The 112074-nt window shown below is 67.5% G+C and carries 106 protein-coding genes and 1 riboswitch (2 of these 107 running past the window's edge); of the genes, 34 read left to right on the forward strand and 72 right to left on the reverse strand.

Features of this window, described 5'->3' with window-relative positions:
* The 5 genes from DW2_RS02770 to DW2_RS02790 all read right to left on the reverse strand — a co-directional run.
* A protein-coding gene (locus DW2_RS02770) for a phosphotransferase family protein (protein WP_038143624.1) crosses the window boundary here: on the reverse strand, window positions 1-158 show its 5' portion. It extends 868 nt beyond the left edge of the window; only the first 158 of its 1026 coding nucleotides appear in the window; its start codon is at window positions 156-158; its stop codon lies off the left edge, out of view.
* Window positions 155-1798, reverse strand: a complete 1644-nt coding sequence (locus DW2_RS02775; protein WP_051855228.1) for an AMP-binding protein — start codon at window positions 1796-1798, stop codon at window positions 155-157. The genes DW2_RS02770 and DW2_RS02775 overlap by 4 nt, the downstream gene beginning before the upstream one ends.
* Complete coding sequence (locus DW2_RS02780; RefSeq protein WP_038143626.1) at window positions 1791-2996, reverse strand: acyl-CoA dehydrogenase family protein; 1206 nt, start codon at window positions 2994-2996, stop codon at window positions 1791-1793. The genes DW2_RS02775 and DW2_RS02780 overlap by 8 nt, the downstream gene beginning before the upstream one ends.
* An 11-nt stretch (window positions 2997-3007) precedes the next feature.
* A complete protein-coding gene (locus DW2_RS02785; protein WP_081874821.1) occupies window positions 3008-3823 on the reverse strand; it encodes an SDR family NAD(P)-dependent oxidoreductase in 816 nt (271 codons plus the stop codon).
* A 110-nt stretch (window positions 3824-3933) separates the two neighbouring features.
* Entirely contained in the window at window positions 3934-4167 is a 234-nt protein-coding gene (locus tag DW2_RS02790; RefSeq protein WP_038143630.1) for a hypothetical protein, read from the reverse strand.
* Here DW2_RS02790 and DW2_RS02795 point away from each other — a divergent pair.
* From DW2_RS02795 to DW2_RS20035, 3 genes are read left to right on the forward strand one after another with little or no spacing between them, the layout of a single operon-like run.
* A complete protein-coding gene (locus DW2_RS02795) occupies window positions 4166-5104 on the forward strand; it encodes a sulfurtransferase (RefSeq protein WP_038143632.1) in 939 nt (312 codons plus the stop codon). The two genes, DW2_RS02790 and DW2_RS02795, sit on opposite strands and share 2 nt — an antisense overlap.
* The gene (locus tag DW2_RS02800) at window positions 5101-6231 is read left to right on the forward strand and encodes a YeeE/YedE thiosulfate transporter family protein (protein WP_038143635.1); all 1131 of its coding nucleotides are present in this window, start codon (window positions 5101-5103) and stop codon (window positions 6229-6231) included. Before DW2_RS02795 ends, DW2_RS02800 begins: the two co-directional genes overlap by 4 nt.
* Complete coding sequence (locus tag DW2_RS20035) at window positions 6228-6392, forward strand: hypothetical protein (protein WP_202900078.1); 165 nt, start codon at window positions 6228-6230, stop codon at window positions 6390-6392. Before DW2_RS02800 ends, DW2_RS20035 begins: the two co-directional genes overlap by 4 nt.
* 34 nt (window positions 6393-6426) lie before the next feature.
* Here DW2_RS20035 and DW2_RS02805 read toward each other — a convergent pair whose 3' ends face one another.
* From DW2_RS02805 to DW2_RS02835, 8 genes are all read right to left on the reverse strand, one after another.
* Window positions 6427-7188, reverse strand: coding sequence for a DeoR/GlpR family DNA-binding transcription regulator (locus tag DW2_RS02805; protein WP_051855231.1), 762 nt, complete (start codon window positions 7186-7188; stop codon window positions 6427-6429).
* Between the two features lie 222 nt (window positions 7189-7410).
* The gene (locus tag DW2_RS02810; RefSeq protein ID WP_038143638.1) at window positions 7411-8046 is read right to left on the reverse strand and encodes a DUF3047 domain-containing protein; all 636 of its coding nucleotides are present in this window, start codon (window positions 8044-8046) and stop codon (window positions 7411-7413) included.
* 108 nt (window positions 8047-8154) lie between these two features.
* On the reverse strand, window positions 8155-8322 hold the full coding sequence (locus DW2_RS19640; protein ID WP_156102862.1) for a peptidase M23: 168 nt from the start codon (window positions 8320-8322) through the stop codon (window positions 8155-8157).
* Window positions 8319-8783, reverse strand: coding sequence for a hypothetical protein (locus tag DW2_RS02815; protein WP_038143639.1), 465 nt, complete (start codon window positions 8781-8783; stop codon window positions 8319-8321). Before DW2_RS02815 ends, DW2_RS19640 begins: the two co-directional genes overlap by 4 nt.
* An 11-nt stretch (window positions 8784-8794) precedes the next feature.
* On the reverse strand, window positions 8795-10066 hold the full coding sequence (locus DW2_RS02820; protein ID WP_081874842.1) for an agmatinase family protein: 1272 nt from the start codon (window positions 10064-10066) through the stop codon (window positions 8795-8797).
* Window positions 10067-10172: 106 nt separating this feature from the next.
* The gene (locus tag DW2_RS02825; RefSeq protein ID WP_038143640.1) at window positions 10173-10958 is read right to left on the reverse strand and encodes an ATP-binding cassette domain-containing protein; all 786 of its coding nucleotides are present in this window, start codon (window positions 10956-10958) and stop codon (window positions 10173-10175) included.
* Window positions 10955-11767, reverse strand: a complete 813-nt coding sequence (locus tag DW2_RS02830) for an ABC transporter permease (RefSeq protein ID WP_038143641.1) — start codon at window positions 11765-11767, stop codon at window positions 10955-10957. Before DW2_RS02830 ends, DW2_RS02825 begins: the two co-directional genes overlap by 4 nt.
* Before the next feature lie 56 nt (window positions 11768-11823).
* Window positions 11824-12891, reverse strand: coding sequence for a putative urea ABC transporter substrate-binding protein (locus DW2_RS02835; RefSeq protein WP_038143642.1), 1068 nt, complete (start codon window positions 12889-12891; stop codon window positions 11824-11826).
* 97 nt (window positions 12892-12988) lie between these two features.
* A riboswitch (guanidine-I (ykkC/yxkD leader) is annotated at window positions 12989-13099 on the reverse strand.
* A 246-nt stretch (window positions 13100-13345) separates the two neighbouring features.
* Here DW2_RS02835 and DW2_RS02840 point away from each other — a divergent pair.
* Window positions 13346-14620: an MFS transporter gene (locus tag DW2_RS02840; RefSeq protein ID WP_238321238.1), complete on the forward strand. Its 1275-nt coding sequence runs from the start codon at window positions 13346-13348 to the stop codon at window positions 14618-14620.
* Window positions 14621-14633: 13 nt separating this feature from the next.
* On the opposite strand, the gene DW2_RS02845 is transcribed toward DW2_RS02840, so the two are convergent.
* From DW2_RS02845 to DW2_RS02855, 3 genes are all read right to left on the reverse strand, one after another.
* Window positions 14634-14858 carry a hypothetical protein gene (locus DW2_RS02845; RefSeq protein WP_038143643.1) on the reverse strand — a complete coding sequence of 75 codons (225 nt, stop codon included), beginning with the start codon at window positions 14856-14858 and terminating at the stop codon, window positions 14634-14636.
* 132 nt (window positions 14859-14990) lie between these two features.
* A complete protein-coding gene (locus DW2_RS02850; RefSeq protein WP_038143644.1) occupies window positions 14991-16370 on the reverse strand; it encodes an MBL fold metallo-hydrolase RNA specificity domain-containing protein in 1380 nt (459 codons plus the stop codon).
* Window positions 16371-17342: an LOG family protein gene (locus DW2_RS02855; protein ID WP_051855234.1), complete on the reverse strand. Its 972-nt coding sequence runs from the start codon at window positions 17340-17342 to the stop codon at window positions 16371-16373.
* 204 nt (window positions 17343-17546) lie between these two features.
* Here DW2_RS02855 and ppsA point away from each other — a divergent pair, with 204 nt between their 5' ends.
* The 7 genes from ppsA (at window position 17547) to kynU (ending at window position 26631) form a co-directional block, all read left to right on the forward strand.
* Complete coding sequence (gene ppsA, locus DW2_RS02860) at window positions 17547-19946, forward strand: phosphoenolpyruvate synthase (RefSeq protein WP_038143646.1); 2400 nt, start codon at window positions 17547-17549, stop codon at window positions 19944-19946.
* 189 nt (window positions 19947-20135) lie between these two features.
* Window positions 20136-20657, forward strand: coding sequence for a 2Fe-2S iron-sulfur cluster-binding protein (locus tag DW2_RS02865; protein ID WP_051855235.1), 522 nt, complete (start codon window positions 20136-20138; stop codon window positions 20655-20657).
* Complete coding sequence (locus tag DW2_RS02870; protein ID WP_038143648.1) at window positions 20654-21676, forward strand: FAD binding domain-containing protein; 1023 nt, start codon at window positions 20654-20656, stop codon at window positions 21674-21676. The genes DW2_RS02865 and DW2_RS02870 overlap by 4 nt, the downstream gene beginning before the upstream one ends.
* A complete protein-coding gene (locus tag DW2_RS02875; protein WP_038143650.1) occupies window positions 21673-23868 on the forward strand; it encodes a xanthine dehydrogenase family protein molybdopterin-binding subunit in 2196 nt (731 codons plus the stop codon). Before DW2_RS02870 ends, DW2_RS02875 begins: the two co-directional genes overlap by 4 nt.
* On the forward strand, window positions 23858-24775 hold the full coding sequence (locus DW2_RS02880; RefSeq protein ID WP_051855236.1) for an XdhC family protein: 918 nt from the start codon (window positions 23858-23860) through the stop codon (window positions 24773-24775). The genes DW2_RS02875 and DW2_RS02880 overlap by 11 nt, the downstream gene beginning before the upstream one ends.
* Window positions 24772-25344 carry a nucleotidyltransferase family protein gene (locus tag DW2_RS18955; protein WP_051855241.1) on the forward strand — a complete coding sequence of 191 codons (573 nt, stop codon included), beginning with the start codon at window positions 24772-24774 and terminating at the stop codon, window positions 25342-25344. Before DW2_RS02880 ends, DW2_RS18955 begins: the two co-directional genes overlap by 4 nt.
* Window positions 25345-25428: 84 nt before the next feature.
* A complete protein-coding gene (gene kynU, locus DW2_RS02890; protein ID WP_038143652.1) occupies window positions 25429-26631 on the forward strand; it encodes a kynureninase in 1203 nt (400 codons plus the stop codon).
* Between the two features lie 3 nt (window positions 26632-26634).
* On the opposite strand, the gene DW2_RS02895 is transcribed toward kynU, so the two are convergent.
* From DW2_RS02895 to DW2_RS02930, 8 genes are all read right to left on the reverse strand, one after another.
* On the reverse strand, window positions 26635-26850 hold the full coding sequence (locus DW2_RS02895) for a formate dehydrogenase subunit delta (protein WP_038143654.1): 216 nt from the start codon (window positions 26848-26850) through the stop codon (window positions 26635-26637).
* Between the two features lie 81 nt (window positions 26851-26931).
* Complete coding sequence (gene fdhF / locus DW2_RS02900) at window positions 26932-29841, reverse strand: formate dehydrogenase subunit alpha (protein WP_038143656.1); 2910 nt, start codon at window positions 29839-29841, stop codon at window positions 26932-26934.
* Complete coding sequence (locus DW2_RS02905) at window positions 29838-31358, reverse strand: formate dehydrogenase beta subunit (RefSeq protein WP_038143658.1); 1521 nt, start codon at window positions 31356-31358, stop codon at window positions 29838-29840. Before DW2_RS02905 ends, fdhF begins: the two co-directional genes overlap by 4 nt.
* Window positions 31355-31831 (reverse strand): formate dehydrogenase subunit gamma, encoded by a 477-nt coding sequence (locus DW2_RS02910; RefSeq protein WP_038143661.1) that lies wholly within the window; start codon window positions 31829-31831, stop codon window positions 31355-31357. Before DW2_RS02910 ends, DW2_RS02905 begins: the two co-directional genes overlap by 4 nt.
* Window positions 31832-31920: 89 nt before the next feature.
* The gene (locus DW2_RS02915) at window positions 31921-32808 is read right to left on the reverse strand and encodes a LysR family transcriptional regulator (RefSeq protein WP_038143665.1); all 888 of its coding nucleotides are present in this window, start codon (window positions 32806-32808) and stop codon (window positions 31921-31923) included.
* A 102-nt stretch (window positions 32809-32910) separates the two neighbouring features.
* On the reverse strand, window positions 32911-34647 hold the full coding sequence (locus tag DW2_RS02920) for an OFA family MFS transporter (protein WP_038143668.1): 1737 nt from the start codon (window positions 34645-34647) through the stop codon (window positions 32911-32913).
* A gap of 254 nt (window positions 34648-34901) precedes the next feature.
* Window positions 34902-36794: a sensor histidine kinase gene (locus DW2_RS02925; RefSeq protein ID WP_081874843.1), complete on the reverse strand. Its 1893-nt coding sequence runs from the start codon at window positions 36792-36794 to the stop codon at window positions 34902-34904.
* 69 nt (window positions 36795-36863) lie between these two features.
* A complete protein-coding gene (locus tag DW2_RS02930; RefSeq protein ID WP_038143674.1) occupies window positions 36864-38222 on the reverse strand; it encodes a sigma-54-dependent transcriptional regulator in 1359 nt (452 codons plus the stop codon).
* 247 nt (window positions 38223-38469) lie between these two features.
* On the opposite strand from DW2_RS02930, the gene DW2_RS20140 reads away from it, so the two are divergent.
* The 4 genes from DW2_RS20140 (at window position 38470) to DW2_RS02945 (ending at window position 41441) form a co-directional block, all read left to right on the forward strand.
* Window positions 38470-38802, forward strand: coding sequence for an MFS transporter (locus tag DW2_RS20140; protein WP_238321255.1), 333 nt, complete (start codon window positions 38470-38472; stop codon window positions 38800-38802).
* 35 nt (window positions 38803-38837) lie between these two features.
* Complete coding sequence (locus DW2_RS02935) at window positions 38838-39710, forward strand: MFS transporter (RefSeq protein ID WP_238321254.1); 873 nt, start codon at window positions 38838-38840, stop codon at window positions 39708-39710.
* Window positions 39711-39831: 121 nt separating this feature from the next.
* Window positions 39832-40452, forward strand: a complete 621-nt coding sequence (locus tag DW2_RS02940; protein WP_038143677.1) for a type VI secretion system-associated protein TagO — start codon at window positions 39832-39834, stop codon at window positions 40450-40452.
* 62 nt (window positions 40453-40514) lie between these two features.
* Complete coding sequence (locus DW2_RS02945; RefSeq protein WP_038143680.1) at window positions 40515-41441, forward strand: endonuclease/exonuclease/phosphatase family protein; 927 nt, start codon at window positions 40515-40517, stop codon at window positions 41439-41441.
* A gap of 9 nt (window positions 41442-41450) precedes the next feature.
* Here DW2_RS02945 and DW2_RS02950 read toward each other — a convergent pair whose 3' ends face one another.
* Both DW2_RS02950 and DW2_RS02955 read right to left on the reverse strand, forming a co-directional pair.
* Complete coding sequence (locus DW2_RS02950) at window positions 41451-42977, reverse strand: AMP-binding protein (protein ID WP_038143683.1); 1527 nt, start codon at window positions 42975-42977, stop codon at window positions 41451-41453.
* Window positions 42978-43153: 176 nt separating this feature from the next.
* Window positions 43154-44173: an aldo/keto reductase gene (locus DW2_RS02955; protein ID WP_038143686.1), complete on the reverse strand. Its 1020-nt coding sequence runs from the start codon at window positions 44171-44173 to the stop codon at window positions 43154-43156.
* Window positions 44174-44447: 274 nt separating this feature from the next.
* Between DW2_RS02955 and DW2_RS02960 the strand changes: the two genes are divergently transcribed.
* The 3 genes from DW2_RS02960 to DW2_RS02970 are packed head-to-tail and all read left to right on the forward strand — an operon-like array spanning window position 44448 to window position 46159.
* On the forward strand, window positions 44448-44819 hold the full coding sequence (locus DW2_RS02960; RefSeq protein WP_038143689.1) for a COG4315 family predicted lipoprotein: 372 nt from the start codon (window positions 44448-44450) through the stop codon (window positions 44817-44819).
* A 51-nt stretch (window positions 44820-44870) separates the two neighbouring features.
* A complete protein-coding gene (locus DW2_RS02965) occupies window positions 44871-45392 on the forward strand; it encodes a sigma-70 family RNA polymerase sigma factor (protein ID WP_238321239.1) in 522 nt (173 codons plus the stop codon).
* Complete coding sequence (locus DW2_RS02970; RefSeq protein ID WP_038143692.1) at window positions 45389-46159, forward strand: anti-sigma factor family protein; 771 nt, start codon at window positions 45389-45391, stop codon at window positions 46157-46159. Before DW2_RS02965 ends, DW2_RS02970 begins: the two co-directional genes overlap by 4 nt.
* 145 nt (window positions 46160-46304) lie before the next feature.
* Here the strand turns inward: DW2_RS02970 and DW2_RS02975 are convergent, their stop codons facing one another.
* The 3 genes from DW2_RS02975 to DW2_RS02985 form a co-directional block, all read right to left on the reverse strand.
* Window positions 46305-47273 carry a molybdate ABC transporter substrate-binding protein gene (locus DW2_RS02975; RefSeq protein ID WP_051855245.1) on the reverse strand — a complete coding sequence of 323 codons (969 nt, stop codon included), beginning with the start codon at window positions 47271-47273 and terminating at the stop codon, window positions 46305-46307.
* Window positions 47274-47389: 116 nt separating this feature from the next.
* Window positions 47390-48706, reverse strand: a complete 1317-nt coding sequence (locus DW2_RS20145; protein WP_051855248.1) for a PhnD/SsuA/transferrin family substrate-binding protein — start codon at window positions 48704-48706, stop codon at window positions 47390-47392.
* A gap of 191 nt (window positions 48707-48897) precedes the next feature.
* On the reverse strand, window positions 48898-50208 hold the full coding sequence (locus DW2_RS02985) for a CmpA/NrtA family ABC transporter substrate-binding protein (RefSeq protein WP_162178880.1): 1311 nt from the start codon (window positions 50206-50208) through the stop codon (window positions 48898-48900).
* Between the two features lie 365 nt (window positions 50209-50573).
* Between DW2_RS02985 and DW2_RS02990 the strand changes: the two genes are divergently transcribed.
* The gene (locus DW2_RS02990) at window positions 50574-51773 is read left to right on the forward strand and encodes a cache domain-containing protein (protein ID WP_038143695.1); all 1200 of its coding nucleotides are present in this window, start codon (window positions 50574-50576) and stop codon (window positions 51771-51773) included.
* Window positions 51774-51833: 60 nt separating this feature from the next.
* On the opposite strand, the gene DW2_RS02995 is transcribed toward DW2_RS02990, so the two are convergent.
* The 16 genes from DW2_RS02995 to DW2_RS03070 all read right to left on the reverse strand — a co-directional run bounded on the left by DW2_RS02995 (window position 51834) and on the right by DW2_RS03070 (window position 70173).
* Window positions 51834-53822, reverse strand: a complete 1989-nt coding sequence (locus DW2_RS02995) for a glycosyltransferase (RefSeq protein WP_038143698.1) — start codon at window positions 53820-53822, stop codon at window positions 51834-51836.
* Window positions 53823-53825: 3 nt separating this feature from the next.
* Window positions 53826-54941: an HlyD family secretion protein gene (locus tag DW2_RS03000; RefSeq protein WP_038143702.1), complete on the reverse strand. Its 1116-nt coding sequence runs from the start codon at window positions 54939-54941 to the stop codon at window positions 53826-53828.
* Window positions 54942-55103: 162 nt separating this feature from the next.
* A complete protein-coding gene (locus tag DW2_RS03005; RefSeq protein WP_337588232.1) occupies window positions 55104-56903 on the reverse strand; it encodes an ABC transporter ATP-binding protein in 1800 nt (599 codons plus the stop codon).
* Window positions 56900-57859, reverse strand: a complete 960-nt coding sequence (locus tag DW2_RS03010) for an acetamidase/formamidase family protein (protein ID WP_038143706.1) — start codon at window positions 57857-57859, stop codon at window positions 56900-56902. The genes DW2_RS03005 and DW2_RS03010 overlap by 4 nt, the downstream gene beginning before the upstream one ends.
* 6 nt (window positions 57860-57865) lie before the next feature.
* On the reverse strand, window positions 57866-59497 hold the full coding sequence (locus tag DW2_RS03015; RefSeq protein ID WP_038144017.1) for an ABC transporter substrate-binding protein: 1632 nt from the start codon (window positions 59495-59497) through the stop codon (window positions 57866-57868).
* A gap of 78 nt (window positions 59498-59575) precedes the next feature.
* The gene (locus tag DW2_RS03020; RefSeq protein WP_038143710.1) at window positions 59576-60496 is read right to left on the reverse strand and encodes an ABC transporter permease; all 921 of its coding nucleotides are present in this window, start codon (window positions 60494-60496) and stop codon (window positions 59576-59578) included.
* Window positions 60496-61383: an ABC transporter permease gene (locus DW2_RS03025; protein WP_038143713.1), complete on the reverse strand. Its 888-nt coding sequence runs from the start codon at window positions 61381-61383 to the stop codon at window positions 60496-60498. The genes DW2_RS03020 and DW2_RS03025 overlap by 1 nt, the downstream gene beginning before the upstream one ends.
* Window positions 61361-61969, reverse strand: a complete 609-nt coding sequence (locus tag DW2_RS03030; RefSeq protein WP_038143718.1) for an ANTAR domain-containing response regulator — start codon at window positions 61967-61969, stop codon at window positions 61361-61363. Before DW2_RS03030 ends, DW2_RS03025 begins: the two co-directional genes overlap by 23 nt.
* Complete coding sequence (locus DW2_RS03035; protein ID WP_038143721.1) at window positions 61966-63069, reverse strand: transporter substrate-binding protein; 1104 nt, start codon at window positions 63067-63069, stop codon at window positions 61966-61968. The genes DW2_RS03030 and DW2_RS03035 overlap by 4 nt, the downstream gene beginning before the upstream one ends.
* A 281-nt stretch (window positions 63070-63350) precedes the next feature.
* Complete coding sequence (locus DW2_RS03040) at window positions 63351-64070, reverse strand: YoaK family protein (RefSeq protein WP_038143725.1); 720 nt, start codon at window positions 64068-64070, stop codon at window positions 63351-63353.
* Between the two features lie 137 nt (window positions 64071-64207).
* Window positions 64208-65656 (reverse strand): aldehyde dehydrogenase, encoded by a 1449-nt coding sequence (locus DW2_RS03045; RefSeq protein WP_038143729.1) that lies wholly within the window; start codon window positions 65654-65656, stop codon window positions 64208-64210.
* An 11-nt stretch (window positions 65657-65667) separates the two neighbouring features.
* Window positions 65668-66390 (reverse strand): ABC transporter ATP-binding protein, encoded by a 723-nt coding sequence (locus tag DW2_RS03050; RefSeq protein WP_038143730.1) that lies wholly within the window; start codon window positions 66388-66390, stop codon window positions 65668-65670.
* Window positions 66383-67111 carry an ABC transporter ATP-binding protein gene (locus tag DW2_RS03055; protein ID WP_038143732.1) on the reverse strand — a complete coding sequence of 243 codons (729 nt, stop codon included), beginning with the start codon at window positions 67109-67111 and terminating at the stop codon, window positions 66383-66385. The genes DW2_RS03050 and DW2_RS03055 overlap by 8 nt, the downstream gene beginning before the upstream one ends.
* Window positions 67108-68019: a branched-chain amino acid ABC transporter permease gene (locus DW2_RS03060; RefSeq protein WP_038143736.1), complete on the reverse strand. Its 912-nt coding sequence runs from the start codon at window positions 68017-68019 to the stop codon at window positions 67108-67110. The genes DW2_RS03055 and DW2_RS03060 overlap by 4 nt, the downstream gene beginning before the upstream one ends.
* A 1-nt stretch (window position 68020) precedes the next feature.
* Window positions 68021-68887, reverse strand: coding sequence for a branched-chain amino acid ABC transporter permease (locus DW2_RS03065; RefSeq protein WP_038143738.1), 867 nt, complete (start codon window positions 68885-68887; stop codon window positions 68021-68023).
* A gap of 71 nt (window positions 68888-68958) precedes the next feature.
* The gene (locus DW2_RS03070) at window positions 68959-70173 is read right to left on the reverse strand and encodes an amino acid ABC transporter substrate-binding protein (protein ID WP_038143741.1); all 1215 of its coding nucleotides are present in this window, start codon (window positions 70171-70173) and stop codon (window positions 68959-68961) included.
* A gap of 187 nt (window positions 70174-70360) precedes the next feature.
* Here DW2_RS03070 and DW2_RS03075 point away from each other — a divergent pair, with 187 nt between their 5' ends.
* Window positions 70361-71236 (forward strand): helix-turn-helix domain-containing protein, encoded by an 876-nt coding sequence (locus tag DW2_RS03075; RefSeq protein ID WP_051855252.1) that lies wholly within the window; start codon window positions 70361-70363, stop codon window positions 71234-71236.
* A gap of 22 nt (window positions 71237-71258) precedes the next feature.
* On the opposite strand, the gene DW2_RS03080 is transcribed toward DW2_RS03075, so the two are convergent.
* A complete protein-coding gene (locus DW2_RS03080; protein ID WP_038143743.1) occupies window positions 71259-72461 on the reverse strand; it encodes an aminopeptidase P family protein in 1203 nt (400 codons plus the stop codon).
* Between the two features lie 255 nt (window positions 72462-72716).
* Between DW2_RS03080 and DW2_RS03085 the strand changes: the two genes are divergently transcribed.
* Window positions 72717-73238 carry a DUF2478 domain-containing protein gene (locus DW2_RS03085; protein ID WP_038143745.1) on the forward strand — a complete coding sequence of 174 codons (522 nt, stop codon included), beginning with the start codon at window positions 72717-72719 and terminating at the stop codon, window positions 73236-73238.
* 7 nt (window positions 73239-73245) lie between these two features.
* Here DW2_RS03085 and DW2_RS03090 read toward each other — a convergent pair whose 3' ends face one another.
* Window positions 73246-74130 (reverse strand): LysR family transcriptional regulator, encoded by an 885-nt coding sequence (locus DW2_RS03090; RefSeq protein ID WP_238321240.1) that lies wholly within the window; start codon window positions 74128-74130, stop codon window positions 73246-73248.
* 93 nt (window positions 74131-74223) lie between these two features.
* Here DW2_RS03090 and DW2_RS03095 point away from each other — a divergent pair, with 93 nt between their 5' ends.
* Window positions 74224-74922: an NAD(P)-dependent oxidoreductase gene (locus DW2_RS03095; RefSeq protein ID WP_038143748.1), complete on the forward strand. Its 699-nt coding sequence runs from the start codon at window positions 74224-74226 to the stop codon at window positions 74920-74922.
* Window positions 74923-74940: 18 nt separating this feature from the next.
* On the opposite strand, the gene DW2_RS03100 is transcribed toward DW2_RS03095, so the two are convergent.
* From DW2_RS03100 to DW2_RS03130, 7 genes are all read right to left on the reverse strand, one after another.
* Entirely contained in the window at window positions 74941-76011 is a 1071-nt protein-coding gene (locus DW2_RS03100) for an ABC transporter ATP-binding protein (RefSeq protein ID WP_038143750.1), read from the reverse strand.
* Between the two features lies 1 nt (window position 76012).
* Window positions 76013-77005: a glycoside hydrolase family protein gene (locus DW2_RS03105; RefSeq protein WP_038143752.1), complete on the reverse strand. Its 993-nt coding sequence runs from the start codon at window positions 77003-77005 to the stop codon at window positions 76013-76015.
* A 6-nt stretch (window positions 77006-77011) separates the two neighbouring features.
* The gene (locus tag DW2_RS03110) at window positions 77012-77890 is read right to left on the reverse strand and encodes a carbohydrate ABC transporter permease (protein ID WP_038143755.1); all 879 of its coding nucleotides are present in this window, start codon (window positions 77888-77890) and stop codon (window positions 77012-77014) included.
* A gap of 1 nt (window position 77891) precedes the next feature.
* Window positions 77892-78959, reverse strand: coding sequence for a carbohydrate ABC transporter permease (locus DW2_RS03115; RefSeq protein ID WP_038143757.1), 1068 nt, complete (start codon window positions 78957-78959; stop codon window positions 77892-77894).
* Window positions 78960-79030: 71 nt separating this feature from the next.
* Window positions 79031-80293 carry an ABC transporter substrate-binding protein gene (locus tag DW2_RS03120; protein ID WP_202900079.1) on the reverse strand — a complete coding sequence of 421 codons (1263 nt, stop codon included), beginning with the start codon at window positions 80291-80293 and terminating at the stop codon, window positions 79031-79033.
* 2 nt (window positions 80294-80295) lie between these two features.
* The gene (locus tag DW2_RS03125; RefSeq protein WP_038143762.1) at window positions 80296-81366 is read right to left on the reverse strand and encodes a LacI family DNA-binding transcriptional regulator; all 1071 of its coding nucleotides are present in this window, start codon (window positions 81364-81366) and stop codon (window positions 80296-80298) included.
* Between the two features lie 185 nt (window positions 81367-81551).
* Window positions 81552-82139 (reverse strand): cupin domain-containing protein, encoded by a 588-nt coding sequence (locus tag DW2_RS03130; protein WP_038143765.1) that lies wholly within the window; start codon window positions 82137-82139, stop codon window positions 81552-81554.
* 279 nt (window positions 82140-82418) lie between these two features.
* Between DW2_RS03130 and DW2_RS03135 the strand changes: the two genes are divergently transcribed.
* The 7 genes from DW2_RS03135 to DW2_RS03165 all read left to right on the forward strand — a co-directional run bounded on the left by DW2_RS03135 (window position 82419) and on the right by DW2_RS03165 (window position 89682).
* Complete coding sequence (locus tag DW2_RS03135; protein WP_038143767.1) at window positions 82419-83597, forward strand: branched-chain amino acid ABC transporter substrate-binding protein; 1179 nt, start codon at window positions 82419-82421, stop codon at window positions 83595-83597.
* Window positions 83598-83676: 79 nt separating this feature from the next.
* Window positions 83677-84597, forward strand: a complete 921-nt coding sequence (locus DW2_RS03140) for a branched-chain amino acid ABC transporter permease (RefSeq protein WP_038143769.1) — start codon at window positions 83677-83679, stop codon at window positions 84595-84597.
* An 11-nt stretch (window positions 84598-84608) separates the two neighbouring features.
* Entirely contained in the window at window positions 84609-85793 is a 1185-nt protein-coding gene (locus DW2_RS03145) for a branched-chain amino acid ABC transporter permease (RefSeq protein ID WP_081874825.1), read from the forward strand.
* Window positions 85790-86566, forward strand: coding sequence for an ABC transporter ATP-binding protein (locus tag DW2_RS03150; protein ID WP_038143771.1), 777 nt, complete (start codon window positions 85790-85792; stop codon window positions 86564-86566). Before DW2_RS03145 ends, DW2_RS03150 begins: the two co-directional genes overlap by 4 nt.
* On the forward strand, window positions 86566-87273 hold the full coding sequence (locus DW2_RS03155) for an ABC transporter ATP-binding protein (RefSeq protein ID WP_038143774.1): 708 nt from the start codon (window positions 86566-86568) through the stop codon (window positions 87271-87273). The genes DW2_RS03150 and DW2_RS03155 overlap by 1 nt, the downstream gene beginning before the upstream one ends.
* The gene (locus DW2_RS03160; RefSeq protein ID WP_051855255.1) at window positions 87254-88402 is read left to right on the forward strand and encodes a M20 family metallopeptidase; all 1149 of its coding nucleotides are present in this window, start codon (window positions 87254-87256) and stop codon (window positions 88400-88402) included. The genes DW2_RS03155 and DW2_RS03160 overlap by 20 nt, the downstream gene beginning before the upstream one ends.
* Window positions 88399-89682, forward strand: a complete 1284-nt coding sequence (locus tag DW2_RS03165; protein ID WP_162178881.1) for an amidase — start codon at window positions 88399-88401, stop codon at window positions 89680-89682. Before DW2_RS03160 ends, DW2_RS03165 begins: the two co-directional genes overlap by 4 nt.
* 61 nt (window positions 89683-89743) lie before the next feature.
* Here DW2_RS03165 and DW2_RS03170 read toward each other — a convergent pair whose 3' ends face one another.
* The 12 genes from DW2_RS03170 to DW2_RS03225 form a co-directional block, all read right to left on the reverse strand.
* Window positions 89744-91483: an AMP-binding protein gene (locus DW2_RS03170; RefSeq protein ID WP_156102863.1), complete on the reverse strand. Its 1740-nt coding sequence runs from the start codon at window positions 91481-91483 to the stop codon at window positions 89744-89746.
* Window positions 91484-91649: 166 nt separating this feature from the next.
* The gene (locus DW2_RS03175; protein WP_038143779.1) at window positions 91650-92501 is read right to left on the reverse strand and encodes a F0F1 ATP synthase subunit gamma; all 852 of its coding nucleotides are present in this window, start codon (window positions 92499-92501) and stop codon (window positions 91650-91652) included.
* Entirely contained in the window at window positions 92498-94042 is a 1545-nt protein-coding gene (locus tag DW2_RS03180) for a F0F1 ATP synthase subunit alpha (protein ID WP_051855257.1), read from the reverse strand. Before DW2_RS03180 ends, DW2_RS03175 begins: the two co-directional genes overlap by 4 nt.
* Window positions 94035-94769 carry a F0F1 ATP synthase subunit B family protein gene (locus tag DW2_RS03185; protein WP_038143781.1) on the reverse strand — a complete coding sequence of 245 codons (735 nt, stop codon included), beginning with the start codon at window positions 94767-94769 and terminating at the stop codon, window positions 94035-94037. Before DW2_RS03185 ends, DW2_RS03180 begins: the two co-directional genes overlap by 8 nt.
* Before the next feature lie 16 nt (window positions 94770-94785).
* Window positions 94786-95034, reverse strand: a complete 249-nt coding sequence (locus DW2_RS03190) for a F0F1 ATP synthase subunit C (RefSeq protein ID WP_038143783.1) — start codon at window positions 95032-95034, stop codon at window positions 94786-94788.
* The gene (locus tag DW2_RS03195) at window positions 95031-95729 is read right to left on the reverse strand and encodes a F0F1 ATP synthase subunit A (RefSeq protein WP_238321241.1); all 699 of its coding nucleotides are present in this window, start codon (window positions 95727-95729) and stop codon (window positions 95031-95033) included. Before DW2_RS03195 ends, DW2_RS03190 begins: the two co-directional genes overlap by 4 nt.
* On the reverse strand, window positions 95729-96001 hold the full coding sequence (locus DW2_RS03200; protein ID WP_038143788.1) for an N-ATPase subunit AtpR: 273 nt from the start codon (window positions 95999-96001) through the stop codon (window positions 95729-95731). Before DW2_RS03200 ends, DW2_RS03195 begins: the two co-directional genes overlap by 1 nt.
* Window positions 95998-96282: an AtpZ/AtpI family protein gene (locus tag DW2_RS03205; protein ID WP_038143790.1), complete on the reverse strand. Its 285-nt coding sequence runs from the start codon at window positions 96280-96282 to the stop codon at window positions 95998-96000. Before DW2_RS03205 ends, DW2_RS03200 begins: the two co-directional genes overlap by 4 nt.
* Window positions 96279-96740, reverse strand: coding sequence for a F0F1 ATP synthase subunit epsilon (locus DW2_RS03210; RefSeq protein WP_038143792.1), 462 nt, complete (start codon window positions 96738-96740; stop codon window positions 96279-96281). Before DW2_RS03210 ends, DW2_RS03205 begins: the two co-directional genes overlap by 4 nt.
* Window positions 96737-98164, reverse strand: coding sequence for a F0F1 ATP synthase subunit beta (gene atpD, locus DW2_RS03215; RefSeq protein WP_038143795.1), 1428 nt, complete (start codon window positions 98162-98164; stop codon window positions 96737-96739). Before atpD ends, DW2_RS03210 begins: the two co-directional genes overlap by 4 nt.
* Before the next feature lie 153 nt (window positions 98165-98317).
* On the reverse strand, window positions 98318-99379 hold the full coding sequence (locus tag DW2_RS03220; RefSeq protein WP_038143797.1) for a flavin monoamine oxidase family protein: 1062 nt from the start codon (window positions 99377-99379) through the stop codon (window positions 98318-98320).
* Window positions 99380-99412: 33 nt separating this feature from the next.
* The gene (locus DW2_RS03225) at window positions 99413-100081 is read right to left on the reverse strand and encodes a cupin domain-containing protein (protein WP_038144023.1); all 669 of its coding nucleotides are present in this window, start codon (window positions 100079-100081) and stop codon (window positions 99413-99415) included.
* A 136-nt stretch (window positions 100082-100217) separates the two neighbouring features.
* Between DW2_RS03225 and DW2_RS03230 the strand changes: the two genes are divergently transcribed.
* Entirely contained in the window at window positions 100218-100490 is a 273-nt protein-coding gene (locus DW2_RS03230; RefSeq protein WP_038143798.1) for a hypothetical protein, read from the forward strand.
* Here the strand turns inward: DW2_RS03230 and DW2_RS03235 are convergent.
* Both DW2_RS03235 and DW2_RS03240 read right to left on the reverse strand, forming a co-directional pair.
* Window positions 100475-101902, reverse strand: a complete 1428-nt coding sequence (locus DW2_RS03235) for a ferredoxin reductase family protein (RefSeq protein ID WP_038143802.1) — start codon at window positions 101900-101902, stop codon at window positions 100475-100477. The two genes, DW2_RS03230 and DW2_RS03235, sit on opposite strands and share 16 nt — an antisense overlap.
* Window positions 101903-102047: 145 nt before the next feature.
* Window positions 102048-103487, reverse strand: coding sequence for an MFS transporter (locus DW2_RS03240; protein ID WP_038143805.1), 1440 nt, complete (start codon window positions 103485-103487; stop codon window positions 102048-102050).
* Window positions 103488-103720: 233 nt separating this feature from the next.
* On the opposite strand from DW2_RS03240, the gene DW2_RS03245 reads away from it, so the two are divergent.
* Window positions 103721-104659, forward strand: a complete 939-nt coding sequence (locus tag DW2_RS03245; protein ID WP_081874828.1) for a DMT family transporter — start codon at window positions 103721-103723, stop codon at window positions 104657-104659.
* Between the two features lie 34 nt (window positions 104660-104693).
* Here the strand turns inward: DW2_RS03245 and DW2_RS03250 are convergent, their stop codons facing one another.
* The 4 genes from DW2_RS03250 to DW2_RS03265 form a co-directional block, all read right to left on the reverse strand.
* Entirely contained in the window at window positions 104694-106754 is a 2061-nt protein-coding gene (locus DW2_RS03250) for a methyl-accepting chemotaxis protein (protein ID WP_051855262.1), read from the reverse strand.
* A gap of 95 nt (window positions 106755-106849) precedes the next feature.
* On the reverse strand, window positions 106850-107620 hold the full coding sequence (locus DW2_RS03255) for an SDR family oxidoreductase (RefSeq protein WP_038143808.1): 771 nt from the start codon (window positions 107618-107620) through the stop codon (window positions 106850-106852).
* Window positions 107621-107727: 107 nt separating this feature from the next.
* Window positions 107728-108378: an aminotransferase class IV family protein gene (locus DW2_RS03260; RefSeq protein ID WP_051855265.1), complete on the reverse strand. Its 651-nt coding sequence runs from the start codon at window positions 108376-108378 to the stop codon at window positions 107728-107730.
* The gene (locus DW2_RS03265) at window positions 108339-109496 is read right to left on the reverse strand and encodes an aminodeoxychorismate synthase component I (protein ID WP_038143810.1); all 1158 of its coding nucleotides are present in this window, start codon (window positions 109494-109496) and stop codon (window positions 108339-108341) included. Before DW2_RS03265 ends, DW2_RS03260 begins: the two co-directional genes overlap by 40 nt.
* 317 nt (window positions 109497-109813) lie before the next feature.
* Between DW2_RS03265 and DW2_RS03270 the strand changes: the two genes are divergently transcribed.
* The 3 genes from DW2_RS03270 to DW2_RS03280 form a co-directional block, all read left to right on the forward strand.
* Window positions 109814-110293, forward strand: coding sequence for a hypothetical protein (locus tag DW2_RS03270; protein ID WP_051855269.1), 480 nt, complete (start codon window positions 109814-109816; stop codon window positions 110291-110293).
* Window positions 110294-110608: 315 nt separating this feature from the next.
* Window positions 110609-112000, forward strand: a complete 1392-nt coding sequence (locus tag DW2_RS03275) for an MATE family efflux transporter (RefSeq protein WP_038143813.1) — start codon at window positions 110609-110611, stop codon at window positions 111998-112000.
* Window positions 111997-112074, forward strand: the beginning of a protein-coding gene (locus DW2_RS03280) for a glyoxalase superfamily protein (protein ID WP_038143816.1). It continues 378 nt past the right edge of the window; 78 of the gene's 456 nt are visible here — the first part of the coding sequence; the start codon lies at window positions 111997-111999; its stop codon lies off the right edge, out of view. Before DW2_RS03275 ends, DW2_RS03280 begins: the two co-directional genes overlap by 4 nt.

Here is a 112074-nt window from a genome sequence, read left to right on the forward strand (position 1 = left end):
TTGCGCAGCACCATCCGCTGGCTCCCGTGGGTCACGAAATAGGTCGGGTTGGACTGACCGCCGCTGACCCGCTCGAGCACGAAATCCGGCTCGGGGCCGAACGTGTCATCGAGAAATGCGCGCAGCGCCGCCGGCTTGAAATCGATCTGCTGGGTCATCGCTGGGCCTCCTCGTCGCTCGCCCGCGCCAGTTCGCGCAGCACGAATTTCTGGATCTTTCCGGTGGCGGTGCGCGGCAGCTCGACGAAGCCGAAGCGGCGCGGCACCTTGTAATGCGCAAGATGGTCGCGGCAGAAGAGGCGCAGTTCTTCGGCCGTGACCGAGGCGCCGGGCTTGAGTTCGACGAAGGCGCACGGGATATCGCCCCATTTCGGATCGGGGGCCGCGACCACGGCGGCCAGCAACACCGACGGGTGACGATGCAGCGCGTTCTCGACCTCGAGGCTCGAGATGTTCTCGCCGCCCGAGATGATGATGTCCTTCGCCCGGTCGCGGATCTCGATCTCGCCATTGGGGTGGCGCGTGGCCAGATCGCCGGTATGGAAGACGCCGCCCGCGAAGGCCGCCTCGGTCGCCTCCGGATCGCGCCAATAGCCCGCCATCAACGTGTTGCCGCGCAGCGTGATCTCGCCCATCGCCGCGCCGTCCGCGGGCAGCTCCGCCCCTGCCTCATCGGCGATCCGCACGCGGCTCGCGGTGACATGGCGATGCCCCTGCCGCGAGAGCCGGGCGGCGCGCGAGGCGGCATCGGGGGTTTCCTCGGGTGGCGGCGCGCAAAGCGTCGCGGGGCCGAAGCTCTCGGTCAGCCCGTAGAGATGGAGGAAATCGAAGCCGATCTCCTCGAGTCCCGAGATCAGAGCGACGGAGGGTGCCGCGCCGCCCGAGGCCACCGTGACCTTGGGTGCGTCGGGTCCGCGCGCGGCCCGCGCGGGATCGTTGAGCAGCATGTAGAGCACGACCGGCGCGCAGGCCATGTGGCTCACCCCATGCGCCGCGATGGCCTCGAAGATCTCGCCCGGATCGACGCGGTCGAGGCAGACATGCGTGCCCCCCGCCGCCGTCACCGCCCAGGTGTGGCACCAGCCGTTGCAGTGAAACATCGGCAGGGTCCAGAGATAGACCGAGTCCTTGCCGAGCCCGAGCGCGAGCACATTGCCGAGCGCGTTCAGATAGGCGCCGCGATGGTGATAGACGACCCCCTTGGGATGGCCCGTGGTGCCCGAGGTGTAGTTCAGGCAGATCGGCTGCCATTCCTCGCCCACATGCGCCATGACGTCCCCCAGGTCCGGCGCGGGCCCCGAGAACAGGTCGAGCCCCTGCCCCTGCCCCTGCCCCGGCCCCGGCTCGGCGAGGATCACGCCGGGCACGCCTGCCTCTTGCGCGGCCTGCGCGGCCAATTCGGCCGAGCCCGCATCGGCGAGGAGCAACCGGCTTCCCGCATGGGTGAGGATATAGGAGACGACCTCGGCATCGAGCCGGGTATTGATCGCGTTGAGCACCCCGCCCACCAGCGGCACCGCGTAATGCGCGGCCAGCATCTCGGGGCGGTTCGGCGCGATGATCGAAACCACGTCGCCCGGCCCGATCCCTTCGGCGCGCAGATAGGCGGCCAGACGCGCGACGATCTCTCCGAATTCGGCGTAGCTCCAGGCGCGCCCGCGCCAGATCACCGCGCGGCGCGAGGGAAAGACGTTCAGCGCCCGGTCGAGGAAATCGAGCGGGCTGAGCGGGCGATGGTTCGCCGCACGCGGGGCGAGATGCGGCTGGTCGTTCAGGAGCGCTTGCGGATCGTCAGCCATCGACGCCCCATGTCCAGAATGCGCGCTCTTCCGTCGCGAGGGTCCGTTCGAGCACCATCTTGTGCACCTCATCCGCGCCATCGACGAGCCGCGCCTGACGCGCGTAGCGGTAGATCCATTCAAGCGGCGTATCGGTCGAATAGCCGCGCGCGCCGTTGATCTGGATCGCGGTATCGGCGGCCTTGTGCAGAAGGTTCGCGACATGAACCTTGGCCATCGAGATCTCCTTGCGCGCATAGGAGCCCTGATCGAGCGCCCAGGCCGCCTTCATCACCAGAAGCCGCCCGATCTCGATCTGCATCGCCAGATCGCCCAGCATCAGCCGGATGCTTTCCTTCTTCGCGAGCCGTTCTCCGAAGGCGAAGCGCTCATGCGCATAGGTCCGCGCGATCTCCACGCAGCGTTTCGACAGCCCGAGCCAGCGCATGCAATGGGTGAGCCGCGCCGGGCCCAGCCGCATCTGCGTCAGCTTCAGCCCCTCGCCCTCGCCCAGAAGCACGTTCTCGGCCGGGATCTCGAGCCCGTCGAAGACCAGCTCGCAATGCCCGCCATGCTCCTCGGGGCCCATGATCGGGATCCGTCGCTCGATCCGCCAGCCGGGCTGGTCGCGATCGAACAGGAATGCCGTGAGCCCCTTGCGCGGGTCGTCCGAGGTGCGCGCCATCAGAATGAAATGCTGTGCCTCGCCCGCCCCGGTGATGAACCATTTGCGACCCTGGATGACGTAGCGATCGCCGTCGCGGGTCGCGGTGGTGAGCATCATCGAAGGGTCCGACCCGCCCCCCGGATGCGGCTCGGTCATCGCGAAGGCCGAGCGCACGCGACCCTCGACGAGCGGCGCGAGCCAGCGCGCCTTCTGCTCGGGCGTTCCGGCCTTTTCCAGCACCATCATGTTGCCGTCATCGGGCGCGGCGGAGTTGAACACCACGGGCCCGAAGATCGAGCGGTTCATCTCTTCGTAGCAGACCGCCATGCCGACCTTGTCGAGCCCCTGCCCGCCGGTCTCGGGGCGCAGCTGCAGGCACCACAGCCCCTCCGCGCGGGCCTTGTCGCGCAGCGGCTCGAGATGGTCGTGGCGGATATTGCCGTGCGCGTCATAGGCCGCGCGGTCGGCTTCGAGCGGCAGGATCTCGTCCTCGACGAAGCGGGCGATGCGCGCGCGATAGTCCTCGACCTGCGGCGAAATGGTGAAATCCATGAAATGCGTCCTTACAAAGATGAGACGAGATGCCCGCCATCGGCGACGATCTCGGTTCCGGTCATGAAGGCCCCGGCCTCGGAGGCCAGCAGCAGGAGCGGCCCGTCGAGATCGGAGAGCTGGCCGAGGCGGCGCTGCGGCACCCTCTTTATCAGCGCCTTGCCCGCCTCGGAGGCGAAGAAGGCGCGGTTGAGATCGGTCTCGATATAGCCCGGGCAGAGCGCGTTGACGCGGATCGCGTGGCGTGCCCATTCCAGCGCGAGCGCGCGCGACATCTGCACCACGCCCGCCTTCGCCGTGGCATAGGCCGCGACATGGCCCGCGACGCGCAGCCCGAGGATCGAGGCGACATTCACGATGCTGCCGCCCCGCCCCTCGGTGACCATGCGGCGCGCGCCCGCCTGCGCCACGCGGAACACCCCGGTCAGGTCGGTGTCGATCACCCGCGCCCAGTCCTCCTCGGTCGTGGCGAGAGCGGGGCCGTCATGGGTGACGCCCGCATTGTTGATGATGATGTCGAAGGCCGCTCCCGCGAAGACCGCGGATACCGAGCCCGGATCGGTCACGTCGAGCGCCGCCACATCGACCCGCCCGCCTTCCCCGGCGATCGCATCCGCGGTTTCCTCCAGCGCCGCGACCCGGCGCGCCGCGACCGTCACCTCGGCCCCCGAGCGCGCGAGAACCCTCGCGAAATGCCGTCCCAGTCCCGAGGACGCGCCCGTCACGAGGGCACGCTTCCCCGTCAGATCCACCTGCAGCAATGTCTCCTCCTTCCATTGCGCCTGGCTGATGGCATGAGAAGTAGACCAAAGTTTCGCGAAGGTCATGTGTTGCGTGCATTTTTCCCGCACGAAGGCGGGAGGCGTGGCGAGGAAGGCCGGCCCCCGTCGCTATCGTTGATCCCGGCCAATGGCAGCACCGGCAGCGTCACCTCCCCTCACAGCCCACGCCCGAGACCCATCGCGCAAAATAAGAACGCCCGTTCTTCCCCAGGCGCGCGCGTCGAGACGGCTTCCGCCACCGCTGACCTGGGCGCGACGGATATCCACGCGGCGACGCAAGGCAGAATATTGTTCTCGCTACCCGGCCCTGAAACGGTGTCCCGTTCCTTGATTTGCGCCATTTTCTGGTAGATCTGGACGCAAATCCACCATCTGGAGATTTTCGCCATGAAACGCTTCGTGCTTCCGCTTCTGGGCGGCCTCGCCTCGCTCGCGGCCTCGGCGGCGCTTGCGGGCGGGCTTGGCCCGCTCGTCAGCCCGCAGGACCTCGCGGCCGAGCGCGCCAGCCTCGCCCCGATCATCCTCGACATCCGGGCCGAGGGCTATGACAAGGGCCATATCGCGGGCGCGGTGAACGCCCCTTACGGGCTCTTCCGCGGCCCCGCCGCCAATCCGGGCAAGGTTCCCCCCGTCGTCAAGCTCGAGGCAACCTATGAACGCCTCGGTCTCGATCCCGCGCGCCCCGTCGTCGTGGTCTCGCAAGGCGACACGGATACCGATTTCGGCGCCGCCGCGCGGGTCTACTGGACCCTCAAGAGCACCGGCTTCCGTGACCTGTCGATCCTCAATGGCGGCGCGACCGCCTGGGCCAATGCGGGCCTGCCGCTCTCGAACGAGGCGGTCACGCCCGCCCCGACCCAGCTCTCTGTCACATGGAACGATGCCTGGACCGCGCAGACCCCGGCCGTCGAGGAGGTCGTGAAGGGCAAGCACAAGGCGGTGCTGGTCGATGCCCGCCCCAGACCCTTCTTCGAGGGCCGCAAGGCGCATCCGGCCGCGAAGCGTCCCGGCACCCTGCCCGGCGCCGAGAACCTGCCCTATACCAGTTTCTTCCAGCCCGGCGCGACCGCGATCTCGGCCAAGGCCGATGCCGCCGCGCTGAAGGAGAAACTCGGGATCAAGGGCGGTGAGGAAGTGGTCTCCTTCTGCAATACCGGGCACTGGGCGGCGACCGACTGGTTCGCGCTCTCCGAGCTCGGCGGGATCGAGAACGTGAAGCTCTATCCCGGCTCGATGGTCGAATATTCGGCCACCGGTGCGAAGATGGAGAACACGCCCGGCCTGTTCCGCAACCTCCTCAACCAGATCATGGGGTCGCAGGGATGATCAGCGCAACGCTGGACCGCACGCGCGCGCCGGGCCTCACCGCCCGGCGTTCCGCACTTGTCGCCGCGGCCCTCGTGGCCATCGGAGTTCTGTCGCTCTTCGGAGGCGCGCGCTACGGGCTGATGCTCGCGATCGGGCTCGGGTTCGGGATCGCGCTCGAGGGGCTGCGCTTCGGCTTCGCCGGCCCCTGGCGGGCGATGATCCTGCGCCGCGAACCGGCGGGCATCCTCGCGCAGCTTCTCTCGATCGCGCTGGTCTCGATCGTCGCGATCCCGCTGCTCTCCTCCCATCCCGGAGAGCTTACCGGCGCCCAGGCGCCGATCGGCTGGGCGATGGTGGGCGGCGCCTTCGTCTTCGGCGCGGCGATGCAGGTGGTGCTGGGCTGCGGCTCGGGCACGCTCGTCAATGCCGGCTCGGGCAACCCGATCGGGCTGCTCGCGCTCCCGTTCTTCGCGATCGGCAGCTTCGCGGGCGCCTATGGGCTGATCTGGTGGACCGGCCTCGGCGCGCTCCCGATCCTGCGCCTGAGCGGCTGGGGCGGGCTCGGCGTCACGCTGGTGCTGCTGGGGATCACGGCCGCGGTCTTCTACCGGCTCGGGGCGCCGGAGGCACGCCGCCTGCCGCGCCGCTACGTGATCGCCGCACTGGTGCTGGCGCTTCTGGCGATCGCCAACCTGATGGTCGCGGGCCAGCCCTGGGGCGTGGTCTACGGGCTTGGCCTGTGGGTCGCGAAGGGCGCGCAGGGTCTCGGCATGGATCTCTCGGGCTCGGCCTTCTGGACCGCGCCCGGGTCGGTGACACGACTGCATGAGAGCCTGCTCACCGATTATACCTCCCTCACCGATCTGGGGCTGATCGCGGGGGCGTTCGGCGTCGCGAGCTGGCGTCGGGGCGGACTTGCGCAGCCCCTGCCGCGCTACCCGGCGAGAGCCTGGGTGGCGACGATCGTGGCCGGGTTCCTGCTCGGCTATTCCTCGCGCCTCGCCTTCGGCTGCAATGTCGGCGCGTTCTTCTCGGGGATCTCGACCGGGAGCCTGCATGGCTGGGTCTGGTTCGCCGCGGCCTTCGCGGGGGCCGCGCTCGGCATCCGCCTGCGTCCGCATCTGGGACTGGAGGCCGCGAAATGACCCGGGCCCTCACCGCATCCGTGGCGCTGGCCGCGCTCCTGCTCCTCGTCGCGCTCGACCTGACCGGTGCGCCGCTCAACCCCTATCGGGCGCCGCCCGTCTTCGCGTTCGGCTCCGGGGTCGCCGCGGCGGGCGGGTTCTGCGCCGCATTGCCGAACTGAAGGACGGGGGCGTCTGCGCGGCGCCCCCTTTCCGTCACGCCCCCTCGCAGATCGTGATTTCGCAGCCCCAATCCGCACAGCGCTTGGCAAGCTCCTCGGGCAGGGGCTTGTCGATGAAGACCCGGTCGATCTCGGAAAGCGAGGCCAGCCGCACCGGGGCGGTGCGTTCGAGCTTCGAGGCATCGGTCACCAGATAGCGCGTGCGCGCCTGGCGCAGAATCCGCCGGCTGACGCGAACCTCCGCCAGGTCGAAATCGAGAAGATCGCCCTCCGCATCGAGCGCCGAGGCCCCGATCACCGCGTAATCGACCTTGAACTCGGCCATGAAATCGGCCGTCAGATCGCCCACCAGCCCGCCATCCGAGCGCCGCAGATTGCCGCCCGCGACAAGGATGTCGCAGCTTTCATTGGCCATCAGGATATTGGCGACATTGATATTATTGGTGACCACGGTGATGTTGCGATGGCCCAGCAGCTCGCGCGCCACCGCCTCGGTCGTGGTTCCGAGATTGAGCACGATCGAGCTGTTATCGGGGATCGCCTGCGCGCAGGCCCGGCCGATCGCGGCCTTCGCCGCCTCGTTCATCCGCCGGCGCTCCTCATAGGCGAAATTGACGACGCCGGTGCGGATCACCGCCCCGCCATGCACCCGTTCGAGATGCCCCGTATCGGCCAGTTCGGAGAGGTCGCGCCGGATCGTCTGCAACGAGACATTGAACCGCGCGGCGAGCTCTTCCACGCCCACGCGCCCTTCGTTGCGGGCGATCTCCAGGATTTCGTTCTGTCGGAAATTCACGTCATGGCTCCTTCGCAGGCATGCCTGCCACAGCTGCGGGCGCTTGTCATCCTCCCGCAGGGAGATCGCGCGGCAAATCGCGTTTTCGTCATCGGGGCCGGCGCGTCAGGATCACAGGAACCGATCGCTTTGCGCCGATCTGAATTTAATGTTTTGCTTCAAGTATGATCCGCAAGTATTTGGCCTAAATGTATTTTATCGAGATTCCAAGTCGGCGCTGGATCATTGCAAGCTGAGATCCGCAATTCTCGCGCGGATGCGGCTATCGGTATCGTCGCTATCGGCGGAAAGCGCGAGCCCGACGAGGCTGGTGGGCGCGCTCCCGAAGGCCCGACGATAATCGCGCGCGAGATCGACCGTCTCGCTATGGCTCCCGGTGCCCGCGGGGCGCAGGATCACCGTCTTGCCGCGCGCACCCAGATAAGGCGAGGGCAGAACCGCGCCGCGGGCATGGTTGCCGCCCCAGACATACATCAGCACGCGCGCCTCCTCGATCCCGAGAAGCTGTCGGATGCCCGCATTGCGGTTCGCCTCGGCCACGGCTTTCGGCATGAAGATGAAATAGAGCGACAGGTCGCGATCATCCCCGCCCTTGCGGGTGAGATCGGTGGGCGGGACGCTCTGATCGACCGACCAGCGCCAGTCGGCCCGGCGCGTGCTCCAATCCGCCCCCGGCAATCTGCGCCAGAGCAGCGAGACCGTGCCATCCGATGCGACCGCCACCTGATCGGAGGATTGCTGCCACGCATTGCCCGAGAACAGCGAGAAGCGCTGCTCGGTCCAGCTGCCGAACAGCATCGCCTGCGCCCCGGCAGGCAGCAGAATGGCCGCCATCGCGACCGACAGGGTCTTTCGCATCGGTGCCTCCGATCATCGCTATGTCTTGCGATTACGCCTCAACTCGGCGCCGCGATCAATCGTGAGGTGCGCGGACGGGGCGTTTTCCGCCCCGTCCAGGCCTTCAGGTCAGGAAAACCGCGCCTTCCCCAGCGAGACCAGCCCCCAGAAGGCGGCAGCGCCGAGACCGAGCGCGACGACGGTGCCGATCCCGTGCGGATGCATGTGCCCCCCCGGATGGGCGAGCGCGGGCGAGGCGACGAGCAGGGCTGCGAGGGTCAGGGAGAGAGATTTCATGTGTCGATTTCCTTTTTGCGTTGGAGGAGGAAGTCCCGGATGTCGAGGGCCGATTTCTCGTCCATCGAGACGTAGATCAGCGCCATGTTGGTGCGTTCGCGCACCATTTCGCCGGGGAATGGCAGGTAGCTGAGTTCGCGCGAACCGAAGCTCGGCGAGGCGGTGCCCACCTGCCATTCGGTCCGGAGTTCGACATCGACGAGCTTGAGCGCCTTCGCACCGCCCTGCCCGGGCCGCTCGAACGGCACGCCCGCGAGCTTGAGGTAGCTCGTCTTGTCCGCGGCCTGCACGAAGCCGTCGATGAACTGCGCGGCGAGCACCTGAAGATCGGCCGCCTCGTCCTCGTGATGCATTTGGCTGTGCAGGTGATCGCCATGGGCATGGTTGTGGCCATGCCCGTGCGGGGCATGGTCGTGGTGGTGATGATGGTGGTGGCCATGCGGGCCGTGGTCATGCGGCATCCTCGCCTCCCTCAGATCTTGTGCGGCTCGGGATTGGACCAGCGCTTGCCCTCGAATTCGCCATGCGGGATCGAGACCGGCTTGTCGATATGGGCCTTGTGCTTGCCCAGCGTCCCGTTCGAGACCATCGCGCCCAGCACATCGACGATCACCCGGGTGCCCATCAGCGCGGTGATGTCGGACGTGTCATAGGGCGGCGAGACCTCGACGAGCTCCATCCCGCAGATCCCTTCGGCCGCCACGCCCGAGGCCAGCGCCAGCGCCTCGCGCGGCAGGAAGCCGCCCGGCTCGGGCCAGCCGGTGCCCGGCACGAAGCCGCAATCGATGCTGTCGATGTCGAAGGACATATAGACCATGTCCACCCCGTCCCAGGCCAGTTCGAGCGCCATCTCGATCGTCTTGTCGATGCCCATCTTCTCGACATCGGACATGGTGATGATGTTGGTCTCGCGTTCGCGCGCGACCTTCACCGCCTCGCGCGGGACCTGCCAGCCGCCGATGCCGATCTGCACGAGGTTCTTCGCCGGCACGTTGGGCAGGTTGGTCGAGTGGAACCAGGGCGTGGTGTGCATCCGCTCGTCGAGATCCTTCTCCTGGATGTCGGCATGGCGGTCGAAATGCACGATCCCGATCTTCTTCGAGGTGCATTCGGCGATGCCCCGCACGCAGGGGAAGCCGATCGAATGGTCGCCGCCGATCATGATCGGCAGCGAGCCGCTCGAATAGACATGGCTGACCGCGCGGCTGATCTGGTCGAAGCTCTTCTCGATATTGGCGGGGATGGTGAACACGTCGCCCGCGTCGCACAGCGTCATCTGCTCGCGCAGATCGACCCCGATCTCGTAATTGTAGGGCGTGTAGAGCGCCGAGATCTTGCGCACGCCCTGCGGCCCGAAGCGGGTGCCGGGGCGGTAGGTGGTGCCGCCGTCGAAGGGGATCCCGAGCACGGTCGCGTCGTAATGGGCGACCTCGAGCACATCCTCGACATAGGGCGCCTTGAGGAAGGTGTTGATGCCCGCGTAATGGGGCAACTCGCCGCGCGCGAAGGTCGGGATCGACTTGTCCTCGATGCTGTCCGCACCGGTCAGGCCCATGCGCAGCGCCCAGCGGCGCTCCTCGTCCCAGCGGCCCTCGGGCAGCTCGCCCTCCTTCTGCATCGCCTTCCAGCCCTGCAACCGGGTCAGGTCGGGGTGGTGCTGGCGCCGCTCGCGCAGCGCGCGTCGGGCAAGCGCGGCCTGCGGGTGGTGCGGGTGCGAGCGCCCGCCTGGCAAATCATGGAACATCTCTGTCTCCATCCTGTCTCGCCCCGAACGCGCGGGGCTCTTCCTCTGGACCTTGGCGGCGTCCCGCGCGCGGGGCCCAGCGGCGCGCGCGGTGAAACGGGGTCTCTCAGGCGGGCGACGGCATCGCGGCCGCGGCCAGAGAGGGGATCTTGTCGAGGATGCGCTGATAGGGCACGCCATGGTCGCGCGCGTCGAAATCAAAGGTGATCGTCGCGCCATAGGCCTCGGGGAAATCGGGATCCCAGCGGGTCTTGTCGAAGACGAGGACGCGGTCGCCCAGCTTGAACCCCTCGGCCAGATCATGGGTCACCATGAAGACGGTCATCTTCGTCTCGGCGCGCAGATCGGTGAGGAATTCATGCATCGAGACGCGGGTGCCGGGATCGAGCGCACCGAAGGGCTCGTCAAGGAGCAGGATGCGCGGGCGGGCATGGAGCGCCTGTCCGATCGCGAGCCGCTGCTGCATGCCCCCCGAAAGCGTCGCCGGGTAATTGCCCGCGACATGCGCCAGCCCGATCCGTTCGAGCACTTCGTCGGCGCGGCCGCGCGCCGCGCGCAGCTTGCCGCCCCGGAACCAGCCCCAGCCGGTGGGGAAGCTCTCGGCCGCCACGATATTGTCGCGCACGCTGAGATGCGGAAAGACCGAGTAGCGCTGGAACACGACGCCACGCTCGCGCCCGGGTTCGCGTGCGGGGGCCCCGCCGGCCACGGTGATCGTGCCCCGCGTCGGCGTCTCGTCGGCCAGCAGGAGCCGCAGGAAGGTGGACTTGCCGCAGCCCGAGGCCCCGACGATCGAGACGAACTCACCCTCTTCCACCTCGAGATTGACGCGTTCGAGGATCGGCCGGCGATCGTAGCTCTGAAAGACGTTGCGCACGCTCACGAAGCTCATAGCCCGCCCTCCATCCAGGGGAAGGCCCGGCGCGCCAGCACCTTGAGCGCATAGTCGATCACGAAGGCCAGCAGCGTGATCCAGATCACGTAGGTCAGAATGATGTCCATCGCGAGATAGCGCCGCACGAGGAAGATCCGGTAGCCGAGCCCCTGCTCCGCCGCGACCGCCTCGGCCGCGATCAGGAACAGCCATGCCGCGCCCAGAGACAGCCGCACCCCCGCGATCAGACGCGGCAGGATCTGCGGCAGCACGACGCGCAGCGCGATCACCCAGGTCGAGGCCCCGAGCGTCTGCGCCTTGACGATCTCCTCATGCGGGATGTCGAGCACGCGCTGGCTGAGATCGCGGATCAGGAAGGGCGTGATCCCGATCACGATGAGGACGACCTTCGAGGTCTCGCCCAGCCCGAAGACGATGAAGAGGATCGGCAGCAGCGCCAGCGGCGGAACCATCGAGATCACCGCGACGAAGCTCGAGAAGCCCCGCCGGACATAGGGCAGAAGCCCGATCCCGACCCCGAGGATCAGCGAGATCAGCGCGCCGCTGCCGACCCCGAGCGCGAGCCGGCGCAGGCTCGCCCAGGTATCGTGCCAGATCTGGATCTCGCCGCTGCGCTTGTTGGGCTCGGTGAAGAGCCGGATCGCGGTGTCGAGGATCGCGCCCGGCGCAGGCAGGAGCTTGTCCTGCGGGTTCGCCGCCAGGCGGATCTCGGAGCCGATCGCATAGGCGATCAGGACCACCGCGAAGGGAAGTGCGGCGAGCAAGATCGCGGTCGGGCGTGAGGGATGTCGGTTGAGAAGACGCATGATCTCTTGGCCGAAGGGAAAGCGACCCGGCCGGGGTTCGGCCGGGCGCGATGGGCTCAGAGGCTGCCGTCGGCGGCCATCTGCATGTAGGTCGTGTCGAAGCGCAGCTTCACATTGCCCTTGTCGCCGGCGACCGACCCGTCGGGATATTCGACCCCCACGAAATCGGCCGAGGGCGCGTCGACCCCGAGGATCCCCTTGTCGAACAGGAAATTCGCGACATGGGTCATGGTCTTGGGCATCTCCGCGCTCGAGGCCTGCGCGACCGCCTTGGCCGGGTCGTAGAACATCGCGGTCGCGTCGAGCTGCGCCTTGTAGCCCGCAAGATCGGTGCCCGCGGCCTCGGCCATTGCGGTCAGCGCCTCTTCGTCACCCGCTGCCATCTTGCCCATCACCTCGTACCAGGCCCCCGCGACCGCCTTGCCGAGTTCGGGATTGTCCTTGAGGGTCTCGGTATTGACCACCATCAGGTCGAGGATCTCGCCCGGGATCTCGGAGCTGTCGAAGATCTTGTGGGCGTCGGGGTTCGAGGACATGATCTCGGAGACCAGCGGGTTCCAGGTCACCACCGTCTTCACCTCGGGCGTGGCGAAGGCCGCGATCATGTCGGCATCCGAGGTATTGACGACGCCTGCAAGATCCTTCTCGGCCAGCCCCGCCTTGTCGAGCGCGCGCGCCAGCAGGTAATGCGAGACCGACAGCTCGACGAGGTTCACCTTGGTGCCCTTGAGTTCGGCCACCGAGGTCGCGTCCTTCGAGATGATCGCGTCATTGCCGTTCGAATAGTCGCCCACGATCAGCGCGGTCGTGTCCACGCCGCCGCCCGAGGGGATCGAGAGCGTGTCCATATTGGTCGCGCTCACCCCGTCGAAGGCGCCCGCGGTGTATTGGTTGATCGACTCGATGTAGTCGTTGATCTGGACGATATCGACGGTGATGCCGTATTTCTTCGCCCATTTGTCCATGATCCCCGAGCTCTCGAGATAGCCCCAGGGCATCCAGCCGGCATAGATCGACCAGGCGAGTTTGAAATCGGCCTTCTTCTCGGCCATCGCGGGCGAGAAGGATGCGGCGAGAACCCCCAGCGAGAGGGCCGTGGCGGACAGGATCTTCGTTCTGGTCATGGTCTTCCCCGTTGGCAACGTCCCGCCCGTATCATGGCGTTGAGGCCGGCCCGCTGGCGGAACAAAGAGACGAGGCGCGGGTCAGACCTGCGCAGTACTCTCCCGGGATTTTGGCCCGCCGTGTGCCCGAGGCGGAATTTGCCGCCCGGGTGGCGCTTCTCGGACCAGACCTGCCATTCGCGGCAACGGAACCCTAAGCGCCCTGCCCCTCCATCAAAGGCACGCCACCCGTTTGCGCCAAGGGGGGCGCGGAGAAACGGCCGGTTCAAACGGCAATTGCCCACGAATTAATCACGAATTCGGAGCCGCTGACCAATCCTTCCGCGCAAGAAACGGCCCGGCGGGGCGCGTGCCCCGGACTCACCCCCCCGCGCGGTCTGCCTCGCAAAGCGATCCGCGATCCGGTTCGGCGCGTAGCCTCGGGAGGCGATTGACCAGAGAGGGCCGCGAGACGATGACCGCATGTTCCGGGACGCCCCAAGGGCAAAGCGAGCGGCGCCTGCCCTATTGGCGGGTGAGCCTTGTCGCGCTCACCCTCGCCGCGGCGGGGCTTCCGATCTATATCCACCTGCCGCGCTTCGCGGTGACCGAACTCGGGCTGGGCCTCGGGCAGGTCGGCGCGGTCCTGATCGCGATCCGCATCGTCGATTTCGCGCAGGACCCGGCGCTCGGCTGGATGATCGACCGCTGGCCGGACCGGCGCGGGCAATTCGCCGGCCTCGCCCTTCTGCTGCTCGGAGCGGGTTTCGCGATGCTGTTTGCGCTGCCCGCCCCCTTGGCGCCCGCGCTCTGGCTGAGCGGGACGCTGCTTCTGCTCTTCACCGGCTACAGCCTCGGGACGATCCTGCTCTACGGCCAGAGCACCGCGCTCGCCGGTTCGGCCCCCGCCGCCCAGTACCGGCTGGCGAGCTGGCGCGAGGCGGGCCTCCTTGCGGGCGTGATCCTGGCCGCCGCGGCCCCCGTCGCCTTCGCGCAGATCTTGCCTGCGCGGGGTGGTTATGCGGGTTTCGGCTGGGCCGTCGCCGCGCTGGCCATCCTGAGCGCGCTCCTCTCGCGCCCGGTCTGGGGCCTGTCCGCGCCCACCGCCCGCCGCCCGCGCCTGCGCGACTTCCTCTCGGGCGCGGCAGGGCGTCTGCTGGGGCTCGCCTTCGTCAACGCCTTGCCCGTCGCGGTCACCTCGACCCTCTTTCTCTTCTTCGTCGAGGACCGGCTGGAGCTGCCAGGGCTGGCCGGCCCCTTCCTGATCCTGTTCTTCGCCGCCGCCGGGCTGAGCGCGCCGCTCTGGAGCCGTCTCGCCGGCCGTTTCGGTGCCCGACGCGTCCTGCTCGCCGCGATGGTCCTCTCCATCGCGAGCTTCATCGGCGCGGCTGTCCTGCCAAAGGGCGCGGCGCTCGGTTTCGCAGCGATCTGTCTGGGTTCGGGGGTCGCGCTCGGCGCGGATATGGTGATCCTGCCCGCGCTCTTCGCCTCGGCGCTCGGCCGTGCCGGTCTGCGGGCCGGGCAGGCGTTCGGGATCTGGAGTTTCGCCGCCAAGCTCGCACTCGCGCTCGCCGCCGGGGTGGTCTTGCCGCTGCTGCAGCAGGCGGGCTTCACCCCCGGCGCGGAAAACAGCCCCGCCGCGCTCACGGCGCTAACCCTTGCCTATGCGCTCCTGCCCTGCGGGCTCAAACTCATTGCACTCGCGATGGTCTTCGCCCTGCCCCGCGAGTTTGCCGAGGGACAGGGCTGATCGGGCCGCCCCCTCAGGAGGCGGGGCCGCGCAGCGTCGCGGTCAAGGGCGCGAGACGCACCGCTTCGATATGGAAATACCGGGCGATCTCGGCATCGCTCAGCCCGAGATCGACGAAACATTCGAGCGTTGCGCGCGGATCCGGCCCGAGCTCGGCGGGCAGGTTCGACTGACGGAGGTAGCCGGGGCGGCGCGGACCGAAGCCGGCCGGGCTCGGCAAGGCAGGTTGAAACGTCATTGGCAACTCCCTGATCCAGTGAAGGACCGACTCAGAATACACGCATAACGCGATCCGTGTAGTCACTCTGCACAACAACGCCGTGACAGCGGCGACAATTTGCGAGAGCGCGTAAAAATACTCTTAAGCCGGTCACAATGCGTAGCTTTCGTGCGGTTTGGGCATCGTCACCCTCTCGGGATCGAGATCGCGTGCGAAGGCTTGCATCGATTTCGGCTCGCCATGCACGAGAAAGACCTTCCGCGGATTGCCCGTCCGCGCGAGCCAGCGATGCAGGTCCGCGCGTCCGGCATGGGCGGAGAACCCGTTGATCGTGTGGATGCGCGCGCGCACCGGGACGTGCTCGCCGAAGAGCTTCACCTCCTTCGCGCCGTCGATGATGATCCGCGCAAGCGTGCCCTCGGCGGCATACCCAACGAAGATCACGCTGCATTCGGGGCGCGCGAGGTTGCGCAGCAGGTGATGGCGCACCCGCCCGCCCGTCGCCATTCCCGAGCCCGCCATGATCACCGCCCCCGAGCGGATCTCGTTGAGCGCGATCGATTCCTGCGTCTCGCGGGTGAAATGCAGCTGCGGCAGCGCGAAGGGATCCCTGCCATGCGCGATCATGCCGGCCAGTTCGGGGCGCATCGCCTCGGGATGGCGCTGGAAGATCCGCGTGGCCGAGATCGCCATCGGCGAGTCGAGGAAGACCTCGAGCGCGCGGGGCAGCTTGCCCGCTTCCATCCCCTCGCGCAGGAACCAGAGCAATTCCTGCGTCCGCTCGAGCGCGAAGGTCGGGATGACGACATTGCCGCCGCGGCTGCCGGCGTGACGGACCGCAGACAAGAACTCCTCCACCGAGGCGTCGAGATCGCGGTGATCGCGATCGCCATAGGTCGTCTCCATCACTACGACATCGGCATCGCCGGGCGGATCGGGATCGTTCAGGAGCGGCCGGTCGTCGGGTCCGATATCGCCCGAGAACAGCACCTTGCGCCGCTGCCCGTGCTCTTCGAGGTCGAGCCGGATCGAGGCCGAGCCGAGGATATGGCCCGCCTCGAAATAGGTGGCGGTGATGCCGGGGAAAAGCTCGAGCGGCTCGCGATACGCAGCCTCGCGCCCGAACCGGTCCACCGCGTCGAGCGCGTCCATCGTGTCGTAGAGAGCCCGATGCGCGCCGCCGTTGCGCCCGTGACGGTGATCGTGGCGCTCTTCCTCTTCCTGGAGATGGGCCGCATCGAGCATCACCAGCCGCGCCAGATCGCGGGTGGCCGAGGTCGCGATGATCTCGCCCCGGAAGCCGCGCTTGACCAGAAGCGGCAGGCGTCCGCAGTGATCGAGATGGGCATGGGTGAGCAACACCAGGTCGATCGCCGCGGGATCGAAGCCGAAGGGCGCGGCATTGTCGTCGACGAGCTCGTGACGGCCCTGGAACATGCCGCAATCGATCAGGATGTTGCGGCCCCGGCAGGTGACCAGATGGCACGAGCCCGTCACCTCCTGCGCGGCGCCGTGAAAGGATATCCGCATCTATTCCACCCCCGTTTCGGCTTCACGCATGTCGCGCCCGGCGCGCGCATACCACTGCCGGATATCGTCCCAGATCTCCTGCGCGGTCTCGGCATACCAGAAGAGCTCCCGGTCCTCCGGGTCGATCACCCCTTCCTCGACGAGGAAATCCGGGTCGAAGGCGCGCTCCCAGAAGGCGCGACCGACCAGGATCACCGGCACCGGCCGGAGCCTGCGGGTCTGGATCAGGGTCAGCGTCTCGAAGAGTTCGTCGAACGTCCCGAACCCGCCCGGAAAGACCACGAGCGCGCGGGCGCGCATCAGGAAGTGGAGCTTGCGCAGGGCGAAGTAGCGAAAGCGCAGGCACAGGCCGGGCGTGATATAGGGGTTGGGGAATTGCTCATGCGGCAGGGTGATGTTGAGCCCGATCGTCTTCGCGCCCGCATCATGCGCGCCGCGATTGGCTCCCTCCATCATTCCCGGCCCGCCCCCGGTCACCACCACGAGCCGATTGTCGCCCGAGCCTTCCGCGGCCCCGACGATCCGGCCGAATTCGCGCGCGACCTCGTAATAGTCGCTCTTGGCGAGGACGCGCTCGGCGACCCTGACCTGGCGGTGCAGATCGGCATCCTCGGGACAGACCTCGCAGCGCGCCCGCAGCACCTCGAGATGCTCGCGCGCGGCCGCGGGTTCGGGAATGCGGGTGCTGCCGAAGACGACGATGGAATGCGCGACCCCGTGTTCGCGCAGCAGCGTCTCGGGTTTCTGGTAGTCGAGCAGGAGCCGCGTCGCGCGCATGTCGTCGCGATTGAGGAAATCGATATCCTCGTCGGCCTGCCGGTAATTCGGATGCCCCATGATCTCGCGCAGCAGATCGGGCGCGCGGCTATCCTCGTGCCCCGGTTTCGGCCGGCACCAGGGCAGTTGCACCTCGCGGCGACGTTCGTCGGGAGGCAAGGGCTTATGCCCGTCCTCTTTGATGTCCACAGTCATTGCGCGTTCTCCCTTCCCCGCGCCCGCGGGGTCCTCCTGCCGGTATAAACCAGACTATCGACCCCAAGGACTTGATCTCGCTCAAATCTCCCGCTGGCGCGAAACCTGCGCGATCGCTTCGATACGGCCCGCGATTTGACGCGGATCATTGTGGCGGCCCCTTCCTCGGCTAAGCTCAGCCGCGAACAGGAGAGGAGATCCGTCATGGCGCTGAATTCATCGAGACCCGCAGAGAATCTTGTCTGGCTCGAAAAGCTCAGGCGCGAGGACGTGCCGAAAGTGGGCGGCAAGAACGCCTCGCTGGGAGAGATGATCCAGACCCTCGGCGCGGCCGGGATCCGCGTGCCACCGGGTTTCGCCACCACCGCCACCGCCTATTGGGACTATCTCGAGGAGAACAGCTTCGGCGCGGTGCTCGAGGACGAACTCGCCAAGCTCGCCGACGGCCGGCAGACCCTGGCCGAGACCGGCCAGGCGATCCGCGCGGCGCTGCGCGCGGGCCGGTTCCCCGCCGCGCTCGAAGAGGAGATCCGCACCGCCTATCGCGAACTGGGCGAACGTCTGGGGCGCGCGAACCCGTCGGTCGCGGTGCGCTCCTCGGCCACCGCCGAGGACCTGCCCGATGCGAGTTTCGCGGGCCAGCAGGAGACCTTCCTCAACGTCGTGGGCGAAGAGGCGCTGCTTTCGGCCTGCCGACGCTGCTATGCCTCGCTCTTCACCGACCGCGCGATCACTTATCGCAACCTGCGCGGGTTCGACCATCTCGAGGTCGCGCTCTCGATCGGGGTGCAGCTGATGGTGCGCTCGGATCTCAGCGGCTCGGGCGTGATGTTCTCGATCGACACCGAGAGCGGCTATGACAAGGTCGTGCTGATCAACGCGGCCTGGGGCCTGGGCGAGAATGTCGTGCAGGGCGCGGTCAGCCCCGACGAATACCAGGTCTTCAAACCCTTCCTCGGGCGCGAGGGCACGGTGCCGATCCTGCACAAGGCGCTCGGCTCGAAGGAGATCAAGATGATCCATGGCGGCACGGGCGGGGCGGCGACGCGCAACGTGCCCACCTCGAAGGCCGAGCGCGAAAGTTTCGTTCTCGACGACCCCGAGATCCTCGAACTGGCGCGGATGGCGGCGACGATCGAGGCGCATTACGGCTGCCCGATGGATATGGAATGGGCGCGCGACGGCGAGGACGGCAAGCTCTATATCGTGCAGGCGCGTCCCGAAACCGTGCAGTCGCGCGCGACCGCGGGGGCGATGAAATCCTACCATCTGGGCAAACATGGCGCGAAGCTCGCCTCGGGTCTCAGCGTGGGATCGGCCGTGGCCTCGGGCGAGGTCTGCATCATCGAGAGCGCCGAGCAGATCGACCGGTTCATCGACGGGGCGGTGCTGGTCACCGGCAATACCGACCCGGACTGGGTGCCGATCATGAAACGCGCCTCGGCGATCGTCACCGACCATGGCGGGCGCACCTCCCATGCCGCGATCATCAGCCGCGAACTGGGCGTGCCGGCGATCGTGGGCACCGGCAATGCGACCCGCGTCCTGCACGACCACCAGATGATCACCGTCTCCTGCGCGGAAGGCGAGGATGGCGCGATCTATGAGGGCAAGGCCGAGGTCACGGTCGAGGAGCTCGATCTCGCGGCGGTTCCGCAGACCCGCACCAAGGTCATGCTCAACCTCGCCAACCCCTCCGCCGCGATGCGCTGGTGGCGACTGCCCGCCGATGGCGTGGGGCTCGCGCGGATGGAATTCGTGGTCTCGAACGAAGTGAAGGTCCACCCGCTCGCGCTGACCCGCTACGACCAGCTCAAAGAGGCCGCGGACCGCGAGGCGATCGACGCGCTCACCCGCGGCTACGAGGAGCGCGCGGATTATTTCGTCGACAAGCTCGCGATGGGGCTCTCGCGGATCGCCGCGGTCTGGTATCCGAACCCGGTCATCATCCGGATGAGCGATTTCAAGACCAATGAATATGCCGACCTGCTGGGCGGGCGCAGCTTCGAGCCCTCCGAGGAGAACCCGATGATCGGCTTCCGCGGCGCCTCGCGCTACTATTCGGATCACTATCGCGACGGCTTCGCGCTCGAATGTCGCGCGCTCAAGCGGCTGCGCGAGGAGATGGGCTTCGACAATGCGATCGTGATGATCCCGTTCTGCCGGACGCTGGGCGAGGCCGATCAGGTGCTCGAGGTGATGGCGCAGAACGGGCTCACGCGCGGGGAGAACGGGCTGCAGGTCTATGTGATGGCCGAGATCCCCTCGAACGTGATCTCGGCCGAGGCCTTCGCCGAGCGTTTCGACGGCTTCTCGATCGGGTCGAACGACCTGACCCAGCTCACCCTCGGGATCGACCGCGATTCCGAGGAACTGGCCGGGCTCTTCAGCGAACGCGACCCGGCGGTGCTGTGGATGATCGAGACGGTGATCGAGAAAGCGCACAAGGCGGGGCGCAAGGTCGGTCTCTGCGGTCAGGCGCCGAGCAACGATCCCGCCTTCGCCAAGCTGCTCGTGAAGGCCGGGATCGACACGATCTCGGTCACGCCCGACAGCTATCTCGCGGTGAAAACGAATGTCGCAGCGGCCGAGGCGGAGGGCTGACACCCTCCCGTCGCGGCACCCGTTCGGGGCCCGGATGCGCGCGCGTCCGGGCCCCGCGCCGTCTTCACGCGCAATTTAACCTCCCGCACCCGGAACCAATCTTCGCCCCCTCCGTTGCCCCTTCGGAGGCACCCGCGCCCGTGGCGTGGACGGGCGTGGCCCGAGGCGAACAATTCCGAAGGGATACCCATGAAAATCACACTGGACGTCAACGGCGTGGAGAAGACACTCGATCTCGACGCGCGCGTGACCCTGCTCGACGCGCTACGCGATCATATGGGACTGACCGGCACCAAGAAGGGCTGCGATCACGGGCAATGCGGGGCCTGCACCGTGCTGGTGGACGGGCGACGGATCAATGCCTGCCTGAGCCTCGCGGTGATGCATGACGGCGATCAGGTCACCACGGTCGAGGGGCTCGGCACTCCCGAGGAAATGAACACGCTGCAACGCGAATTCGTCTCCTGCGACGGCTATCAATGCGGCTACTGCACCCCGGGCCAGATCATGTCCGCGACCGGGATGATGGCCGAGGCGGCCGAGGGCGCGCCCTCGCATGTCTCTGAGAGCCTCACCGCACCGGCCGACCTCGATGATGCCGAGATCGCCGAACGCATGAGCGGCAATCTGTGCCGCTGCTCCGCCTATCCCTTCATCCGCGAGGCGATCTCGCGGGCCCATGCGGCGCAGACCCGGGAGGGCCGCGAATGAAACCCTTCGATTATCAGCGCGCCCGCGATCTCGAGACCGCGGCGGAGGCCGCGCAAGCCGGCGGCCGGATCATCGCCGGCGGCACGAACCTGCTCGACCTGATGAAGCTGCAGGTGATGACGCCCGAGCGGCTGGTCGACATCACCCGCATCCCCGGCCTCGACCGGATCGAGAGCGACGGGCCGGGGCTGCGCATCGGCGCGCTGGTGCGCAATTCCGATCTTTCCGCGGATATGCGCATCCGCACCGGCTATCCGGTGCTTGCGCGCGCCCTTCTGGCCGGTGCCTCGGGCCAGATCCGCAACAAGGCGACCACCGGCGGCAACCTGCTGCAACGCACGCGCTGCCCCTATTTCTACGACCCGGCCATGGCCTGCAACAAACGCGAGCCCGGCGCGGGATGCGCCGCGATCGGCGGCGTGTCGCGGATGCTCGCGATCCTCGGCACCTCCGAGGCCTGCCGCGCCGCCCACCCTTCCGACATGGCGGTGGCGCTGCGCGCGCTCGAGGCGGAGGTCGAGACGCGCCGCGCCGATGGCGCGACCCGCAGGCTCGGCCTCGACGCGCTCTACCGCCTGCCCGGTGAACGCCCCGATCTCGAGACCACGCTCGAGCCCGGCGAGATCATCACCGCCGTCCTGCTGCCCGCCCCCCTTCCCGGCGCGACGCAGAGCTACCGCAAGATCCGCGACCGCGCCTCCTACGCCTTCGCGCTCGTTTCGGTCGCCGCCGTCGTGCGCATGGAGGACGCGCGGATCGCGACCGCGTCGCTCGCCTTCGGCGGGATCGGGGCGCGGCCCTGGAAGGATCCCGAGGTCGATGCGATGCTTTCGGGCCAGAGCCCGTCGGCGGAACTTTTCGTCCGCGCCGCCGACCGGCTGCTGGCGCAGGCCGAGACCGATGAGGGCAACGATTTCAAACGCGAGATGACCCGCCGCGCGCTGATCGCGGTGATGCGCGAGGCGACGGGGCTCGCCCCCGCCTCGACGGGCACGGACAAGGCGGAGGTTCCGGCATGAGCGAGGCTTTCAAGATGGACGAGGCGCAGCCGCGCCTGCTCGACGAGACCGGACAGGGGCTGATCGGGGAACCGCTCGACCGGCCCGAGGGGCGGCTCAAGGTGACGGGCCAGGCACGCTATAGCGCCGAATACGCCCCCGAACGGATGGTGCATGGCGTGCTCGTGCGCGCGACGATCACCCGCGGCCGGGTGACCGGGTTCGACGACAGCGCCGCGCAGGCCCTGCCGGGCTATCTCGGGCTGTTCCACGGCCCGCGCTTCATCCGCAATCCCGCGCAGGGCATGGCCGACGAGGCCCCCTGCCAGCCGGGCGAAAGCATCGACTATCACGGCCAGCCGGTCGCGCTCGTCGTGGCCGAGAGCTTCGAGACCGCGCGCGACGCCGCGGCCCGGATCGTCGTGCATTACGACGAAGCGCCCGGCGCGCCGGTCGCTCCGGACACCGGCGAGATCGAGGAGAACGAGAAACGCAAATCGGTTCAGGGCGATCTGGAGGCGGCGATGGCGGGCGCAGCCGCCGTGGTCGATGCCGAATATACCACCGCCGGTCACGCGGCCGCCGCGATGGAGCCCCATGCCGCGATCGCCGAATGGCGCGACGGTCGGCTCCTGATGCATGGTTCGCTGCAGATGATCCGCTTCAACAAGAACGAGCTCGCCGATGCGCTCGGCGTCTCCCCCGAGGCCGTGCGCATCCTCGCCCCCTATGTGGGCGGCGGGTTCGGCTCGAAACTCGGGATCTCGTCGGAACATGTCTCGGCGGCGCTCGCCGCGCGGGCGCTCGAACGCCCCGTGCGCGTGGTGATGAGCCGCCAGACCGTGTTCGACGCGGTGCTGCGCCGCACCGAGACCTGGCAGCGGCTGCGTCTGGGCGCGGACAAGGACGGCCGGCTGACCGCGATCGGCCACGAGGACCGCGTCTCGAACCTGGAAGGCGAAGGCTTCGCCGAACCGGTCAGCGCCGCGACGCGCTTCCTCTACTCCGCGCCCAACCGGCTGATCCGCCAGCATATCTCGCGCAATCACCGCACGCCTTCGGGCTCGGTGCGCGCGCCGGGCGAAGCGGTGGGCATGTTCGCGCTCGAGACCGCGATGGACGAACTGGCCGAGAAGCTGGGCCTCGACCCGGTGGAGCTGCGGCTGCGCAACATCCCCGAACGCCACCCCGTGACCGGTCAGGCCTATACCGCGCGCGCATTGGCCGAGAGCCTGCGCGAGGGGGCGAAGCGCTTCGGTTGGGATCAGCGACCCGAGACCGGCAGCCGCCGCGAGGGCGAATGGCTGATCGGGATGGGGATGGCGGGCGCGGGCCGCTCCAACATGCTCGTACCCTCGGCCGCCCGCGTCACGCTCAGCCGCGACGGCGCGCTGGTCGAGACCGACATGACCGATATCGGAACCGGCAGCTACGCGATCCTCGGACAGATCGCCGGCGAGATGCTGGGACTGCCGATCGACAAGGTGGCGGTGCATCTGGCCGATAGCGACCTGCCCGGCGCCTCGGGCTCGGGCGGCTCCTTCGGCGCCTCCTCCTCGGGCTCGTCGGTCTTCCTCGCCGCGCGCAAGATCCGCGAGATCCTCGCCCAGCGTCTGGGCTGCAAACCGGAGGAGCTGAAAGTGTCGGGCGGCGAGGTTTCGGGCGGCGGCACCCGCGCCAAGCTTGCCGATCTGCTGCCCGAACCGATCAGCGCCGAGGCGAAGATCGAGAAGGGCAAGACCGCGGAGAGCCATTTCTCGGCCGGCTTCGGCGCGCATTTCGTCGAGGTCGCGGTGAGCGAGGTCTCGGGCGAGATCCGCGTGCGCCGGATGCTCGGCGTGTTCGGGATCGGCCGGGTGCTCAACGAGAAGACCGCGCGCAGCCAGGCGGTGGGCGGCATGGTCTGGGGCGTCGGATCGGCGCTCCATGAAGAGCTGGGCCACGACCCGCGCACCGGCCATATCGTCACCCGCGATCTGGCGAATTACCACATCCCCGCCCATGCGGATATTCCGCGCGACATGGAAGTGGTCTTCCTGCCCGAGCGCGACGATCAGGCCAATCCGATCCAGTCGAAGGGGATCGGCGAGCTCGGCATCTCGGGCTCGGGCGCGGCGGTGATCAACGCCGTGCACAACGCGACCGGGCTGCGGCTGCGCCATTTCCCGGCCACGCCCGACAAGGTGCTCGCGGGGTGGGCCGATGGACGGTAGTCTCACCTTCGAGCGGGTCGCGATCACGAGCACGCTCGATCTCTCCGAGCTGCCCCTGCCGGTGCCAGGACAGCTCGCCGCGCTCGCCATCCTCACCCGGATCGAGGGGGCGAGCTATCGCCCGCTCGGCGCTGCGATGAGCCTCGATTGCGCGGGCCATCTGCGCGGCCAACTCTCGGCGGGCTGCATCGACGCGGATATCGCCCACCATCTGCGCAAGGTCGCGCAGGAAAACCGGCCGCGCAGGCTTCGCTACGGCGCGGGCTCGCCCTTCGCCGATCTGCCCCTGCCCTGCGGCGGCGCGCTGGAGGTCGTGGTGATGCCGCCTCCCGCCGAGACCTTGCAGCAAAGCATCGAGCACGCCCGAACGAAGCGCCGCGAGATCACGCTGCATGTGGCGCCCGGCCCCGGCCAGGTCAGCGCCGCCCCCGGCCCCGAGACCGAACTCAGCCTGCATCTGCGCCCCGAGCCGCGGTTCGCCGTCTTCGGCGCGGGACCGGAGGCGGAAACCTTCGCACGGCTCGCCCAATCGGCGGGCTACCAGACCGTTCTCGCCTGCCCCGAGCCCGGAGAGTTCCGCTCGGTGGAGACCCACCGCCTGAACCGCAATGCGCCGCTGGCCGGGATGGAGATCGACGCGCGCACGGCGGCGGTGCTGTTCTTCCACGATCACGAGCGCGAAATCCCGATCCTGCGCGCGCTGCTCGACAGCCCCGCCTATTACATCGGTGCGCAGGGCAGCCGGCGCGCGGCGCAACAGCGGGCCGAGCGGCTGAGCGCGCTCGGGCTCGCGCAGGAGCAGATCGCCCGCATCCGCGGCCCGGTCGGGCTGATCGCGCGCGCCCGCGACCCCAAGCTGCTCGCGGTCTCGGTGCTCGCCGAGGCGTTGGAGGCGGCACAGGGATGAAGGGCCGGATCGTGGGCGTGGTTCTCGCCGCGGGCGCCTCGCGCCGGTTCGGGGCGCGCGACAAGCTCGCAGCCCGCATCTCCGGACGAGCGATGGTGCAGGCACCTGCCCGCGCGCTTTCCGGTCTCGGGCTTTCCCGGCGCGCCGCGATCACCCGGACGCCCCGGCAACCCCATGCCCTGCGCGGAACCGGCACCGCGCTCTGGAGCGTCGGACATCGCCGGCCGCAGGCCGCCAGCTTGCGCCGCGCGGTGCGGGGCGCGCGCGCCACGGGTGCGAGCCACCTTCTGATCGTGCTCGGGGACATGCCGGGGATCGGCCGCGCCGAGCTGCGCGCCCTTCTGCGCCACGGCGGCCTGCATCCCGCGATGGCCACGGACGGGCGCAGCCTCGCGCCGCCCGCGCTGATCCCGCGCCGTATCTTCGGCCCGCTCTTGCGCCTGCGCGGCGACCGGGGCGCGGGGGCGCTCTTGCGGCGCCGCCCCGATCTGCGCCGCGTTCCCCTCGGAGCGGGCGCCCTGCGCGATGTCGACCGTCCCGAGGATCTCCGCCCGCCTCGTACCGGCTGACCCACGCCCGGTTGCCTCCGCCGCGCGCGCCGGGCAAGGATGGCCGCGACGACCGGCACAGGTCGCGCCGCCACGGAGCCCAGAATGACCCGATCCGCAACCGCGCTTCCCCGCAAGGCCGATTTCGAGCTGCCCGCCGGGGTGATCTATCTCGACGGGAATTCGCTCGGACCGCTGCCGCGCGGCGCGGCCGAACGCGCGATGAGGACGATCCGCGAGGAATGGGGCAATGAACTCATCAGGGCGTGGAACAGCGCCGACTGGATCGCGCTGCCGCAACGGGTGGGCGACAGGATCGCGCGGCTGATCGGCGCGTCGGAGGGCTCGGTCACCACCGGCGACACGCTCTCGATCAAGGTCTATCAGGCGTTGGCCGCGGCGCTGAGGATGCGGCCCGAACGGCGGGTGATCCTGTCGGATAGCGGAAATTTCCCGACCGATCTCTACATGGCCGAGGGGCTGATCGAGACGCTCGGGCGGGGCCACGAATTGCGCATGCCCGCGCCCGATCAGGTGCTCGATGCGATCGACGAGAGCGTGGCGGCGGTGATGCTCACCCATGTCGATTATCGCACGGGGCGATGCCACGATATGGCGGCGATCACCCGGCGCGCCCATGAGGCGGGCGCGGTGATGATCTGGGATCTCGCGCATTCGGCGGGCGCGATGCCGCTCGGGATCGGCGCGATCGGAGCGGAATTCGCGGTCGGCTGCAGCTACAAGTATCTCAATGGCGGGCCGGGCGCGCCCGCCTTCATCCATGTCCGCCCCGATCTGGTCGAGACGGTCGACCCCGCCCTTTCGGGCTGGATGGGTCATGCCGCGCCCTTCGCGATGGAGCCGCAGTACCGCCCCGCCCGGGCGATCGAGCGGATGCGCGTGGGCACGCCCCCGGTGATCCAGCTCGCGATCCTCGACGCGGCGCTCGATATCTGGGAGGGCGTCGATCTGGCGGCGCTGCGGACGCGCTCGATCGAGCTGTCGGAGCAGTTCATCGCGGGCGTCGAGGCGCGCTGTCCCCAGCTCACCCTCGCCTCGCCGCGCGATCCCCAGGCCCGCGGGTCGCAGGTGTCCTTCGCGTTCGAAGAAGGCTACGCCGCGATGCAGGCGCTGATCGCCCATGGCGTGATCGGGGATTTCCGTACGCCCGACATCATGCGTTTCGGCTTCACGCCGCTCTATCTCGATGCGCAGGACGTGGCCCGCGCGGTCGATATCCTCGCCGATGTGATGGCGCGCGATCTCTGGCGCGATCCGCGCTTCCAGACCCGCGCGCGGGTGACCTGAGCCTCAGGCCCCCGCCCGAAGCTCGGCGACGGCCGCGATCACCGCGGGGTCGAGCCCGGCACCGCCCGCATCCACATGGGCGCAGAGCTGGTCGCGCATCCGCGGCTCCCAGAAATCGTGGATATGCGCCGCGACCCGCGCCGCGACATCCTCGCCGGGCTGGGTCTTGAAGAAGGTGGCGATCTGGTTGGCCATATAGACCATCTTTTCAGGCGACATGGGACACCTCGTCATTCTCCGTGAAACGACCGGGCGCGACGGGCGGGACCGTGATCCTGCCCGCCGCACCCGGTGCGCGCGTCATTCGGCGGCGGGCAGGATGCGGCGCGCGCGTTCCGTGCGGGCGGCGTATTCTTCCTGCCAGTCGGTCGGCCCGTTCGACGGCCCCACCTGAACCGCGGTCACCTTGTATTCCGGGCAGTTCGTCGCCCAGTCGGAGAAATCCGTGGTGATCACGTTGGCCTGCGTGTCGGGATGGTGGAAGGTGGTGTAGACCACGCCCGGGCTGACCCGGTCGGTGAGCTTCGCGATCAGCGTCGTCTCGCCCGTGCGCGAGGCCAGCCGCACCCAGTCGCCATCCTTGATCCCGCGCTGCTCGGCATCGTGGGGATGGATCTCGAGCAGGTCGCGCTCGTGCCAGACCACGTTCTCCGTGCGCCGCGTCTGCGCGCCGACATTGTATTGCGACAGGATCCGCCCCGTCGTCAGCAGAAGCGGGAAGCGCGGGCCGGTCTTCTCGTCGGTCGCGACATATTCGGTGACGATGAAGCGTCCCTTGCCGCGCACGAAGCCGTCGACATGCATCACCGGCGTGCCTTCGGGATGGGCCTCGTTGCAGGGCCATTGCACCGAGCCCTTCTCTTCGAGCAGGGCATAGTCGACGCCCGCGAAACTCGGCGTGGTGGCGGCGATCTCCTCCATGATCTGCGCGGGGTGGGTATAGTTCCAGCCCGCCCCCATCGCATTGGCGAGAAGCTGCGTCACCTCCCAGTCGGCATAGCCGTTGCGCGGCGCCATCACCTTGCGCACGCGGTTGATCCGGCGCTCGGCATTGGTGAAGGTCCCGTCCTTCTCGAGGAAGGTGGAGCCGGGCAGGAAGACATGGGCGTAATTGGCGGTCTCGTTGAGGAAGAGATCGTGCACGATCACGCACTCCATCGCCGCCAAGCCGGCCGCGACATGCTTGGTGTCGGGATCCGATTGCAGGATGTCCTCGCCCTGGATGTAGAGCCCCTTGAAGCTGCCATCGACCGCCGCATCGAGCATGTTGTTGATGCGCAGGCCCGGCTCGGGGTCGATCTCGACGCCCCAGGCCTGTTCGAAGATCTCGCGCACCTCGGGCAGCTTCACATGGCGATAGCCCGGCAACTCATGCGGGAAGGACCCCATGTCGCACGAGCCCTGCACGTTGTTCTGGCCGCGCAGCGGGTTCACGCCGACGCCGGGACGCCCGAGATTGCCGGTGAGCATGGCGAGGTTCGCGATGCCCATCACCGAGGTCGAGCCCTGGCTGTGTTCGGTCACGCCGAGCCCGTAATAGATCGCCCCGTTTCCGCCGGTGGCGAAGAGGCGCGCGGCCGCGCGCAGCTCGGCCGCCGGGACGCCGGTCAGGGCCTCGGTCGCCTCCGGGCTGTGGCGCGGATCGGAGACGAATTCCGCGTAGTCCTGGAATTCGTCCCAGTCGCAGCGCTCGCGGATGAAGGCCTCGTCCATCAGCCCCTCGGTCACGATCACATGCGACAGCGCGGTGAGCACGGCCACGTTGGTGCCGGGCTTGAGCGCGAGGTGATGGGCGGCCTGTATATGGGCCGATTTCACCAGGTCGATCCGGCGCGGGTCGATCACGATCAGCTTCGCCCCCTCCCGCAGCCGCTTCTTGAGACGCGAGCCGAAGACCGGGTGACCGTCGGTCGGGTTGGCGCCGATCACGACGACCACATCGGTCTTCTCGACCGAGTCGAAATCCTGCGTGCCCGCCGAGGTGCCGAAGGCCTGGCCCAGACCGTAGCCGGTGGGCGAATGGCAGACGCGTGCGCAGGTATCGGTGTTGTTGTTGCCGAAGACCGCACGGGTGAGTTTCTGAACGAGGAAGGTTTCCTCGTTGGTGCAGCGGCTCGAGGTGATGACCCCGATGCTGCGTCGACCGTGAACTTCTTGCAGGCCGCGCAGCTTGGTCGCGGCGAAGCTCAGCGCCTCGTCCCAGCTCACTTCGCGCCACGGCTCGTCGATGGTCTCGCGGATCATCGGGTTGAGGATCCGGTCCTTGTGCGTGGCATAGCCATAGGCGAAGCGGCCCTTGACGCAGCTATGGCCGCGATTGGCCTTGCCGTGCTTGTAGGGCACCATCCGCACGAGCTGATCGCCCTGCATCTCGGCCTTGAACGAGCAGCCCACGCCGCAATAGGCGCAGGTGGTGATGACCGAGCGCTCGGGCGTGCCGAGCTCGATCACCGATTTCTCCTGCAGCGTCGCGGTCGGGCAGGCCTGCACGCAGGCGCCGCAGCTCACGCAATCGGAGGCAAGGAAATCGTCGCCCGCGCCGCCGGCGCTGACCCGGCTGTCGAAGCCGCGGCCCTCGATGGTGAGCGCGAAGGTCCCCTGCACTTCCTCGCAGGCCCGCACGCAACGATTGCACACGATGCACTTGCTCGGATCATAGGAGAAATAGGGATTGCTGTCGTCTTTCGGCAGCCATTCGGGATTGACCTGACCGCTGGTGTCGCGCGCCTCGAAATGGTTCGCGAGCCCCGCGCCCTCGGGGGCCTTGTAGCGCACGTCGCGCAGGCCCACCGCACCCGCCATGTCCTGCAATTCGCAATCGCCGTTGGCCGCGCAGGTGAGGCAGTCGAGCGGGTGATCGGAGATGTAGAGCTCCATCACGCCGCGGCGCAGCTTGCGCAGCTTCTCGTTCTGGGTCTGCACCACCATGCCCGGCGCGACCGGGGTCGTGCACGAGGCGGGGAGCCCGCGGCGTCCCTCGATCTCGACCGCGCACAGCCGGCACGAGCCGAAGGCCTCGAGATTGTCCGACGCGCAGAGCTTGGGCACCTGGATACCGGCCTCGGCGGCGGCGCGCATCACGCTGGTGCCCTCGGGCACGGTAATCTCGAAGCCGTCGATGGTGAGCGTGACGGGCTTGCCCTCCTTCGCGGGGGTGCCCATGTCGCGCTCATCGGAACGCTCGTTCCAGGGGATGATGAAATCCTTCATTCCGCAGCCTCCTTCGCGGTGGCAAAATCGTCGGGGAAATGGGTCAGGGCCGACATCACGGGATAGGGCGTGAAGCCGCCAAGCGCGCAGAGCGAGCCATCCCGCATCGTGTCGCACAGATCGGTGAGCAGCGCCGGAGCCTGCGGATCGCCCTGCGCGATCCGGTCGATCGTCTCGACCCCGCGCACCGCGCCGATCCGGCAGGGCGTGCATTTGCCGCAGCTCTCGACCGCGCAGAACTCCATCGCGAAGCGCGCCATCTGCAGCATGTCCGCGCTCTCGTCGAAGACCACGAGCCCGGCGTGGCCGATCAGCCCGCCCTCGGCGTCGAATTCCTCGTAGCCGATCGCGGTGTCGAATTTCGACACCGGCATATAGGCACCAAGGGGGCCGCCGACCTGAACCGCCTTGACCGGACGTCCCGAGGCGGTGCCGCCGCCGATATAATTGACGACCTCGCCGAGGCTCATCCCGAAAGCGGTCTCGAAGAGCCCGCCACGCGCGACATTGCCTGCGATCTGGAGCGTCACCGTCCCGCGCGACCGGCCGAGGCCGAAATCGGCGTAATGCTGCGCGCCCTTCTCGAAGATCACCGGCACCGTCGCGAGGCTGATCACGTTGTTGACCACGGTGGGTCGGCCCAGGAAGCCCTCGAGCGCAGGCAGCGGGGGCTTGGCGCGCACCACGCCGCGCTTGCCCTCGAGCGAATTGAGAAGCGAGGTCTCCTCGCCGCAGACATAGGCGCCCGCACCGACGCGGATCTCCATGTCGAAGGCACGGCCCGAGCCCAGCACATCCGAGCCCAGCACGCCTTCCGCCCGCGCGATCTCGACCGCCCGGCGCATCACCTTGATCGCATCGGGATATTCCGAGCGGATATAGACGTAGCCCCTGGTCGCGCCGACGCCGATCCCGGCGATCGCCATCCCCTCGATCAGGGTGAAGGGGTCGCCTTCCATGATCATCCGGTCCGCGAAGGTGCCGCTGTCGCCCTCGTCGGCATTGCACACGATGTATTTCTGCGGCGCCTGCGCGTCATGCACGGTCTGCCACTTGATGCCGGTGGGGAACCCTGCCCCGCCGCGCCCACGCAGACCCGAGGTCTTCACCTCGTCCACGATCTCCTGCCCCGAAAGCCCGAGCGCGCGGCGCAGGCCCGCAAGCCCGCCATGGGCCTCGTAATCGGCCAGAGAGAGCGGGTCGATCACGCCCACGCGGGCGAAGGTCAGCCGGGTCTGGCGCCGCATCCAGTCGAGCTCCTCGACGGGCCCGAGCGCCTTGGCCCCGCTTCCCGCGAGGATCGCCGCCGCGTCGCCGGGCTCGGCCGGGCCGTAGCCGTGGCGCGCACCGTCGATCTCGACCTCGACCAGCGGTTCGAGCCAGATCATCCCGCGCGAGCCGTTGCGCACGATCTCGAGCTCGATCCCCTGCTTCGCCGCTTCGGCCTTCAGAGCCTCGACCACGGCTTCCGCCCCGAGCGCCTTCGCGGCGCTGTCCATCGGCACCCAGATCTTCATGCCCGCGCCTCCTCGATCATCGCCTCGATCTTCGCGTCATCGACCCGGCCCACGACACGGTCGTCGATCATCGCGGCAGGCGCGCAAGCGCACAGGCCGAGGCAATAGACCGGCTCCACCGTCACGGCGCCATCCGCCGAGGTGCCATGCCAGTCGAGCCCGAGCTTTTTCAGCGTGGCCTCGGCCAGAGCCGCGCCGCCCACCGACTGGCAGGCCTCGGCGCGGCAGATCTTGAGGACATGCCGTCCGGCGGGCGCCTTGCGGAAGTCGTGATAGAACGAGATCACCCCGTGCAATTCGGCGCGGGTGATGTTGAGCGCGTCGCAGATCGGCTGATGGGCCTCGGCGGGCACGAAGCCGAACGCCTCCTGAAGGGCGTGCAGCATCGGCAGCAGCGGGCCTTCGAGACCGCGATGGGCCTCGATGATCTGCGCGATCTCGTCGGCAGTAATTTCGGACCTGGCTGTGGGCATGGCTGAGTCGTCCTCCTTTCGGAATACAATCGGATACCGAACGCATTCCGATCAATAACGGCGTCCCGTCGAGCGATCAGGATTTCCGATCAAACGGGGCCTTCAAGACGCGCCGCCTCCGAATGAAGCGCCTCGAGAACGGGGGTGCGCGGATCGCGATGCGGCAGCACCAGCCCGACCCGGTAGCCCTTGCCCACACCATCGAGCGGAACCAGCGACAGCCCCCGGCCCTGCGCGAGGAACCGCGCGATATCGTTGGGCAGCACCGTCACACAGCGCCCCGAGGCCACGCTCGAGACCAGCGCGATGATCGAGTTGGACTCGATGAAGGTGTGCGGCTCGGCGCCGTTCTCGGCGAGTCTCTGATTGATGATACGCCTGTTTTGCATGTCGGGGGTCAAAAGCGCGAGAGCGACCCCATCGAGCTCCCCCCAGGCGACCTTGGCGCGGGCCGAAAGCGGCGAGCCCTGCGCGCAGACCAGCACGTAATCTTCCTCGTAGAGCGGCAATGTATCGACGCGCCCCAGCGGTTCGTTGTCGAGATAGGAAATCCCGGCATCGGCTTCGAAGCTTTCGAGCATCGCGAGGATCTCGCGCGAGTTGCGCGACAGGATGGTAAAGCGTACCCGCGGATGACGTTCGGAAAACCGCGAGGAAAGCTGCGCGGCCCAGGTGAGCGCGGTCGGGATCACCGCGAGGCGGATCTCTCCGGACAGGCCGTGGCGCTTGGCGCGCATCTCGTCGCGCAGCTGGCGCGTGTCGCCGACGATGCGTTGCGCCCAGACGAGCGCCGCCTGCCCCTCGGGCGTGAGCCCTCCGAAGCGCGAGCCGCGAAAGACGAGCTGCACCCCGAGCTGCTCCTCGAGCTGCTTGATGCCGGCCGAGAGCGTGGGCTGCGAGATATTGAGGCTTTGCGCCGCGCGCCCGAAATGGCTCTCCCGGGTCAGAGCGATGAACATTTCGAGCTTGTCGAGCATGATAGATATTTCCGATCAGAAATTCGTTTCTCGATCAGATTTACCGCCTGACCGTTCAAGCGGCAAGCCGGGGCGCCGCCTGCGCGGCGCCCCGGCAGAGGCTTACTCGCCCGGAACCGCTTCGACGTCGTTGTGATCGAAGGCAGGCTCTTCGTGGTGGTGATGCTCCTTCACCGGGCGCATGAAGAGGTTCGCGAAGAACGCGACGACCAGCAGCGCCGCCATGCAATACATGGTGGTGTTGTAGAGGCTCGGCGTCGGATCGATCGTGCCCTGCGGCGCGATCTCCATCAGCTTCGCGATCGTCACCGTCTTGGCCGCGACCAGCTCGTTGATCTGCGACAGCGGCGCGCCGAACTTCTGCGCGAAGGCCGCCGGATCGACCTTCGAGGCGAGATCCGAGATCGCGTTGTTCACCGACATCTGCCGCAGCGAGGTGATCGCGAGCGGTCCGAGCACACCGGCCGTCGACCAGGCGGTGAGGATGCGGCCGTGGATGCCGCCGACATGCATCGTGCCGAAGATATCGGCCAGATACGCCGGGATCGTCGCGAAGCCGCCGCCATACATCGAGAAGATGATCATCGTCGCGGCGTAGAAGCCCACGAGATAGATGATCGAGGGATGCGAGGCCGTGGCCGAGGCGAAATAGGGGATCGACAGGTACAGGATCGTGCCGAGCACGAAGAAGCACATATAGGTCGCCTTGCGCCCGATGAAGTCCGAGGTCGAGGCCCAGAAGAACCGCCCCACCATGTTGAAGACCGAAATCATCAAAACGTAGGTCGAGGCGAAGGCGGCGGTCACCACCAGCGGCATCACCGAGCCGAAGATCTCCGACATCATGGTCTTGGCGACGCCGATCACGCCGATGCCCGCGGTCACGTTGAAGCACAGCATCAGCCACATCTGCCAGAATTGCGGCGTCTTGAGCGCCTGGTCGATATGGACGTTGTTGCGCGTCACGAGGCCCGAGGCCACGGGTTTCGGCGTCCAGCCCGCAGGCTTCCAACCCTCGGCCGGCACGCGATACTGGAACGAGGCGAAGAGCATCACGACGAAATAGACGATGCCGAGCGTCAGGAAGGTCTGCGCGGCGCCGGTATTGCCCGAGCCCACCACATAGACGCCCGCCTGCCCGCCGAAATCGGCAGCCTGCGTGGCGGTGGCGACGACGACCTCGACCTTGCCGGCCGCGGTCTGCGCGAAGACCCGGCCGTTCTCGACCACGGTCTGCACGGCATCCTTCGCGCCGAGGAAGGTCGGGGCCTTCGAATAGAGCGAGAGCAGCCAGCCATTGAGCGGGGCGCCGATCATCGCGCCGCCGCCGAAGCCCATGATCGCCATGCCCGTCGCCATGCCGCGGCGGTCCGGGAACCAGCGGATCAGGGTCGAGACCGGCGAGACGTAGCCGAGACCGAGGCCCGCACCGCCGAGCACCCCGTAGCCGAGATAAAGGAGCCAGAGCTGATGGCTCGCGATCCCGAAGGAGCCGATGATGAAGCCGCCGCCCCAGAGGAAGGCCGCGACGACGCCGACCATGCGCGGGCCGACATCTTCGAGCCACTTGCCCGCGAAGGCCGCGGCCAGGCCGAGGAAGACGATCGCGACCGAGAAGATCCAGACGACCGAGCTGAGGCTCCAGTCCTCGGCGGCCGGCGCGACCACGCCGAGCTGGCGCGTCAGCGGCGGGTTGAACACCGACCACGCATAGACCGAGCCGATGCACAGGTGAATGGCGATCGAAGCCGGCGGGACCCGCCAGCGGTTGTAACCGGGTTCGGCGACAATGCGCTCCTTGTGCAGGAGCGCAAGCACGCCACCAGACGTGTTGCTCATGCTATTTCCTCCCAATGCGTTCCCTCCGGCGACCGCCTCGAACGGGCGATGCGCGGGCGGCATGCGACCGCATGCCGCGACAATGGAAGCTATGGGACGATTGAGAAGTCAAGAATTTTTAACTATATTTCTCAATAGCTTAAGGCGACTTCTTGTCCCGAAATACTCCCCGCATCACCGGAATATGGGACATTTTGACCCGACGCCTCTCCCGAGGGCGTCCCGAATGCCCCATTCTGTCCCTGACGCAGTTGTCAGCCGCGGCGCGCGGCGGGCAGGAAGATCGTGAAGCGGCTGCCCTCGCCGGGTTCCGAGGCGGCGGAAATCCGCCCACCCGCGCGACTCACGAGCTGCTGGCTGATCGACAGGCCGAGCCCCGTTCCCTGCGCCCGCTTGGTGGTGAAGAACGGATCGAAGATCCGCCCGAGCACCTCGGGCGACATCCCCGCGCCGCTATCGGCGACCACGATCTCCACGCCGCCCGCGACATCGCGCACCGACACCGCGAGCCGCCCGCCCTCGGGCATCGCATGCGCGGCGTTTAGGATCAGGTTCACCAGCACCTGCTGCAATTCGGTGCGCGACATCAGCACCTGCGCCTCGCTCTCGAGATGCTTCTCGGTCGCGATCCCGGCGCTTTCTATCTGGTGGCGCGTGAGCACGAGGCAGTCATTGACCACCTCGGCGGGGCTGATCAGGTTGGCCGAGCCGGAATATTCCTCGGGCCGGGCGAATTGCAGAAGCTTCGAGACGATCACCCCGATCCGGTAGACCTGATCGTCGATCAGCCGGAACTCGTCGGAGACCTTCTCGACATCCCGGCCCAGGGTCTCGCGCGCGAGATCGAGATTGCCCTGGATCACCGCGACGGGGTTGTTGATCTCATGCGCCACCGAGGCGGTGATCTCGCCCACCGCGGCAAGCTTTTCCGACATCACCAGCCGCTCGGTCGTCTGTTCGAGCTGCCGGTTGGCCGCGCGCAGATCGGCGGTGCGTTCCTCGACCTTCGCCTCGAGGCTCTCGGCCCAGTCGCGCAGCTCTCGGTCGCGCGCCTGCAACTGGTCGAGCAGATCGTCGAGATGGGCGGCGACCTGCGTGATCTCGCCGCCATCCTGATCGGGGCGGTTGCGCGCGGTCAGATCGCCCGCCTCCACCTGCGCGATGGTCCGGGTCATTCCTTCGAGCGGCCGGAAGATATGCCCCGCCCATCTGAGGAAGATCGGGACCGAGGCGAGCGCGATGAACAGGAAGGCCGCCGAGAGCGTGAAGACCGAGCTGCGCTTGGCCTGACGGAAGGGCGCTTCGAGAAAGCCGACATAGAGCATCCCCACTCGCGTGCCGCGGCTGTCGAGGATCGGCTCGTAACCCGAGATGTACCAGTCATTGACCACGAAGGCCCGGTCGAGCCAGGTCTGCCCCTCCCCCAGAACCTTCGCGCGCACTGCCGAGGAAACGCGGGTGCCAAGCGCGCGGGCGCCCTCGAAGAGCCGCACATTGGTCGAGACCCGGACATCGTCGAGAAACAGCGTCGCGGTCCCCTTGGAGCCCTCGGGCAGGCTCTGGTCGCGGTAGACGAGCGCGTTGATCGTGTCGATGAAGTGAAGGTTGCGGTTGAGAAGCGTGCCGCCCACCAGCGCCGCGCGCTGGCCGTCGGGCAATGTCACGGGGGCGGCGGCATGGATCACCATCCCGCGTGTCTCGACGGTGCGCTCGGTGGGCGCGGCGGCCCGGGTCGGCACCAAAGGCACCTCGGCGCGCGCGGCAAGGCCCGGATCGCGCGCATCGAGCTGCGCCGACGACATGATATCGACCGCGCTCTTCCATTTGCCCCCGAGCGCCGCGCGGATCACCGGCCAGTCGGTCAAGGTGCCTCCCGCCCCGCTCCGCGCGATATAGAGGAAATCGAGGCCGAGCCGCGCTTTCTCGCGCGCGAGATAGGTGTCCGGGGCGCCCGCGCGCAGCGCCTCTTCGAGCGCGGCCGACCGCGCCACCGCGTCCACGCGCTCGCCCGAGGTCTCGATCAACCGTCCGAGATACTGATCGGCAATGGTGAGATCGCCATTGACCTTGTTGATCAGGATCGTGTCGAGCTTCTGCGACCAGCGCCAGATCGTCGCGCCCAGCATCAGCGGCAGCAGGACGAGCATCGGCAGAAGCGCGATCACCAAGAGCCGCACGCGCACCGAACTTGTCAGACGGGAGCGCCGCGCCACCGCTCAGAGCCCCCAGGAGGCGATCTTGCGGTCGATCGTCTTGCGCGAGACGCCCAGTTGCCGCGCCGCCTCGCTGCGATTGCCGCCCACCGCCTCGAGCGCGCGCAGGATCTCGCGCCGCTCGATCTCCTCGAGCGGCGTGATGTGCTCGGCCAACGGCACGGGCCCCAGCGTCTCGAGCGGGAAGCGTCCGAAGATCAGCGAGCGTTCGATGAAGTTGCGCAGCTCGCGGATGTTGCCGGGCCAGTCATGGCGCAGCATCGCCGAGCGTACCGGCTGAGGGATCTCGAGCGCGGGCAGTTGCAGCCCCGCCGCCAGCTCGCCGATGAAGAGCTCGGCCAGTTCCAGCACATCCGTGCCCCGCTCGCGCAGCGGCGGCATCTCGATCTCGAGCACGTTGATGCGGAACAGCAGATCCTCGCGGAACCGCCCCTGTTCGACCGCGCGGCGCAGGGGCGTGCTCGAGGACATCACGAAACGCATGTCGAGCTGGATGTCGCGTTCGGTCCCGACGGGCCGGACCTTCCCGTCTTCGAGCACCCGGAGCAGCGCGCTTTGCGCCGCCGGGCTCAGCTCGGCCACCTCGTCGAGAAAGACGGTTCCGCCCATCGCCGAGGCCAGCAGCCCCTCGCGGCCCGATGTCGCTCCGGGAAAGGCGCCGGGCGCATGGCCGAAAAGCTCGAACTCGATCATGTCGGCCGGGATCGATCCGCACTGGATCGGCACGAAGGGCGCGCCGGCGCGGCCCGAGCGCGCATGAAGGTGACGCGCCGCCACCTCCTTGCCGGTGCCCGAGGCCCCGGTGATCAGAACCGGCGTCGAGACATTGGCGATCCGCTCGAGCACCGCGCGGATCTCGTGGACAGCCGGAGAGTCCCCGATCAGTTCGTGCCGTCGCCTGCGGCCGATATCGGTCTCTTCGAGTTCGCGCTTGAGCAGCATGTTCTCGCGCCTGAGCCGCGCCATCTCGAGGGAACGGCGCAGCGCATTCAGGATCTGGTTCGAGCGGAAGGGCTTGAGCACGAAATCCGACGCCCCCGCCCGCAAGGCGTCGATCGCGGTCTGCAGATCGGCATAGGCGGTGATCAGGATCGTGTCCGTCACCCCGCCCTCGCGGCGCTGATCGGCCAGCCAGTCGAGCCCCTTCTGCCCCGGCATGATATTGTCGAGGATCATCACGTCGTATTGGCGCGATTTCAGCCGCTCGGCGGCCTCCACCGTGGTCCCCGCCTCGTCGACGATGCGGCAAAGCGGCTTGAGCGTCTTGACGAGGAAATGGCGCATCCCCGGCTCGTCATCGACAATCAGAATGCTCGCCTGCCCGAGCAGTCCGGACGCCTCCCCGAATCTGGTCTCCCCCATCTTGCGCTCCTCGTCGCCTCTCTCCCCCGGCCTCCGTCTTGTCGGAAAACCGCCGCAGGATCAATCGCGCAGGGGGATGTGCGGGAATGCGAGCCGCCCCCGCGCCCTTCGCGCTGCGGAAACCGCGGGGCCTCGCGCGGGCGTGATCTCATCGCACAGGCGCGGGCGAAATGCGCACTTGCGGGCGCGGGGCGTTCCGGGCGAGCGTCTTTCTCTCGCAACCGCCCGTTCAGGAGGACACCCGTTCATGGCCTCGACCGACCCGACCCGCGCGCAACCGCATTGGCGCCGCCTGCCCGCGGGCATCTGGGCGCTCGGTTTCGTCTCGCTGCTGATGGATGTCTCCTCCGAGATGATCCACGCGCTCCTGCCGGTCTACCTGACGGTCGGGCTGGGTGCGACGGCGCTGGCGGTGGGCGTGATCGAGGGGATCGCCGAGGCCACCGCCGCGATCACCAAGGTCTTCTCGGGCGCGCTTTCGGACCGGCTGGGCCGGCGCAAGGAACTGGCCGCGCTCGGCTACGGCCTGGCGGCGGTGACCAAACCGATCTTTCCCTCGCGCCCTCGCTCGGCTGGCTGATCGCTGCGCGTTTCATCGACCGGGTCGGCAAGGGCATCCGGGGCGCGCCGCGCGACGCGCTGGTGGCCGATCTCGCCCCCCCGACCCTGCGCGGCGCGGCCTTCGGGCTGCGGCAATCGCTCGACACGGTGGGCGCCTTCCTCGGCCCGCTTCTCGCGATCGGGCTGATGTGGCTCTTCGCCGACAATCTCCGCAACGTCTTCTGGGTCGCGGTGATCCCGGCCTTCCTGTCGCTGGCGCTCATTCTCTTCGTCGTGCACGAGCCCGCCCGCCCCGCCAACCGCCGCGCGGTACGCAATCCGCTCTCGCGCGCGGAGCTGCGCCATCTCGGGTCGATCTACTGGTGGGTCGTGGCGGTCGCGACGCTGTTCACCATGGCGCGCTTCAGCGAGGCCTTCCTGATTCTGCGCGCCGAGGAAACCGGCGTGCCGATCATGCTGGTCCCGCTCGTTTTCGTGGGGATGAACGCGGTCTATGCGCTCTCGGCCTATCCGGTGGGTGCGCTTTCGGACCGGATCGGGCGGGTCGAATTGCTCGGGCTCGGGCTCGCGACCCTGATCGTCGCCGATCTCTTTCTCGCCTTCGCGCAGGGCTATGTCCTGCTTTCCGCGGGCATCCTGATCTGGGGGCTGCATATGGGGCTGACCCAGGGGCTGCTTTCGGCGCTGGTGGCCGAGACGGTGCCCGAGGAACTGCGCGGAACCGCCTTCGGGATGTTCAACCTCGTCACCGGCGTCGCGCTGCTGGCGGCGAGCGTGCTGGCGGGCGTGCTCTGGCAGGAATTCGGAGCGAGCTGGAGCTTTTTCGCGGGCGCGGGATTTGCCGGGCTCGCCGCGCTCGGACTGCTCCGCCTGCGGGGACGGCTGAACCATCATGCGAAGGCGATGCGGGACGGGGGCGGCGCGTAACGTCCCACCCGCACGGGAGCGGCAGGCCGGGTTTCGGCCCGTCCGCCCCGGATTTTCAATTTGCAATTATCCCGCATATTTCTACCATAAGGCGAGTCGCACCACCTCAGGATGATTTTCGTTGATCCGCCCCCTGGCCCTCTGGATGATGATGCTCGCCGGTCTCGGCCAGCCCGCTGTCACGGAGCGGCCCGATACGCCATCGGCAGACCGGGCCGCGGACCGGACCGGAGGCTGGAGCCTGCGCGACGTGACGGATTCCCTCGATGACAGCAGGGCGATGAGCCTCTCGCTCAGAGCGGTCGGAGGCACGAATACCTTCGGCGATGCCCCGACCCTGATCGCCTTTTGCAACGGCGAGGTGAGCGAACTTTTCGTGGATTGGGGTGAATTCGTGGGCTTCGACGGGATCGCGTTGAGCGTCTCGCTCGGTCGGACCCCGGCGCGCACGCAGCTCTGGAAGGCGTCCTATAACGGCAGCGCGACCTTCCTGCCCGATCGCGTCGAAGCGCAGCTGAACGCGATCGCGCAAGTCCGTCATCTGGTGATCGAGACCACGCCGCCGCATGGGCACCCGATCCGCGCGGTCTTCGAGACCCATGGGCTTGCCGAGATGCTCCCGCAATTCGCGGCGCAATGCCATTGGAATGGTCCGGCGGTGCCGAAGTCCCGGCAGGGAGCCGACCGGATGGTTCTATCGCCTGCCATGCCGCTCCCGGTCACGGCGCGCGAGACCTCCTGAATTCGGTTTTGCGCATTTCCACCCTCCCCTCGCCGCGCGCTCCGTGACATTCTGGAAGCATCATGCGGCTCGCCAGCTTCAATATGCAGAACCTGCGGCTCCTCGAAAACGGGGGGGCTGCGCGGCTGCACGGGGCCTGGGACAGCGACGATCTGGAGGATGAGGGCCCGCCGGGGCTCGACCGGACCGACCGGCGGCTTGCGGCGGAGCTTCTCGCCGAGATCGACGCGGATGTCGTGGCCTTGCAGGAGGTGTTCGACCTTCCCACCCTCGAGGCGTTCCACGACGACTATCTTCTGGCGACCGGCACCCGCCCCTATCCCGAGCGGCACTGCCTGCCGGGCAATGACGGGCGCGGGCTCGACGTGGCGCTGCTCTCGCGCCGCCCCGTCGTGCGAGTGCAAAGCCATGCCTCCCTGACGCCGGGCGCGCTCGGCATCGAAATGCCCGAGGGCGTCGATCCCGAGATGCCGGTCTTTCGCCGCGACTGCCTGCTGGTGCAGGTGGGCGCGCTCACGCTCTTCCTGTGCCATTTCAAATCGCCCTATCCCGACCCGGACGCCGCATGGCGCACCCGCAGCCTCGAGGCACTCGCGGCCCGACGCCTGATCGAGCGGATATTCGCGGATCCGGCGGAGGAGCTGTGGCTGATCGTCGGAGACCTGAACGAGCCGACCACCGAAGAGGGCGCCCCGCGCGCGATCGCACCGCTCGAGGGCGGGTTCTCGGCCGATCTGATGGCGCGGATACCGCGCCCCGACCGCTGGTCCTATTTCGATCCGCATTCCGGGCTCTACCACTGCCCCGACGCGCTTCTCGCCTCGCCCGCGCTCGCGCGGCACTATCCCGAGGCGGTGCCGCGGATCCTGCGCAAGGGGCTCGGCACGGAGGCGGCGCGGTTTCGCGGGGAGCGACTGCCCGGCGTCGGAGATCACCGCCCCCATGCCAGCGACCATGCCGCGGTGGTGATCGACCTGCCGGGCCTGTGATCGCCTGCGTCAGGCGGGTTCGGCGCGGTCGAGCAGCGCGCGCAGTTCGGTCTTCGCCACCTTGCCGTAATTGTTCTTCGGCAGCGCGGCGACGAAGCGATAGGCTTTCGGGCGCTTGAACCGCGCGATCCGGTCGAGACAGAGCGCATCAAGCTCCGCCTCGCCCGGGGCCTCGCCCTCGCCCGCGACGACGAAGGCCACCACGACCTCGCCCCAGTCCGGGTCGGGCTGGCCGACCACCGCCACCTCGCGGATCGCGGGATGGGCCAGCAGCACCTCCTCCACCTCGCGCGGATAGATGTTCGAGCCGCCCGAGATGATCACATCCTTCGAGCGGTCCTGCAGCGTGACGAACCCGTCCGCGTCCATCCGCCCCATATCGCCGGTCCAGAGCCAGCCGTCGCGGATCGTGCGCGCCGTCGCCTGCGGGTTGCGCCAGTAGCCCTGCATCACGGTCGGTCCGCGCACCGCGATCTCGCCCACCTCGCCGGCGGGCAGTTCCCGCCCGGCCTCGTCGAGGATCGCGACCCGCACCGCCGATTGCGCGCAGCCCACCGAGTTGAGCCGCTCACGCCAGTTCGGATGCCGGCGGTCGGTGACGGCGGCACGCGGCAGCGCGGTGATCCCCATCGGACATTCGCCCTGCCCGTAGATCTGCACGAAACGCGCGCCCATCACCTCGACCGCCTCGAGAATGTCGGCCTCGTACATCGGCCCGCCTGCATAGACGATCGTGCGGATGCCCTTGCCGCTCGCGCCCGTGGCCTTCGCCGTATCGACGAGGCGGCGCACCATCGTGGGGGCGGCGAACATCGAGATCGGCCCGATCCGCGGCGCCAGTTCCAGGATTTCGCCCGGATCGAACCCTCCCGAGGGCGGCACCACATGGCGCGCGCCGCGCATCACATGCATGAAGTTGTAGAGCCCCGCCCCGTGGCTCATCGGCGCGGCATAGAGGATCGCATCCTCGCCGCGCACCTCGTCCACATCGACGAAATAGCACAGGCTCATCGCGGCGAGATTGCCGCATGAGAGCATCACGCCCTTGGGCTGGCCCGTGGTGCCGGAGGTGTAGAAGAGCCAGGCCAGGTCATCGGCATCGCGCGGTTCGGGGGCGTCCCTTCCCGTCCCCGCGCGCATCACCGCGAAATCCGGCCCCTGCAGCGAGATCACGGGCGGGTCGCCCAGAAGACCGGCCAGCGCCGCGGCCGATTTGTCATCGCCAAAGACCAGCCGCGCCTCGGAATTGCCGATGATCCAGGCGGCCTCGCGCGGATGCAGCTTGCCGTTGATCGGCACCGCCACCGCGCCGCGCCACCAGATACCGTAAAGCGCCTCGAGATATTCGGTGCAATTGCCGGCAAAGAGCGCGACCCGGTCTCCGGCCCCGATCCCCTGCGCCGTCAGCGCCTGCGCGATCGCCGCCGCACGCCGGGCAAATTCCGCGTAATCCGCCTCGAGCCGCGTGCCCGTCACGAGCGCGGCGGATGCGGGGCAGCGCTTGGCCGTGCGCGAAAGCCATTCCGCGGGGTTCATGCAAGCCTCGCACGAAGAACGCGCGCCTCATTCCACGGCCTAGGCACGGGGAATACCCCGGTCGAACATCTCGAAATCATCACTGTCTCCTCCACCGAGGACACAGATAGCATGAACGGAACGCGGCGGAACAGCCCGCCCGCCGCGTCCCCTTGCAACCCGGTTTGCCCGCGCGGTCAGTGCGCGCGGTAGGCGCCCTGACGCTCGAGCATCCAGCCCGGATATTCCTCGGGCAGCGCCGAGACCTTGTCGAGCGCGGCCAGGTCATCCTCGCTCAGCTCGATCGCGGTCGCCCCGATATTGTCGCTGAGCTGATCGACCCGCTTCGCGCCCACGATCACGCTGGTGACCGCGTCCTGATGGAGAAGCCAGGCGAGCGCGACCTGCGCGACCGAGCAGCCCTTCGCCTCGGCGATCGGGCGCATCACCTCGATCACCTCGAAGGCGCGGTCCTTGTTGAGCGGCGGGAAGTCGAAATTGGCGCGGCGCCCGTCGGCCCCCTTGCCCTCGCGATCGTATTTGCCCGAGAGGAAGCCGCCCGCGAGCGGGCTCCAGACCATCAGGCCGATCCCGGTATCCTTGAGCATCGGCACGACCTCGCGCTCCAGATCCCGGCCCGCGATGGTGTAATAGGCCTGCAGAGACAGGATCGGCGCGAGCCGGCGGGCCTCGGCGATCCCCACCGCCTTCACGATCTGCCACGCCGCCCAGTTCGACAGACCGATATAGCGGACATGGCCGTGCCGCACGAGCGTATCGAGCGCCTCGAGCGTCTCGACGATCGGCGTGTGCGGGTCGAAACCGTGGATCTGGTAGAGGTCGATATGATCGAGCTGGAGCCGCTCGAGGCTCGCCTTGCACTGGTCCATGATGTGATAGCGCGAGGCCCCGCGCGAGTTGATCCCCTCGCCCATCGGCCCGAGCACCTTGGTGGCGATCACCACCTCGTCGCGCCGCACCCCGAGGTTCTTGAGCGATTTGCCGAGGATGCGCTCGCTCTCGCCCCCGGCATAGATATTGGCGGTGTCGATGAAATTGATGCCCGCATCGAGCGCGGTTTTCACCAGCCCGTCGGCCTCTTTCTGGCCGAGCTGGCCGATCTGGCCCCACATCCCCTCGGACCCGCCGAAGGTCATCGTGCCGAGGCAGAGTTCGGAAACAAACAGGCCGCTCGGGCCCAGACGACGATAGCGCATGGTTGAGGTCCTTCTTACCGATTGGATTGGTTATGCATTCGCAATGAAGACGCCCGGGCCGAGAGGGCCCGGTCTGCCCGACATATGGGCCGGCGGCGGCGCAAGGCCATGAAAAGACGGATCACATGATCGCGGGGAGCCCCTCTGCGCGTTGCGATCCGCATCGGGCCGGAACGAAATCTCGCGGGATCGGAATTTTTTTCGTACCGCCGGGAATAAGCGGCGCCGCGCAGCGTCTTTCTCTGCACAGTTCCTCATATCCAAGGAGACGACGATGAGAAAATTCCTGCTGGCCGGCGCGATGATGATGGCCGCCACGATCGCCCAGGCCGACCCCGCCCAGATCGCCGAAACCGCCAAGGGCCCGACGCTGGTCGACGCGGCGGGCATGACGCTCTACACTTTCGCCAAGGACAGCGCGGAGACATCCGCCTGCAACGGCCCGTGCGCGGCGAACTGGCCGCCGCTGATGGCCGGCTCGGATGCGATGCCGATGGGCGAGTGGAGCGTGATCATCCGTGACGACGGTTCGAAGCAATGGGCCTACAAGGGCCAGCCTCTCTACACCTGGGTCAAGGACCAGAAGCCGGGCGACATCACCGGCGACGGGTTCCTCGAAGGGGCCTGGCACGTCGCCCAGCCCTGAACGACGGACAGGCGGCGCCGGGTGGCGCCGCCCCCACCAGCGAGGCCTCGCGTGACCCGCCGTTCCCGCCATGTGATCGAGAGCCAGATCCCCGCGCTGCGCCGCTTCGCCTTCGCGCTGACCCGCGATCGCGACCGGGCGGACGATCTCGTGCAGGACTGCCTCGCGCGGGCGCTCTCGCGCTGGCATCTGCTGCGCTCGGAGGATAGCCTGCGCACCTGGCTGTTCCGGATCCTGCGCAATCTGCATCTCGACAGCGGCAGGCGGCAGGCGCGGCACCCCGAACAGGGCGGGTTCGATCCCGACAGCCATCCCGGACATGCGGGCAATCCCGAAACCGCGCTGTTTCTCTCCGACGTGATGGGGGCGCTTTTCCGCCTACCCGCGGAGCAGCAGGAGGTTTTGCTTCTCGTGGGCGTCGAGGATTTCAGCTATGACGCGACCGCCGAGATTTTGGGGATCCCCCGAGGCACGGTGATGTCGCGCCTGGCGCGCGGCCGCGAGGCGCTGCGCGAGATGACCGGGCATGAGCGCCCCCCGCGGCGCGGTGCCCATCTGCGGAGTTTGAAATGAACAGGACCCAGCCCCTCTCCGACGAGGATCTGCACGGTTACATCGACGATCGGCTCGACGCGGCGGGGCGGGCCCGCGTGCGCGCCGCGCTCGAGGCCGACCCCGCCCTGGCCGAAAAGGCGGCGCAGATGCGCGCCGACCGCGAGGCCCTGCGCGCGGCCTTCGCCCCGATCCATGACGAGCCGGTCCCCGGCCATCTGCGCCCGGCCGCCCCCGCCGCGCCTGACTGGCGCCGGCTGGCCGCCGGGGCGGTGCTCTTCGCGCTCGGGATCGGCGCGGGCTGGGGCGCGGCCCGCTGGGAAGGGCCGCAGACGGCCCCCGCCCGTGCGCCGCTGAACGAGCTGGTCTCGGAGGCTCAGGTGGCCCATGCCGTCTATTCGGTCGAGGTCGCCCACCCGGTCGAGGTCGCCGCCGATCAGCAGACGCATCTCATGGCGTGGCTGTCGAAGCGTCTCGGGCACCCCCTCTCCGCGCCCGACCTTTCCGGGCAGGGCTACACCCTCGTGGGCGGGCGCCTGCTGCCATCCGACAAGGGACCGGCGGCGCAGCTGATGTATGAAAACGCGGGCGGGCTGCGGGTCACGCTCTATGTCACCGCGCTCGACAGCGGCGAGACCGCGTTCCGGCTCGAGCAGGGCAAGAACGGCGTCTCGAGCCTGATCTGGGTCGATCAGGGCTACGGCTTCGCCCTCTCCGCCCCGCTCACCCGAAACCGGCTCTGGCCGCTCGGACAGTCCGTCTACCGCCAGGTCGCCTTCGCGGGCTGAACCGTAGAACGCGCGCCAAGGGGGTGCATCGCGCCGCCCCCGTACTGCTCGGCCCGTGCTGCTCGGCCCGTGCTGCTCGGGTCGTGCTGCTCGGGTCGGCCCGTCAGGACAGCGGACCCCGGTGCCGGGGCCCGCATCCGCGATCTCAGTTCGCCTCCGGGATCGGCTTGAGCTTGAGCTCCTCCGCGGAGGCCTCCCCGAAGCCGTATTTCGCATAGATCGCCTGCGCCTCGGGCGTGCCCAGATAGGCGAGATAGCGCATCGCGTTATAGGCGTTGCGCCCGGTCTGGAGCGGCCCGATCGCGTAGCCCACCTTGTCCTGCATGTTGAGCGGCGCCGGGATCGGCACGCCGTCGACCTTGCGGTTCTCGGCCTTGGCGTGGACCACTTCCGTCGTCCAGACGATGCCGACATCGGCCTCGCCCGCCTCGATCCGCGCGGGCGTCTCGCGGTGGTGGCGCTTGGTGAACCAGGTCCTGCCCTTGACCGCCCAGCAGCCGCTGCATTCCGCCCCGGCCGTGACCCTGTCATACATCTTCATGTTCCTGAGCATCTGGCTGCCGTAGAACTTGAAGATGCCTTCGGTCATCGGATTGGGATGCGACTGCACCAGATCCTCGCGCCCGAGATCCTCGGGGCCCTTGATCCCCTTGGGATTGCCCGCCGCGACCATCAGTTCGAGCTTGTTATGGGTGTAGATCATGTAATCCGACATCACCCCCTTGGCCTTGAGCGCCTTGAGATGACCGAGATTGACCGAGGCGTAGAGATCGGGGTTCATCGCCGTGTCCTGCCCCTCGATCTGGCCCTGCTGAAGGATCTGCCCCTTCAGGATCTGCCCCGGCGGGATCGTCTCGACATAGATCTTGCCGATATCTGGATTGCGGCTCTGGAAATCCTGGATCAGCTCTTCCATCACCATGAACTGGTTGCCCGCGAGGTACATGACGAGATCGGCGGTGTAGCTGTCGCCGATCTTGCCGTAATCGATCGTGCCTCCCGAAACGAAGGTGCGATAATCGTTGCTATGGCCGTCATCCTCGGCCGCCGCGACCGTGAGCGGCAGGACCGCGATGCCAAGCACCGCGACCCATCCCTGAATCGAATGTTTCATGAAGTCCTCCCTGAGCCCGCCTCCCAACGGGCTTTCCTCGATATGCGGAAGGCCACGCCTTCCACCTTCAAGCGTGACAAAGCGGGAGGCGCGGGGATACTCGGGAGAGTGCCGGATCAGGCCGGGAAATCGCCTCGGGAAAACCCGAGGTCATAGCCGAGACGGGTCGCCATCTGCACCAGACGCGCGGTCGTGCCCGCATCCGTCTTCTTGAGCAGATTCGCGCGGTGGAACTCGACCGTCTTGAGGCTGACGCCGAGCTTGCTCGCGATGCATTTCGACGGCTCGCCCGAGCAGATCAGGCACAGGATCTCGCGTTCGCGCGGGGTCAGCGCCTCGAACCGGGCCCGCGCCTCGGCCAGTTCGGGATCGGTGGGCGGTGCGGGGTCCTGCGTCTCCGGGGCCGCGTGCCTGCGCCGCCAGGCGGCCGAGACCCGTCCCCAGATCGCCGCGCCCGCAAGCAGGCCGGCAAGCGCGACGGCGATGGCGATCCCGGGCCCGATTGCCGCGCCCTGCCGCACCGGCGCGGGGGCGACACGCGCCTGATAGGCGAGGACGAGCTGGCGGGCACGGGCATAGGGCAGCGGCGCCGACCAGGCGTCCGCGAGCCCGTAGTCGTGCCGCAGCTGCGGGTCTTGCGTGCGCAGGAGCGCCAGCGCCACCTGTTCGCGCAGCCGCTTGTCGGCCCCCGCCGTCGCGACGAACGGCCATTCGGGATAGAGCTGCCCGGTCACCCGATAGGGATAGTCGGGCTGGGCGCGGCTGTTGAGGATCTCGAAATCGCTCAGCGCGATCCGGCCCTCCGCGGCGAGGCTTTCGAGCAACCCGCTGCGCACCACCCCCGCATCGACCTCGCCCGAGGCCACCGCCGCGACCAGCGCGTCTTGCGGAAACCCCATGAATTGCAACGCGCTCAGATCGGTGAAGGGATCGACATTGTTATGGGTCATCTCGGACCAGGCGAGCTGGAACCCCCCGAAGGCATCCGGGCTCACCGCGGCGAGGGTCTTGCCCCTGAGATCCCCGATCGTGCGAAGCCCCGCCCCCGCACGCGCGAAGATCACCGTCCCATAGGAGAGCAGCCCCGCCTGCCCTTCGCCGAGCGCACGCTCGCGCGTCGCCAGCGCGCTCAGGGGATGCCCCTCGGCAAGCGCCGCGAAATGGCCGGGATTGGTGATCAGGAAATCGAGCCTTTGCGCCGCGAGCTGTTCCTCCGCCGAGATCAGGCTCACCGGCACGATCTCGAAGCGCCAGCCCGGAACCGTCGCGCTCAGGTAATCCGCGAGCGGCTGCCAATAGGCGCGGGCCGACGCCGCGCCGCGATGGGCGAGCACCCCCAGCCACGCGGTCTTGCCCGGCCCCGATTGCGCCAGGACCGGCCCCGCGAGCACCTGCAACAGCGCCGCGAAAACGAGTGCGAAAAACCAGCGCACGCCCCGACATCTCCTCCCTTGCCGGATGCACCTCTCCCAGGGTGCCACGTGGATGATACACGAAATCGCGTCCCGGCGTCACCGCCGCGCGGCCGCGATCCGATCACTGCGCCGGTCTTCGCGAAACGGCACGTTCCCGCGCCGGCTTCGAGCGCGGGAGAAGCCCGGCACAGACCGGGCGCGGGTCCGGATCACTGGCGGTTTTCGCTCACCCGGCCGATCGTCTCGCGCCCTTTCAGGCCGATCGGGAAACTGTCGATATAGGCATTGGGCGATTCCGGATCGAAGGACTTGCCGTCGATGAAGATATTCTCGCCGCGCGACAGGTAGCCATTGCTCGACCACGGGAAATCCTCGGCCGAGGCGTAGCCGTCTTTCACCAGACCCCGCGCGGCCGCGAGGTAGAGGTCGGGGCGGAAGACCGAATGCGCCATCCCGTCATACCAGATATCGGGGTGGAAGCTCTCGATCTGGCCCCAGCGGCGCATCTGGGTCAGATACCAGACCGCGTCCGTCAGGTCGGGAAAGCTCACATCGTTCTTGAAGAAGAGGCTCGCGCCGCCGACGTCGCGATCGCCATCCGCCTTTTCCTCTGCGTGATCGTCGAGCGCGCGCAGGATATAGCTCGCGTCGATGCCGACATATTGCGGCGCGGAGAGGATCTTCGCCGCCTCGTCGCGGTTCGCCCCGTTATCCGCGTCGAGCCAGCGGGCGGCGCGGATCAGGGCGCGGGTCAGCCCAAGGGTCTCCTTGAGATGCTGGTTGGAGAACTCTTCGGGCACCGCGAAGACGGTTCCCGCGCAATTCGCATGGATATCGCGCGAACTGACCACGCCGACACCCGAGCCTGCCTCCGTCGCGAGCTGATGCCAGGGCTCGCCCGAGCTGAACCCGTCGATCCCGCCCGCTTCGAGTGTCGCCTGCATTCGGGCCGCGCGCATTTCCCAGATCCGGACATCGCCGTTGAAATCGCCGCTGCTATCCTCCGTCGTGAAGAACCCCGGAGAAATGCCTGACGCCGCCAGCCAGTAGCGGAGCTGGAAGTTGCTGGCCCCGAGCGCGTTGCCCGCGGCGAGGTTGAGGCGCTGGCCCCGCCTCTGGTAATCGGCAATGGCGGGACCAAGGATGTCTGCGTTCAGCGGCTCGCCCCGCGTGTTCCGTACGGCCAGTTGGTCGCGCAGAACGGTGGAAAGCGTCACCGCATTGCCATGCGTGCCCAGCACCAGCGGAACCACGAGATCCGCGCGACGGCCATATCCGATCCGCGTCGCGAGCGGCACTGCCGCCGGCGCCTGCGATGCGTCGAGGTCGCCATCGAGAAGCCGGGTCTCGAGCGCCTCCCAGTCCGATTGTGGCTCCAGCGTGACGGTCAGGCCTTCCTGTTTGAAGAAGCCCTTTTCCATCGCGATGATGATGGGCGCGGCATTGATCTGTTTCAGGAACCCGATGCGCAGTTTCGTGCTGTCATGCGTCTTGGAATGCCCCTCATTCCCCCAAACCAAGACCGCGGAAAAAACCAAAGAAGCGAGAAGAAAACCGCCCACAAGTTTCCAAATTCTGTTCAATGCCCATGGGGGATGCATTTTGTGTCTTCCGCTTCCGTCCGAATCAAAGCTAACAGTAGCCTTAGTCGGTTTTAAACGACGTTTACCCGACAACTTTTTCCTCCAGAGAAAAATTTTCTCCTTTGGTGCGAATTCGACCCGTTCGGCACTCTCGTCCCGGTTGTGCCGTTAACCCTTTGACGCAATAACGTCACAATTTGGGCCTGAGGCTGCCCCAACAACGTACGCATATTAACCATGAGGCGGAGACGGTCGCCGAAGATTACGGCGATTGTGCAAGAAACGAGTGTGCAGGGGCGGTTATGCGGTTATCGAACAAACTGACAGCGTGGCTCATCGTCTTCTCGGTGGGGTTCATCATCGTCGGGCTTTATACGATCAGATCCTACCGCAACGTGTTCGAGGAACAGGTCCAGAGCGAAAGCGTCGAGCGCAGTGGTGAAGCCCTGAAGCTGCTCGTCAACCGCGCCTTCGATCGTGAATGGAGCAGTATCGAGGCACTCGCCAACGGCGCTGACATCAATGACGCCGAGCGCCTGAACCGCATGACGAACACGATGCCGCAGGCCAGCCAAAAGCTGCAATGGGTGGGCGTGGTCTCCCCCACCGGCATCATCGAATACGGCACCGGCGGCGCCGAGGTCGGCAAGGATGTCTCGAAGGCACGCTGGTTCCACAATGCCCTGCGCGGCCCCACCCTGAGCGAACCGTTCCGCGCCCCGGTCGGAGACTCGCTCGAGGAATTCATCGACATGGCGCAGCCGATCCGGAACGCCAGCAGCGGCGTCGAGGGCATCATCGTCTACCGCGTGCGCATGAGCTGGCTGAAGGGTCTTCTCTTCGAATCCGCCACCTCGCTCCGCCTCGATGCCTTCATCACCGACACCGCGGGCAACGTGGTTGTCGAGGCGAATGCGATCTCGGACGGCCCGCCCTCGGCTGCGGCGCTGCAAGCCGCCCGTCTGAGCCTGCTCAAGAGCTACATGCCCGTCGCGACCAACCACAACGGCTTCGTCAGCGCCTCGATCCCGCGCCTGCTGGGGGATAGCGTGCGCGGCAACGACTGGAGCCTGATCGTCCGGATGCCCGGCATGCTGCCTGCTTCGGTCGGCGGGGCCGCCTGGCAGCACGCGGAACTCACGCTCATCCTCGCCGCGATCGGCGTGATGGGGGTGCTAATCTTCGCGGTCCGCCTGTTCCTCGGTCCGATCGAGATCCAGACCCGTGCTCTGGTGGAATTCGCGCAAGGCAAGATGGTCTACCCGAAGGAGTTCAAGAGCTCCCGCGAGGCGCGCGAACTCGGGGCCGCGATCGCCCTGATCCAGACGCGCCTCGACACGCTCACCTCGCGTCCGAGCTCGAAAACCGCGCGTCCCGAGAAGACCGCGCCTGCCGAAAAGGAAACCGTCGTCGCCGTCCGTCCGGGCGAGCCCCCGGTACCGACCGCGAATGTCTACCGCATCACGCCCAAGCGCACCCGGGGCGGTGGCGGGCGCGCCTAACGCGCGCCGCCCCTTCCGCTCCGCCCCTTCCGCGCCGCACCCCCGGCCCGATTTCTCCGTTTAGCGCTTCGGGTCGGCCGGGTTCAGGCGGGTGAGCAGGTCTCGTGCCAGCGCCCAACGGCGCACATTCGTCACCCCCGGGATGCCCCCCTGCGCATAGAAGCGCCGGAACAGCTGGTCGCGCTGCTGGTCGGTGGTGCGCAGCTGGAGCACCGCGCCGTCGCTGGTCGCGGCCACCACGTCGCAATCGATATCGCCCACATTCGAGATACGGATCACCCCGCGCGTTTCCGGCGGGAAGGTATAGCCACGGATCCGGGCGGTATCGACCGTCAGATCCACGAGCCAGACCCGGCGGGGCTTGTCCTCGTCGATCACCGCGATGGCCCGCTCGGGCTGGTCGCCGACATGCATCTCCCGGCGCGGAAGCTCGATGCAGGTCAGCATGGTGACGAAGAGGACCAGCAGGTTGTAGACCGACCAGAACAGGATGACGACCTTGCCGTCGCCCGCATCCGAAAAGGCGAAACTGTCCGAGAAGATACCGATCCAGAGCCCCACCAGCGTGAGCCCGAAGAGCACGAGATAGGGCCCCATCATGCTCCATTGGATGACGATCGCGTCGCGTTCGCCCCCTTTCGCCGTCACCTTGAAACTCTGATGCTTGCGGCTCAGGAGCCCGGTGAGCACCCCGCGCGAGATCGGAATCGCGCCGACGAGCTGCTGGACGTCGTTGAGAACGGGCACCAGGACGTTGCGGAACAGAAGATTGTAGGTCATCAGCGTCCACAGGAAATAGCAGCCGAAGAAGTCGATCGCTTCGTGGAGCGGTGCGTTGACTACCGTGATGTTCCCGAACCAGTAGAGCAGCGGAAAGGTCAGCGCCGCCAGCCGGAACAGGAAGGTCGAGAGCCAGTAGAGCGAGGAATCCATGATGCTCCAGCGCCCGATGAAGCCGAGCTTCGCCTTTCCGAACGGGCCGAAACGGCTGCGCGCGATCTGCAGCGTCCCGAGCCCCCACCGCCCCCGCTGGGTGACGTATTCCTTCAGCCCCTCGGGCGCGAGCCCCTCGGTCACCGCCTCGTTGAGATAGACGGTCTTCCACCCTCCATCGCGCAGCACCTGGGTGAGCAGGAAATCCTCGGTCACGCTGAAGGTCGGAAAACCGCCCGCATCGGCGAGCGCGTCCCAGCGGATCATCGAGGAGGTGCCGCAGCAGATCGGCATGCCCCAGGCGTCGCGCGCGGGCTGGACATGGTCGAAGAAGAAGCGCTGCTCGTCGGGGAAGGACCGGGTGAGGCCCAGGTTGTGCTGGATCGGGTCGGGGTTGAAGAAATGCTGCGGCGTCTGCACGAGCCCGACCTTGGGATCGTGAAACAGCGCCAGCGTGCGCGAGATGAAGCCCAGATGCGGCACGAAATCTGCATCGAGCACGGCGACGAAATCCGGCCGGTTCTTTTCCTGGGCGAGCTGCGCGAGGGCGTTGTTCAGGTTGCCCGCCTTCGCCCCCGCGTTATTGTCGCGCCGCATGTAGCGCACCGATTGCGCGGCGCAGTAATTGCGCAGCCAGTCGCGCCGGCCATCGTCGAGCACGATGATCTGCTTGTTGCCGTGGCGCAGCGCCTTGGCGCCGACGATGGTACGCTCGAGAACCTCGAGATCCTCGTTATAGGTCGCGATCAGGATCGCCACGCGCGGCGGCGGATCGGGCCGCCACCAGCCGAGATTGGCGCTCGCCTCGGCCTTGCGGTCCTTCGTCCGCGTCAGGATCACGCCTGCGCTGAGCGACCCGATCATCGTCACCATCTCGATCGCGAAGAAGGCGCCGCTAGCGAGGAAATCGAGCGTCAGCCCCGGAGGGGCGACCGTCGTCGTCGCGCGCCACCACATGTAACGGATCGCGAAGAAGAAGACGCCCGCATAGAGAAAGACCCGGTGGCTCGTGCGCTGGGGCACGATCACCTGGGCGAGAAGGATGGACAGTCCGACAACCCCGCCCAGATGGATGAGCGAGGCTTCGATGGGCCCGGGAAAGAAGAAGGGATACATCGCTCAGAACAGGCCGCGCAGCACGTCGAGCGGGCGCGCGTCGAAGAAGACCCGGCCCGTGCGTCCGATCGCGCATTGCAGATCGCTGTCGGAGGCGAGCCCCGGCACCGCGACCGCGACGTCGTAGCGCTGCAGGTGGCGCTGGCTCGGCGCGACGGCCATTCCCTCGTAGACCGTAGCGGCACCGGCTCCGGCGAGGCGCACGATATAGCCCTCGAAGGTGGTGCGCTGCCCGATCGGACGGAAGGCCACGCGCTGCCCGCGCCGGAGCCTCTGATAGGTCATCTCGGGCACCGAGGCGGTCACCAGCACATTGCCGCAGTCGATCACGCGCGAAACCGGGTCGCCTCGGTTCACATAGGTGCCGTCATGCGCGAGCTCCTGCCAGTAGATCCCGGCGACATTTGACTGGATCTGGGCGTTCTCCGACAGCTTCACCGCGCTGGTGCCAACCCTGATCCGCCATTTGAGCGCGGTGAGACGGGCTTTCTGCTCGTCGATGCGCGACTGCGTGGCGGCGATCTCCCCCTCGAGCTGAAGCGCGCGCTGCTGCGATGCGGGAGCGTCGGCATAACCGTCGCCCACGAAGACCCCCGACTGCGCCGAGGCAAGCTCCGCCGCCAGCGCATCGACCTCCTCGCGGGCACGGTTCAGCGCAAGCGAGGGCGGCGCGGCATCTTCCCCGTTCCCGGCCTTGCCCCCCAGCAGATCGAGCCGTTCGCGCGCATATTTCAGCCGCGTCTCGAGCAGGTTCACGCGGTTCTCGCCATAGGTCTTGCTGCGCTTCGCCAGCGCCTCCTGCCGCGCCTTGAGATCGGTCAGCTCGCTCTGCATCTGCTGCAGCGTGGCCGTTGCGATATCGCGCTGCATCTGCAGATCGTCGAGATGCACGTGATCGCCGTTTTCGTCGTTCACCGTGGCCACGATGTCGTCAGGCGCCACCGCGCTGCCCAGCTGGCGTTCGGGAATGTCCAATGTCCCCGCAATCGGCGTGCGCAACGTCACGACCGGCGCATTGATCGTCGCATCGGCGCTCACCCCCGTCAGCTGCTCCCCCACGACCACCCAGAGCGCGAGCAGGAGAAGGGCCGCACCGACAGCGAATTTCAGGACGCGCATCACTCACCTTTTGCTGCAATATTCCCGAACAGAGTCAAAGGAATTGCCCGAAGGTGCAAGTACTAAAGTGTCGGCTCGCCCAGGCGCAGCGCGGTTGGACAGGTCCTGCGGCTCCCCCGCATCACTCCCCCACAGAACGCCCGCCGCGAGAGGCGCGCGCCCTCACATCGGCTCCGGCGCATCGGCCACGAGATGCCCGTCTCCGAGATTTCGCAACGGCAGCCGCTGCGGCGCCTCGCCCACCGGGTAGACCGGGCTCGGGACCTCGCCGGCAAGCCGCGGCACGGGCGGACGGCGATGGGTCGGATCGGGCACCGGCACCGCGGCCATCAGGCGCTTGGTATAGGGGTGGCGCGGATTGCCGAAGATCTGCGCGCGAGTCCCCATCTCGACGATCTGCCCCATATACATCACCGCGACCCGGTCCGAGATATTCTCGACCACGGCCATGTCATGGCTGATGAACAGGTAGGCGATGCCGAATTCGCGCTTGAGCGCCGCCAGCAGATCGAGCACACGCGCCTGCACCGAGACATCGAGCGCCGAGACGCTTTCATCGGCGACGATCAGTTTCGGCTGGAGCGCGAGCGCGCGGGCGATGCAGATCCGCTGACGCTGCCCGCCCGAGAACTCGTGCGGGTAGCGGTCGAGCTGGTCGCGCGACAGGCCCACCCGCTCGAACAGCCCCGCGACACGTTCGCGCCGTTCCTCGGGCGTGCCGATAGCGTGGATCAAAAGCGGCTCGCCCACCAGTTCACCCACCCGCATCCGCGGGTCGAGCGCGGCCATCGGATCTTGAAACACGATCTGAACATCGCGCCGCAATGACTTCATATCGCTGGATTTCATGCCGCCGAGGACATGGCCCGCAACCTCAATTCTGCCCTGGTGCGGGACGAGGCCGACCAGCGCCTTCGCGATCGTGGATTTGCCGCAGCCGCTTTCGCCCACGAGCGAAAACGTCTCGCCCGCCATGATGTCCAGGCTCACATTCTCCACCGCATGGACGCGGTGGGTGACCTGCGACAGGATCCCGCCGCGAATGTCGAAACGCACCCGCACATCGCGCAGGCTCGCGACGGGGGCCGCATCGCCATCGCGCGCGGGCGCTCCGCTGCCATCGCCCATGCGCGGCACGGCGGCCAGCAGGTCGCGCGTGTAGCTTTCCTGCGGGGCCTCGAAGATCTGACGCACCGGGCCCTGTTCGACCGCCCGGCCCTGTTTCATCACGATCACCCGCTCGGCCATCTCGGACACCACCCCCATGTCATGGGTGATCAGGATGATCGCGGTTCCCATCTCGCGCTGCAGATCGCGCAGCAGGTCGAGAACCTCGCGCTGCACCGTCACGTCGAGCGCGGTCGTGGGTTCATCCGCGATCAGCACGTCGGGGCGCAGCGCCAGCGCCATCGCGATCATCACCCGCTGGCGCATCCCGCCCGAAAGCTCGTGCGGGTATTGGCCCATCCGGCGTTCGGGCTCGGAAATCCGAACCGCCTTCAACGCCTCGAGCGCGCGGGCGCGGGCCTCGCGCTTCGAGATCGGTTCATGCGCGCGGATCGCTTCGGCCAGTTGCAGCCCGATCGTGAGAACCGGGTTGAGCGAGGTCATCGGCTCCTGGAAGATCATCGCGATCCGGTTGCCGCGCACAGTTCGCATCCTGCTTTCAGAAAGGCTCGTAAGATCCTGATCATTCAGGAGTATCCTGCCTTCACTCACCCGCAAGGCTGGCGGCGGCAACAGCCCCATGATCGCCAGCGAGGTCAGCGATTTTCCCGAGCCGCTCTCGCCCGCGATGGCGATGGTTTCGCCGCGTGCGAGCGTGAAACTCAGATCGCTGACCAGCGGGCGTTCGCGCCCCTCGGCACGCACCGAAATCGTCAGCCCCTGAACCTGCAGGACCGGCGGGGCGGTGTCCGGGGCCGCGGCGGCCCCGGTTGTCATGTCTTTCACTTCGATCATTCGAACACGTTTCTCGGGAAATAGAAGCTGACGACCCAGTTGGGCATGTCGACGATCTCGGAGATCCGCAGGTCGCCGCAGGTCGAGACCAGCATATAGGCATCGACCGCCGACATGCCGCGCTGCGCGCAGAGCAGGTCGATCATGCCCGATACCGCATCGCGCGCCGCCGTCATCAGGTCGGGGCCGATGCCGGTCGTGACCTCGTAGCCTGCGGTATCCAGGTGGCGGGTGACCGGGCCCGGCGTGGTGAAGCGCGGGAATTTCAGGCTCTCGCCCTTCACCAGATCGAAGCTGAGCACGCAGTTCATCGGGCTCTCGATCGCGGTGCCGCAGACCTCGCCATCGCCTTGCGCGGCATGGGTGTCGCCCACCGAGAACAGCGCCCCCTCGACCTCGACCGGCAGGTAGAGCGTGGTGCCCGCCGCCAGATCGCGGATGTCGAGATTGCCGCCCACCCGGCGCGGGGGCACGATCGAATGCAGGCCCGCCTCGGCAGGGGCGACGCCGATGGTGCCGCAAAACGGCTTGAGCGCGACCTTGCCCTCGGTGCCCCAGAGCGCGCGGTCGGGCGCGGCCGCGTCGTATTTCCAGATCGTCAGCGCAGGGTCCTCGAACTGGTCGGCGAGCAGCCCGAAACCGGGGATGTTCGCGGTCCAGCCCCAGGCCGAGCCTTCCTGCTCACGCGGGGCGAAGCTGTCGATCGTGACTTTCAGCACATCGCCGGGCTTGGCGCCCTCGACATAGATCGGCCCGGAGACCGGATTGATCTTGCCGAAATCGAGCGTCTTGACGTCTTCGACTGTCGAGGACGGGCCGAGCTGTCCGGCGGAACTGTCGTGACAGTGAAATTCGATGGTCGATCCGGGAGCCACCGTCTCGGCCGGGACAAGCGAATTGTCCCAGCCGAAATGGTGCTGTGCGCCGTGGATCGTGTAATCACAGGCTTTGCACATGGTCGTTTACTCGGTCACATAGACATAGTCGTAATTGACGGGGATCGAGACCGGGTCGACATAGAGCGCATCCGCCCCGCCCATCCGGGTCGATTTCATCGTGTAGCGGTTCTCGTTGAAGACCGGGACCCAGGGCGCGTCCTCCATCACCTTCATGTAGATATCGGACCACATCTTGAGCCGCTCGTCGGTCTTCGCGGGATCGACGATGGAATCCGCTTCCGCCGCCATCGCGTCGAGATCCTTGTTGCAATACCACGACCAGTTCCAGCCGCCCTCGACCGCGCCGGCGCAGCCCAGGATCGGCCCGTAGAAGTTTGACGGATCGGGGAAATCCGCGATCCAGGCCATGCCGCCCGACCAGATCATCGGCGCGGTCTTGGGCGTTCCGCCCGCCTCGATCACGTTGGCCTGGGCCAGCGCCTTGATATCGGCCCTCACGCCGATCGACGAAAGATCCTGCTGGATCGCCTGCGCGATGCGCGGGTTCGGGTCGGTGTTCATCACGTAGAGCTCGGTCTCGAACCCGTCGGGATAACCCGCCTCGGCCAGCATCGCCTTGGCCTTCTCGGGATCGAAGGCGTAGCCCGCGTAATCCTTGGTGTAGCCCGGCATCGAGGGCGGCAGCGGCTGGGTCGCGGGGGTCGCGCGGCCGTTGATCATCTGCACGATGCGATCCTTGTTGATCGCCATGTTGATCGCCTGACGGACCTCGACCTTGTCGAAGGGCGCCATCTCGACATTGAGGGTGATGTAGCCGGTATGCAGCTGGCCGCCCACGACGACATGGCTCGCCTCGTCGGGATTGCCCATCACCTCGTTGAATTTCGCGGGCGGAATGCCGTCGCCGGGCACGTCCACCTCACCCTTCTGCAGGCGCAACAGCGCCACGATCGGCTCCTGCCCGACTTCGAAGGTGATCTGGTCGAGATAGGGCACGCCGTCGCGCCAGTAATCGGCATTCTTGGTCAGCACGAGCTGCTGCCCGATCGTCCAGTCGGAAAGCTTGAACGCGCCGGTGCCCACCGGGTGCTTGCCGAAATCGGTGCCGTATTTCTCGACCTCTTCCTTCGGCACGACCGAGGAGAAGTTGAGCGCCATCACATGCAGGAAGGTCGCGTCGGGGCGCGAGAGCTCGATCTGGACGGTGTAGGGATCGACGACGGTGACGCCCTCAAGGCTGGTGGCCGAGCCATCCGCCATCGCGTCATAGCCCTTGATCGAGCCGAAGAAGCCCGCGCCGGGCGATTGCGTGGCCGGGGTGGTCACCCGGTCGAGCGAGTATTTCACGTCCTCGGCGGTCATCTCGCGGCCATTGTGGAACTTCACCCCCTTGCGCAGGTGGAAGGTGAAGGTCTTGCCGTCATCCGAGATCTCGTAGCTCTCGGCCAGACCCGGGCGCAGTTCGGTCGTGCCGGGGACGTAATCCATCAGCCCGTCGAAGACCGATTTGATCATCGACCAGTTCTGCCAGTCATAGCCGATCGCGGGATCGAGCGTGGCGACATCGTCCTTGTAGGTGACGATGATATTGCCGCCCGGCTTGGCGTTGGGGTCGGGCTGGTAGTCCTGCGCGCCGGCCAGGCTGGCCAGGCTCAGCGAGACCGCCATCGCGCTGGTCGCGAGCATCGTTTTCATCAGGCTCATTTCACTCTCCGTCTGTTGGTTTTCCGGTTTTCGGGGTCTCCCCGGTTGGCCCGGGGTATCTGCTTGCGATCAGCGCAGCTTGATGCGCGGGTCGATGAAAGGGGTGATCATGTCGGCCAGCAGGTTGCCCAGCACGATCGCGCAGGCCGAAACGAGCGTGACGCCCATGATGATCGGGATGTCGACGCGCTGGATCGCCTGCCAGGCGAGCTGGCCGATGCCGGGCCAGCCGAAGACGCTTTCGACCACCACGATCCCCGACATGAAGATGCCGATATCGATGCCGATCATCGCGATGATGGGCAGGATCGCGTTGGGCATGGCATGGAGCGCGAGCACGCGCATCCGCTTGAGCCCCTTGGCCCGCGCGGTGCGGATATAGTCCGAGCGCAGCACGTCGATCATCGACGAGCGCATCATCCGGCTATACCAGCCCGAGCCCATGATCCCGAGCGTGAGCGCGGGCAGCACCAGATGCGAGAAGCTGCCGTAACCGCCGATCGGGAACCAGCTCAGCTTGACCGCGAAGACGTAGAGCAGCAGCAGGCCGACCACGAATTGCGGCGCCGAGACCGCCACGAAGGAGGTGATCATCAAGGATTGGTCGAGCGCGCCCCCGCGCCGGATCGCGGCGATCACGCCAAGGCTGAGCCCGATCACCAGTTCCGCCACGATCGCGCCGAGCATCAGCAGCAGCGTCGCGGGCAGGCGCGCCGCGATCAACGTCGCCACTTCGGTCTTCTGCAGGTAGCTGCGGCCCATATCGCCCTGCACTAGCCCGCCCAGATAGCGCGCATATTGCACCACGAAAGGCTGATCGAGCCCGAGCTGGTGGCGGATATTGGCGACCGTCTCGGCGGTGGCCGAGCGCCCCGCGATCTGGCGCACCGGATCGGCGGGCAGCACATAGAGCAGGAAGAAGGTGATGAAGGAGACGCCCAGCAGGATCAGCGCGGACTGGATCAGGCGGCGGGTCAGATAGGCCAGCATCACTCGCGCCCCCTCTGCGTCGGGTCAAGGACATCGCGCAGCGCGTCACCGACAAGGTTGAAGGCCAAGGCAAGCAGCAGGATGGCTGCGCCGGGGATGAAGACCAGCCAGGGCGCCGCCTGGAAATAGGTCTGGTTCTCGAAGATGATGTTGCCCCAGCTGGGCGTGGGGGGCTGAACGCCCACGCCAAGATAGCTCAGCGTCGCTTCCAGCAGCACGGTCGTCGAGATCCCCAGCGTGCCCCAGACGATGATCATCGGCACCAGATGCGGCAGGATATGGCGAAACAGGATGCGCGCGGTCCCTGCCCCCAGCGTCTTTTCGGCGGCGACGAATTCCCGCTCGGCCAGCGCCGAGGTCTCGGTATAGACGACGCGCGCGGTCTGCACCCAGTTCACCAGCGCGATCACCATCGCGACGATCCACAGGGACGGCGTAAAGATCGCGGCAAGACAGATCGCCAGCAACAGCGCCGGGAAGGCCATCATAAGGTCGGTGAAGCGCATCAGCACCGCGCCGATCCAGCCGCGGAAATAGCCCGCCGTCACCCCGATCAGCGTGCCGATGATCAACGCCAGACCGTTCGCCACGACACCAATGATCAGCGAGGTGCGAGCGCCGTAAAGGATGCGCGAGAACAGATCGCGGCCCAGAAGATCGGTGCCCAGCCAGAATTTCGCGTTCGGCCCCAGGGGCGAGCCCTCCAGCGTCAGCCCGTCGAACATCTGCTCTTGCGGCTGATAGGGCGCGATCCAGGGCGCGAAGATCGCCCCGATGGTCACGATGGCGATCACCGCGACGCCCAGCAGCGCCAGCTTGCGCCGCATCAGCCGGCGCAGCGCGCCTTGCGGGCGCACGGGCAGATCAGCCGAGGTCGCGTCGGTCATTCCCGTCTCCTTGCTTGTCATGGCTCGACACGACGCGGCGCGCCGCGACCTCGAAACTCACCCGCCAGGCCATCGCCATCTGCCGCAGCTGGTCATAGGCCTCGGCCTCGCTCTTGCCGCGCGCGGCCAGCAGGGTGACGGCGCGCACCACGGTCTGGCGCTCGTCGAGGCGGCGGCGCAGATCGGCGATCTCGGTCGAGAGCGACTGGCGCGCCTCGAAGGCCATGCGCGCGATCAGGAGCGCCGAATAGGCCCCGCCATCGCCCACGGGTTTGAGAAGCTGCGCATGCGCCCCGGCCTCGAGCGACCACTCGATCCGGCCCGGTGCCTCCGATCCGATCAGCGCGATCATCGGCATCGGGCCCTCGCCCGGCTTCCACGGGAATTGCGCGTCATAGCCCTGATCCGCATCGAAGAAGACGAAATCGCCCGAAAGCGCCTCGGCGGGAAGGTCCGGCCAGCAGGCCACCACCTCGAGCCCGATCGCGCGCAGCTGGCGTTCGAGCGCCTGCACCGTCGCATGGGGGCGGTGCAGCAGATAGGCGCGCGCGCCGCCCAGGTTCGGGATCCGGATCTTGCGCTTCATGACACCACCCTCAAGCTTGGCGCGCCCGGCACGACCGCGTCGCGGCCATGCGCGAGATAGGGATCGCCCGCGACCGGGCCGAGCCGTTCGCGCGGGACGAAGGCGCCGTTCTCGACCTGCGCGATCAGCACGGGCAGATCGGTGTGATGGGTCGAAGGGTCGATCCCCTCGGTGCCGCCCGGCGCATGGGCAAGCAGATCCGCAAGGCTCTCCGTCTCGGCCCCCGGATGCCCCGAGAGAAGCCGCGCCAGCCGATGCACCGCGGAGAAGGCCGCCGCCTCATGCGAGGACCCGAAATTGCGCCCCGCATCGGGCCAACCGGTCGCGCCCCGGAAATAGGGCCCCGCCGCGATCAGCCCTTCGGCCGCGGCCGGATGGATCGCGGGCAGCTCGCATTCGGTGAGGTTGCACGACAGGATCGGGCAGGTCGCGGCGCGGAAATGCGCGTCTTCCTGACCCAGCCGGTGATAGGCTTCGAGGAAGGCATATTGCGACGGGCCGATCAGGTTGTTGAGGATGAAATCGGGCCGCGTCGCGCGGATCTCCTCGATCATCCGGTCGATTTCCAGCGCCCCGAGCGGCAGGTAGCGCTCGCCCAGAACCTCGCCCCCTGCCCCCAGGATCACGTCGCGCGCGAGCCGGTTCATCTCCCAGCCCCAGATATAGTTCGACCCGGTCAGGTAGCCGCGCCGCCCCGCCTGCACGAAGGCCCAGCCCAGGAGCGGCAGCAGGTGCTGGTTCGGGCAGGCATGGGTATAGACGACGTGATCGGAGGCCTCGAACCCTTCATAGGGCACCGCGTACCACAGCGTGCCGCCTGCCTTCTCGAGCGTCGGGATCACCTCCTTGCGGCTCCACGAGGTCACGCAGCCGATGACATGGCGCGCGGAACTTTCCCGCAGGATCTCTTCGCAAAGCGGGCCATAGGCGTCGGTATTGCCCTGCGGATCGCGCTCGATCGGCACGAAGCTCAGGCTCATCCCGGGATCGGCGTTGATCTCGGCAATCGCGCCGAGCACGCCGCTGCGGCAGGCCTCGGAGATCAGCGAATAGCTCCCCGAGCGGGAATAGAGCAATCCGAGTTCGATCCGTTCTTTCATGCGCAGCCGCCGTCCTGAGTTTTCCGAAACGAAAAACGCCCCGCTGACCGCACGCGAAATTGCGAGGTTCAAGCGAGGCGCGAATGCCGTTCGGGATGTTCCGATGTAACGCAACGGTGACATCGCTCGCGGCCCGGAAACAAGACCTAAAAATGCATCAAAGCGCGAAAACGGGAAATTAAAGCGAATTCACCGGCGGTTTTGCCTAATTTTTGTGCTTACCGTTCGGTTTCGCTCGCCTATTGCGCGAAATTGACCTGACCCGCCGGACTTCCGGGGGCTCAGACGCCGCGTGTCGCGCGCGATCTCACCCGCCGCACCTCCGGGATCGCGATCGCGAGAAGCGCGACCCCGGCCAGGATATAGGCGCCCGGCCCGATCAGTGCATAGACAAGAACGCCCAGAACCCCGCCCCCGATGAAGGCGATCAGGGTCGCCCCATGCAGCCAGAAGCGCGACAGCACGACGGATCGCGTGTCGGTATCGCGCGCGCCACCCAGAAGCACCGCCAGTTCGATCCCGATATCGGTGGCGATGCCGGAAAGATGGGTCGTGCGGACCCGCGCATCCGAGATCCGCGTCGTCGCCGCGTTCTGGAGCCCCATGCAGAAGCTCAGCCCCGCCAGGATCATCGGCCCGCGCTGCGTCTCCGGCAGCGCGATATCGACAAGGGCCAGCGCGCAGATCAGCACCGCCTCGAGCACGATACTATAGGCGAAGATGCTGCGGATGCGCCGCTTCTGGCCAAGCTCGATCAGCAGCGCGGAGACGAAGGCCCCGCCGATGAAGGCCGCGACCAGCCCCGCCGCGAAGAGCACGAGCGAGATCTGCCAGGCCGCGAGATGCTCGGCCAGCACCGAGACATTCCCCGTCATGTTCGCCGAGAAGAACCCCATCGCGCGAAACCCAGCCGCGTTCACCGCGCCCGCGATGGAGGAGAGCAGCACCGCCAGCCGAAGGTCGATCGCCGCGCTGCGATCCTTGCCCGAATGTATCAGCATCTGCCTGCCGCGTGAGGTTCGAGGGGGTGGCGCGGCGCGAAGGCGCCGCCGAAGCTGGTGAAAACCTCGGCGACGTCATTCCTTTTGTCAATGATGACCGCACATTGGCCTGCAAGACGACAACAGGCCGGGCGCGGTCACAGCGGGTAATGCAGCGGCCCGTCCTGCAGCGTGATCCAGCGCAGCTCGGTGAACTCGGCGATCCCCCAGGTGCCGCCGAACCGGCCGTAGCCCGAGGCCTTGACCCCGCCGAAGGGCATCTGCGCCTCGTCATGCACGGTCGGGCCGTTGACATGGCAGATCCCGCTCTCGATCCGTTTCGCGACCGCCAGCGCATTCATCACGTCGCGCCCGAAGACCGCGGCGGACAGGCCGAATTCGCTTTCATTGGCGATCCGCACCGCCTCGTCGACCGAGGCCGCGCGGATGATCGCGACGACCGGGCCGAAGCTTTCCTCCGCATAGATCCGCATCTCGGGGGTGACCTGATCGAGCGCGGCGGCGTTGAGGATGGTGCCCTGCCCGCCGCCCGCGATCAGCCGCGCGCCGTTTTCGACCGCGTCGTCGATCAGACCGCGCACCCGGTCCGCCGCCGCATCGGTGACGAGCGAGCCCAGCGGCTGTTCGCCCTTCACCGGGTCGCCGGCGGTGAGGCTCTCGACCTTCTTCGAGAAGGCCTCGACGAAGGCGTCGCCCGCCTTGCCCACGGTGATGATCCGCTCGGTCGACATGCAGATCTGGCCCTGGTTCATGTAGGCGCCGAAGCCTGCCGCCGCGACCGCCGCGTCGATATCGGCATCCTCCAGCACGATCATCGGAGCCTTGCCGCCAAGTTCGAGCAGCGCGGGTTTGAGACACCGCCCCGCCAGCTCGCCGATCACCTTGCCCACGCGGGTCGAGCCGGTGAAGTTCACCCGCCGCACCGCCGGGTTGGCGATCAGCGCCTCGACAAGCTCGGGCGCATCCTCGGGCGCGTTCGAGACCGCGTTGAGCACCCCGTCGGGGAAGCCCGCCTCCGCGACCGCCTCGATGATCAGCGCATGGACGCGGGGGCAGAGTTCGGAGGTCTTCATCACCACCGTGTTGCCGCAGGCCAGCGGCGTCGCGATCGAGCGCACGCCGAGGATCACCGGCGCGTTCCACGGCGCCATCGCGAGCACCACGCCCGCCGGCTGACGAATCGCGAAGGCGGTCGTGCCGGGGCGGTTCGAGGGCACGATCTCGCCCTTGATCTGGGTGGTGAGCGCGGCGGCCTCGACCAGCATGTCGGCGGCCAGCATGACGTTGAAGCGCGCCCAGCCCTCGGTCGCGCCGATCTCCTCCTTCATCGCCGCGACGATGTCATCGGCGCGCGCCTTGAGGCTTTCCGACGCGGCGAGCAGCTTCGCGCGCCGCTCGCCCGGCCCGGTCGCCGACCAGGCGGGAAAGGCGCGGGCCGCGGCGTCGACCGCCTTGGTCGCATCCGCGATGCTGGCCGCGGCGGCCTGCGTGACCTGCTCGCCCGTGACCGGGTTCTCGCGGGTGAAGCGCCGGTCGTTCTCGGCCGGGACATGCTGTCCGTTGATATAGAGATTGAGAGTTTCCATGGCTTTTCCTTTCAGCTCTCGGCAACCGCCGCGCCCCCGAGGAAGGCGCGCACGACTGCGGGGTCGGTACGAAGAGTGTCGGCAGGACCAGATCCGGTGATCCGCCCCGCCTCGATGAGATAGGCGCGATCGGCAAGCGCCAGCGTCGCGCGCGCGTTCTGCTCGACGATCATGATGGTCAGGCCGCTCGCACGGATCCGCGCGAGGGCGGCGAAGACCTCCTGCACCACGATCGGCGCGAGCCCGAGCGAGGGCTCGTCGAGCAACAGCAGATCGGGGGCCGACATCAGCGCGCGCCCGATCGCCACCATCTGCTGCTCGCCGCCCGACATCGTGCCCGCGATCTGCGCGCGACGCTCGGCGAGCTTGGGAAAGAGCGTGAACACCTGCTCGCGGATCGCCCCGGCGCGCGCCTTCGCCCGTCGGGGCCGCGCGCCGAGATCGAGGTTTTCCGCGACGCTCAGTCCGGGAAAGATGCCGCGGCCCTCGGGGACCAGCGCGATCCCCTCCTCGACCAGCGCGTGCTGCGGCAGACGCAGCAGATCGCGCCCCTTGTAGGTGACCTGTCCGGAGGCGGGACGCACGCGGCCGCCCACCGCCCCCAGAAGCGAGGATTTGCCCGCCCCGTTCGCGCCGAGGATCGCCACCATCTCGCCCGCCCCGACCGAGATCGAGGCGCCGTCGAGCGCGACATGCTTGCCATAGGTGATCCGCAGATCCGTGACCTCAAGCATCGGTCCCCTCCCCCAGATAGGCCGCGATGACATGCGGATCCCTCAGCGCGGTCTCGGTCGCCTCGTCCGCGATCAGCCGCCCCGAATTCATCACCACCACGCGCGAGCAGAGCGCCCGCACCGCTTCCATGATATGTTCGACGATGAGGATCGTGATCCCGCTTTCCGACAGCGAGCGGATCAGCGCGATCCCCTCGGCCAGTTCGGTCGGGTTGAGCCCCGCGAGCCATTCGTCGAGCAGGAGAAGCCGCGGCTCGGCGGCCAGCGCACGCGCCAGTTCGAGCCGTTTCTGGTCGATATAGGTCAGCGCACCGGCGCTGGTCTCGGCCCGCCCCGCGAGTCCGACCCGCTCGAGAGCGTCCCGCGCGACCGCGCGCGCCTCCGCGCCCCAATGGGATTTCGCGCCGAAGACCGCGGGGATCATCACGTTCTCGGTGAGGCTGAGCGAGGGCAGGATCCGCACCAGCTGGAACGTGCGCGCCACCCCGGCCCGCGCGACCTGGTCGGGCCGACGCCCGGTCAGGGTCTCGCCCGCCAGCGTGATCCGTCCCCCATCGGCCGCGAGATCGCCGGAGATCAGGTTCACCAGCGTCGTCTTGCCCGAGCCGTTCGGCCCCAGAAGCCCCACCACCTCGCCTTGCGCGAGGGTGAAGGACAGCTCGTTCACCGCCGTCAGCCCGCCGAACCGCTTGGTGACATGGTCGATCGCAAGCAGCGTCATGCCCTGTCCTCCGTCTTGCGCGTCTTCAGCCGCTCCAGCCCGGCAAGGATACCGTCGGGCAGCGCGAAGACCACGAGAATGAACAGAAGCCCCAGGAAGATCGGGTAGGTGTCGGGAAACCGTGCCGAGAGCCATTCGAAGGCGAGAAACAGCGGCACCGCGCCCAGAACCGGCCCCCAGAGCCGGTTCGCCCCGCCCAGCAGCGCCATGATCACGGTCAGGAAGCTGACGGTCGGATTGAACACGATCGAGGGCTCGACATAGACCCAGCGGGGGCTCGCGATCGCGCCGGCCAGCGTCAGGATCGTGGCCGAGAGCACGAAAGCGGTGAGTTTCGTACGCGCGAGCGGAATGCCCGAATGCGCCGCCACCACCTCGTCATCGCCGATCACCCGCAGCGCAAGGCCCAGCCGGTGACGCTGGATCCAGGCGGTCAGCGCGATCGTGGCCGCCCCGAGCGCGAGCATCTGCCAGTAGATCTCGCGCGCGCTCACATCGAGGAAGATGTAGCGCCCGAGGGTGCCGGTGACATTGACCTCGTACCAGGTGATGAGCTGGCGCACGAGTTCGGACAGGCCGAAGGTGAAGATCACGAAATAGACCCCGGCAAGGCGCAGGGTCGAGAGCCCGACCACCAGCGCGATCGCGGCCCCGATCAGCCCGGCGACGATCAGCACCAGCCAATAGGGCATCGCCTCGTTGAGCACCGCGACCGTGTAGGCGCCGGTTCCGTAGAAAGCGACCGTGGCGAGAGAGACATAGCGCGTATGGCCCGAGAACACGGCCCAGCCGCTGGCGAGCGTGACATAGGTGACCGCGCCGATCAGCAGTCCGAGCCCGTAATCGGAGACCCCGAAAGGCGCGAGCGCGAGGGCCACGAGGGCGGCAAGCGAGAGAGCGATCTTCATCTCAGCGCCTCCCGAACAGGCCCTGCGGGCGCCACAGAAGGACCACGAGGAAGATCGCGAAGGTCGCCGCCAGCGTCAGTCCCGGGTCGATCGCGGTCGCGACGAAGGTCTCGACCAGCCCGAGCGCGAGCCCCGCGATCAGCGTGCCCGCGACATTGCCGACCCCGCCCATGATCACGATGACCAGCGCCTTCATGGTGAACACCACGCCATCGGTCGCCGAGAAGGTCTGGTGCATCGCGATGCTCGCCCCGGCAATCGCCGCGAGCGCCGTGCCGAGCGCGAAGCCCTGCCGCGCCACCCGGTTCACGTCGATCCCCACCAGCGGCGCCGATCCCGGCGTCTGGGCGACCGCGCGCAGCGCAAGCCCCCAGCGGGTGCGGCCGAGCGCGAGCACCAGCCCTCCGCCCGCGACGACGCAGATCGCGAAGGCGATGAGACGGTTGAGCGCGACCGGCACGCCCAGCACGTTCACCCCCTGATCGAGATAGGTGATCGAGGTGAAATCCGCGCCGAAGGTGACCAGAAGGCCGCCCTGGATCAGGAACATCAATCCGAAGGTCGCAAGAATGGAGGCGACATCGAGCCGGCCGGCATCGCCCGCGCGCGCCACCAGCGGGCGCATCATCACCGCGTAGAGAATCCAGCCCACCGCATAGCCCAGGGGCGCGATGAGCACGATCGCAAGGAGAGGCGGCACGCCTGCCCCCTTGAAGAGCGCGACGAGGGCGAAGGCCGAGACCAGGGTGAACTCGCCATAGGCGAGGTTCATGATCCGGCTGATGCCGTATTGCAGGGTCAGGCCGAGGGCGAGCAGCGCATAGGTGCCGCCCAGGACGAGCCCGAGAATCAGGGTCGTGACAAGCATGGGATCCGTCGAGAAAAAGAGGCGCGGGCCGGGCTTTCGGCCCGCGCAAGGTCAGCTCGCCTGGAGTGGGGTTACCAGGCGGGCTTGGGGATGATCGGGGCCGAAGCGCCCGGCTTGTCGGCCGGGTCGATCGCGCGGAAGGCGCCGCCCTGCCACTGCCCGACCCACCACAGATCACGCAACTGGTTGTCCTCGAGCTTCACGGTTCCGATCACGGTGTCGAAACTGCCGGTCGAGAGTTCATTGGCGAGCGCCTCGTGATCGAGCCCGACCCGCGCCACCGCCTGTTCGAGCATCTGCAACGAGGCATAGGTGATCGCGCTGGCCCAGCTGTCGGGCGGATTGCCGATCTCCTTGGTGTGGCGGGCGAAATATTCCTGCATCGCGGGGCTGTCGGCATTGACGCCACCGATCGCCATCACGCCCTCGGCCTTGCCATCGGCGATGCCCGGATAGATCGGGAAGGCGCCGCCCACCGAGAGGTAGAAGACTTTCGGATTGAACCCCATCGACTGCGCGGTCTTGGTCATGCCGAAGCTGCCCGGCGGGTAGGAGAACGCGACGAAACTGTCCGCGCCCGACGCTTTCGCCTCGCTCAGGATCGCGGAGAAATCCGAGGTGCCGAGCGGGTAGGACTTGTCGTAGACCAGATCGAACCCGGCCTGTTTGAAGGCGGGGCGCGCGCCGCTGATCAGGTCGATGCCGAACCCGTCGGCGACCGACACGGCGGCGATCTTGTTGTTGATCGTGCCCGCGTCGCGCGCCGCCTTGAGCACGTCGACCAGCCCCTCGGCATAGTCATGTCCGCCGCCCAGCAGCCAGAAGCTGCGCTTCCAGCGCTTGACGAAATCGGGCGCCTTGTCGGTCACTGCGGTGACGGCAAGCTGGGGATAGCCGAAGCGGTCGAACAGGGGCGCGACGGCGAGGTTCGGCCCGGTCCCCCAGGGCGGCAGGATCAGATCGACCTTGTCCTGGCTCGCGAGCCGTTCGATCGAGCGCACCAGATCCTCGTTCGAGGAGCGGTTGTCATATTCCACGACCTCGATCATCCGCTGCGACCCGTCGGGCATCTTCAGCCCGCCTGCCGCGTTCACCGTCTTCACCCAGAGCTCGTAATTGGGGATCGTGGTGATCCCTGCCCCGGTGGCATTGGCCCCGGTGCGCGCCACCGCGTAGCCGATCCGCACCTTGTCGCCCTCGGCGAGGGCGGGCCCACCGATCAGCGTGCTCGCCGCGGTCCATAAGGCAATTGCGCGCAGCGCCGCGCGCCGCGAAAAATTCGTCATGATTTCCTCCCTTCGGGCCCTGTGCGGGCGCCTTTTCTCGGCATGGGGCACGGGTGTGAACCCGACCCTGCCTTCTCCTCCGAGGACACGGTAATCCGAAGTCTGAGATATATAAAATGCACATATGAGGCCAAGTTTTGGACTTTTGCTTGATTTCGCGCCCGCAGGAGCCCAGACAGAACGGACGATGCGCGACCAGTTCAACGCCCTGCCCGCCCGCCGCAGCGCGGCGACCGTCCTCCACGTCCGGAGCCCGCTGACCTCGGTCGGCTACACGCTGGCGACGGGGTCGGCGCATCTCGTGCTGGTGGCCGCCGGTCAGGTGCGGCTGCGGGCGGGATCGCAGGAACCCTATCTCGGGGTCGATGCACCCCGGCTGGCCTGGCGCGCGGATGGCGCGGGCGATGAGCTCGTCGCCGAGGGCGGCACGCGGGCCACGATCCTGACCCTGTCGCGGCTCGCGCTGACGGGCGCGCTGCCCGTCACGCCGCTGGGCGAACAGATGCAGCGCACGCTCGGCCAGAACCTTTCGCTGCCCTACGAGCCCGGATCGCGGATCGACACGCTGGTCGCGGGCTTCGAGGCGGAACGCACGGCCGCGGAGCCGGGTGCCGATGTCGCGATGGGGCATTACCTGTCGCTGCTTCTGGTGCAGCTCTGGCGGCTCGCGCGTGGCGATCTGGTCGCGCATGGACGGGCCCCGCAGGGGCTCGCGGAACGCTTCGTCCTGCTCGCGGGGCAGCGGCTGCGCGAGCATCTCACCGTGGGCGCCTATGCCCGCGCCCTCGGGGTGAGCCGCGACCGGCTCGGTACGGCGGTGCGGCGCGCGACCGGCTATTCGCCGCAGGGCTACCTGCATCTTCTGCTGATCCGCGAGGCCTCGGAACTTCTGGCCGATACCGGGATGCCGGTCGGACAGATCGCGTTCCGGCTCGGCTTCTCCGACCCCGCCTATTTCAGCCGCTTCTTCACCCGCCACCGCGGCGAGACCCCGGCGCAGTTCGGGCGCACCGCGAAGGCGCGGCTGGCCAAGGGGGACCAGTCCTACGCGGCCTGGCCCTGACCGCCCGCACCCCGAACCCCCTTCAGCCGACGATGTTGTATTCCGGGCCGTAGGGAAAACCGGTGATGTTCTCGGCGCCCTCCGGGGTGATAACGAGGATATCGTGCTCGCGGTAGCCCCCTGCGCCAGGACGGCCCTCCGGGATCGTCAGCATCGGCTCCATCGAGATCACCATGCCTGGCTCAAGCACCGTCGCGATATCCTCGCGCAGCTCCAGCCCCGCCTCGCGCCCATAGTAATGCGAGAGGAGACCGAAGCTGTGCCCATAGCCGAAGGTGCGGTATTTCAGAAGATCACGATCGGCGAGGAACGCATTGATCTTATGCGTAATCTCGGCGCAGCTTGCGCCCGGGCGCAACAGGCTCATCCCGTAGACATGGGCGGCGACATTGGCCTCCCAGATCTCGCGCGAGGCCGCATCCACCTCGTCCAGGAAAAGCGTGCGTTCGAGCGCGGTGTAATAGCCGGAGATCATCGGAAAGGCGTTGAGCGAGAGAATGTCGCCGCGCTGCAAGACCCGCCCCGTCACCGGGTTATGCGCCCCGTCGGTGTTGATCCCGGACTGGAACCAGACCCAGGTATCGCGATATTCGGCCTCGGGAAAGCGCTTCGCGATCTCGAGCTCCATCGCGTCGCGCCCGGCCATCGCCACGTCGATCTCGCGAACGCCCTCGCGGATCGCCGCGCGGATCGCGCCCCCTCCGATATCGGCGACCTGTGCGCCATGCCGGATCAGCGCGATCTCGGCGGCCGACTTGTGCATCCGCTGGCGCATCGTCGCGGGAGCGATGTCCTTCGTCGCGGCGGGTTGAAGAAAGGCCTCCATCAGCCCCTTTTGCGCGAGCGTGAGGTGATCGGCCTCGTAGCCCAGCACCCTGCCCGTACCGCTCACCGAGGCGATCGCGCGCCAGTAATTGTTCCGCGCCCAGTCGGTATAGGTGATGTTGTCGCCATGGCCGCGCCGCCACGGCTGACCCGCGTCAATACCCGCGCTGATCGTGACGCTCTGGCTCGGCGTGACGACGAGCCCGTAGGGCCGCCCGAAGCTGCAATAGAGAAACCCCGAGTAATAGGCGATATTGTGCATGGAGGTGAAGATGCAGCTCTCCACCCCCTCGGCCGCCATCGCAGCGCGCAAACCCGCGAGGCGCGCCTCATATTCCTCGGCTGCGAAGGGCAGGACGCGCGTGCCCTGGTGGAAGCTGTAGGTTTCGGGACGGCCCATCGAGGCACTCCTTCTCGAAGACGCGGCCACGAGAAGGGTGATCTCCCTTCGCCGCGGCCCGCGGCAAAGCAGGATCCCGGCGTTCAGGACGGATGATCGGGCACGCTTTTCGCGTCGGCGACGCCATCGCCTCCCCTCACCCGTCAAGCTGGCGCAAATGCCGCGCCCTGTCCAGACATCCCGCACGCAAAGATCCGGCCTTGACGGCACCGCCGCGCGGACCGATCTATCGGGGCAGACGAGAAAGGACCTTCGATGTATCCGATCGCGAGCCTGCGCTGCCCCGGCCGGGGCGACACCGACCTCCTGCTGTCGCGCTTCGCGCAGGAGGCGATGGAAGCGGGGCTGCGGGTCCGCGGCACCGTCCAGATCAATACCGAGCGCGCGAAGAACCATGCCTGCGACATGGATATCAAGGTGCTGCCCGACGGGCCGGTTCTGCTGATCTCGCAGGCGCTCGGTTCCGGATCGCGGGGATGCCGGCTCAACCCGGAAGCGCTCGAGACGGCTGTCGAAGCGGTGGCGCGCACGCTCGATGACGGGGCGGATCTGCTGATCATCAACAAGTTCGGGAAGATGGAGGCGGAGGGGCGCGGCTTTCGCGAGGTGATCGCGCATGCGATCGCGCGGGAGATCCCGGTTCTGGTGGGGCTCAACGGGCTCAATCAGGACGCTTTCGCCGAGTTCACCGGCGGGGCGGTCGAGCCCCTTTCTCCCGAGATCGGCGCCCTGCATCGCTGGATCTCCGCGATCCGCGAAACCGCGCCCACCTCCTGAGGGGGATCTAGCCGAGGGCTTCGGCGAGAAAGTCGAAGACGAAGCGCAGGCGCCGGTTGCGAAGCACCTCGCGATGCGCGACGAGCCAGACCGGGAAGGTCAGCGGCACGAAATTGGGCAGCGCGCGGGCGGCACGGGGGTCCGCGTCCCCGATCCGGGCGTCGACCAGCATCAGCCCCAGATCCTGCTTCATCATTTCCCAGGCCGCCATGAAGCTCGAACAGCGGAACGGGAAATTCTCGCGGCTCAGCCCCAGGCCGAGACCGTCGAGCCGGGCCAGGTACGGATCGGGGTCCCCGGGCGCGATGATACTCGCCCGCGCCAGATCGCCCGGCCTGCGCAGCGGGCCGATCCGGCCCAGATAGCCCGGCATGCCGTAGAACCGCGCCTGAGCCTCGCGCAGCTTGCGCGCGATCAGGTCGGGCTCTTCGGGGCGGAAATTGCGGATTGCGATATCGGCCTCGCGCCGCATGAGGTCGGACGGCGTATTCTCGGCGATCACGGTGATCGCGATGCGCGGTTCGGCGGCGTGCAGCCGCGTGAGGATCGGCGGCAGAAGCAGCCCGGCATAGAGATCGGAGGCCGAGATCGTCACCTCGCCCGCCATCGCCGCACTCTGTCCATGCGCCGCAAGCGAGAGCGCATGCGCCCCCGCCCCCATCGCCCGGACATGTTCGAGAAGCGCCTCGCCTGCCGGGGTCAGCTGCAATCCGCGCCCGAAGCGCTCGAACAGCACCACCCCGAGTTCCCGTTCGAGCCCGTCGACCTGCCGCCCCAGCGTCGGCTGCGCCAGCCCGAGCGCACGCGCGGCCGCCGACAGCGAGCCTTCCTCGGCGGTGACGAGAAAAGCCCGCGCGCGGTTCCAGTCGAAGGTCACGGAACGCCAATCCATGCGTTTGTGCATATCAGAATGACGATATCAGTCAATTTTCTCGAGCATGGCCCGACGGTAACCTTGTGGTACTTTCCTGTCAGGAGGCTCCCCATGAAACGGGTCTGCATCATCGGCATTTCCGGCAAGCTCGGGCAGTACATGGCCGAGCTCGCACTCGAGCGCGGCTACGAGGTGGTCGGGGTCTGCCGCCCCGAGAGCACGGGCAAGCTGGCGCGGTTCGGCGAGCGGATCACCCTTCATCCGGGGCGCACCAATGACCGCGAGGTGATCCGCAAGGCATTGCGGGGCTGCGACGGGGTGCTCACGGTGCTCGTGCCCTGGGGCGTGGAGGGCTATGCCACCGGCACGGCTCAGGCAGTGCTCGATCACGCCGAGCCCGACGCGCGGCTCGTCTTCTCCTGTGGCTGGCACATCTCCCGCGACGGGAAGGATCGCCACCCGTGGAAGCTGCGCGCCTTCGTCGCCGTGTTCGGCCGTATCGCGCGCCTGCTGCGCTTTGCCGATCTGGAGGATCAGGTGGAGGCGGCGCGGCGGATCTTCGCCTTGGATCGCGACTGGACGGTGGTGCGCGGATCCGATCTCGAGGAAGGGCCGAGCGAGGGCCTGCCGGTCTGGGCACGCCATGTGGGCGATCCGGTGCTCTCCTCGAACCGCACCCGCCGCATAGATTTCGCGCGCTTCATGGTGCATGCGCTGACCGATCCGGCCCTGATCCGCGAAGCCCCCGCCATCGTCGGCTGCAACACCCCCTCGGCGCGCGCCGCCGCAGGCAAGGACGCGGATGCCTGAGTTAAGCCGTTGCCGGTCTCAACCCTCGGCGGGGAAGAGATGCGCCTGAGCAGGGTCGAATTCGAGATCGACGCGCTGGCCCGGCTCGAAGACCAGATCCTCGCCGAAGGCCGCGATCATCGTCGTGCCGTCGCGCATGGTCAGATCGACCACCGTCTCGCTGCCGAGCCGCTCGACGAGCGCGACCGTGCCATGCAGGCTTCCCTGATCCGGGGCGCAGGCGGTGACATGCTGTGGCCGGATGCCGAGCTCCGCGGGCGCGCCCGCGACCAGCCTCTGCCCCCGCAAGGGCACGGTGACCGGCTCCATCGCGGTCGCGGCGACCTTCGCGTGATCGCCATCGGCCTCGAGCACCTCGACCGCTAGGAAATTCATCGAGGGCGCGCCGAGGAACCCGGCGACGAACCTGTTGGCGGGGTTGTGATAAAGCTCCATCGGAGCGCCCGCCTGCATCACCTTGCCATCGCGCAGCACCACGATCTTGTCGGCCAGCGTCATCGCCTCGACCTGATCGTGGGTGACGTAGATCATCGTCGCTCCGAGCTGCTTGTGCAGCTTGCCGATCTCCATGCGCATATCCATCCGCAGCGCCGCGTCGAGGTTCGAGAGCGGTTCGTCGAACAGGAAGACCGAGGGGCTGCGCACGATGGCACGGCCGATCGCGACGCGCTGGCGCTGACCGCCCGAAAGCTGGCTCGGCCGCCGATCGAGCAGATGCTCCATCTGCAGGATTTCGGCGGCGCGCTGCACCTTCTCGGCCTTCTCCGCCTTTGACGCGCCCGCGATGGTCAGGCCGAAGGCCATGTTCTCGCGCACGCTCATATGCGGGAAGATCGCGTAGCTCTGGAACACCATCGCAACGCCCCGCTCGCGCGGCTGAACGTCGTTGACGCGCTTGCCGTCGATCTCGAGCGTGCCGCCGGTGATGTCCTCGAGCCCCGCGATCATCCGCAGAAGCGTCGATTTCCCGCAGCCCGAAGGGCCGACGAAGACGCAAAACTCGCCATCCGCGATGTCGATATCGACGCCCTTGATGACCTCGTGCCCGCCATAGGATTTGTGCAGGTTGCGCAGCGTGATCGCGCCCATCTCAGCGCCCTCCCCGTTCGCTGCCCGCGCCGAGCGACAGATAGCCTTCCGCATCGACCAGAACCGGTTCCGGGTCGCGCACATGGCCTACGAAATTCTCGCGCCCGTTATCGTCGAAACCCATGATCACGAGCCCCTCTTCGGTCTCGAGGATCCGCGCGGCATAGCGGCGGCAGGGCAGCGCCCCGTCGAGGAAGCCCGGCGCGATGCGCCACGGCCCGCGCGGGTTTTCCGCCATCAGGTAGTGATTGCCGGTCACCGGGGTCATTCCGGTCTCGGCGATCCGGCCCTCCGACCAATGCTCGGCCGCGGTGCAGAACAGGCAATACCAGCGTCCCTTCGCCTCGAAGACCTGCGGCACTTCGAGCTGGCCGTAGCCGCCGACGAAAACCGGCGGCTGCAGGTCCCAGTGGATCAGGGCGGACGAGGTGGCGAAACCGACCGCGCCCGCCGCGTTCGCCTCTTCGATCCCGGCGGCGCGGGCGGTGAAATACATCAGCCACCCGTCGCCCTCGGGATCGCGCATCACCCAGGGGTCGCGCATCGCCCGGTCGTGCCAATGGCCGCGCATATGCTCGGCCTCGTAATATCTCGCATTGGGCCCGGTCAGATCGAGACAGGGCCCGTCCCCCACACGCTCCCAGTTGTGCAGATCGTGCGAGGTGGCGTGGCCGATGCGCTGATAGAGCCCCTGCTCGGCGCTGCCGCCGCCGGTATAGAACAGGTGCCACAGCCCCGCATCGTCGCGCATCACCGACCCGGTCCATGTCACCATGTCGTCCCAGGCGGGCGCGGGCGCGGGCGCCAGCGAGGTGCCCAGATGCTGCCAGCTGACCAGATCGTCCGACACGGCATGACCCTGGCGGACGTTGAAATGGCGCAGGTCCGGATCGCCCAGGGATTTGTCCGCCTTGAGATAGAAGGCATGCCAGCGTTCGCCGTCATGGGCGTACCAGCTGTCCCAGATCCACTGTTTGTCGAGTGCGAGAACCATGTCGAGTTATCCTTTCACGCCGGTCGAGGCGATGGAGGCAATGAATGCGCGTTGAAGAACGAGGTAGAAGGCGAGGACCGGCACCGTGATCAGCGTCAGGTAGGCCATGATCTCGCCCCAGGCGGGGCTGAGCTGGAAGAAATACTGCAGCCCCACCATCACCGGCCGGTAGGTCTCCTGCTGGACCACGATCAGCGGCCAGAGATACTGGTTGTACATCACGAGGAACTTGAGGATGGCGGCGGTGGCGATGACGGGGCCCGAAAGCGGCATCACGACCCGCAGGTAGATCTGGAACCAGCTGGCCCCCTCGACCCGCGCGGCCTCGATAAGTTCGCCCGGCAAACCCTTGAAGTACTGGACGAACAGGAAGATCGTCAGCCCGTCCGCGATCCACGGGATGATCTGCACGCGGTAGCTGTCGAGCCAGCCCCATTCGAGCCCGTTGAGCCCGATCCAGGGCAGCTTCGACACTTCCAGCAGCAGCGGGATCGCGATCGTCTCGAAAGGCACGATCAGCGTCGCGAGGATGAGCGAGAGCACCACGTTGCGCCCGCGCCAGTGCAGAAAGACGAAGGAGAACCCGGCCATCGAGCAGACCAGCAGCGACAGCAGCACCGTGGTTCCGGTGACGAAGACCGAATTGAACACGAAAAGCCCCACCGGCGCGCGCTCGAAAGCGCCCGCGTAGTTCTTCAGGCTCAGATCGCCGACAGGCAGGAAGGCGCGCAGGCTCGAGGTGTCGGCCAGAAGCTGGTGGTCGGATTTCAGGCTCGACATCACCATGAAGAGCAGCGGAAAGATGAAGATCACCGCGATCAGGATCAGCACGAGATAGCGTACGATCAGGCGCAGGCGGTGCGTGTCGGATTGGATCGCAGCCATGTCAGCGCTCCCGGGTCAGCCAGCGTTGCAGAAGCGAGATCGTGAGCACGATCACGAAGAGGATCACCGAGATCGTCGAGCCGCCCGCGATATCCTGCAGCCCGTAGCCGCGCTGCACCGCCTGGAAGACCAGCGACTGGGTGGAATCGAGCGGACCGCCCTTGGTCATCACGTCGATCTGGGTGAAGAGCGCGAAGGCCTGCATCGTGATCACGATCAGCACCAGAACCGCGGCATGGCGCAGCCCCGGCCATGTCACGTAGCGGAAGGTCTGCCATTTCGAGGCCCCCTCGATCGCCGCCGCCTCGTAGAGCGTGGGCGAGATCGTCTGCAGCCCGGCGAGCCAGATCACCATATGGAACCCGACCGCCTGCCAGATCGACATCGCGATGATCGACCCGAGCGCGGTATCGGGATTGCCGAGCCAGTCGACGGGCCGGAAATGCCCCCAACTGAGCGCGGCGAGCATGTTGTTGAGCAGCCCGTCATGGCCGTCATAGATGAACCGCCACAACAGCGAGACGACGACGATCGAGACCACGACGGGCATGAAATAGATCGCCCGGAAGATCGTGATCCCGCGAAGCCTCTGGTTGATCAGAAGCGCGAGGCCGAGCGCGAATCCCGCCTGCAGCGGCGCCACGATCAGGACGAAGAGGCAGGTGTTGAACAGCGCCTTCATGAAGACCACGTCGCTCGCGATCACCACATGCGCCTTGTCGCCGCCGGTCCAGCGGAACCATTCCCGCATCCCGCGATATTGCGGGTAGTCGGGATTGCGGGTGACGCTGCGCACGCGGGGAAATTCCGGCCGACCTTCCGCATCGCGTTCGATCGCCCCGCCCGCGTCGCGCTTGGCATCGAGCGTGACCACCGCGAGCCCCAGCAGATCGCGGTAGTTCTCGAGCCCGACATAACGGGTCGCATTGGGCGAGATCAGCCGCTGGTTGGTCAGCGAGAAGCCGAAGGCGAGGAAGAAGGGAAGGATGATGAAGGCGAAGATCAGCGTGATCCCCGGCAAGGCGAAAGCCCATCCCGCCCGGTTGGAGGAGGTCAGCGACGAGCGCATGGCTCTGGCTCCCAGTCAGAGGAAAAGCGAGGGCCGCCGCGCCAACGGCGGCCCCGGTTCGTTTGCAGCGATCAGTGCGTCTTGTAGCCGTCGTTGCGCTTGATATCGGCGTCGATCTGGTCGACCGCGGCATCAAGCGTATCGGCCACGTCGGCCCCGTCCGCGATATCGGCGGCCGCTTTCTGGAAGACCTTCGATTCAACCACATAGCCAGGCGTGACCGGACGCTTCTTGGCCTGCGCCTGCGAAAGCCCGAAGAACACCGCGAGCGGACCGCCCTCCTTGTAGTTCTCGGTCATCTGCGCGGCCGATTTCGTGGCCGGGATCAGCCCGATCGCATCGGAGAAGGCCGCCAGATACTTGTCCTGCGTCGCGAACTTGATGAAATCGGCCGCGCCGTCGGCATGTTTCGAGGCCGCCGAGATCCCGAATTGCCACGAGCCGCCGCCGATGGTGGAGCCGTTGCCGAAATCGGGCGCGGGCAGGAATTCGACATCCTCGACCTTGGCCATCGTCTTGACCGCGTTCCAGTTGCCGTTCCACGAGAAGGCGTATTTCCCGTCGATGAAGCCGTTCTCGTGATCGGCCGGGTCCTCGCTGGTGCCGGGCGCATAGCCGTTCTTGAACATCGACTGCCACCAGTCGCCCCAGGCCAGCGCCGCATCGCCGTTGAGCACGCCATCCGCGCTCTGGTAGTCGGTGCGGTCGATCAGGTCGCCGCCGAAGGATTGCAGGAAGGGCAGGAAGGCATAGGGATACCATTCGCCCTTGTCCGACATGCCCAGATCGATCGCGGCGTCGAATTTGCCGCTTTCCTTCGCCGCTTTCATCGCGGCCATGAACTCGTCCTTGCTCCAGGGCTTGTCGAGGGTCGGCGTGCGCAGGCCCAGCTCCTCCATGGTCGACTTGCGCGCATAGAGCGCCACGGCCGCATCCCACAGCCCGATCGAATAGAGCTTGCCGTCATAGATGCCCTTGGTGCCGGGCAGGAAATCCTTGAACTGCGCCGCGTCGATCGGCAGCGGCTGCAGATAGCCCGACCAGGCCCAGTTCGGCATGATCGGGCCGTCCATGTCGAGGATATCGGGCAGATTTCCGGCCAGCGCCGCCGCGGTCACGGAGTCGTTGTAGCTGTTTTGCGGGAAGCTCTCGAGTTCGACCTTCCAGTCCGACTGGCTCGCGTTGAAATCGTCGATGATCTGGTTGATCAGCGCGCTCTCCACCTTGTTGCCCGCGCCGTGATACCACATCGTCAGAGTGGTCTGCGCGAAGGCAGCACTTGAAAACCCGGTGGCGGCGATCAGCGCCCCGGCCGTGAGGTTCAGCATTTTCATTGTCATCCTCCCTTGGACGTCTGGCTTTCTGGTTCGAGATCGATCACGGAGGAGCGCCAGAATACACGTCCCGCCACACGCACCGGGGTGCTCGGACGGGGTGTCTCCTTCGCGATGAGGGACAGCAGAAGCTCGGCCGCGCGGCGCCCCATTTCGGCGTAGGGCAGCTCGACCGTGCTCAGCGAGGGAAAGAGGGTTTCGGCGATGGCGCGGTAATTATCGAACCCGGCGACCGAGATTTCCTCGGGCACCCGGATCCCGCGGGTGCGCAGCAACCCGTAGAGACGCATCGCCATCTCGTCATTGCCGCAGCAGATGACCGTGGGGCGCTCGGGCAGTTGCAGCAGCCGGTCGAGCGCGCCGTCGAGGCAACGGTGCTCGGCATCCTCGGCCAGCTCGTAGCCCTTGCCGACCAGATCGGGATCGAAGGGAATGCCCGCCGCCTCCAGCGCCTCGCGATAGCCCTCGATGCGCAGCGCGGTCGCGTCCATGACCCGGTCGAGCGTGAGATAGGCGATGCGGCGGTGACCATGCGCGATCAGGCGCTCGACCAGCGCGCGCTGGCACGTCCGGTCATCGGGGAGCACCGCCGGCGTCCCCGCCCCGTCATAGCAATTGGCCAGAACCAGCGGGCAATCCTGCGTGGCGGCCTCGAACGCCACCTTCTTGTGGTGATCCGCGACATAGATCAGCCCCTCCACGCGGTGTTGCTGGAAGGTGCGGATCAGCGAGGGGACCTTCTCGACCCGCCCCCCGGTATCGGCGATCATCAGCGTCAGGTCGCGGCTCGCGATCACCTGCTGGATGCCCTGCACGATGAAGAGATCGGGAAGCCCCTTGGGCTCGACGAGTTCCGGCGTGCGCGAGATCGCCCCGGTGATCAGCCCGATCAGCCCGGAGCGGTTCGAGCGCATCATCCGTGCGGCATTCGAAGGGATGTAGCCAAGCTGCGCGATCGCGGCCTCGACCTTCTCGCGGGTCGTCTCGCCCACCGGCGCATCGCCGTTGATCACCCGCGACACGGTCTTGGGCGATACGCCCGCCACTTTCGCCACATCATAGATCGTCGCCATTGCCCGGCTCTCCTCCCGCCAAGGGCTGAACGCCTCCGTCCACCCTCGAGACATTCGCTAAGACATCGATGTCATAACCCAGTCATGACATCGGTGTCAATTGTCGGGACATGGGTGAGGCTCCGGGCGAGAGACCGGTCCGGGAAAGCCTTGGAACCGGAGGGGAAACGCCCCGCGGCCGTGGCTCAGAAGGTGGGCGGGGTGTTGACCCAGAGGATCCGCGTCGTGCCGTCGAAGGTGTTGCGGTAGCTGTGCGGAAGCTCGGAGGAGAAATAGAAGGAATCACCCTGGGCGAGCGAAATGAGCTCGCCATCGACGCAGAGTTCCGCAGAGCCCTCGATCACGTAGCCGATCTCCTCGCCCTCGTGATGGATGTCGCCGCCGCTGTCGGCGCCGGGCTCGAGCGTGTGGATATTCGCGTCGAGCATCGTGCCCGGATAGGTCGGCGAGAGACGCTCGATGAAGATCGCGGGCTGGTCGCTGCGCCGGCGCACCATCACCGAGGGACGCTCGCCGCTGCGATAGAGGCTGACCCCCTCCCCGCCGGCTTCCGAAAACAGCCGCACGATCGAGGTGCCGAGCGCCGAGGTGATCTGATGGAGGGACTTGAGCGAGGGCGAGGCCTGCTCGTTTTCGATCTTCGAGAGCATCGAGAGCGAGCATCCCGCCGTGTCCGCCAGCGCCCGCAGCGTCAGTCCCTGCCTCTGTCTTTCCGCACGGAGTCTGGCACCCAAATCATTGATCGGCGAAAGCTTCACGGTCTCTTTATTCATTCGTCTCACTCGCAATCCCCGCAGCTAGAATTAGAGGATTTTCCCTCACCATCCAACAAAAAGCATCCCCGCATGCCGCTCCATGCCGGGTCAATCCGACGTCATTTACGCGCAAAGCTCGCGCAAAGTTTAATCAAAGTGAAAATCCGGCGCGTTTTTCGGTCGCTCCGCCCCTAATTTGAATGACATTCAAACACCCTCCCGAACACTCGCTTCCCAGACAGCCGGGGTCGCGACCGGTGACGTCTCGTGAGCGAACCAACCGAAGGGAGACCTGCCATGACCCGAACCGCATCTCGCCGCACTGTCCTCGCCGCCGCTCTGACGGCCGCGCTTTCCATCAGCCTGACCACCCCGGCGCTCGCCAAGGAAACCGTCAAGCTCGGCTTCATCGGCCCGCTCACCGGCGGCGTCTCGAATATGGGGCTCGGCGGGCGCAACTCGGCCGAACTGGCCGTGGACCTGCGCAACAAGGATGAAAACGCCAAATATGCCTACGAGCTCGTCCCGCTCGACGACGAATGCAAACCCAATGTCGGCGTTCAGGTCGCGACCAAGCTCGCGACCAATCGCGACGTGGCGGGCGCGGTGACGCATTACTGCTCGGCCGTCGCGATGGGCACGGTCGACATCTACCACAAGTTCAACCTGCCGATCATCGTCTGGGGCGCCGTCCTGCCCGACATCACCTATGGCAACGAGTACGCCGAGGTGCACCGTGTCAACGGCACGATGATCAACCAGAACGAGGTCGCCGCCGATTTCATGGTCGCACAGGGCTACAAGAGCTGGGCGATCATCCATGACACGACCGATTACGGCAAAGGCCACAACACCTATTTCACGAAGTTCCTGACCGAGAAGGGCGGCAAGATCCTGGGCACCTTCGGGGTGACCTCGGATCAGCAGGACTTCACCGCCGAGCTCACCAAGATCAAGGAGCTCAACCCCGATGTCGTCTATTTCGCGGGCCTCACGCCGCTTGCGGTGCGGATCCGCCAGCAGATGGACAAGCTCGGGATCGAGGCCGAGTTCCAGGGCGTGTCGGGAATGAAATCGGACGCCTATTTCGCCGGTCTGAGCGGCGATCTGGCCGAGGGGACCGTGACCTTCCTCGAAGGCGCGCCGGCGGCCAAGCTTCCGGGCGGGGCCTATTTCATGTCGGAATATGACAAGGCGGGCTTCGGCGAGAATTACGAGGCCTATGGTCCCTTCGCCTTCGCCGCGATGAACCTGCTGATCGACGCGGTGGAAAAGGTCGGCCCCGATCGCAAGGCGGTAACGAAATATCTCGCCGACGTGAAGGATCACGAGTCGATCACCGGTCCGATCAGCTTCGACGATCATGGCCAGAACACCGTGGCGCTGATCACCAAATACGTCGCGCAGGACGGCAAATGGGTTGTCTGGGAAGACAGCGAATATGCCTCCGGCAAGCGTCAGCTGAAGCACAAGTAACCCACGCAAACACCGCAGGAGCGGCGCGCGCCTCCCCACCCGCGCGCGCCGCTCCCCGGCTCTTTCTGGAGGTCTTCCCATGGATATCGGTCTGCTCGGCCAATATCTGGCCAATGGCGTCATGCTGGGCACGATGTATGCTCTCGTCGCCGTCGGCTTCACCTTGTTCTTCGGGGTGCTTGACGTGATCAAGTTCTCCCATGGCGACGTTCTGATGATCGGCGCGTTCACCGGTTTCACCACCTATCTCGGCATTGTCGCGATCGGGATCGAGAACCCCTGGGTCGCGCTCGTGGCGGTGCTCGTCGTCTCGATCGCCACAACCGCGGCGCTCGGGGCGCTGATCGCGCGCTATCTGGTGCTGCCGCTGAAATCCGCCCCGCCGCTCAACATCCTGCTGATCACCCTGATGCTGGGAACGGCACTGCGCGAGGGCGTGCGGCTCTTCTATCCCGACGGCTCGAACCCGAAGGCCTTCCCCGCCCTCCTGCCGACCGCATCGCTGGAGCTGGGCAGCTTCTCGCTGCGCGCCGACAGCGTGATCCTCGTGAGTGCGGGGATCGCGGTCATCATCGGGCTCAACCTGCTGATCAACCGTACCCGGCTCGGGCTCGCGATCCGCGCGGTGGCGCAGGACGAGGAGACCGCGAAGATCATGGGCATCAATTACACGATGATCGTGCTGGTGACTTTCGCCATCGGCTCGGGCGCGGCCGCCTTCGCGGGGATCATGAACGGGCTCTATTACAACGAGGTCAATTTCGGCATGGGGCTGCTGCTCGGGCTGATCGGCTTTTCCGCCGCGATCATCGGCGGGCTCGGCAATATCTACGGCGCGATCCTGGGCGGCTTTCTCTTCGCCGGGCTGCAGACCGTGGGCGCCGTCGCCCTGCCCTTCGCCAGTGCCTACAAGGACGTGTTCGCCTTCGGCGTGGTCATCGCGCTGATGGCCTGGAAACCCACCGGGCTGATCGCCGAACGCAGCAGCGACCGGGTGTGAGGACCAGATTTATGAAAGACGATGTGATGAAGACCCCGATCCCGGTGTCCCTGCCGCCGCTCGCGACCGGCCTGATCGCGGTCGCGGCCTGCGCGATCTTCGGCTGGCTGTTCCTGCTCGCGGAATCCGAGGTCGCGGTGCTCGGGCTCGTCCTGCTCGCGGTGCTCGCGGGCTGGGGCGCGCAGAAGACCGGCCTGAGCGCCACGCTCGGCACCGCGATGCACCAGCATTCGGGCGCGATGAACGGCGCGATCGTGGCAAGCCTGCTCGCGGTGATCGCGCTTCTGGGCACCGAGCATTTCCCGCTCCTGATGCTTTCGACGATGCTGCTCTACCTCGTGGCGGCGCTCGGGCTCAACGTGCAGTTCGGCCTCACGGGCATGGTGAATTTCGCGGGCGCGGCCTTCTTCGGGATCGGCGCCTATACCTCCGCCGTGCTGACCACCCATACCGCGGTTCCCCCGCTGCTGATCCTTCTTGCGGGCGGGCTGATCGCGGCGCTGATCGGCGCCCTGCTGATCGTGCCGGTGGTGCGCACCGCGGGCCATTACTCGGCGGTGGTGACGATCGCCTTCGGGGTGCTCTTCAAGACCTTCCTCGAGGTGAACGAGGTCCTCGGCGGACCGCAGGGCCTGATGGTCGGCTCGATGAATGTCTTTGGCTGGGATTTCAACAACGGTCCCGTCCTCATGGGCCACGAGATGTCCTTCTACGTCAACTACGCGCTCCTGAGCTCGGGTCTCGCGATCCTGGCCTTCGCGCTGACCCGCCGGCTCGAGCGCTCCTGGCTCGGGCTCGCGCTCGACAGCGTGCGCCTCGACGAGACCGCCTCGGCCTGTTTCGGCATCAACGTGGTGCGCGCGAAGGTGCTCGCCTTCACCTATGGCAATATTCTCGCCGGGATCGCGGGCGCGCTTTACGGCATGATGATCAGTTTCATCGCCCCCAACAGCTTCACCTTCTCCGACAGCCTGCTGATGGTCTCGATCGTTCTGCTCGGTGGGCTCGGTAGCCTCTGGGGCAGCGCACTCGCGGCGGTGATCGTGGTGCTGGTGCCCGAAAAGCTCCAGATCCTGCAGGAATACCGCTTCCTGCTGTTCTCCGTGCTCGTGATCGCGATGCTGCTGTTTCGCCCGCAAGGGCTGCTGCCGCGCGGCGTGCGCAGCTACTTCCCGGGCGGGAGGGCGCAACGATGAGCGAGGTTCTTCTCGAATTCGAAGGGCTCGCCAAGAGCTTCGGCGGCGTGCGTGCGCTCGACGGGCTCGACATGCGGGTGAAACGCGGCGAGATACTCGGGCTCATCGGTCCGAACGGCTCGGGCAAGACCACCAGTTTCAACGTGGTCACGGGGATCTACACGCCCACATCGGGCCGGGTCCGCTTCGACGGGCGCGACATCACCGGGCTCGGGGCGCGCAAGGTCTACGAGGCGGGGATCGCGCGCACCTTCCAGCGCTCGCGGCTCTGCCTCGACCTGTCGATCTTCGACAATGTGATGATCGGCAACCACGCGCGGGTGAATAACGGGCTCTGGTTCAACCTGATGAACCGCCGAGGGCTGCGCCGCGAGGTCGAGGACGGCTATGCGCGGGCACGTGAACTGGTCGCGGGCTTCTCCGCCGACCTAGCCGACCGGATGTTCGCCCCCGTGGGTGCGCTGCCGATGATCGAACGCCGCCGGATCGAGATCTGCCGCGCACTGGTCTCCGCGCCCAAGCTGCTGCTGCTCGACGAACCCTCGGCCGGGATGACCCATGACGAGACCGCCCAGCTGATGGACGACATCCTCGCGGTGCGCGACCGGATGGGCGATCTCTCGATCGTCATCATCGAGCATGAAATGGGGGTGATCGAGCGCCTCACCGATCACTGCGTCGTGCTCAGCTACGGCCGCAAGATCAGCGAAGGCAGCTATGCCGCGATCGCCGCCGATCCCGAGGTGCAGACGGCCTATCTGGGAGTGGACTGATGAGCAGCATCAAGATCGAAAATCTCTACACCGCCTATGACAAGGCCGATGTGCTGATGGATGTGAGCCTCGCGGTCGAGCCGGGCCGGATCACCTGCCTCCTGGGCTCGAACGGCGCGGGCAAATCGACGCTGATCCGCTCGATCCTCGGGCTGACGCCGCCGCGCGCGGGCCGGATCACGGTGGACGGCAAGGACATCACCGGAGCGCCCACCCACAAGGTGATCGGCGACGGGATCGCCTGCATCCCCGAGGGGCGGCGGATGTTTCCCAAGATGACGGTGAGCGAAAACCTCCGGCTCGGCGCCTATCAGGTGCGCGACGAGGCGCTGATCCGCGAGCGGATGGAGCGCGTCTTCGAGACCTTCCCGCGTCTTGCCGAACGCCGGGACCAGCTCGCCGGCACCATGTCGGGCGGCGAGCAGGCGATGGTCTCGATCGGGCGCGGCCTGATGGCGGGCCCGCGCATCCTGCTGATCGACGAGCCCTCGCTCGGTCTCTCGCCGCTCTATGTAAAGGAGAATTTCCGCATCATCGAGAGCATTCGCGAGACCGGGATCACCGTGTTTCTCGTCGAGCAGAACGTGCGCCAGACGCTGGCGATCTCGGATTACGGCTATGTGCTCTCGGGCGGCCATCTGGTCGCGCAGGGTTCGGCCGAAGACCTCAGGAACGACAAGGAAGTCTATGCCGCCTATTTCGGATGACCTGAACGCACCAGCCGATGTCGTCGCACTGACGCGCCGGCTGATGCAGTTCGACACGATCAACCCGCCGGGCAACGAAGCGCCCTGCGCGCAGGTCCTGCGCGATCTGCTCGACGCGGCGGGGTTCGAGACCCGGCTTTACCCGTTCGGGGCGGGGCGCGCGAATCTCGTGGCCTGGCTCGGGAATGGCTCGGCTCCGCAGCTGGGTTTCACCGGTCATCTCGACACGGTGCCCCTGGGCGCGCAGGACTGGCGCCACGATCCCTTCGCGGGCGAGATCGTCGAGGGACGGCTCTACGGCCGGGGCAGCACCGACATGAAGGGCGGGGTCGCCGCTTTGGTGATGGCCTGCCTCGCCGAGCGCGAGACCTTGCGCGACGGCCCCGGCGTGGTGCTCCTGATCACCGCCGCGGAAGAGACGGGCTCGGAGGGCGCGCGGGCGCTGGCCGCCGAGACCGGCTTCCCCCGCCCCGGCGCGCTCGTCGTGGCCGAGCCCACATCGAACCGCCCGCTTTCGGGGCACAAGGGCGCGCTCTGGCTGCGGCTCGTGGCGCAAGGCGTGACCGCGCATGGCTCGATGCCCGAGCGCGGCGTCAACGCGATCTACAAGGCCGCGCGGCTGATCGAGCGGCTCGAAGGCTTCGACTTCGCAACCCCATCGCATCCGGTCATGGGTGCGCCCAGCCTCAATGTCGGGACAGTCTCGGGCGGGCTCAACATCAACTCGGTGCCCGACCGGGCCGAGATCGGGGTCGATATCCGCAGCGTCGCGGGGCTCGATCATGCGGATCTGCGGGCGCGGCTGGAGGAAATCGTCGGCGACGACGCCAGGATCGAGCCGATGGTCGATCTGCCTCCGGTCTGGACCGACCCGCAGGACCCGTGGATGCGCTCGGTCTTCGCGGCGAGCGAGGCCGTCTCCGGCACCCCCGCCCGCCCCGAGAGCGTGAGCTATTTCACCGACGCCTCGATCTTCACCCCGGCCTATGACGGGCTGCCCACGGTGATCCTGGGCCCAGGCGAGCCCGCCCTCGCCCACCAGACCGACGAATATTGCGAGATCGCGAAGCTCCATGACGCGGTCGAGATCTACAGGATGCTGATCCGCGACTGGAAGGACCGCCCGTGAATATCGTGACAGCGACGCCGCACCCCCGGACCGCGCTCGATACCCTGCGCGCCTTCGAGGCGGGCGACCTGACGCCCGAGCGCCATCTGCGCGATCTGCTCGACCTGACGGCACGGATCGAGCCCGATCTGCGCGCCTGGGCCCATCTCGACCCGGACGAGGCGCTGAAAAGCCTTGCCGCGGCTGCCCCGACCGGCCTCATGCGGGGGCTGCCGATCGGGGTGAAGGACGTGATCGCGGTCGCGGGGATGCCGTTGCGCTGCGGCTCGCCGATCCATGCCGATGCGATCGCGGCGAGCGATGCGGCCTCGGTGGCGCTGGCGCGGATGGCGGGCGCCTATGTGATGGGCAAGACCGAGACCACCGAATTCGCGACCTACAAGCCCGCGCCGACGCAAAACCCCGCAGCGCCCGGCCATACGCCGGGTGGATCGTCGAGCGGATCGGCGGCGACGGTGGCGGCGGGGCTCGTGCCGCTCGCGCTCGGCACGCAGACGGCCGGCTCGGTGATCCGCCCTGCCTCCTATTGCGGGATCGTGGGCTACAAGCCGAGCTTCGACCTGATCGACCCCTCCGGCACCAAGACCCTCGCGCGCAGCTTCGACACGATCGGAATCTTCGCCCGCGCGGTGGCCGATGCCGCGCTCTATGTCGAGGCGGTGACCGGGCTGCCGCTTCTCGATGCCGCGCGCCGCGCCGATCCTCCCGTCACGGCCGGGCTCTGCCGCTCGCCCGCCTGGGAGGAGGCCGCGACGCCCGAGCTTCACGCCGCATGGGACGACCTTGCCGCCCGGCTGCGCGGCAAGACCACCCTGCGCGAGATCACCCTGCCCGCCGAATACGCGACCGCAGCGCAGGCGCATCCACGGCTGATGGCGCGCGAGGCCTCGCAGGCGCTGGCCGCGGAATGGCGCGCGCATCGCGGTCAGTTGAGCGCACAGCTTCAGGCGATGCTCGAACAGGGCCGGGAGATGGAGGAACGCGAGGCGGTCGCGATCCGCGCGATGATCGCCCGCCTGCGCCAGCGTTTCGCACAGGATCTCGGGGGCGTCGATGTGCTCATCACCCCCGCCGCCCCCGGCCCGGCCCCTGCGATCGAGACCGGCACCGGCTCGCCCGTCTTCAACCGGCTCTGGACCCTGCTCGGCGCGCCCTGCGTGAGCGTGCCGGGCCTTGCCGGCCCCGATGGCCGCCCGATCGGGATGCAGCTCGTCGGGCCGATGGGAGCGGATGGGAAGGTGCTTCAGGCGGCGGGCTGGCTCGAAACCATCCTGCGCTGACAGACGAAGGCCCGCGGGGATCCCCTCCCCGCGGGCCCGTCTCTTCGGCCGCAGATGCGGCTCAGGCAGTCTCCTCGACCGCGAGCTGCAATTCCTCGATCATCGCGTCGCGCATGACGAATTTCTGCGGCTTCCCGGTGACCGTCATCGGCAGTTCGTCCTTGAAGCGGATCACCGCGGGCACCTTGAAATGCGCGATCTGGTCGCGACAGAAGGCCTTGACGCTCTCCTCGGTCGGGGTCGAGCCCGCACGCGGCACGATCCAGGCGGCGACGATCTCGCCATATCGGTGATCGGGGATGCCGAAAACCTGGACCTGGCTCACGTCGGGATGGGTATAGAGGAATTCCTCGATCTCGCGCGGATAGATGTTCTCGCCGCCGCGCAGGATCATGTCCTTCACCCGGCCGGTGATGTTGCAATAGCCTTCGGCGTCGATCCGAGCGAGATCGCCGGTATGCATCCAGCCCTCTTCATTGACGGCTTCGGCGGTGCGCTCGGGCTCGCCCCAATAGCCGCACATCACCGAATAGCCACGCGTCAGAAGCTGCCCCTGCTCGCCGACATTCGCGATCGAGCCATCCTCGCGCACGATCTTGACCTCGAGATGCGGCTGGATCCGGCCGACCGAGGAGACCCGCTTCTCAAGCGGCGTATCGGTGCCCGACTGGAACGAGACCGGGCTCGTCTCGGTCATGCCATAGGCGATCGTCACCTCCGACATGTGCATCTTCGACTGCACCTGCTTCATCACCTCGATCGGACAGGGCGCGCCCGCCATGATCCCGGTGCGCAGCGACGAAAGATCGTGCGAGGCGAAATCGGGATGTTCGAGCATCGCGACGAACATCGTGGGTACGCCGTAGAGCGCGGTGCAGCGCTCGGCCGCGACGCAGGCGAGCGTCGCCGCCGGGTCGAACCCCTCGCCCGGCACGACGATCGCCGCGCCCTTGGTGACGCAGCCCAGCGTCCCCATCACCATCCCGAAACAGTGATAGAACGGCACCGGGATGCAGACCCGGTCCGCCTCGCTCGCCCGCATCGCCAGCGTCACGAAATGCGCGTTATTGACGATGTTGCGATGGGTCAGCGTCGCCCCTTTCGGCGCGCCGGTCGTGCCGGAGGTGAACTGGATGTTGATCGGTTCGTTGGCATCGAGCGTGCCGGTGATCGCGTCGAGCTCCTGCGCGCTCACCGTCTCTCCCATCGCCTCGAGATCGGCGAAACGGTGGCAACCCGGATGGGACACCTCGCCCAGCGTGACGATGTCGCGCAGATCGGGCAGCTTGAGGCATTCGAGCTGTCCCGGCCGCGAGCGCGCCAGTTCCGGGATCAGCCGGTTGATCATCCCCACGTAATCGGAGGACTTGAAGCACTCGGCCAGCACCAGCGCCCGGCAGCCCGTCTTCTTCAGCGCGAATTCCAGCTCGTGCAGGCGATAGGCGGGGTTGATGTTGACGAGGATCACCCCGATCCGCGCGGTCGCGAATTGCGCGAGCAGCCATTCCGAGCGGTTGGGCGCCCAGATCCCGAGCCGGTCGCCATGGCCGAGCCCGAGCTGCAGCAGACCGCCCGCGAGCCGGTCGACCCGCCCGGCGAATTCGCGCCAGGTCCAGCGGATGCCCTCGCCCGCGAAAATCGCCGCCTCGCGCTCGGGCCAAGCCGCGGCGGTGCGCGCGAGCACCTGCGGGATCGTCTCCTCGATCAACGGGGTATCGGTCGCGCCCGCCACATGGGCGAGGCCGCGCATCGGGGCGACGCCGTGATGCGCCTCCCGCTTCGTATCGGTGTCCATCGTCATCCTCCCTGGCAAGTCCCATGGCGAGCGCGCGACGCCCGGCCATCCTCCGTGGGACCGCCTCCTTTAATTGAACGATGGTTCATTTCTTGCAGGTCGGAGTTTTTCTGGCAAGCCCCTCTTTTCGCGGTCTCGCAAGAGTGATCGCGCCGGGGCACCCGCCCCGCGCTCAGCGCGCGCTCAGCCCCGCACTTGCCAATTCCACGATTTCCTCGGTGATCTCCTGCTGGCGCAGCCGCCGCGAGGTCCTGATCATCTCGTCGAGCGTCTGAGCGGTATTGTCCTGCGCCGCGATCATCGCCCGCATCCGCGCCTCGTTCTCCGCCGCGAAGGACAGCATCACCGCCTCGGCCAGTTCGGCGAAGATATATTCCTCGACGAGCCGCCGCAGCAGATCCCCGGGCGGCAGGGTGATCCGCGGCGCCACCAGGGTCTCGGGCACCGGGAAGCGGCCGAAATCGAAGGGCACCAGAACCTTGCGCGCGATCTGCATCTCCTCCGAGAGCGCAGGCACCGCATGGATCAGCGAGACGCGTGTCACGCCCTCGCGCGCCATGCGCGCGAAGATCGCATCGGCCAGCCGGGTCGCGAGCGTGGCCGCCTGCGCGGAATGCGAGATCATCGGCGCTCTCCAGGCGACCGCGATCCCCTGCTCCTCGGCCACGGGCAGACCGCGATCGCCGAGCAGGAACAGCAGGTCACCCTCCGCCAGATCGGCCCGCGCCGCCTCGAAGATCTTCTCGGAAAACCCGCCCGCGAAGCCCTGCTCGGCCGTGAAGAGGATCAGCGCGTGGCGCTCGGGGACCGCGGCGCCCGCATCGGGAGGCTCGCCCTGTGGCAGGAAGGCCAGCGCCTCGCCGATGGCGGTGCCGATCGTGGCGGCGAAGGTCCGGATACTGTCGAGATGCCGATGCGCCTCCTGCACCCGCGAGGCGGCGATCCCGCGCATCGCACCGATCACCGATCCGAGCTTGTGGATCGTCTCGATCCGCGCGCTGATATCGGCGAAACGCTCGCTCATCCGTCCTCCTCGTCGCTTTGCACCACGCCACGCGCGAAGCCTTTCGCCAAGGCCCGCACCGCCGCGACCAGTTCGGCGCGGCACTCGTCCGACAGTTCTCCGCTTTGCGCGACCTCCCCCACCGCCTCGGTCGCTTGCGCGTCGAGCCAGCCCGGCAGCTGCGCGCGCAGCTCGGGGATCGCCTCGGGAGAGATCGCGTCGAGCGCCCCATCGGCCAGAGCCGCGAGCAGCGCCACCTGATCGGCCAGCCGCAACCCGCTGTAGCGCGGCTGGGTCAGCAGGGCCCGGATCCGCGCGCCGCGCGTGATCTGTGCCTTGACGCGGGTGTTCGAGATCCCGCCGAACCGGGTGAACATCTCCAGCTCGAGAAACTGCGCGTAATCGAGCCGGACCCGCCCCGAGACCGCGCGCAGGGCCGGTTTCTGCGCCTTGCCGCCGACCCGGCTCACCGAGAGCCCGACATCCACCGCCGGGCGCTGGTTGGCCGAGAAGAGATGGGTGTTGAGCACGATCTGCCCGTCGGTGATCGAGATCAGGTTGGTCGGGATATAGGCGGAGAGATTGCCCGCATCGGTCTGCGCGATGGGCAGCGCGGTGATCGACCCGCCGCCCAGTTCGGGAGAGAGCTTGGCCGCGCGTTCGAGAAGCCGCGCGTGAAGATAGAAGATATCGCCCGGATAGGCCTCGCGCCCGGGTGGCTCGCGGGTGAGCAGTGCCAGTTCGCGATGGGTCGCCGCATGCAGCGTCAGATCGTCGATCACGATCAACACGTCCTGGCCGCGATCGCGGAAGAACTCGGCCATGCTCATCGCCGCGAAGGGCGCGATCCATTGCAGGCCGGGCGGCGCCGAGGCCAGCCCCGCGACGAAGATGGAACGTTCGGGCGCACCGTGTTCGCGCACTGCGGCGACGACCCGCTCGACCGCGCTCGCGCGTTGTCCGACCGCGACATAGATGCAGATCACCTCCGAGGATTTCTGGTTGATGATCGCATCGGTTCCGAGCGAGGTCTTGCCCGTCGCGTGATCGCCCACGATCAGTTCGCGCTGGCCGCGCCCGAGCGCGAAAAGGCTGTCCACCACGAGGATCCCCGTCTCGAGCGGCTCCGCCACCAGATCGCGTTCGATGATCTCGGGGGCGGGGCGCTCGATGGGCAAGCGTGCCTCGGTCTTCGGGGCGGGCTGGCCGTCAAGCGGGCGTCCCAGCGGATCGACGACCCGGCCGAGGAGCGCCTCGCCCACCGGCGCCTGCAGCACCTCGCCGGTATCCGAGACCCGGTCCCCCACCTCGACCGCCGCGCCCTCATCGAGCAGCACCGCGTTGATCACCTCGGGATCGAGGCTCTGGGCGAAGGCATAGGCGCCGCTCTCGAGTTGCAGGAGCGCCCCGAGGGCTGCATCGGGCAGCCCCGTGATCTGCACGATCCCGTCGGCCACCCGCGCGACCCAGCCCACCGGCTCGGCCTGCGGGGAAAGCTCGGCGCGGGCGAGTTTCGCGCGGCTCTCCTCGAGCCAGTTCGACAGCGGCGCGCGATCACTCATCGGCGGCGAGCTCCTCGCGGATGCGCTCGAAATCGGCGCGGAAATGGTTGCGCACGATCGCGGTGGGCGCGTCGAGCTCGAGCCCCGCGATCAGGTCGGTATCGGGCGTCACCGCGATCTCGACCTCGCGCCCGAGCACCTCGGAGAGCCGTGCGCGGATCCGGGCGGTTTCCTCCTCGGTGGGTGCGCGCGCGGCGCGCAATGACAACGGACCCGCCTCCCCCATGCTGCTCCGCACCGTCTCGGGCAACGCGGCGACGGCCTCGGCCAGCCCCTCGATGAACCCCCCGATGCGCGCGCTCTCGGGCAACCGCGCGAGCAGACGCCCGGCCATGTCGATGGCGAGTGCGCCCGCCTGCCGGGCCATGTCCTGCGCCTCGGCCTGCCGCATCTGATCGAGCTCTGCGCGCGTCTCGGCGCGGGTTTTCTCGAGCGCGGTCTGCGTGTCGGCGAGTAGGCGTTTCTTCTCGCGCTCGGCCTCGGCACGGGCCTGCGCGAGCTGCTCGGCATGCTGCTGCTGGATCGTCTCGGCTTCCGCCCTGGCGGCATCGCGCGCCGCGCGGGCCTCGGCTTGCGCAGCCTGCGCCGCGTCGAGCGCTGCATGGGCCGCGTCCTGGCGTTCGGAGATGATCCGCGCGACGGGGCGGAACAGGAACCGCGCCAGAATCCACAGCAGGACCACGACGTTGATCGTCTGCAGCGCCAATGTCCACCAGTCGAAATTCATGCCGCGCGCGCTCCGCTCAGACGAAGGGATTGGCGAAGAGCACGAGCAGCGCGATGACCAGCGTGTAGATCGCCATCGTCTCGATCATCGCGAGGCCGACGAAAAGCGTCCGGCTGAGCGTGCCTGCGGCCTCGGGCTGGCGTGCGATCGCGTCCATCGCGGCGGCGACCGCGCGGCCCTCGGCAAGCGCCGGGCCGATCGCGCCGAAGCTCACGGCGATCGCCGCGGCCAGGATCGAGACGATCTGGATGAGGTTGTCGGTCATGGGACGGTGTCCTCCTTCTTGGGTCGTTCGGGTCGCGGGGCATCTCCGACCGCGGCCCCGATGAAGACGGTCGCGAGGACCGCGAAGATATAGGCCTGCACGGCCCCGGTGAGCAGATCGAGCGCCATCAGCGGGATCGGCACGAACAGCCCCGCGAGCGACAGGATGATGCCGACGACGAACACCCCGCTCATGATGTTGCCGAACAGGCGCACGATCAGCGAGAAGGTCCGGGTGATCTGCTCGACGATATTGAGCGGGATCATCACCCAGCTGGGCTCCGCGAAGGTCGCGAGATAGCCCTTGATCCCCCGCGTCGCGATGCCGAAGCCGATCGTGGCGGCGAAGACCACGAGAGCGAGCGCCGCGTCGGTCTCGAGATGCGCGGTCGGCGGCTCCACCCCGGGGATCAGCGAGGACCAGTTCGCCACCAGCACGAAAAGGAAGATCGTGCCCACCAGCGGGCGGAACGGGGCGGGTTCGCGGTTCATCGTCTCGCGCACCTGCGCGTCGATCGTGGAGACGAAAAGCTCGAGCACGGTCTGGGTCTTGCCGGGGCGCAGCGAGAGCTTGCGCGTCGAAACGAGCGCGAAGAGGCTCAGCACCGCGATCAGCCCCCATGTGACGACGACGGGCGCGGTGATCGGCACCGGGCCGAGATGAAAGAGCGGCGCGAGCGAGAGCGGGTTGTCCATCACGCCTGCCCTTTCGTGAAGCGCAGCACCACGACGCGCGCCAGGATCAGCCCGAGCGCGGCGGCGAGGAGCGGCAGCGCCCCTTCGCGGGCGAGCCAGACCATCACCACCACCAAAAGCGCCAGCCGCGCCAGTTGCAGCGCGATCGCCAGCCCGACCCCGCGCCCGCCGAGATAGAGATCGCTCACCCGCTTGAGCGAGCCGAAATGAAAGAGCCCGAGAATGAACCCCAGCACGAGGGCGAGCGCGAAGAGAAGGACGGGCGAAGTCATTGTCGGTGCATCCATTTCCATGCGGCGTGAAACCCGATCGCCGCCCCGATGAAGATCGCGGGCGCGGTGAAGAACACGCCGGTTCCGAAGTGACGGTCGGCAAGACGGCCCAGCACGATCCCCAGAAGGATCGGGGTCACGATCGCCCAGCCGAGAATGCCGATCTGCCCGAGCCGCGACCCGAGCGAGGGTTCGGGCACGTCCTGCCCAAGTCGCGCGCGCTCGACCGCGCGGCGCGCGGCCTCCTCGACATCGGCGTGATCGCGGCGCGGCTCGCTCATCGCTGCCCCCCTTGCGGGCCGGGCGCGGGCGGATGCTCGAAGGCCCCCGATTGTTCTGGGCGCAGGAGTCGCATCATCTGGCGCACCGCATTGGCGTGCAGCCGCAGCTGCTCGACCCGCGCGCGCCGGTCGGCATCGGTCTCGGCGTGGCGCAGCCCCTCGACCTCGCCCTCGAGCGCCTCGAGATCGGCCCCGAGGATCGCCTTGCGGCACGAGACGTTGACCTCCGCGCCCCCCAGAACGGTCAGAAGCCCCGGCCCCACCGCACAGAACCGCGCCGTGCCGTCGGGCTCCTTCCAGCGCAGCACCGAGGCCGGCAGGACGGTGAGGAAATCGGCGTGCCCAGGCAGGAGACCGAAACTGCCGCTCGCGTCCTCGGCGCGCACCGAGCGCACCTGGGCATGATCGACGAGCACCTCCATCGGCGTGGTGATCGTGAGGCTGAGCGCCGCGCTCATGCCGCATCCGACCGCTTGACGGCGGCCTCCTCCTTGGCGCGCGCCTCCTCGAGCGTGCCGACCATGTAGAGCGAGGCCTCGTCCCACCCGTCCGCCGTGCCTTCGAGGATCGCGCGGCACCCCGCGATCGTGTCCTCGAGCGCGACGGATTTTCCCGCCATGCCGGTAAAGGCCTCGGTGACCGAGAAAGGCTGCGTGAGGAACCGCTGGAGCCGGCGCGCGCGCTCGACGATGCGGCGGTCCTCGCGACCCAGCTCTTCCATCCCCAGAAGCGAGATGACGTCCTGCAATTCGCGGTAATGCTCGATCGCGCGGCGCACCTCGGTCGCGACGCGGACATGCTCTTCGCCCAGCAGCAGCGGGTCGAGCAGGATCGAGGAGGAGGCGATCGGATCGACCGCCGGATACATGCCATCCGCGGCCATCGCGCGCGACAGAACCACCATCGAATCCACATGTCCCGCGATCGCGGTCACCGCCGGGTCGGTGAAATCGTCCGCGGGCACATAGACCGCCTCGATCGCGGTGACCGAGGCCCCGCCCGCCGAGGCGATGCGCTCCTGTAGTTGCGCCACCTCGGTCGCGAGCGTGGGCTGGTATCCGACGCGGCTCGGCAGCCGCCCCAGCAGACCAGACACCTCCGATCCCGCCTGCACGAAACGGAAGACGTTATCCATCAGCAGCAGCACGTTCTTGTGCGCCGCGTCGCGGAACTGCTCGGCGATGGTGAGCGCGGTGAGCGGCACCCGCCAGCGCGCACCGGGCGGCTCGTTCATCTGGCCATAGACCAGAACCGTGCGCTCGAGCACGCCCGAGCCGGTCATCTCGAGCAGCATCTCATGGCCCTCGCGCGAGCGCTCGCCCACCCCGGCGAAGACCGAGATGCCGTTGTAATCGGCCACCATCGCGCGGATCAGCTCCATCACCAGCACGGTCTTGCCCACGCCCGCGCCGCCGAACATCGCGGCCTTGCCGCCCTGCGCGAGCGGCGTGAGCAGGTCGATCACCTTGATCCCGGTGCGGAAGATCTCCGCGCCCGCCCCTTTCGCGCGGAAGGGCGGCGGGGCGCGGTGGATCGGCAGGCGCGGCACGTCGGCAGGCAGCGCCGCGCCCTTGTCGCCGATCGCGCCCGTCACATCGAGCAGCCGTCCCAGGACCGCCTCGCCCACCGGCACCGTGATCGGCCCGCCCGAAGCCTCGACCGAGGCCCCGCGCCGCAGCCCCGAGGTCGTTTGCAGGGCGATCGCGCGGACCGTCCCGGCATCGAGCTGGTATTGCACCTCGAGCAGAAGCGGCGCGCGCCCCGGCATCGCGACATGGAGCGCCTCATTGATCGCGGGCAGCGCATCGGCGGGGAAAGCGACATCCACCACCGCGCCGCGCACCGCGACAACCCTCCCGCTCGTCTTCGAATTCTCACCCACGCGCCCGGCTCCAAAAAGTGAGTCGCTGGGTAACTATAGGAACTCGGGACGCTTCCTCACACGATCTGTGTCAAAACCGATCGGCGCGGATGCAGGGGCCACATGCCGCACCGGATCGCGGCCAAGGCGCGCCCTGGCCGCATGAGACGGGGTTTAACGGGCGGCGGATTGCGCCAGCAGCTCGCCCGCCAGGTGATCCGCGGCGGCGAGCGCGCCTTCCATGTACCCGCCCATCTCGGGGGCGAGTTCGGTCACCGCGAAGCGGATCCGCCCCTCGTGAAGCCCGCGCAGCGCCTCGGGGAGCCCGTATTCCGGATGGGTGCGCGGCGGATCGAGATCGAGTTCACTCGCGGTTTCGGGCTCTTGCGCCCAGTCCTGCAATCGGGTGGCAACCGGTGCGAGCGCCTGCGGCCCGAAGATCCGCCCGAGCTGGGCGAGCGCCGCCTGCTCGACCTCGGCGGCATGCCCGGCCCGGACCCGCGCAGGCAGGCCCAGGAAGCCGAACAGCGCCGCAGGGGTCCCTTCGGGGCCAGATGCGTCGTGGATTTCCATCAGTGGCCCGCGCCGGCTCATCGCATCGCCCGAAAGTCCCTCCTCGCGCCAGAACGGGCGGTCATAGACGGCAACGAATTTCGCGTGCCCCGCCATCCAGGTCGGGATCGCGGCGAGGGCATCGAGTTGCCCGGGCGCGAGCGCGGGGTCGAAGGCGAGCCCCCGCGCCACGCGCGGCGGCAATGCGAAAACGACCGTCTCGGCGGTGCAGCGCGTGCCATCGGCAAGCGTCACCGACCCCTCCGCGCCGACCCGCCTCACCGGCGCGGAGAGGTGCAAGGACCGGGCCGGAAGATCGGCCACCAGCGCCTCGACGAGCCGCACCATCCCGCCCGCGACCCGCAGCGAGCCCTCCATCGAGGCATATCCCATGCCGCGATGCACGGTGCCGCGCTCGTCCTCGAATACCAGCGCGCCGGTGGCATATTGCTCGAAGACCTCGAGCCCGCAGGCCTCGGCAAGCGCGGCGATGCGCGGCTGCCCGGGCCAGAACCAGGACGGGCCGAGATCGACGCGGCCGCCCTGTGCATCGAGCGCGGCGATGCGCCCGCCGAAACGCTCCCGCGCCTCGAAAAGCTCGAACGCCACCCCCGCGCGATGCAGATGCCGGGCAAGCGCCAGCCCCGCCAGCCCGCCGCCGACGATCGCCACCCCGGTCTTCATCGCGTCTCGCCCCGCCCTGCCCCGGGCGCGCCCTCAAACATCGGGAGCCGCGACGAAACGAAGATGGCCGGTCTTCATCCAGAGCTTCGCGCCCTCGGCCCCGGCCCGCGCCTCGAGCGCAATTCCCTCGGGCAGGCGCAGCCACGAGCCCTCGCGCAGCACGTCCTCGCCCTCGCTCAGACTGCCCGCCAGCACCAGCAATTCGATCCCGCCGGGCGCGTCGTGCGAAAGCTCGGCCTCCGGCGCGATCTCGAAATAGCTGACGGTCTCGCGCGCATCGCGGTGCAGTTCGGCGCGTTCCACCCCCTGCGCATCCGGCCCGAGCCCGTCGGTGACCGCCTTGCTGAACTGGTTGCGGTCATCGGGCTCGAACTGCCAGAGCTTCACGAAGATCGTGCAGCCCCCGTCCGAGCCGGGCGTGTGCCGCGTCGTGGGCGGGTTTCGCACATAGCTGCCCGCCGGGTAATCGCCATGCTCGTCCTGAAACACGCCCTCGAGCACGAGGAATTCCTCGCCGCCGCCATGGGTATGGGCCGAGAAGCTGTGCCCCGGCGCGAAGCGCACGATGCTCGTCGCGCGCGCCACCTCCCCGCCGATCCGGTCGAGCATCCGGCGCTCCACCCCCGCCGAGGGTGAGGCCTGCCAGTCGAGCTCGTCGGTATGAACGAGAACGCGTTGCGAAAAATCGGTATTGAGTTCCATCTTCCACCCCATCGCGGTTGGGTTCTGGAACTATGCCTCCGGCCGCCGAAATCAACCGCAGTGGCCCGGATTGAGGATTGCGCGAGAGCCGGATGCGCGGCCATACTTCACCATCCCTTTCGTCAGGAGCCGTTCCATGTCGCATCGACCCGCAGCTCTCCTTCTGCTCAGCTTCCTCCTGTTTCCCGCCGCGGCCTGCACCGCGGAGGAGCCCGCGGGCGAAGCGGTCTGGTCCAACGCCTGTTCGGGCTGCCATGCCGACACGGCCGAGATCCGCGAGGCGATCCCGAAAGCGGATGACGAGAACGGGCGCGCGAAGCTCGAAACCTTCCTCACCCGCCACCATGCCCCCGACGAGGCCGACCGGGCGGCGGTGATCGACTGGCTGATCGCTCAGACGAACCCGTAACCCGCGATCAGGGCCAGCAGCGCCGCCCAGAGCCCGGCATAAGCGAACAGCCTGCGCCGATCCTTGCGGCACATGCATTTCGCCGAATAGCTGAACCGTTCGTATTCGATCCGCCCCATCGGCACCCCGAGCCCCATCAGCGTGTCGGCGGCGAAGGTCATCATCGGGCCCGGGCCGCAGATCATCACCTCGCATGCGGCCGGATCGAGCCCGTCGAGCAACTCCGCCAGATAGGCCTCGGTGAGCGGTCCCTTGCGGAACGCCTCCCCCTCCCCGGCGCGATCCGAGATCAGCATCGGCGTGATCCCGAGCCGCGCGCAGGCGGGTTCGTACATCTCAGGCGGCACCATCGCCTCGGCGCTGCGCGCGGCATAGGCGAAGCGGATCTCGCGCCCCGAACCGTTCTGCGCCGCATCGCGCAGGATCGACAGGATCGGCGCGATCCCGACCCCGCCCGCGATCAGCAGGAGCGGCCCTTCCCGGCGCGGAACGAAACTGCCATGCGGCGCATCGAGCGAAACCGGCGTGCCCGGCGCGACACTCCCGATCCGGCGGGTGAAATCGCCCACCTCCTGGATCAGCAAGGTCAGGCGCGGCTCGCCCGGGGCGGAGGCGATCGAGAAGGGATGGTCCTGCAGCGGCAGGCTTCTCGCACCGAAGGCGATCCAGGCGAACTGGCCGGGTTCGAAGCTCAGCGGCGCATCTGGCGGCGGCGCGAGGTCGAGCTTCCACAGCCGCTCGGCCACCTTCCCGATCTCGGCGACGCGCCATCCCTGCTGGGCCGGGCGGGTCAGGCGGCGGGCATAGACCGAAAGCGCGGGCACGGTGACCGCGATCGCGAAGAGCAGCCACAGCCAGCCCGCCAGCCCCCAGCCGCCCTCGTCGAGAATATGCCAGACCATCGTGCCCACGAGGCCGAGCGCCGATAGCCCGTGGCTCGCGCGCCAGATCTCGTAGCGCACGGGCAGCCGGTCGCGAAAAAGCGCGAGCAGCACGAGGATCACGAGCAGGATCAATGCGATGCGGGCATCCCAGAGATTGCCGCCGGTCAGGAAGAACTCGATCCGGCGGTAGATCCGTCCCGGACGCTCGGCATCGGGCGGGCCGATCAGGAAGACCACATGGGCGAGCGCGAGGATCAGCGCGACGGGCGCGGCCCATTTGTGAAAGGCCATCGTGACGTCGATCCCGATCCGCCCCGAGATCGCCTCGAACCGCCCGCTCGAGACCATCTGCAACAGGATCATCGCCCCCGCGACCATCCCCGTCCCGGCCGCGATCTGGACGAACCAGCGCGCATGGCTGGCACCGGTCGCATAGGCCAGAAGCATCGGCCCGGCCGAGAGCAGCAGATAGATCAGCGCGAGAAGCGGCGAAGGAAGCCCGCGCGGTTTTCGGGAAGTCTTGGCCATAAGATGCACTCCAGATTCACGCACATCCTAAGGGCCGACGACCCGCGCGCCTTGACACGGATCATGGTCGGACGCCCACCGATACATGCCGGTGGACGCCCGCATTTTTCCGCGGCACGCGCCCCGCTCCGGCGGGGCATACGGATCAGCTCTCGCGCGCGAGCCGCATCGGGACGAGAAGAGGCGTCGCGATCACCACTGCCGCGACGAGGCTCGCATAGGTGATCGAACCGAGGATCGCCGAACGATAGGCGGCCTGATCGCCCGCCTGCGCGCCCCCGAGAATGGCGAAGAAGATGCCCCCCATGATCGCCACCCCGAAGGCGATCCCGATCTGGCGGATCGCCTGCACCGCACCCGAGGCCGAGCCGCTGTCGTTCTTGTCCGCCGCCGAGAGCGCGACCTGGAACAGCGGCGAGACGGTATTGCCAAGCCCGAAGCCGCCGAAGAAGAACCAAGGCGCCATCCGCATCCACGAGATCTGATCGCCCATTCCGGTCACCGCCCAGGCCTGCCCGAGGTAACCAGCCGCCAGCAGCACCCCGCCACCGAGCACGCGCCAGCGGATCCAGCGCGCGCCGAACCAACCGGTCACCGCCGAGGCCGCAAGCACGCCGAGCGGGAACGGCGTCGTCGTCAGCCCCGATTGGAGCGGGCTCAGCCCGTATCCCGCCTGAAGATAAAGCGCGACGGTGAAGAAATAGCTGGGCACAGCGGAGAACAGGACCGCATTGAGCACGCTTCCGGTCAGGAACGGGCCGGACCGCGCGAGCCGCATCGGCAGCAATTGCGGTGCCCCGCGCTCCTCCTGGCGCAACTGCCAGCGAAGGAACAGCCAACCGAGCGGCACGGCCGCGATCACCATCGGCCACATCCACGGTTGCCAGCCGATCGAGGGCGCCTCGACCAGCGGCACGAGCACCGCGAGCATCGCGAGCGCCGCCAGCGCGATCCCGACATAGTCGATCCCGAGCTTGCGGTTGCCCCCGGCGCGCGGCAGCAGCGTCATCGCGCCGGTGAAGGCGAGAATGCCGACGGGGATGTTCACCAGGAAGATCGGCCGCCAGGTCAGCCCGTAGATATCCGCATTGATCAGCACCCCGCCGAGGATCGGGCCGGTGACCGAGGCCAGGCCCGCAGTCAGCGCGAACAGCCCGAAGGCCGAGCCGCGCTGCTCGGGCGGAAAGAGCGCGGGCACGAGGGCGAGCGTCTGCGGCGTCATGATCGCGGCGCCGATCCCCTGCACCACCCGCGCCGCGACGAGGACGTCGATCCCCGGCGCGAGGCCGCAGACGAGCGAGGCCAGCGTGAAGACCACGATCCCGGTCGCGAAGAGCCGCCTGCGGCCGAACAGGTCCCCCATCCGGCCCGCGGGCAGCAACAGGAGCGCGAAGGAGAAGGTATACCCCGCGACGATCCACTCGATGAGGTTCGGCGGCGCGGCGAGTTCGGACTGCATCGAGGGCATCGCGACATTCACGATCGTGATGTCGATCAGGTTCATGAAATTCGCCGTAAGGAGAACGGCCACGGCCGCCCACTTGTTGACGGAAGGCGCGCTTTCGGCGGTGGTCACATGGGTCATCTGGAGGTCCTGCTCGGGTGTCCCGATCAGTTAGCGGGCGCGTCGCGGGGGTCAATTCGTCCACCGCACGGGGGGATGTGCGCCAACACGCAACTCATTTCCGCGCGGACGGTGCGGGCACCGGTCCACCCCGTTCGGGCGAAGGCGAAGCGCAGACCCCGAACCAGAGCGGCTTGGAATGCGGCGGCCTGCGCGCTAGAGATCGCAGGGGCAGCCTTCACTCGGGACCGATCATGACGCGACACCCCAGTTTCGGGATATTTCTGGCGCTCTTCGGGGCGCTCGCGATTTCGCCGGATACGCTCTTGATGCGCTGGTCGCAGATGAGCGGCGCGCAGATGATCGCCTGGCGCGGCCTGCTGATGGGGACGATGCTGCTATCTGCGTGGCTCGTCTTTCGGCGCGGCCATCTGCACCGCGACCTGCGCCTGGTCGCCACCGGCGCCGGGATTCTTGTGGTATTCTGCCAATTCGCCAATGCCTCGCTTTTCGCGGTGGGGATCGCCGCGGCGCCCGTTTCGGTGGTGCTCTTCAGCGTCTCGACGGTTCCCGTCTTCGCCGCGCTCCTGTCGCGGATCTTCCTCAAGGAGCCCAGCCACTGGTCGACCTGGGCCGCGATCGCGGCGGTGCTGGGCGGGATCGGGCTTGCGGTCTTCGGCAAGACGCCGGGGATGGCGGTCGGCACGCCCATCCTCGGGGCCGCGGCGGGGCTCGGGGTCGCGCTGAGCCTCGCGCTCACCTTCGTCACCATCCGCCGCACCCCGGATCTGCCGATCCTCTTGGCGGTGGGCTGCGGCGCGGTGCTGGCCGGAGCGGCGGCGCTGATCCGGACCGGCCCCGAGACGATGTTCGACGGCCGGATCTGGGCGATCGCGCTGGCGGGCGGGCTGGTGCTGCCGGTCTCGTTCTTCTCGCTCTCCTTCGCCTCGCGCCATACCCCGGCGTCGAATGTGAGCCTGGTGATGCTGCTCGAAACGATCCTCGGGCCGATCTGGGTCTGGGCGGGAACCGGCGAGGCCCCGACCCCGGCGATGCTCACGGGCGGCGCGATCGTCATTGCCAGCCTGATGCTCTACCTGTGGCATTCGGAACGCCGAAAGGCGAGCCACCTCACTCGCGCCGGCACGCTTCCTTTGGAGGGTAGCGAGACGGCACCCCAGGGCGGAAAATAAGGTCTGGCCACCGGCGGCAGATCCCAGCTCCCGGTCAGTTCGCGACCTTGAGCCACTCCGCCTCCTGCTCCCCCGGAGCCGCGTTCTCGACCGTGAAATAGGAGAGTTCCTGACGGACGTCCTGCATCAGCTCGTCGAGTGCGACGATCGATGCGGTGGTCTCTTCGGCCATCGCAGCATTGCTCTGGGTCGCCCCCTCGAGATCGCTGACCGCCGAGTTCAGTTCCTGAAGCGCGTTGGACTGTTCGCTCGCGGCGAGGGCGATCCTCTCGACGCCTTGCGAGATCTCGTTGATCTGCACATCGATGGATTTCAGCTGCCCGCCGGTTTCCTTCACCAGCCCGACCCCTTTGGTCACATGCGCGCCGGAGGCCTCGACGAGTTCGGAAATCTCGCGCGACGCCTCGGAGGTCCGCTGGGCGAGCGCGCGCACTTCGGAGGCGACGACCGCGAAGCCCCGACCGGCACTGCCGGCCCGCGCCGCCTCCACTCCGGCATTGAGCGCCAGGAGGTTGGTCTGGAAGGCGATATCGTCGATCATGACCGAAATCGCCGAGATCTGCTTGGAGGATTCCTCGATCGCGTCCATCGCGCTCATGGCGTCCTTCATCGTCGCGCTCGAGCGGGCGGTGTCTTCGATGACGATGGTGGCTTTCTTGCGCGCCTCGCTCGCATCCTCGGCGGAATGGACGACGGAGGCGGCAAGTTCGTTCAGCGCGGCCGCGCTTTCTTCGAGCGTGGCGGCCTGCCGCTCGGTGCGCTGCGCGAGCTGGCGCACAGCGCCCGAGACGGCCTCGGTCGAGGAGGCCACCTCGGTCGAGCGATCCGATACGCTTCGGATCACGTCATGGATCTTGCCGACCGAGGTGTTGAAATCAGCCCGGATCGCGTCGAGTTCGCCGAGTTCCGTATAGAGCCGAACCTCGAGATCGCCGGCCGAGAGCCTGCCGAGCCCCTCGCGCATCACTTTCGCGGTTGTCTGGAAGACCGTCGTATCGATCGCGAATTTGACGATCTTGACCACTTTCCCGGAGGCGTTGCGGATCGGGTTGTAGCTGGCGCGGATGAAGACCTCTCGGCGGTCCTTGCTGACCCTGATGAAATCGCCATCCTTGGCGCGGCCCTCGCTCAGATCGCGCCAGAAGGTGGCATAATCCGCGGCCGCGGCGGCCTCTTCGGACAGAAAGATGCGGTGATGCTGACCGACGATCTCTTCCTCGCGGTAGCCCAGGGCGTTGCAGAACAGGTCATTCGCCCGGAGGATGACCCCGTCGGGCGTGAATTCGATCACCGCCTGCACCTTCTGGATCGCGTCGATCTGGCTGAGCGAGTCGGCCTCGATATTCTTGGCCTTGGTGACGTCGAAAGCGTATTTCACCACCTTGAAGGGACGGCCGTCGGGATCGGACACCGTCTCGTAGGTGGCTTCGAGCCAGATATCGTCGCCCGATTTGCCGACGCGCCGCACCTGCCCGTTCTCGGACCCGCCTTCACCGAGCCGTTTCCAGAAAGCCGCATATGCCGGCGTGCGATCCTCGCCCTTGGGCATGAAGATCCGATGATGCTTCCCCACCACCTCGTCGAGAGTGTAACCGACCGTCGTGAGAAAGAGATCGTTCGCGGCGAGGATATTCCCCTCGAGATCGAATTCGATCACCGCCATCGACCGCTTGACCGCATCGACCTGCCCTCGATTGTCCCGCCGCATGAGGTGGAACTTCGTGATGTCGCGTGCGATGACGACGATCTCTTTCTTTCCGGACGAGCCAGTCGGGATATAGGTTGCCGAAAGCCACAGTTCCTCTCCGCCGGCGGAGAGGAGCGGGGTGACGCGATAGCTTTCCTCGCCGCGCGAGATCGGATCGAAGACCTCGCTCAGCCAGGGGGCGGCCCGGTCCTGCGGGCGCAGGAGGTCGTGAAACGGTTTCCCGATGACCGCCTCGGCCGTGTGGCCCGTCACCTCGCAGAACACGGCATTCGCCGCGCGGATGATGTTGTCGCCATCGAGCCGCAAGATCAGATGGCTGTGACTGATCAATTCGAGATCGCGAGCGTCCTGCGCGTCATTGGGTGCCCCGCGAGAAAGCTTAAACATTGTGACCACTCCGTTCCTATCGGCTCTCCTGTCTCGAATCGGTAACCGAAAGAAATTAGGAAGAGGCTAATGCGCGCAGGTCCGGCGCCGGCTCGTCACCTCCCGACTGGCGGCAGACCGATGCGGGCGCGGCCTTCATCTGTCTTGAGCGAGAAATCCGTGCCTGCGAAGTCCGCGCCCGCCTCGGTGCACAGATAGGCGATGCCGCGCGCCACCCATTCGGGCGGGATATGGGCCGAAGGGTCGAGCTGGCTCACCGGGTTGATGCCCGAGGCGCGGATCGCCACCTGCATGTCGGTCGCGACCGTTCCCGGGCTGAGCCCCACCACGCGGATCCCCTGCGCTGCGTATTCGAGATCCGCGCAGCGCGTGAGCGAGAGCACCGCCGCCTTGGTCGCACAGTAATTGCTCCAGCCCTCGAGCACGCCGGTGGCCGCGCCCGAGCTGATATTGACGACCACCCCGGCGCCGCGCTCCAGCATCGCGGGGATCGCCGCGCGCATCGCGTGATAGACGCCCTTGAGATTGATATCGACGCCGCGGCTCCAGACTTCGGGATCGCTTTCGGCCAGCCGCGCGATCGGCTCGATCACCGCGGCATTATTGACGAGGATGTCGAGCCCGCCGAAGGTCTCGACCGCTTGCGCAACGGCCGCCTCGAGATCGGCAAACCGGCTCACATCGCCCGGAAGCGCGAGCGCCCGGCCGCCTGCATCCGCGACCTCGGCTGCGAGCCCGTCGAGCGCCTTCGCATCGCGCGCCAGCATCACCACATTGGCGCACGCTTGCGCGAAATGGCGCACGGTGGCGGCCCCGATGCCGCGGCTCGCGCCGGTGATGAGAACGGTCTTGTTGGCGAAATCCATGGTCGGGCACCTCCGGGCAGTGAGCTGATGGGAAAGCGATCCGGCGCGGGCGCGCCGTCACCGGGGAACCTAGCAGGTTTTCGTGCCGCGTGTAGGGTGCGAGGCCATCACTTCCCGAGGCGCGCCGGGATCAGCCCGCGCAGCGAATTGCCGCAATAGACCGCCTCGGCGGTGCGGAGGACCTCGGGGAAGAGCTCGGCCTCCTCGGCCTTGCCGGTCGCCAGAAGCTCCTCGCGCAACACTCCCGGCAGCAGGCCGCAGGAGATCGGGGGCGTCAGGAGGCGTCCGTCCTTCTCGATGAAGAGATTGGTGATCGTGCCTTCGCAAAGCGCGCCGCGCTCGTTGAGGAACACCAGCTCGTCCACCCCCTCGGGCAGCGCCGCCCGCGCCGCATCGTAGAGCGCGCGCCGGTTCGTCTTGTGGCGCAGCCACGGATCGGTGGAACTCAGCCGCGCCTCGGCGATGCGGATCGTCCAGAACGGCGGATTGGGGGCGAGCGGGGCGGTGCTGCAGGCGAATACCCCATCCGAGCGCATCGAAAGGCGCACCCGCAGCGGTTGATCGCCGCCGATCCCGGAAAGCGCCGCCTGCGCAGCCTCGAGCCGGAAGGGCAGCCCGAGCACGCGCGCCGAGCGCGCCATCCGGGCGAGATGCCGGTCGAGACGGACGAACCCCTCCGCCGGATCGAAGCGGAAGGTCTCGATCAGTTCGAGCGCGCTCAGCTCGGCGTCAGTGAGGTCGCGAAACGGGTCTTCCACAGGGCCTCCTCGTATTCGGTCTCGGCGGTGCTGTCATACACGACCCCGCCGCCCACGTTGAGCCGCGCCGTGCCGTCGCCGGGCAGCACGATGGTGCGGATCGCGACGTTGAATTCCATCGCCCCCGAGGGTGCGATCCAGCCGATCGCCCCGCAATAGGCGCCGCGTGGTCCGGTCTCGAGTTCGCGCAGGATCTCCATCGCGCGGATCTTCGGCGCGCCGGTGACCGAGCCGCAGGGAAAGAGCGCCTCGAACAGCCCCGCCAGCGTCCAGTCGGGCAGAAGCTGCGCGGTGATATGCGAGGTCATCTGGTGGACGGTCGCGAAGCTCTCGACCTTGAAGAGCTCGGGCACCCGGACCGAGCCGATCTCGGAGACCCGCGAGAGATCGTTGCGCAGCAGATCGACGATCATCAGGTTCTCGGCGCGGTTCTTCGGATCGGCGGCGAGCCAGGCCCGGCGGCGCGCGTCCTCTTCGGGTTCACCCGCGCGCGGCAAGGTGCCCTTCATCGGACGGGTCTCGATCCGGCCCGCCGCATCGACACGGAAGAACAGCTCGGGCGAGCGCGACAGCAGCACCGGCCCGCCAAGATCGACGAGCGCGCCATAGGGCACCGGTTGGCGCGCCGCGAGGGCGCGATAGAGCGCCTCGGGCGTGCCGTCCACCCGGGCCCTGAGCGCAAAGGTCAGGTTCGCCTGATAGATGTCGCCCGCCGCGATCAGCTCCTTCACCTGATCGAAGGCCGCGCGGTATCGGTCGAAATCCCAATCGGGCACGAATTCGGAAAAGCCGCTGCCCCCCTGCCCCGGTTCCAGCGGCCCGGTCTGCAGCGGCTCCGGCGCGCGGGGTGCGTCGAACACACCGAATTGCAGCAGCGGCTCGGGACGGTCCTCCGGCAGAAGCGGCCGCAGCCGGTCGGTCATCAGATAGCCAAGCTCATAGCTCGCATAGCCCGCGAGCCACTTGCCCGCCGCCCGCGCCGCCTCCATCGCCTCGAAAGCGGGGGCGAGGTCATCGGGAGTCTCGGCGCGGATCACCGCCGCGGCCTCGGCGAAAAGCGTGCCGCCCGCGCGCGGTCCGTGATCGAAGCGCACGCGCCCGCCCGATCCGGCGCCCATGTCCGACCGTGCCGCGCGACCTCGCTGATCGTCACCCCGCTTCAAGCGCTTCTCCCAAGAACCCGTCTTTACATCCGCGCCGAACACCGCTCCCGGCCGCGCGCGCTGGCTCGCTTTATGTTGACCACGCGCGCGAAAAGCCAGCCCAAACTCGCAGCGAAAGATCGCGTTCCACGCCGGTGACGCGCCGCTTTCTTGCGCGACTCGGCATTCGGGCGCATCCTTTCTCCAAGGCCCGATTGCGGGGCGGAAATCGGGTTTTCCAGACGCAGGGAGAGCGTCATCGGGTGCCGCCCGGATTCCGAGGGAGGGAAACCATGAAACCCGTTCACTGTATGGCCGCGTGTTGCCTCGCGGCCATTCCCGTCATCGCGGCCGCCCAAAGCGGCGATGTCAGCGCCGCGCGGGGCCTGTATGTCTCGATCATCGGCGGCTGTCACGATTGCCACACCGGGGGCTACAACGAGTCCGGCGGCAAGATCGACCCCGCGACCGCACTCGCAGGCGTTCCGCTGGGCTATAGCGGTCCGTGGGGGACGAGCTACGCCTCCAATCTGCGCGACAGCGTCAAGGACATGAGCGAGGAGGAATTCGTCAAATTCGCCAAGACCTTCACGGCGAAACCTCCGATGCCCGTCTACAATGTCCACGCGATGGAGGAGACCGATCTGCGCTCGCTCTATCTCTACATCAAATCGCTCGGCTCTCCCGGCGCACCGATGCCCGAGGCGCTGCCGCCCGGCGCGGAGCCCGCCACGCCCTATATCGTGATGGAGCCGGTGATGCCGAAGGGCTGAAGCGGTCCGGCCCGGAGAGGGAAGTGACGCCACCGGCCATCCGAGCGAAGATCGGCTCGCCCTTCCGCATAGACGGCCTTGCCTGTCTGCATGCCGCGCGTCTCGGCACGGCCGGGCGCGCCGCGAAAAGGCTTGACCTGCACGGGACGCGCCCCTATTGGCCGTGGCAGGCCGCAGACGCCCGCCACCCGCAGACGACATGTCCCGGTGAAGTTCTGCCGATTACCGTTTCTCAGATTTCCTTCCCGCGTCTCGCGTGGATGGCAATGCGGGTCCCATCTCTCGACGGCGAGACTGGCACGAGGAACGAGAACGATGGCCGATCTCTCCCGCAATCCCTTTCTCTGCGCGCCCCTTGCGGGGCTCTATGCGCGCACCGCCCTGCCGATCATCTTCGTGATGGGGATGAGCGGCCTTCTCACCGTCGTCGATGCACTCTTCCTTGGGCATTATGTCGGCGCGCGGGCGCTCTCCGCCGTCACGATGACCTTCCCGCTCTACATGCTGCTCGTCGCCATCGCGACGCTCGTGGGCAGCGGCATGTCGAGCCTTCTCGCCCGTCACCTGGGCGCAGGACGGCTCGACGCCGCCCGCCAGGTCTATGCGAGTGCGCACGGCCTCGCGCTGGCCGCAGGGGCTTGCCTGATCGCGCTCTTCGCGCTCTGGGGCGGCGACGTCACCGGGCTCGCGGCGCAGGGCGATGCAGGCCTTGCGGAGATGGCGCTCACCTATCTGCGCATTCTCGTGCTGAGCGCGCCGGTCCTCTTCATCCTTTCGGTCAATTCGGATGCGCTGCGCAATGAAGGCCATGTCGGGACGATGGCGGCGATGAGCCTTCTGGTCTCGCTCGGCAATATCCTCTTCGATTACCTGCTGATCGCGGTGATCCCGCTCGGCGTGGCGGGCTCGGCCCTCGGCACGGTTCTGGCGCAGGCGCTCGCCCTGGCGATCATCCTCGCCTATCGCGGCGCGGGCCGCACGCTGCTGCATCCGCGCGACGTGCTGCGCCACGCCACGACCCGCGACTGGGGCGCGATCCTCGCGCTTGGCGCGCCGCAGAGCCTGAGCTTCATCGGCGTCGCGCTGGCCTCCACGGCGATCCTCACCGCGCTGCAGATGATCGGCAGCCCCGATTACGCCGTCACCGTCTCGGCCTACGGGATCGCCACCCGCGTCATGACCTTCGCCATCCTGCCGATCCTCGGCCTGTCGCAGGCGATGCAGACGATCACCGGGACCAATCACGGCGCGGGGCTCTGGTCCCGGCGGGACCGGAGTTTCCGGGTCGCGGCGGGGGCGGCCTTTCTCTATTGCCTCGCCGTCGAAGCGGGTCTGAACGGCTTTTCGGGCAGCCTCGGGCGCGCCTTCGTCTCCGATCCGCAGGTGGTGGCAAAGCTGGCCGGGATCCTGCCGGTGATGGTGGCGCTCTTCGTGGTCACGGGGCCGCTGATGATGGTCTCCGCACATTTCCAGGCGATCGGCGATGCGCCGCGCGCGGCCTTGCTGGGGCTCGCGAAGCCCTATCTCTTCGTGCTGCCGCTGACCTTCGCCCTGCCTCTGACCTTCGGCGAGGCGGCGATCTGGTGGGCGAGCCCCGGCGCGGAGGCGCTCTTGCTGGGGCTGACCGGGCTCGTGCTGTGGCGCGGGGCACGGCGAGGATCGCTTCGCTGGGGGCTCTTCTCGCGCCAGGCGGAGGGACGGACATGAGCGCGCCCCTCCCCACCCTCACCGAGGCCAAGGCCGCCGCGAAGCGCCTGCGGGCGGAGCAACGCGCGCAGGGC

Source organism: Thioclava atlantica, assembly GCF_000737065.1.
Taxonomy (GTDB): domain Bacteria; phylum Pseudomonadota; class Alphaproteobacteria; order Rhodobacterales; family Rhodobacteraceae; genus Thioclava; species Thioclava atlantica.

What these genes read in the sequence shown, in the direction of transcription:
- DW2_RS03185 (WP_038143781.1), bottom strand. Translation starts at nt 94,769, where the DNA reads ATGAATTTCGACTGGTGGACATTGGCGCTGCAGACGATCAACGTCGTG.
- DW2_RS02920 (WP_038143668.1), bottom strand. Translation starts at nt 34,647, where the DNA reads ATGAGCAACACGTCTGGTGGCGTGCTTGCGCTCCTGCACAAGGAGCGC.
- DW2_RS02905 (WP_038143658.1), bottom strand. Translation starts at nt 31,358, where the DNA reads ATGAAGATCTGGGTGCCGATGGACAGCGCCGCGAAGGCGCTCGGGGCG.
- DW2_RS03150 (WP_038143771.1), top strand. Translation starts at nt 85,790, where the DNA reads ATGAGCGAGGTTCTTCTCGAATTCGAAGGGCTCGCCAAGAGCTTCGGC.
- DW2_RS03265 (WP_038143810.1), bottom strand. Translation starts at nt 109,496, where the DNA reads ATGGGCGCCGGATCGGGCGGGCGCGTGCGCTTCGATCACGGACCGCGC.
- DW2_RS02830 (WP_038143641.1), bottom strand. Translation starts at nt 11,767, where the DNA reads ATGCGTCTTCTCAACCGACATCCCTCACGCCCGACCGCGATCTTGCTC.
- DW2_RS03145 (WP_081874825.1), top strand. Translation starts at nt 84,609, where the DNA reads ATGAAAGACGATGTGATGAAGACCCCGATCCCGGTGTCCCTGCCGCCG.
- DW2_RS02945 (WP_038143680.1), top strand. Translation starts at nt 40,515, where the DNA reads ATGCGGCTCGCCAGCTTCAATATGCAGAACCTGCGGCTCCTCGAAAAC.
- DW2_RS03125 (WP_038143762.1), bottom strand. Translation starts at nt 81,366, where the DNA reads ATGGCGACGATCTATGATGTGGCGAAAGTGGCGGGCGTATCGCCCAAG.
- DW2_RS02850 (WP_038143644.1), bottom strand. Translation starts at nt 16,370, where the DNA reads ATGCGGATATCCTTTCACGGCGCCGCGCAGGAGGTGACGGGCTCGTGC.
- DW2_RS03205 (WP_038143790.1), bottom strand. Translation starts at nt 96,282, where the DNA reads ATGAGCGAGCCGCGCCGCGATCACGCCGATGTCGAGGAGGCCGCGCGC.
- DW2_RS02930 (WP_038143674.1), bottom strand. Translation starts at nt 38,222, where the DNA reads ATGGGGGAGACCAGATTCGGGGAGGCGTCCGGACTGCTCGGGCAGGCG.
- DW2_RS03195 (WP_238321241.1), bottom strand. Translation starts at nt 95,729, where the DNA reads ATGGACAACCCGCTCTCGCTCGCGCCGCTCTTTCATCTCGGCCCGGTG.
- DW2_RS03045 (WP_038143729.1), bottom strand. Translation starts at nt 65,656, where the DNA reads ATGGAAACTCTCAATCTCTATATCAACGGACAGCATGTCCCGGCCGAG.
- DW2_RS02825 (WP_038143640.1), bottom strand. Translation starts at nt 10,958, where the DNA reads ATGAGCTTCGTGAGCGTGCGCAACGTCTTTCAGAGCTACGATCGCCGG.
- DW2_RS02950 (WP_038143683.1), bottom strand. Translation starts at nt 42,977, where the DNA reads ATGAACCCCGCGGAATGGCTTTCGCGCACGGCCAAGCGCTGCCCCGCA.
- DW2_RS03230 (WP_038143798.1), top strand. Translation starts at nt 100,218, where the DNA reads ATGTCGCATCGACCCGCAGCTCTCCTTCTGCTCAGCTTCCTCCTGTTT.
- DW2_RS03275 (WP_038143813.1), top strand. Translation starts at nt 110,609, where the DNA reads ATGGCCGATCTCTCCCGCAATCCCTTTCTCTGCGCGCCCCTTGCGGGG.
- DW2_RS03155 (WP_038143774.1), top strand. Translation starts at nt 86,566, where the DNA reads ATGAGCAGCATCAAGATCGAAAATCTCTACACCGCCTATGACAAGGCC.
- DW2_RS02925 (WP_081874843.1), bottom strand. Translation starts at nt 36,794, where the DNA reads ATGCTCGTCCTGCTGCCGCTGATGCTGGGCGCGACGATCTGGCGCTGG.
- DW2_RS03030 (WP_038143718.1), bottom strand. Translation starts at nt 61,969, where the DNA reads ATGAAGCGCAAGATCCGGATCCCGAACCTGGGCGGCGCGCGCGCCTAT.
- DW2_RS03110 (WP_038143755.1), bottom strand. Translation starts at nt 77,890, where the DNA reads ATGGCTGCGATCCAATCCGACACGCACCGCCTGCGCCTGATCGTACGC.
- DW2_RS03115 (WP_038143757.1), bottom strand. Translation starts at nt 78,959, where the DNA reads ATGCGCTCGTCGCTGACCTCCTCCAACCGGGCGGGATGGGCTTTCGCC.
- DW2_RS02785 (WP_081874821.1), bottom strand. Translation starts at nt 3,823, where the DNA reads ATGACCTTCGCGAAACTTTGGTCTACTTCTCATGCCATCAGCCAGGCG.
- DW2_RS03140 (WP_038143769.1), top strand. Translation starts at nt 83,677, where the DNA reads ATGGATATCGGTCTGCTCGGCCAATATCTGGCCAATGGCGTCATGCTG.
- DW2_RS02775 (WP_051855228.1), bottom strand. Translation starts at nt 1,798, where the DNA reads ATGGCTGACGATCCGCAAGCGCTCCTGAACGACCAGCCGCATCTCGCC.
- DW2_RS03005 (WP_337588232.1), bottom strand. Translation starts at nt 56,903, where the DNA reads ATGATCGAAGTGAAAGACATGACAACCGGGGCCGCCGCGGCCCCGGAC.
- DW2_RS03070 (WP_038143741.1), bottom strand. Translation starts at nt 70,173, where the DNA reads ATGACGAATTTTTCGCGGCGCGCGGCGCTGCGCGCAATTGCCTTATGG.
- DW2_RS02970 (WP_038143692.1), top strand. Translation starts at nt 45,389, where the DNA reads ATGAACAGGACCCAGCCCCTCTCCGACGAGGATCTGCACGGTTACATC.
- DW2_RS03245 (WP_081874828.1), top strand. Translation starts at nt 103,721, where the DNA reads ATGACGCGACACCCCAGTTTCGGGATATTTCTGGCGCTCTTCGGGGCG.
- DW2_RS02880 (WP_051855236.1), top strand. Translation starts at nt 23,858, where the DNA reads ATGGACGGTAGTCTCACCTTCGAGCGGGTCGCGATCACGAGCACGCTC.
- DW2_RS02955 (WP_038143686.1), bottom strand. Translation starts at nt 44,173, where the DNA reads ATGCGCTATCGTCGTCTGGGCCCGAGCGGCCTGTTTGTTTCCGAACTC.
- DW2_RS03000 (WP_038143702.1), bottom strand. Translation starts at nt 54,941, where the DNA reads ATGCGCGTCCTGAAATTCGCTGTCGGTGCGGCCCTTCTCCTGCTCGCG.
- DW2_RS18955 (WP_051855241.1), top strand. Translation starts at nt 24,772, where the DNA reads ATGAAGGGCCGGATCGTGGGCGTGGTTCTCGCCGCGGGCGCCTCGCGC.
- DW2_RS02840 (WP_238321238.1), top strand. Translation starts at nt 13,346, where the DNA reads ATGACCGCATGTTCCGGGACGCCCCAAGGGCAAAGCGAGCGGCGCCTG.
- DW2_RS02875 (WP_038143650.1), top strand. Translation starts at nt 21,673, where the DNA reads ATGAGCGAGGCTTTCAAGATGGACGAGGCGCAGCCGCGCCTGCTCGAC.
- DW2_RS03080 (WP_038143743.1), bottom strand. Translation starts at nt 72,461, where the DNA reads ATGGGCCGTCCCGAAACCTACAGCTTCCACCAGGGCACGCGCGTCCTG.
- DW2_RS03105 (WP_038143752.1), bottom strand. Translation starts at nt 77,005, where the DNA reads ATGGTTCTCGCACTCGACAAACAGTGGATCTGGGACAGCTGGTACGCC.
- DW2_RS02995 (WP_038143698.1), bottom strand. Translation starts at nt 53,822, where the DNA reads ATGTATCCCTTCTTCTTTCCCGGGCCCATCGAAGCCTCGCTCATCCAT.
- DW2_RS02845 (WP_038143643.1), bottom strand. Translation starts at nt 14,858, where the DNA reads ATGACGTTTCAACCTGCCTTGCCGAGCCCGGCCGGCTTCGGTCCGCGC.
- DW2_RS03210 (WP_038143792.1), bottom strand. Translation starts at nt 96,740, where the DNA reads ATGAGCGCGGCGCTCAGCCTCACGATCACCACGCCGATGGAGGTGCTC.
- DW2_RS03180 (WP_051855257.1), bottom strand. Translation starts at nt 94,042, where the DNA reads ATGAGTGATCGCGCGCCGCTGTCGAACTGGCTCGAGGAGAGCCGCGCG.
- DW2_RS03135 (WP_038143767.1), top strand. Translation starts at nt 82,419, where the DNA reads ATGACCCGAACCGCATCTCGCCGCACTGTCCTCGCCGCCGCTCTGACG.
- DW2_RS03130 (WP_038143765.1), bottom strand. Translation starts at nt 82,139, where the DNA reads ATGAATAAAGAGACCGTGAAGCTTTCGCCGATCAATGATTTGGGTGCC.
- DW2_RS03170 (WP_156102863.1), bottom strand. Translation starts at nt 91,483, where the DNA reads ATGACGATGGACACCGATACGAAGCGGGAGGCGCATCACGGCGTCGCC.
- DW2_RS02800 (WP_038143635.1), top strand. Translation starts at nt 5,101, where the DNA reads ATGATCAGCGCAACGCTGGACCGCACGCGCGCGCCGGGCCTCACCGCC.
- DW2_RS20140 (WP_238321255.1), top strand. Translation starts at nt 38,470, where the DNA reads ATGGCCTCGACCGACCCGACCCGCGCGCAACCGCATTGGCGCCGCCTG.
- DW2_RS02990 (WP_038143695.1), top strand. Translation starts at nt 50,574, where the DNA reads ATGCGGTTATCGAACAAACTGACAGCGTGGCTCATCGTCTTCTCGGTG.
- DW2_RS02975 (WP_051855245.1), bottom strand. Translation starts at nt 47,273, where the DNA reads ATGAAACATTCGATTCAGGGATGGGTCGCGGTGCTTGGCATCGCGGTC.
- DW2_RS02910 (WP_038143661.1), bottom strand. Translation starts at nt 31,831, where the DNA reads ATGCCCACAGCCAGGTCCGAAATTACTGCCGACGAGATCGCGCAGATC.
- DW2_RS03075 (WP_051855252.1), top strand. Translation starts at nt 70,361, where the DNA reads ATGCGCGACCAGTTCAACGCCCTGCCCGCCCGCCGCAGCGCGGCGACC.
- DW2_RS03040 (WP_038143725.1), bottom strand. Translation starts at nt 64,070, where the DNA reads ATGCTGATACATTCGGGCAAGGATCGCAGCGCGGCGATCGACCTTCGG.
- DW2_RS03200 (WP_038143788.1), bottom strand. Translation starts at nt 96,001, where the DNA reads ATGACTTCGCCCGTCCTTCTCTTCGCGCTCGCCCTCGTGCTGGGGTTC.
- DW2_RS02810 (WP_038143638.1), bottom strand. Translation starts at nt 8,046, where the DNA reads ATGCGAAAGACCCTGTCGGTCGCGATGGCGGCCATTCTGCTGCCTGCC.
- DW2_RS02820 (WP_081874842.1), bottom strand. Translation starts at nt 10,066, where the DNA reads ATGTTCCATGATTTGCCAGGCGGGCGCTCGCACCCGCACCACCCGCAG.
- DW2_RS03120 (WP_202900079.1), bottom strand. Translation starts at nt 80,293, where the DNA reads ATGAAAATGCTGAACCTCACGGCCGGGGCGCTGATCGCCGCCACCGGG.
- DW2_RS03055 (WP_038143732.1), bottom strand. Translation starts at nt 67,111, where the DNA reads ATGACGCTGCTTGCGATCGACCATGTCACCAAGCGGTTCGGCGGGCTG.
- DW2_RS02835 (WP_038143642.1), bottom strand. Translation starts at nt 12,891, where the DNA reads ATGACCAGAACGAAGATCCTGTCCGCCACGGCCCTCTCGCTGGGGGTT.
- DW2_RS19640 (WP_156102862.1), bottom strand. Translation starts at nt 8,322, where the DNA reads ATGAAATCTCTCTCCCTGACCCTCGCAGCCCTGCTCGTCGCCTCGCCC.
- DW2_RS02790 (WP_038143630.1), bottom strand. Translation starts at nt 4,167, where the DNA reads ATGGCGAAAATCTCCAGATGGTGGATTTGCGTCCAGATCTACCAGAAA.
- DW2_RS03050 (WP_038143730.1), bottom strand. Translation starts at nt 66,390, where the DNA reads ATGCTTGAGGTCACGGATCTGCGGATCACCTATGGCAAGCATGTCGCG.
- DW2_RS03035 (WP_038143721.1), bottom strand. Translation starts at nt 63,069, where the DNA reads ATGAAAGAACGGATCGAACTCGGATTGCTCTATTCCCGCTCGGGGAGC.
- DW2_RS02960 (WP_038143689.1), top strand. Translation starts at nt 44,448, where the DNA reads ATGAGAAAATTCCTGCTGGCCGGCGCGATGATGATGGCCGCCACGATC.
- DW2_RS03095 (WP_038143748.1), top strand. Translation starts at nt 74,224, where the DNA reads ATGAAACGGGTCTGCATCATCGGCATTTCCGGCAAGCTCGGGCAGTAC.
- DW2_RS03240 (WP_038143805.1), bottom strand. Translation starts at nt 103,487, where the DNA reads ATGACCCATGTGACCACCGCCGAAAGCGCGCCTTCCGTCAACAAGTGG.
- fdhF (WP_038143656.1), bottom strand. Translation starts at nt 29,841, where the DNA reads ATGAAGGATTTCATCATCCCCTGGAACGAGCGTTCCGATGAGCGCGAC.
- DW2_RS03190 (WP_038143783.1), bottom strand. Translation starts at nt 95,034, where the DNA reads ATGACCGACAACCTCATCCAGATCGTCTCGATCCTGGCCGCGGCGATC.
- DW2_RS03060 (WP_038143736.1), bottom strand. Translation starts at nt 68,019, where the DNA reads ATGAAGATCGCTCTCTCGCTTGCCGCCCTCGTGGCCCTCGCGCTCGCG.
- DW2_RS03010 (WP_038143706.1), bottom strand. Translation starts at nt 57,859, where the DNA reads ATGTGCAAAGCCTGTGATTACACGATCCACGGCGCACAGCACCATTTC.
- DW2_RS03270 (WP_051855269.1), top strand. Translation starts at nt 109,814, where the DNA reads ATGAAACCCGTTCACTGTATGGCCGCGTGTTGCCTCGCGGCCATTCCC.
- DW2_RS03025 (WP_038143713.1), bottom strand. Translation starts at nt 61,383, where the DNA reads ATGACCGACGCGACCTCGGCTGATCTGCCCGTGCGCCCGCAAGGCGCG.
- DW2_RS02815 (WP_038143639.1), bottom strand. Translation starts at nt 8,783, where the DNA reads ATGCCGCATGACCACGGCCCGCATGGCCACCACCATCATCACCACCAC.
- ppsA (WP_038143646.1), top strand. Translation starts at nt 17,547, where the DNA reads ATGGCGCTGAATTCATCGAGACCCGCAGAGAATCTTGTCTGGCTCGAA.
- DW2_RS03250 (WP_051855262.1), bottom strand. Translation starts at nt 106,754, where the DNA reads ATGTTTAAGCTTTCTCGCGGGGCACCCAATGACGCGCAGGACGCTCGC.
- DW2_RS03100 (WP_038143750.1), bottom strand. Translation starts at nt 76,011, where the DNA reads ATGGGCGCGATCACGCTGCGCAACCTGCACAAATCCTATGGCGGGCAC.
- DW2_RS02915 (WP_038143665.1), bottom strand. Translation starts at nt 32,808, where the DNA reads ATGCTCGACAAGCTCGAAATGTTCATCGCTCTGACCCGGGAGAGCCAT.
- DW2_RS03255 (WP_038143808.1), bottom strand. Translation starts at nt 107,620, where the DNA reads ATGGATTTCGCCAACAAGACCGTTCTCATCACCGGCGCGAGCCGCGGC.
- DW2_RS02780 (WP_038143626.1), bottom strand. Translation starts at nt 2,996, where the DNA reads ATGGATTTCACCATTTCGCCGCAGGTCGAGGACTATCGCGCGCGCATC.
- DW2_RS02870 (WP_038143648.1), top strand. Translation starts at nt 20,654, where the DNA reads ATGAAACCCTTCGATTATCAGCGCGCCCGCGATCTCGAGACCGCGGCG.
- DW2_RS03220 (WP_038143797.1), bottom strand. Translation starts at nt 99,379, where the DNA reads ATGAAGACCGGGGTGGCGATCGTCGGCGGCGGGCTGGCGGGGCTGGCG.
- DW2_RS03160 (WP_051855255.1), top strand. Translation starts at nt 87,254, where the DNA reads ATGCCGCCTATTTCGGATGACCTGAACGCACCAGCCGATGTCGTCGCA.
- DW2_RS03015 (WP_038144017.1), bottom strand. Translation starts at nt 59,497, where the DNA reads ATGAAAACGATGCTCGCGACCAGCGCGATGGCGGTCTCGCTGAGCCTG.
- DW2_RS03020 (WP_038143710.1), bottom strand. Translation starts at nt 60,496, where the DNA reads ATGCTGGCCTATCTGACCCGCCGCCTGATCCAGTCCGCGCTGATCCTG.
- DW2_RS02865 (WP_051855235.1), top strand. Translation starts at nt 20,136, where the DNA reads ATGAAAATCACACTGGACGTCAACGGCGTGGAGAAGACACTCGATCTC.
- DW2_RS03225 (WP_038144023.1), bottom strand. Translation starts at nt 100,081, where the DNA reads ATGGAACTCAATACCGATTTTTCGCAACGCGTTCTCGTTCATACCGAC.
- DW2_RS02795 (WP_038143632.1), top strand. Translation starts at nt 4,166, where the DNA reads ATGAAACGCTTCGTGCTTCCGCTTCTGGGCGGCCTCGCCTCGCTCGCG.
- DW2_RS03235 (WP_038143802.1), bottom strand. Translation starts at nt 101,902, where the DNA reads ATGGCCAAGACTTCCCGAAAACCGCGCGGGCTTCCTTCGCCGCTTCTC.
- DW2_RS02855 (WP_051855234.1), bottom strand. Translation starts at nt 17,342, where the DNA reads ATGACTGTGGACATCAAAGAGGACGGGCATAAGCCCTTGCCTCCCGAC.
- DW2_RS03065 (WP_038143738.1), bottom strand. Translation starts at nt 68,887, where the DNA reads ATGCTTGTCACGACCCTGATTCTCGGGCTCGTCCTGGGCGGCACCTAT.
- DW2_RS03175 (WP_038143779.1), bottom strand. Translation starts at nt 92,501, where the DNA reads ATGAGCGAGCGTTTCGCCGATATCAGCGCGCGGATCGAGACGATCCAC.
- DW2_RS03085 (WP_038143745.1), top strand. Translation starts at nt 72,717, where the DNA reads ATGTATCCGATCGCGAGCCTGCGCTGCCCCGGCCGGGGCGACACCGAC.
- kynU (WP_038143652.1), top strand. Translation starts at nt 25,429, where the DNA reads ATGACCCGATCCGCAACCGCGCTTCCCCGCAAGGCCGATTTCGAGCTG.
- DW2_RS20035 (WP_202900078.1), top strand. Translation starts at nt 6,228, where the DNA reads ATGACCCGGGCCCTCACCGCATCCGTGGCGCTGGCCGCGCTCCTGCTC.
- DW2_RS03090 (WP_238321240.1), bottom strand. Translation starts at nt 74,130, where the DNA reads ATGGATTGGCGTTCCGTGACCTTCGACTGGAACCGCGCGCGGGCTTTT.
- DW2_RS02895 (WP_038143654.1), bottom strand. Translation starts at nt 26,850, where the DNA reads ATGTCGCCTGAAAAGATGGTCTATATGGCCAACCAGATCGCCACCTTC.